Below are 97,393 nucleotides of genomic sequence, written 5' to 3' on the forward strand. Positions count from 1 at the left end.
CGTAGACCGGGAACGGGGAGCCGGCGCGGGCGCCCTCGGCGATCGCGCCGCACCGCTCCAGCAGCTCCTGCAGGTCGCCGCCGTCCGGCAGGGCCTGGACGGCGGTGCGCATCCGGGCGGCGCGCTCGCCCGCGGGACCGGAGCGGCCCAGCGCCAGCTCCATGCAGGCGGCCATGTCCTCCGCCTCGAGCCGGTTCCGCTCACCGGCCGGACCGAGCGCGGCGAACGCCTCCGCCGCGGCCTCGGCCCTCCCGAGCGCCTCCTCGGTCGCGGCGACGTTGACCGCGTACTGCTCGGGGGAGTCGACGTCCTCGTCCGGCACGCCGTCGGTACGGCGCAGGCTCAGCCGGGCCCGCTGCATGTGCGTCTGGCCCAGCTCGCCCCGGAGCTCGCCGCGCTTCCCGTCCTCCTCGGCCCCGGAGACCGCCGCCTCGTTCTCGCGCAGCGCCTCGGCCATCGCCTCCTCCGCCGCGTCGGCGCCCTCCGTCCCCAGCAGCTCCCAGGCGCAGGCGCGCAGCGCGCGGACCGCCATCGCCTCCTCGCCCAGCCCCCGCCACAGCTCCAGGGCGCGGCGGTAGGCGCGGACCGCCTCGGCGGGCAGGCCGGCCGCGCTCAGCGCGCCCGCCGCCTCGTGGGTGAGCTCGGCGTGCCGGTACCCGTCGGGCCACTCCCGGGTGGCGTCCGCGGCCAGCGCGAACTGCTCGGCCGCCGCCTTGGGGTCCCCGGTCCGCCGGAAGCAGTGGGCCAGCCAGACCCGCGCCTGCACCTGCATCCCCTCGCCGTGCTCCGGGCCGAGGTTCGGCAGCAGGTCCTCCAGCGTGGTCGCGGCCTCCTCGAACCGCTCCCGGGCCAGCAGCGAGCGGCCCAGCTCCAGCTGGGCGGAGGCGCCGGTGCCGCCGGCCCGGACGTGCAGCGACATGGACTCCAGGAAGAGGGCGCCGGCCTCCTCCGCGGAGCGGCCCTGCTCCATCAGGGCCCGGCCGAGGAGGTAGGGCAGCTCGGCCCGCTCCCCCGGACCGAGCAGCGCGACCCGCTCCGGGTCGCCGTGCACGGACCGCGCCGCGGCCTCCGCGGCCTGCGGCTCGCCCCGCTCCAGCTGGAGCCGGGCGATGAGGAGCACGTCGGCGGCGGCCTGCGCGGTCCGGCCGGACTCCCGGTGCCCCTCGGCGGCGTCGGCGAACCGCAGCAGCGCGGCCTCGGGGTCGAACGGCACGGCCAGCCGACCGCGCAGCTCCGCGATGTCGGCGATCCGGGCCCGGATCGCCGGGGCGGCGGGGAGCCCGCGCGCGAAGCCGGCCAGCCGCTCCAGGTCGGCGTCGAGCGCGGCGGCGGCCTGCGCCGGGTCCTCCTCCGAGCCGAGCAGCGACAGCCGGAGCCGACCGCGGAGCAGCGGCACCGCGACCGCCTGTTCGCCGCTGGCGGCGCCGGCCGCGTGCAGCCGCTCCGCCTCGGCGCACAGCTCCTCCATCCGGGCGGACGCGCCGTCCCACTCGCCGACCGCGGCCCGGGCCACCACGGCGCGGGCCCGGGCCAGCGCCGCCCCGCCCGGCTCACCGGCCTTCTCGTACAGCTCGGCGGCCTCCTCCAGCTGCCCGGCGGTGCCGGGGCCGGTCGGCAGGCCGAGCGCGGCGCCCTCGGCGATCTCGGCGCGCTCTCCGGGGGAGGGCTCGGCGCCCGCGGCCTCGAACGCGCGCCCCGCCCGCCGCCAGGCCTCCGGGGCGGACGGGTGTCCGGCCTCGGAGAGCCGGCGGGCCTCGGCGAGCAGCCCGGCCGGGTCCGCAGCGGAGGGGACCGGGGCGGACGGCGCGGGCGGGGCCGGGACCGGGGTCCGGCGGAGGGCGGTCCCGCTCAGCCCGAGCGGGAGCTCCTCCAGCAGCGGCTCCGCGTCCATCCGGGCGCGGACCCGGTCGGAGACCACGGTGGAGCCGTTCCGCCGGTCGTAGCGGGCGGCGAGGGCGAGCGCCTCGCCCCGGGCGTGCTCCAGCAGGGACGAGCAGGTCCACTCGCGCCCCTTGGGGCCGGGGACGGGGCGGTCCCCGTGGCCCAGCTCGGCGACCCGGCGCATCAGCAGCGCGGTGCAGGCCGCCCACCCCATCAGCATCACCAGGTCGCCGTGCTGCTCCCAGCGCTGCGCCTGCTCGCCGAGGATCTCCAGCCCGCGGGCCTCGTTCCCGGTCAGCGCGCAGAACTCCAGGTGCGCGGCGACGGCCTCGGTGAGCGCCTCCTCGGACCGGACCAGCCGGTAGCCGCGCAGGTGGTGGTTGCGCGCCTGGTCGGCCCGGCCCAGGCGGACCAGCGGCAGCAGCGAGTCGGAGAGCACGTAGTGCGGCTCGTGCAGGCAGCGGCTGGCGCCGTCGAGCACCGGGGCCCACGCCTCGACGGCCGCCTCGTCCCGGCCCTGGTCCGCCTCCCACCGGCCCAGTTCGCGGACCTCGCAGGCCCGGCAGTCGGCCATCCGGTCGCGGTCGGCGGCGAGCATCGCCGACCGGGCGCGCTCGGCGCGCTCGGCGTCGCCCAGATACGCGGCGAACTCGAACTCCTTGCCGTGCGCCGGCCGCTCGGAGTGCCCGGCGAGCCGGTACCGGCGGAGCATGTCGGCCAGCAGCCCCTCGACGGAGTCGAGCGACACCTCGGGGTGGCGGATGGCGTCGCCGCTCACCCACTTGAACTTCCAGTGCAGGTCGTGGACGTCGCCGGAGTCGAAGTCCTCCGGCCGCTCGTCCCACATCCGCAGCATCCGGGAGAACGGGACCAGCATCTTGGGGCCCTCGGAGCTGAAGCTGTACGCCGAGACCAGCCGGTCCAGCGCCTTGATCAGCAGCGGCCGGTCGCCGGTGGAGTCGGCCTCCGCGGTGAGCGCCTCGGCCCGGGCGGTGTACGCCGGGCCGTAGGACTCCCCGCCGAGGCGGCGGATGTCGGTGAGGATCTCTTCGGGGGAGCGGGCGGTCATCGGGCGCCTCCGGTGGGGCGGTCGGTCGGCGGGGTCTGCGGGGCGGGGGCCACGGCCCAGTCCAGTAGTTCCAGGAAGGTGCGGTTGAGCAGTGCGGAGTCGGCCGGGCGGAGCGGGCGCCGGGACATCAGCAGCGCCTGGCCGTAGAGCGCCTCGACGGCGGTCCCGGCCAGCCCGGCGTCGTCCACCCGGGCCATCCTCCGCACCAGCGGGTTGAGGTGGTTGAGCACCAGCCGGGCGCGCGGCCGGCTCTCGCGCAGCGAGCCGAGGATGCCGGCCCACAGCCCGTCGGAGGCGGCCTCCTCCTCGGCCCGGGCCCGCTCGTGCCGGGCGCCGCGGTCGTCCAGGTACAGGGCGGGCACGGAGGCGGGCCGGTAGGCGCGGAGCGAGACGTCGCAGTCGAGGCGGTCCAGGGCGGTCCGGGCGGCGGCGAGGAACGGCGCCAGCGCCAGCTCCTCCCCGCCGTCCACCGGGTCGAGGTGGGCGGTGACGGTGTCGGTGTCCAGCTCGGCGACGGAGGTGCCGGGCCGGGCGCCGGGCAGCAGCTCCACCAGCTCGGCGTCGTAGGTGTAGCCGCCGTTGACCACGCCGATGCCCTGCGCCGCGGCGATCGCCGCGACCTGGTGGAACTCCTCGGTGGTGCGGGTGTAGTGCACCACCGGGTGGCGGCGGGCGAACTCCTCCAGCGACACCCGCCCGTCGGTGGTCTCGAACGGCAGCCACGGCAGCATCGACCGGAGCATCTCCGGGTCGTGCCGGGCCAGCGACTTCACCCCCAGGTGGTGCACGGACAGGAAGCGCGCGAGCAGCTCGGGGGAGCCGGCGGCCAGCTCGGACAGCCAGCCGCGGATCCGCTCGCCGAGCGCCTCGCGCACCGCGGCCAGGGTCTCGTCCTCGTAGAGGCCCTCCCGGGACGCGGTGGGGTGCAGCCCGTCGGTGTCCAGCACGCACCGGACGAAGAACGCCCAGTCCGGCAGCAGCCCGTCGGCGCGCTCGGTGAGCAGCATGCCCTTGAGGTGCACCCGGTGCGCGCCCTGCTGCGACGGGCTGACCGACTCGGGCAGCACGTAGGCGACGCCGCGCACCCCGGCGAGCGGTACGTCCAGCTCGATCGCGTCCAGCGGGACGAAGCCGAAGACGTCCGCGCAGTGCTCGGCGAACGCGGCCCGCCGGGCATCCGGCCCGGCGTGCGGCCGGTCCCACACCGGCCGCTCGTTGACCGGCTCGTCGCCGACCCGCACGTCGTAGCGGAGCAGCGAGCCGAAGTACCGGGCCAGTTCGGTGACCCGACCGGCCTCCAGCCACTCCCCGGTGCCGGGGCGCGCGACGAGGTGCACCGTCGTCCCGGGCTCGGGGCGTTCCTCCTCGGGGAGGGTGCGCACCGTGTAGGAGCCGTCCTCGCGGGCCCGCCACTCCACCGGCGGCGCCTCGGGGTCCCGCGCGGAGCGGCTGACCACCCGGATCTCCTCGGCCACCACGAAGCAGGCGAGCAGCCCGATCCCGAACTGGCCGAGGAAGTCCGCCCGCGCCGTCTCCAGGCCGCCCCGCTTGGAGCTGCGCCCGATGGTGGCCAGCAGGTCGTGCACCTCGGCCTCGGTCAGCCCGATCCCGGTGTCCTCGACCCGCAGGCCGCCGTCCCCGGGCAGCAGCCGGACGGCCGCCGGCGCATCGGGGTCGAGCGCCCGCCGCGCGGTGATGGCGTCCACTCCGTTCTGCAGCAGCTCGCGCAGGTAGACCTTGGGGCTGGAGTAGAGGTGGTGCGAGAGCAGGTCGACCAGTCCGCGCAGGTCGACCTGGAAGGTATGCGACATGTCCTCGATCCTCGGCGAAGGGGGCTCACGGCGGGCGTCCGGGAACCGGGCCCGCGCCGCCGCGCCCCGCCGTCCGGTGGAGCGCCGTGCAGGGACGTCCTACCTGCCCGGTGGGACAGACGGCGAACCGGGGGCGGGCCGCCCGCCGTTCCGGCACGGCGCCCATCCCGGCCGCGCGGGCCTTCCGCGCCTGGGACGGCCCGCACCCGGCGCCGGTTCCCCGATCCGCCCCCGGCTCCGGCCCGCTGCAAGGCCGTTCCAGAGCCGCCGCCGCGGACCCGCCTTCATGCCGCTCGCGGACTCATCGGCCGCTCCCCGTCCGCGGAGCCGGAAATCGGCCGGAAGGGAAAAGGCCCGGCGGCTCTGTTCGGCCCGAATGGCCGCCGCTGCGGTATGGCGGAGGTCATGGGCCCGTTGCGGCGCAGGCGGTCCGCACCATGACCGAGGTCATTCTTTCCGCCCGTCGCCGCAGTAGGGAAAGGGCGGAGGAAGGACGTGCGTCCGGGGCGATGCCCGCAGGTGCGCACCCGGCATAGCGTTCTTCTGGAAAAGGCGCGGCGCCCGGAGGCCCGTTTCCGGATTCACCGACGGACGAATCGGTTTCCCTCTCGGGGCGCACCCATTTCCCGCTGGACGAGGAGGCGCAGAATGGCCGGAACACCGGTCGGACCACCGCGGAGCGGAACCGGGAGGCCCGCCGGGCCGGCGCCGACCGCGCCCTGGCGGGGCATCGCGGTCACCGCCGCCTGCCTGGCCGCCATGGCCGCGGCCTCCCTGCTGCTCTGGGACCGGATTCCCGAGCTCGTCACCACCCGTGAGGCGACCCCGGCGCGCCCCGGAACGGAGGTGCCCAGGGCGGTCGCGGTGTCGGCCGTCCCGGCGGTCCTGCTGCTCGTCGCGGCGGTACTGGCCGCTTCGGCCCTCGGCGGCCGCGCCGTCCGGCGGCGGCTCGGCGCCGCTCCGGCGCCCGCGCGGAGCGCGGCCGGTGCGCTGGACGCGCCGCTCATGCTCCTCTCGCCGTTCCTCGCCGTGCTGCACCTGGTCCTTCTGCTCCTCTCCGCCGGGATCGGAGTTCCCGCCGGGCGCATCATGGCGGTCGCGGTCGGCCTGCTCCTCACGGGGCTGGGGTCGGCGCTGCCCGGTGCGGTCCGGGCGGGTGCGCCGGGGCCGCCGGAGCGTCCGGCGGCGGCCGCCTGGGTCCGCGCCCAGCGACCGGGCGGCGCCGCGCTGGCCGTGGTCGGAGCGGTGTCCGCCGCCGCCGCGCTGGTCCTGCCGCCGCTGCCGGTGGCCGTCGCCGCGGCGCTGGCCGCGCCCTCGGTCTACCTGGTCGTCTCCGTGTCGAGGGTGCTCGGCCGGGGGTGGTCCGGGCGGTGGGGCGGGGCCGCTTGAGGAGAAGGGGGGCGGGCGGAGACGCGCGGTCGCGGGGGATGGGGGCGGCCGGGGTGGGCCCGGGGCCGTGCCTTGTGGTGGCCCCAGCAGGATTCGAACCTGCGACACCGGCTTTAGGAGAGCCGTGCTCTGTCCCCTGAGCTATGAGGCCTTCAGGGACCAAGGGTAGCGGAGGACCGCGGGAGGTGCTGCACCGCCGGGGAAGGAGGAGGGGCGGGGCGGTCGGGCCCGGGCTTTGAGTACTCTTTTCCCTATACGGTTGTCATCACCCGCGCGTGACATGTGCCACATTCGAATGCGTGCGCCGGTGCGGGCGGTGCGCCGGGGCGGCCGCCGCGTGCGGTCGGCGAGCCGGGACACGGTGGTGACCTGGGGATCCGCGAAGACACGAGGTCGGGGCCGGGAAGAGCGGTCCGCGATCACCCTCGGCGGATCATGCCGACACGTCCGGTTGTGGACTTTGTAGTACCTTGCCATGCGGCCACGCCAACGTCCGAAGATCCGAAACAGGCAGTCCGGAGGACCAGGTGCCGTTCTTTCGCGTATCGCCGCGGTCGACCGACCGCGGTTCGAGAGGCGGATCCGGTTCCGTGCTCTCCCTCTCCGAGGGGGCACGGTCCCGCGCGGCGCGCGGTGCCGTCGTGGTGCTGCTGCTGGCGCTGGTGCTGATCCCGGCGGGCGAGGGCGCGCTGGCGCCGATCACCGCCCCCGCCTTCGCCGACGAGGACCTCGACGCGCTCGCGGAGAAGGCGGAGAAGGCCAAGGAGGACCTGGAGAAGGCCACCGAGGACTACACCGACCGGGAGAAGGACCTCGAGGCCGCCCAGGACGAGCTCGTCGACACCCTGCACGACCTGCAGCAGACCGAGCTGGAGCTGAGCGACATGCGCGAGCCGCTCGCGGAGATGTCCAGCACCCTGTACAAGCAGCCCGACGCCGGCGTGCTCGGCCTGATGACCTCCGGCACCATCGAGCAGGACCTGCACGTCGACTCCTACGTCGGCAAGCTCGCCGAGGACAAGGACGCCCTCATCGAGGAGGCCAACGACCTCCGCGACGAGCAGGTGGAGCTGACCAACCAGGCCCAGCAGCTGCAGTCCGAGACCCAGCTGGCCAAGGTCGAGCTCCGGGACGACCTGGACGCGCTCAAGGACCAGTCCGAGGAGAGCACCAACGCGCTCACCAAGGAGCTGAAGGACCGCGGGCTGGACGTGGACGCCTACATGGCCGGCGTGGAGTGCGACGCGGAGAAGGGCAAGGCCGCCAAGGACTACCCCAACGGCCTGCTGCCGCAGGGCGCGCTCTGCGAGCTGCCGCAGGGCGGCCACTTCCTGCGCGCCGACGCCGCAGTCGACTTCATGAAGATGGACCAGGCCTACCAGGAGCAGTTCGGCGGCCCGATGTGCATCACCAGCTCCTACCGCGACCTGCCCAACCAGCACCGGGTCTACGCCGAGCAGCCGCCCGGCAACGCCGCGGTCCCCGGCACCAGCAACCACGGCCTGGGCCAGGCCATCGACCTGTGCGGCGGCGTGCAGAACCAGGGCAGCCCGCAGTTCAACTGGCTGGAGGCCAACTCCAGGGACTACGGGTGGTTCCACCCGGCCTGGGCCTACTCCAATCCGTTCGAGCCCTGGCACTGGGAGTACGAGCGGTAGGCGTCCCCGCCCACCGCGTTGCGAGGCGGGGCCGGTCAGTCCACCGCGACCGGCTTGTCCGGGGCGATCTCCGAGGTGCAGTGGGGGCACCGGTCGGCCTGTCGGCTGATCTCGCTGAAGCAGCGCGGGCAGTCCCGGGTGGCCGCCTCCTCCTGCTTCATCAGCCGCTCCATCAGCTTGCTGACCGGCAGCACCACGAAGAAGTAGAGGATCGCGGCGGTCAGCAGGAAGCTGATCGCGGCGTCGATGAACGCCCCGTACATGAACCGGCTGCCGTTGATCTCGAAGTAGAGCTCGCCGAACTGCGGGACGCCGCCGAAGATGCCCAGCAGCGGGGTGATGAACCCTTCGGTGAACGCGGTGATCAGGTTGGAGAAGACGGCGCCGATGACCACGGCGACCGCCAGCTGCACCAGGTTCCCCTGGAGCAGGAACTTCTTGAAACCGTCCATTGGACCTTCCTCTGTACGTCCGGAGCGCGGCCGGAACACGGCTCCGCCCGGCACCGGGGCGCCGGGCGGAGTGGAATGCGCCGAACAGGATTCACTACGCTACGTCTAGGGTCAACCGCGAATGGTTAAAACGACCGTCCCGGCCTGGGAATACCCGGCGAGCCGGCGTGCTTCGGCGGCCGTCGCCGCGACCACGACCAGCGCCCCCGGGGAGCCGCCGGCCGCCCCGCCGGGCGGCTCCGGCACCGCGATCACCGGGCGGTCCTCCGCGACGACCCGGGCCGGCGGCGGCCCGCCCGGGCCCATGTCCAGTGCGGGGGCGGCGGCCAGCAGGTCGACCCGGGAGCCCGGCTCGACCAGGGCGACCGCCCCGGCGTCGGCGACCCGCACCGGCACCGCGACCAGGCCGCCGCCGTAGTCGGCCGCGGGCGGGTCGGCGAACCGCGCGGTGGTCAGCACCTCGCCGCGGCGCACCGGGCCGGTCAGCGACCGCCCGGCGGGGTCGCTCTCCGGGGGCAGCGCGCCGTCCGGCACGGCGCCCCGGGGGAGTTCGCGCACGGCGGTGTCGGCCGCGCCGACCGGCGCGCGGGGCGAGAGGTCCCGCACGGCGACCAGGACCGGTTCGACGGGTTCGGGGGCGGGGCGCAGCACCAGCAGCGCCCCGGCGAGGGCGAGTGCGGCACACGCGCAGCCCAGGGCCCCGCGGTGCCGGGCGACGGCGAGGGCCGGTCGGTACGGCATGCCCCGGACGCTAGAGCGGCCGGGGCCGCGGCGGGAGGGGCGGTTCCGCCCCTGTGGACGGCGGGCGGCGCGGGCGGCCGGGAGAAGCCCCCTCCAGGGCGGTGGTCTTGACGCTGCGGCCCTATCAGAGCGCTCTGATGGGGGGCGCAGCGTCAAGATCATCGGGGGAGTGCCCGGAAACGGCTGCGGCCGGCCCCGGGACGGGACCGGCCGTGCGAGCCGAGCGGCGGGGAGAAGCGGGCAAGAGCTCTCGGTCCGCCGCGGGGAGTCAGGCCTTGGCCGCCACCGGGGCGCCGGAGCCGCTGTCCGCGCTCTTCGAGGAGGCGCCGGAGGAGGACGACTCGGACGAGGCGGAGCCGCTCTTGGCGGAGTCGGAGGAGGAGTCCTTGGCGGCCGGCGCGGCGGAGTCCCCGGAGTCGGAGGAGGCCGACCCGTTGGAGCCGCCCTTCGACGACCCGGCCAGCACGGAGCTGTCCGAGCTCTTGGCGCTGTCGGTCCGGTAGAAGCCCGAACCCTTGAAGACGATGCCCACCGCCGAGTACACCTTGCGCAGGCGCCCGTCGCACGAGGGGCAGACGGTCAGCGCGTCGTCGCTGAAGCTCTGCACGACCTCCAGGGGCTCGCCGCACTCGGTGCAGACGTACTGGTATGTAGGCACGTGGTTCCTCCTTGCTGGCACTCTTGCCCGTCGACTGCCAAATAGTACGCGGTTGAGCAGCGGGGCCGCGACATCGGGGCCGCCATGGCAGGGCGGTCGGCCGCCGGTCGATGCAACGCGGCGGGAGGGCCCGCTGTTCCGCGACGGCCGGCGGAGGCGGGACCGGGGAGGCCGGTCTCAGAGCATCCGCACCCCGCCACCGGGCGTGACGACCCCCTGTACCGGGCGATCGTGCGGTTCGGCCGGGACCTCGTCCAGGAACTCCGTGTCGTAGATCACGCCCAGGGTGAGGGTGTTCGGCCCGACCAGGGAGAGCGCCCGGTCGTAGCAGCCCGCCCCCTTGCCCAGCCGCCGGCCGGCCCGGTCCACCGCGAGCGCCGGGCACACCACCGCTGCCGCCCGCGCCACCGCGTCCGGGCCGTACCGCGGCCCGGTCGGCTCCAGCAGCCCGAACCGGGCCGGGGCCAGGCTGTCCGGCCCCTCGTAGGCGGCCCAGTCCAGCGTCCCGCCGGGGAGGAAGACCGGCAGCAGCACGTAGACGCCCTGCTTCCACAGCGCGGCGACCAGCTTGCGGGTGTCCGGCTCGGTGCCCACCGAGTAGTAGGCGGCGACCGTCCCGCCCATCGACAGCCGCGGCAGCACCGCGACCGCGTCCCGGATCGCCGACCCGGCGCGGTCCCGCTCGGCCGCGGTCGTCTCCTCCCGGGCGGCGAGCAGTCGCCGGCGCAGTTCGGCCTTGGGGCCCGCGGCCCGCGGGGCGGGGGGCCCGGATGCAGCGTCCATGGCGTCGAGTCTCGCAGAGACCTCCCGGTGAGGGGGCGGGGAAGGGGTGGTGAACGCCGGGTGCCGACCGGCCCCGTTCTCCCTGGACACGGAGAGACGCCCAGGTCAGCGCGGGCGCGGTGGCGCGGAGGCGGCGCCGAGGTGCCCTAGAGTTCGCTCATGATGGATAAGCGACTCTCCCCGTCCGGGATCACCAAGGCCGTCGTGCCCGCCGCTGGCCTGGGAACCCGCTTCCTGCCGGCGACCAAGGCCACGCCCAAGGAGATGCTCCCGATCGTCGACAAGCCCGCGATCCAGTACGTGGTCGAGGAGGCGGTCGGCGCCGGCCTCGGCGACGTCCTGATGATCACCGGCCGGAACAAGCGCTCCATCGAGGACCACTTCGACCGGGCCTACGAGCTGGAGGAGGCGCTCCGGGCCAAGGGCGACGAGGAGCGGCTGCGCGGGGTGCGCGCCCCCAGCGAGCTCGCCCAGGTGCACTACGTCCGCCAGGGAGAGCCGCGCGGGCTCGGCCACGCCGTGCTGTGCGCCGCCGCGCACGTCGGCGACGAGCCGTTCGCGGTGCTGCTCGGCGACGACCTCATCGGCGAGCGGGAGGCCCTGCTCAACCGGATGCTCGAAGTGCAGGCGGAGCGGGGCGGCAGCGTCGTCGCGCTGATGGAGGTCGAGCCGGAGCAGGTGTCGCTGTACGGCTGCGCCGCCATCGAGCCGACCGGCGACGGCGACGTCGTCCGCGTCACCGACCTGGTGGAGAAGCCCTCGGCGGAGGCCGCGCCCAGCCGGTGGGCGGTGATCGGCCGCTACGTGTGCGCCCCCGAGGTGTTCGACGTGCTGCGCGACACCCCGCCCGGCCGCGGCGGGGAGATCCAGCTGACCGACGCGCTGCGCGAGCTCGCCCGCCGCAAACCCGACGAGGGCGGCCCGGTGCACGGCGTGCTCTTCCGCGGCCAGCGCTACGACACCGGGAACAAGGCCGACTACCTGCGCACCGTGGTCGAGTTCGCCTGCGCCCGCCCCGACCTGGCCGACGACTTCGTGCCCTGGCTCCGCGAGTTCGCCCGTGACCTCCCCGACGGCACCTGAGAACGCTGAAAGAGCTTCCTCCGCACTGTCCCGACCGTCTTCCGGCCCCGGCCCCGCGCCCGCCTCGACGTCATCGCGGACCACGACGGTGTTGAGCCCCGGCCTGTTGCTTTTGCCCGGCCCACCGCCCCGGCGGTCCCGCCCGGGACGCGTGTCCAGGGCCGGGAAAAGCAACAGCCCTGGGCTCAACAAGGCGGGCGCCGGGCGGCCTTGTGGGAGAGTCCGGTTGTACCGGCCGCCGGGGGCCGGGATGATGGCCGGGGCGGCCCGTGCCGCCTGGTCCGGAGGCGGGCCCAGGGGTTCCTCGGAGGTGCATGGTGAAGAGCGTCGAGCAGCACATCGCGGACATCCTCGGGGTGGTGCGCCCGGTCGCCCCCATCGAGCTCGACCTGCAGCGGGCGCACGGCGCGGTGCTCGCCGAGGACGTGTACTCCGCGGTGTCGCTGCCGCGCTTCGACAACTCGGCGATGGACGGCTACGCGGTGCACGCCGCCGACGTCGCCGCCGCCCGGGAGGACGCCCCGGTGCGGCTGCCGGTCGCCGCCGACATCGCCGCCGGCGACGCGTCCGCGCACACCGTCCTGTCCGGGCACTGCGCCCGGATCATGACCGGGGCGCCGATGCCCTCCGGCGCCGACGCGGTGGTGCCGGTGGAGTGGACCGACGGCGGCCAGGCCGAGGTGGCGATCCACCGGCCGGCCGCGGCCGGCGACGCGGTCCGCCCGGAGGGCGGCGATGTGCTCAAGGGCGACCTGGTGCTGCGCGAGGGCGCCCGGATCGGCGCCGCCGAGATCGGCGTGCTCGCCGCGATCGGCCGGCGCAGCGCGCCGGTCCGCCCCAAGCCCCGGGTGGTCGTCCTGGCCACCGGTGAGGAGCTGGTCGAGCCGGGCGACCCGCTCGGCCCCGGCCAGATCTGGGAGTCCAACGGCCACATGCTCACCGCCGCCGCCATCGACGCGGGCTGCGCCGGCTACCGGCACGCCTTCGTCGGCGACGAGCCCGGCGCGGTCATGGCCGCCCTGGAGGACGTCCTGGTCCAGGCCGACATCGTGATCACCACCGGCGGCGTCAGCATGGGCGCCTACGACGTGGTCAAGGAGGAGCTCTCCCGGCTGGACACGGTGCACTTCGAGAAGGTCGCGATGGAGCCCGGCAAACCGCAGGGGTACGGGACGATCGGCGAGGACGCCACCCCCATCGTCACCCTGCCCGGCAACCCGGTCAGCGCGTTCGTCTCCTTCCAGATCCTGGTCCGCCCCGCGCTGCAGCGGATGCGCGGGCTGCCCCCGGAGCCGCTGCCCACCGTCCGCGCCCGGCTGACCGAGAGCGTGGCCTCGGCCCCCGGCCGGCGCTCCTACCGCCGCGTCGTCCTGGACCGGGTGCAGGGCGGCGCGGTCGCCACCCCGGTCGCCCGGCAGGCCTCGCACCAGCTGGGCGCGCTCGCCGAGATCAACGCCCTGGCCGTGGTCCCCGAGGAGCTGACCGAGCTGCCCGCCGGCACCGAGGCCGAGGTCGTCCTGCTGCCCCGGCCGTGACGGCGGCTACAGTCGGACCCGACCGTCCCGAAGCAGGAGAGCGCAGCGCAGCCATGTCCACACCCCACCCCTCCGGGTTCAGCCACCTCGACTCCGCGGGCCGCGCCCGCATGGTCGACGTCACCGCCAAGGAGGTCACCGCCCGCACCGCCACCGCCACCGGGCGGGTGCTGGTCTCCGCCGAGGTGATCGAGGCCCTGCGCGGCGGCACCGTGCCCAAGGGCGACGCGCTCGCCGTGGCCCGGATCGCCGGCATCCAGGGCGCCAAGCGCACCCCGGACCTGGTTCCGCTCTGCCACCCGATCGCGGTGCACGGCGCCGACGTCGAGCTCACCGTGCGCGAGGAGGACGTCGCGATCACCGCCACGGTGCGCACCGCGGACCGCACCGGAGTGGAGATGGAGGCGCTGACCTGCGTGATGACCGCGGCCCTGGGGCTGGTCGACATGGTCAAGGCGATCGACCCGGAGGCCGTCGTCACCGACGTCCGGGTGGAGGAGAAGACCGGCGGCAAGACCGGCCACTGGACCCGCTCCGGCGGCGGCCGCGGGGAGGGCGCGTGACCGCCGCGGAGCAGGGCGGCGGGGGGCCGGGCGGCGCGCCGAGCGCCGTCGTCATCACCGTCTCCAACCGCGCCTCCGCCGGGGTGTACCCGGACCGCTCCGGACCGGTCCTCGCCGAGGCGCTGCGCGGCGCCGGGCTCCGCCCCGACGGACCCTGGGTGGTGCCGGACGGCGAACCGGTCGCCGAGGCGCTCCGCCGCGCCCTGGCGGCCGGCTACGACGCCGCCCTGACCACCGGAGGGACCGGGCTGACGCCCACCGACGCCACCCCCGAGGCCACCCGGCCGCTGCTGGCCTACGAGATCCCCGGCATCCCGGAGGCGCTGCGCGCCGCCGGGCGGGAGAAGGGCGTCCCCTCCGCGGTGCTCTCCCGCGGGCTGGCCGGCGTCGCCGAGCGGGACGGGCACCGGATGCTCGTGGTCAACCTCCCGGGGTCGCGCGGCGGCGTCCGGGACGGCATGGAGGTGCTGGCCCCGGTGCTGGTGCACGCGATCGACCAGATGCGCGGGGGCGATCACTGACCGGCCGCCGGATGCCCCCGTCCGGCCGTGGTGGAATACTGGGGTGAGCCGCCCGAAAAGGCGTGGAGAGGCGCTCGGGCGGGACCGGAGGAGAGCACGGAAGTGAACCGGATACGCGGTTGGCCGGTCACCCTGGAGGAAGGGGAGGTCGGCCTGCGCCCGCTCCGCGTCCGCGACGCGCGGGCGCTGCGCGAGACCCGCCTGCGCAACGCCGACTGGCTGCGCCCCTGGGAGCCCACCTACCCGGAGATGCCGCTGCGCTCCTCCTCGCTCACCCCGTACGTGGCCATGCTCCAGGCCATCCGGCGGGAGGCCCGGCACGGCCTGTCCATGCCGTGGGCGATCACCGTCGGCGGGGAGTTCGCCGGCCAGCTGACGATCAGCGCCATCGTGTGGGGCTCGGCCCGCTCCGCGCAGGTCGGCTACTGGATCGACCGGGCCCACGCGGGCAAGGGCGCCACCCCCACCGCGGTCGCGCTCGCCGTCGACCACGCCTTCTTCGTCGTCGGCCTGCACCGGATCGAGGCGAACATCCGCCCGGAGAACGCCGCCAGCCGGCGTGTCGCGGAGAAGCTCGGCTTCCGCGAGGAGGGCGTGCGCAAGCGCCAGCTGCACATCGACGGGGCCTGGCGGGACCACATCTGCTACGCGCTGACCACCGAGGACGTCCCCGGCGGACTGCTCCGGCGGTGGCGGGCGCACCGCGACGGCAGCGCCGCGGAGGGCCGTTCCTGAACCCGGACCGTCGGTCGGCGCCCCGGTCTTCGCGACATAGCCGCCGCCCGCCCGGGCGCACGGTACCGTCGTACGGTCGGCGCCCCCGGGCGGGCGGGCCGGGGCCCGCCGCACTCCCGGTGGAGAGGCCGGGGCAAGAAGAGGAAGACTGCAATCTCACGACACTCCGGCCCGAATACCGCGCATTTACGGACACTCGGTCGTACCGTGCGGAACGTAGACGCATCAGGGATGTCGGCAACACGTGCATACGGCGCATGGAGGACGGCGCATGGGACGCGGACCGCTGAGAGGCGCGGCCGCCGGGCCGTGAGGCGGGACCGGGGAACCGGCTCGCAGCCGCACTCCGGCCGCCGTCGCCGGAGGGCCGTGTTCGAGGGGCGTCCGGGAATGTCCGATGGCCGGTGGTGCGAGGAGGGGCGATGAACAGCTCAGCCTTGTACTTGGCCATTGTCGTGGTGTGGCTGGTCGTCCTGGTCCCGATGCTGCTCCGGCGGGACGCCGCCGACCCCGACCCCGCCGCCCTGGACCGCAGCGACCCCCGGGCGGCCGGCCTCGGCGCCGATGGGGACGGCGATGAAGACGGCGAGGAGGACGCCGCCGACCGCGCGGAGCGGGCCCCGGGCGGCGCCGCCGACGGCTACGACTACGACGAGTACCTCCCGGGCCCCGGATCCGGCGAGGACGGCGGCCCCGCGCCCGCGTACCCGGACGGCGCCGGCCGGGAGCCGGGCGCCGGCGGCGGGGACGAGGAGCCCGAGCCCTTCGCCGACCCGGCGGACGGCCCCGGCGGCGCCCCGGAGGAGGAGCCCTACCTGCACCCGGAGGCGCCCTCGGTCTCCCGGGCCAGGGTCATCGCCCGGCGCCGCCGCCGCACGTCCGGCCTGGGCGGCCTGCTGGCGGCCACCGCGGTCGCCGTCGCGCTCGACCTGGGCCCGTGGTGGGTGCTGGTGCCGCCGGTCCTGCTCTTCGGCGGCCACCTGGTGCTGCTGCGCGAGGCGGCCAAGGCCGACGCGGAGCGCCGCGCCGCGCTGGAGGAGCAGCGCCGCGCCGAGCTGCGCCGCGCCCGCCGCGAGGAGGCCGCCCGCCGGGCCGAGGAGGAGCGCGGCGCCGACGTCGTCGACCTGCCGGCCCCGCGCGGCCAGGAGGTCTACGACCAGTACACCGACGCCCACCAGCGCGCCGTCGGGGACTGAGGGCGCCGGGCTCGCGGGGAGGGCCCGGGGCGGCTCGGCGCAAAACCGTTCAGAGCACCTCTGCGGAGCTGCTAGAGTTTAGAACGTCTTCAGGGGCTGTAGCGCAGTCCGGTAGCGCACCTCGTTCGCATCGAGGGGGTCAGGGGTTCGAATCCCCTCAGCTCCACCTGAGACGGAAGGCCGGTCCCCGCTCCGGGGGCCGGCCTTCGGTGTTCTCCGGGTCTTCCGTTCTCCGGATCTTCCGAAAGGCCCGGTACCCGCCGACCCCCGGCCGTTCCGAGCGGCATCGCGGGGCCGCGGGCCGGTGTTCCGGCGGCGCCGCCGCGCACCCCGGGCGGAGCGGGGAATTCGCGTGTCGCCGTGCACCCCCCGTCCCTGCCGGGGACAATGGGGAGCGGGTGCGGGCTCGTTCGCTCACGTGCCGTGAGCGGGTCGTCTTTCCCTGCGGGATGCCCACTTTAGCCTGGTGGATACGGTAAGTTCATGGTGCGTGCCGAATTCACCCCGCTGGTCCGAACAATTCACCCGCCCGGTCCATTCGTAACCGTGTTCGGAAGGGGCGGGTTCGCCTTGGGGAACTCTTGGCTCCGGCAGGGTGATCGGGAGTATGTGCAGGTCACGCCTTTTATGTGTGACGAAATTCAGCGGTGCGCGGGAGACCGCCTACTGTGTCGTACTTTTCTACTACATGGGCGGAAATAGGCCTTAGATCAACATTAATATTTGCTTCTGGGCCTTGTGCGCACTGTGACCGATAGGTCATCTTATTGAACGGGGATGGACGACCAGACGAGCGAAAGGTGCGTTGTGCTGAAGAAGTTGTTCGTGACCGCGGCCATTGCCGGCGCGGTCACCATGGGTGCCGCGCTCCCGGCCTCGGCCGATGCCGGCCCCGCCGCCGACTCCGGCGGCTGGAGCTGGCAGGCGAGCGGGTGGAGCTGGTGGGCAGGCGGCTGGAGCTGGTGGAGCGGCGGCTGGAGCTGGTGGAGCGCCGACGGGATGACCGAGACCTCCATCGCCATCGCCGAGGACATCGTCTCGGCCATCGAGTAACGGAACACCGATAGCGGAGCGCGCGGACCGCGAGGTACGGCCAACCGGCGGAGGCCGTAAAGGCGGACCGGCCGCTCCCCGAGGAGAAGAAGCGCCGCCGCGCCGGAGACCGATCCGGCCCGGCGGCCCGAAAAAGGGGCCCTGACCGGGAAAGACCGGGCGGGGCCCCGACCCGTTTCCGGTAATGGATTTCCGGCGCCGGGCCGAGGGTAGGAGACCGGGGGACGAGGAGTTTCCGCGGCCGGCGGCCGCCGGGGCCTCCGCAGCGAAGGGCCCCGGGCCTCCGGGCCCCGCGGACCACCGACCGGTCGAGGGAGGAACGGCGTGCCCGAGCACCCGGAGGCCGCACCCGGGCCGCAGCACCCCCGGCGTCCGCAGTTCCCGCGCGGCGCCGAATACCCCGAAGGGGAGGCCGCGCCCGGCGGCTACCAGGCACCGGACCCCGGCTACCTGCACGGCCCGCCCCGGCCGCCCGCGCCGCCCGCCGCCCCCGCGGACGCCCGGGCCGACGAGGAGCCCCGGGCCGCGGGGGAGCCGTTCCGGCGGGCCACCCGGGCGCGCCGCAAGCCCATCCCGGCGATGCGCGGCGGCGGGCACGGCCGGCTGATCGCGGTGGCGGTGCTGTTCGTGATGGTCACCGGCGGGTCGGCGGACTACATCTCGTCCGGCTGGCGGGCCGCACTGCACCTGCTGTTCTGGGGCGGGGTGGCCGCGGCCGGGGTGATCACCGCCGTCCGCGAGGAGCGCAACGGCTGGGAGCCGTCGCCGCGCTGGGTGTGGCCGGCGGCCGCGGTCGGCGGGACCCTCCTCGCCGAACTGCTGATCGCGCTGTTCGGCTCACCGGCGATCATCGCCGGCTCGGTGGTGGTGGCCGGCCTCTTCCTCTTCCTGGTGATGCTGTTCGGCTGAGCGGGCGCCCCGAGGCTTCCCGGTCAGGTGGCCTCGTCGTCGAACGGGGGACGCTTGCCGTTCAGCTGGGAGGCGGGGCGCCGGTCGCCGTCCTCGTCCTCCTCGGCCTCCCAGAAGTGCTTCTGCACGAAGCGCTTGGGGTTGAGGTCCTGGACGTCGAAGTCCTTGAACTCGGGGCCGAGCCCCTCGCGGAGGTCGTCCTTGGCGCTGTCGGCCATCCTGCGCAGCTGGCGGAGGACCCGCCCGACCTGCTGCGCGGCCTTGGGAAGCTGCTCCGGACCGAAGAGCAGAAGAGCGAGTACACCGAGGAGGACGAACTCCCCACCGCCGATGTTGAACATGCCCTTCCTTCCCTCGGCCCCCGGCCTCACCTGCCGGTACCAGCAAACAGGTTAACCGCTCTCCAGGTCGCCCGGCACAGCGGACCGCCCCCGGGCCGGGAGCCCGGCCGCGGAGCGCGGCGGGCTAGTGTTGTCCGGTATGCCCACCCCGCCGCGCGGGCGGGAGACGGACGGGAGGAGCACGGTGCCGGAGCCGACGACGCGCGAGCGGGCCCAGCGGATCGTCGAGTCGGGATGGTTCCGCAACGGGGTGATCGTCCTCATCCTGATCAACGCGGTCTCGCTGGGGATGGAGACCTACGAGGACCTGTTCACCGCCGCCCCCGACGTGTTCGCGGTCACCGAGGGCGTCTTCGTCGGGCTGTTCGCCGCGGAGCTGGCGCTCAAGGTGTACGCCCACGGCCGGTCCTTCTTCCGCGACCCGTGGAACTGGTTCGACGCGATCGTGGTGGGCATCGCCCTGGTGCCCTCGTCCGCGGGCTTCTCGGTGCTCCGGCTGCTGCGCATCCTGCGCATCCTCCGCCTGGTCAGCGTGGTCCCGCAGATGCGGCAGATCATCGGGGCGCTGTTCCGCTCGGTGCCGGGGATGAGCACGGTCATCGGTCTGCTGCTGATCACCGTCTACACCACCGCGGTGCTGGCCGAGAAGCTGTTCGAGGACGCCTCCCCGGAGTACTTCGGCGACCTGCACACCTCGCTGTACACCCTGTTCACCGTGCTGACCACGGAGAACTGGCCGGACATCGCCGATTCGGTGGCCGAGGAGCACCCCTGGGCCCCGCTCTTCTTCGTCGGCTACATCGTGGTGACCGCGTTCATCCTGCTCAACCTGGTCATCGGGGTGATCGTCACCGCGCTGGAGGAGGAGGTGGAGGCGCAGCGCTGGCAGGAGGACCAGGAGCTGGAGCAGGAGCAGCACGAGGTGGTGCTGGACCGGCTGGAGGCCCTCTCCGAGCAGGTGGAGCGGCTGAGCCGGCAGGTGGCCGACCTCGGCGGGGAGACCGGGGCCGGAGGGGCCGCCCCCGGAAAGTGAAACAGCCCTCCGCCCGAGGAACGGGCGAAGGGCCGAGAATCGGAATCAGCAGCCGTCAGACGGACCGCACATTGGAAGCCTGCGGCCCCTTCGGGCCCTGGGTGATCTCGAACTCGACCGACTGGTTCTCTTCCAGGTTCCGGAAGCCGGTACCCGCGATCGCCGAGTAGTGAACGAACACGTCCGGGCCGCCGCCTTCAACGGCGATGAACCCGAAACCCTTCTCAGAGTTGAACCACTTCACGGTGCCCTGAGCCATTTGCTCTCCCTTTGGGGACTACAACGGGACCGCACCCTGCTGGTCCCGGGTTGCCGAGCGCCCGTCCCGAGAGCCAACGCCCCGAACGACCAGCGCCCGCGTGAAGTTCCGCGAGGCGCCGAAGCATCCGTGAAACCACAACCGCAACCAGTGGTCGAGACTACCAGCAGACATCCGGGATGCCGAGACCTTTCCGGATGAAAATCCCGCTAAGGAAAAGTGGAATTTCACCCCCTCGCCGGGCGTTGTTTTCCGGCGGTCCGAAGGGCCCGCGGGGTCACGCCCCGCCGCCGCTGCCGAAGATCCAGGTATCGAACCACATGCGCTCCCGCCACGCCTGATAAGGCAGCTGCTCCGCGCTGAGCACCGGGTACATGTAGGCGAAGTTGATGATCACCAGCAGCATCACCACGCCGAACACGATCCCGCCGAAGATCCGCCGCCCCGGCATGTACTCCGGGCCGGCCTCGTCGTCGCCCATCGCCAGCCCCAGCGCCAGCACCACCGCCAACACCAGGAACGGCAGGAACGGCAGCGCGTAGAAGACGAACATGGTCCGGTCCGGGTAGGCGAACCAGGGCAGCCAGCCGGCGGCGACCGCCACCAGCACCGCGCCGGCCCGCCAGTCCCGGTAGACCAGCCACCAGCCGGCCATCACCACCAGCGCGATCACCGACAGCCACCACAGCGCCGGGGTGCCGATCGCCAGGATGGCCGAGGAGCACTTGGCGGCGCCGCACCCGGTCTGGTCGCCCTCGTAGAAGAACGCCACCGGCGTGCGCATCACGATCCACTCCCACGGCTTGGACGCGTAGTCGTGCGGCGCGTCCAGGGTGTTGTGGAACTGCATCATCTGCGCGTGGTAGTAGACCAGCCCGCGCACCGCGTCGATCGGCCCGGACAGCCAGTCCGGCAGCCGCTCCAGCGCGGGCGAGGGGTGCTCCGCGCCGTACTGCCGGGCGTAGCCGCCGGAGGTGGCGAACCAGCCGGCCCAGGAGGCCAGGTACACCCCGGCGGCGACCACCACGGTCTGCAGGAACGCCGGCACCGCGTCGAACAGCAGCCAGCACCGGAGCAGCAGGCTCCGGCGGAGCGCGAAGGCCAGCCCGACCCCGGAGAGCGCCAGCAGCACCGCGGCCGCCACCGCCGGCCCCGCCCCCAGCGCTGCCCGGACCAGCGCGGCGAGGGCCGCGCCGACCAGTGCGCACAGCACCAGCAGCGCTGCGGTGCGCACCCGCAGCAGCAGCTCCCGGCCGGCCGCCGCCCCGCCCTGGGGGGCGCGGCCGGTGAGGATCGACGACCAGCGGCCGCCGCCGTCGCCGCGCTGCCCGGCGCTGCGCCGCGCCCCGAAGTCCCACGCCACGGTGAGCAGCCCGAACGCGGCGATGAAGAAGAGCGCGTTCCACTTGGTGGCCACCGCCATGCCGAAGCAGAGCCCGGCGGCCAGCCGCCACCAGCGCATCCCCAGCCAGGCCGCGGCGGGGTCGGCCAGCAGCCGCTCGCGCATCCGGTCCCGGTCCACCAGCAGGCAGGCGAACCCGGCCAGCACCCAGAAGGTCAGGAAGATGTCCACCATGGCGATCCGGCTCATGGTGAAGTGCAGGCCGTCCAGGGCGAGCAGCAGGCCCGCCGCGCAGCCCAGCAGCCAGGAGCGGGTCAGCCGGACCGCCACCCGGACCAGCACCAGCACCGACAGCGCGCCGAACAGGGCGGCGGCGAACCGCCACCCCTCGGGCGTCATGGAGTCGCCGAACGGGGTCAGGCCCCACAGCCTGTCGCCGAGGGCGATGACCCACTTGCCCATCGGCGGGTGCACGATGAAGTCGGCTCCGCCGGTCCACAGGTCGTGGCCGCCGCGGGCGAGCAGCTCGTCGGCGTTCTCCACGGTCTCGTGCTCATAGCCGAACCGGAGCAGGGAATAGGCGTCCTTGGCGTAATAGGTCTCGTCGAAGTAGATCGAGGGGGGCTCGCCGAGGCGGACGAACCGGAGCACGCCCGCGAAGACCGCGAGCAGTACGGCGCCCGCCCATCCGGCCCATGCGGGGGTCGGCATCGGCGGGAGGTGCGGGCGCGCGGGCTCGGCGGAGGGGGGAGGGGCGGCGTGCTCCGCTCTGTAGGGCGGTGCGGTGGAGGTCATCGCTGCTCTTATAGTCGATCGGAGACGGGCGGCCGCGGGTGGGGGCCGGCGGCCGGAGTAGTGCCAACCGTAGCGTCTATCAACGGGAGCGGTGTGTGACGGAGGGGGCGAGTGAGGGGCGGCGCGGAACGCTGACCCTGGCCGGGATCCCGATCGGCAACGGGGACGACGCCCAGCCGCGGCTGCTGGCCGCGATCGAGGGGGCCCGGCTGATCGCGGCGGAGGACACCCGCAGGCTGCGGCAGTTCGCCGCGCGGATGGGCGTCCGCCCGGGCGGCGAGGAGGGCGCGCGCATCGTCTCCTACTACGACGCCAACGAGGCGCGGCGCGCCGCCGAGCTCCTCGCGGAGCTGGAGTCGGGGACCGACGTGCTGCTGGTGACCGACGCCGGGATGCCGGGCGTGTCCGACCCGGGGTACCGGCTGGTGGCGGCCTGCGCCGAGGCCGGGGTGCGGGTCACCGCGATCCCCGGGCCGTCCGCGGTGACCACCGCCCTGGTGCTCTCCGGGCTGCCCACGGACCGGTTCTGCTTCGAGGGCTTCCCGCCGCGCAAGGGCCGGGTCCGGCACTTCGCCGAGCTCGCCGCCGAGCGGCGCACCATGGTCTTCTTCGAGAGCCCGCACCGGCTGGCCGGCACCCTGGAGGCGATGGCCGAGGCGTTCGGCGCCGACCGCCCGGCGGCGGTCTGCCGCGAGCTCACCAAGACCTACGAGGAGGTCCGCCGGGGCCCGCTGGGCGAGCTGGCCGAGTGGGCCCGCGGCACGGTCAAGGGCGAGATCAGCGTGGTGGTCGGCGGGGCGCCCGCGGCGGCCCCCGCCCGGGCCCCGGAGGACCTGGCCGCGGCGGTCGCCGAGCGCGAGGCCGCCGGCGTCCCGCGGAAGCAGGCCATCCAGGAGGTCGCCAAGGAGGCCGGCGTGCCCAAGCGCGAGGTCTACGCCCTGGTGCACAACCCGCCCGCCGCAGACGGCGAGGACTGAGGCACCGGGGCCTCCCCCCTTCCCGATGATCTTGACGTTGCGGGGGTATCGGAGCGCTCCGATACCCCCGCAACGTCAAGATCATCGGAGGGCTCGGCGGCCTGCGGAAACGGGGGAGCCCCGGCCGGGCGTCCGGCCGGGGCTCCCCGGGGTGCAGGGCCCGCCCCGGGAAGGGCGGGCCGGGCGGGTCAGACGACCGCGCCGTCGCTCTGCTCCCGGGCCGTGCGCAGGTCCTTGCGCTGCTTGGCCTTCTTCTCCTTGACCACGTGCGGCGGCGGCGTCTTGTCGAACCGCTGCATCCACTCCGCCAGCGGCACCGCCACGAAGACGGTCGAGAACACCCCGACCACCAGGCCGACCAGCATCGCGATGGAGAAGTCGCGCAGCGTGGAACCGCCGAGCAGGGTCAGCGCCGCCAGGATGAACACGCCGCCGATCGTGGTGTTCACGGTACGCGGCACGGTGTTCAGCACCGCCAGGTTGGCGATCTTGCGGAAGGGCGAAGAGGCGTCCTTCGCCCATTCGTCCCTGACCCGGTCGAACACCACCACCGTGTCGTTGACCGCGAAGCCGATGACGCTCAGCAGGGCGGCCAGGAACACGCCGTCGATCGGCTTGCCCAGCCACACGAACAGGCCGATGACCGAGGTGAGCGTGACCGCCAGGGACAGCATCGCGGAGACGCCGAAGGACCAGCGGAACCGCCACGCCAGGTAGATCATCTGCAGCACCAGCGCGGCCACCAGCGCCAGCAGCGCCTTGTTGCGCAGCTCGTCGCCGAGGCTCGGGCCGATGTTCTCGTCGCTGATCCGCTCGGCGCCGCCGGCCGCCTCGCCCAGCGCGTCCTGCACCCGCTGCGCCTCGGTGTCGTCGATCGGGCCGGTGCGCACCGCGATGTCGCCGTCGCCGGACTCCTGCACCACCGCGCTGGGCTGGCCGCCCTCCTCGGCGACCGTCTGCCGGGCCTCGGTGACGCTGATCTGCTCCTGGGTGGCGAAGTCCATGACCCGGCCGCCGGTGAACTCGACGCCGAAGTTGGGCGGGCGCACCACGATGCCGATCACCGTGGCGACGACGACCAGCGCGGCCACGGACAGGCCGACCTTGCCGAACCGCATCAGGTCCGGGCTGCGGTCCACCAGCCACTGCCGGACCTTGCTGTACCGGGAGATGCCGCTCAGGCCCGGGTGCTTGCGCACCACTGCGCGGCGCACCGCCCACTCGCACAGCACCCGCGCGATGACCAGTGCGGAGACCATCGAGGCGATGGTGCCCAGGCCCAGCGTGACGCCGAAGCCCTGTACCGTGCCCGAGGCCAGGAAGAACAGCAGCGCGGCCGCGATGAGCGTGGTGATGTTGGTGTCCAGCACCGCGCTCCACGCCTTCTGCGTGCCGGCCACGAAGGCCTTCTGCAGGTTGGGCGGGATCGCCCGGCGGCGGCGCCGGGACAGCACCCCGGCCTCGGCCTGCTTGGCCTCCGCCTCGGTGGCGTCGGCCATGCCGGCCGACTTGTTGGCGTCGTAGACCTTCTGCTGCTGCCGGTACTCCTCCCTGGCGCGTTCGAAGATCAGTACGTTGGCGTCGATCGCCATGCCGATGGCCAGCACGAAGCCGGCCAGGCCGGGCAGGGTGAGGGTGGCCCCCAGCGCCACCAGTGCCGCGTAGGCGATCAGGGTGTAGCAGGCCAGCGCGATCGAGGCCAGGAAGCCGACCAGGCGGTAGGCGACGGTGATGTAGAGCGCGGTCAGCGCGATGCCGATGGCGCCCGCGATGAAGCTGGCCTTGATGGCGTCGGCGCCCAGGGTCGGGCCGACGGTCTGGCGCTGGATCTCGGTGACCGGCAGCGGCAGCGAGCCGCCCTCGATCAGCACCGCCAGCTCCTTGGCGCTCTCGTCGTCGAACGAGCCGGTGATGGTGGTCCGCCCGCCGGTCTGGCCGCCCGGGCAGCTGTCCGCCGACACCTCCGGCGAGGAGATGATCTGGTCGTCCAGGACGATCGCGATCCGCCGCTGCGGGGTGCCCATGTCGGCGTCGCAGGCCTTCTGGGTGACCTCGGTCCACTTGTCCCGGCCGTCACCGCGGAACTCGACGTTGACCTGCCAGTTCTGCCGGGTCGCCTGGTCCAGCACCGCCTCGGCGCTGGAGATCTGGTCGCCCTTGATCTCGGTCGGGCCGAGCTGCAGCATCTGCCCCTGCTCGTCCGGCAGGGTCGTCTTGATCTCGCCGGGGTCCGGGGCCGAGGTGTCCGGCGCCGGGGGAGTGGCCCCCTCGCCCTCGGCGGGCTGCTCGCCGCCCTCCTCGGAGCCCCCGCCGTCGCCGCCCTCGTCCTTGCCGTCGGAGGGGGCCCGGGCCTCGTCGGCCGGCGGGTTGGCGCTGTCGCCGCCCATGCCCGGGATGCCGCCCATGCCGGGCATGCCGCCCATTCCGCCCTGCGGCGCCTCGGCGCCCAGCACCCGGTGCACGGTGAGCTGGGCGGTCTGGCCGATGATCTCGGCGGCCTCGGTCGGGTCCTGGACGCCCGGGAGCTCGACGATGATCCGGTCCTCACCGGACCGGGACATGGTCGCCTCGGAGACGCCGAGCGAGTCGATGCGCTGGCGGAGCACCTCGATCACCTTGTCGGTGTTCTCGGCGTTCGCCTCGACGTTGCCGTCCTCGCTGTCCTGGGTCTGCAGGACGATCTGGGTGCCGCCGCTGAGGTCGAGCCCCAGCTTCGGCGGCAGGAACCACCCGGCGGCGAACGCGCCGAGCACGATGACGAGGGAGATGATGCCGCGCAGCCAGCGCGACCCCGCTCCCTGTTGAGTTGACAATGGACTACCTCTCACGGTGGCGGATCACGGAACGGCGTTCGGGCCGCCGGCGCCGGGCGGTGCTCGGCCGGGCACCCGTCAGGCGGCGGTGCGGCCCTGCGGGGCGCCGGGCGGCGCGCGCCCCAGCGGCAGCTCCGACGCCTCCGACTCGCCGTGCGGGTCCAGCCGCGCCGGCGGTGCGGCGGACCGCCACGATCCGCCGAGGTCGGGAAGGACCGGCCGGTCCGGCGCGTACCCGTCGGGCAGGTCCCGCGGCCCGCCCTTGGCCGCCGGCAGCGCGGCGGCGCCCTGGTCGGCCTGGACCAGCAGCCCGTGGCCGCGCGGGCCGACCAGGAAGCCGAACCAGGGGGGCCGCTCGTGCGCGGCCGCCCCCTCGGCGGCGTCCGCGGGCGGCCCGGCGGAGTGCGGCGCCCCCGCCCCGGCCGGTGCGCCGGGCGGCGGCGGTGCGCCGAGGACCAGCAGGAGCGCGGCCACGGCGGCGGCGAGCACACGGGAAACCGTGGGGACCACCGCCTTCGCCTCCTGGGATCGCCGTGCGCCGCGGTCCGCGGCGCGACCCGGGGCGCGCCCGCTCCCGCGGCGGCGGGGCGGTGCGGTGCGGCGGAGCCGCTCGGCCCGGACCTTCCCGCCACCCTACCGAGCCGGGGCGCCCGCCGACGAGGGGCGGACGGAGGGCTGCGGACGGCGGCGCGCCGGGCCGTCCACAGGGACCGGAAAACCGTGCGAAGCCGACCGCCGCCCCCTTTAGTCTTGTGGCATGTCGTCGAAACGCCACATCCTGACCGCGGTGGCCTGGCCCTACACCAACGGGCCGCGCCACATTGGGCACGTATCCGGGTTCGGGGTCCCCTCCGACGTCTTCGCGCGCTTCCAGCGAATGCGCGGCCACGACGTGCTCATGGTCAGCGGCACCGACGAGCACGGCACCCCGATCCAGGTCCTGGCCGACCAGGAGGGCGTCAGCGCCCGCGAGCTGGCCGACCGCTACAACAGGATCATCGTCGAGGATCTCGTCGCCCTCGGCCTCTCCTACGACCTGTTCACCCGCACCACCACCGGCAACCACTACCGGGTGGTGCAGGAGCTGTTCACCGGGCTCTACGAGAACGGCTACATCTTCGCGCACACCACCAAGGGCGCGGTCTCCCCGTCCACCGGCCGCACCCTGCCCGACCGCTACATCGAGGGCACCTGCCCGATCTGCGGGTACAGCGGGGCCCGCGGCGACCAGTGCGACAACTGCGGCAACCAGCTCGACCCGATCGACCTGATCGGCCCGCGCTCCCGGATCAACGGCGAGACCCCCGAGTTCGTCGACACCGAGCACTTCATGCTCGACCTGCCGGCCTTCGCCGGGGTGCTCGGCGACTGGCTCCGCTCCAAGTCCGGCGAGTGGCGGCCCAACGTCCTGAAGTTCTCCCTGAACCTCCTGGACGACCTGCAGCCCCGCGCGATCAGCCGGGACCTGGACTGGGGCGTGCCGATCCCGCTGGAGGGCTGGAGCGACCAGGCCAACAAGCGGCTCTACGTCTGGTTCGACGCGGTCATCGGCTACCTGTCCGCCGCCATCGAGTGGGCCGAGCGCACCGGCGACCCCGAGGCCTGGCGCCGCTACTGGCAGGCCGAGGACGCCGAGGCCTACTACTTCATGGGCAAGGACAACATCGTCTTCCACTCCGAGATCTGGCCGGCGATGCTGCTCGGCTACAACGGGGAGGGCGAGCGCGGCGGCGACGCCGGGTCCCTGGGCCGGATGAACCTGCCCACCGAGGTGGTCTCCAGCGAGTTCCTCACCATGGAGGGGCGCAAGTTCTCCTCCTCGCGCCGGGTGGTCATCTACGTCCGCGACTTCCTGGAGCGCTACTCGGCCGACGCGCTGCGCTACTACATCATCGCGGCCGGCCCGGAGACCCAGGACACCGACTTCACCTGGTCGGAGTTCGTCCGCCGGAACAACGACGAGCTCGTCGCGGCCTGGGGCAACCTGGTCAACCGGTCCATCTCGATGGCGGCCAAGAACATCGGCGCCGTCCCCGAGGCCGGCGAGCTCACCGACGAGGACCGGCGGGTGCTGGAGCACTCCGCGGCCGCCTTCGACGCGGTCGCCGAGCACCTCGACTCGTCCCGGTTCAAGGCCGCGCTGCAGGAGGCGATGCGCACCGTCGCCGAGGCCAACAAGTACATCTCCGACCAGGCCCCGTGGGCGCTGAAGAAGACCGACCCGGCCCGGATGGAGACCGTGCTGCACGTCGCGCTGCAGCTGGTCAGCGACGCCAAGACGCTGCTCACCCCGTTCCTGCCGGAGTCCTCCAACAAGGTCTACGAGATGCTCGGCGGGGCCGGCCAGTGGGCCGCGATGCCGCGCATCGAGGAGGGCCGCGACTCCATCGGCGGCGAGGACGGCGTCTCCACCTACCCGGTCATCACCGGCGACTACGCCTCGGACGAGGCCGCCTGGCGGTCGGTGCCGATCGTCCCGGGCACCCCGCTCTCCCGCCCGGTGCCGCTCTTCGCCAAGCTCGACCAGAGCGTGGTCGACGAGGAGCTGGCCCGGCTGGAGGGCGAAGCGGGGGGCGAAGCGGGCTGACCCCGGCGCCGCCCCCGGGGCGGCGCGGGAATAGCACCGGCGGCGGGCCGTTGTCATTCAACGGCCCGCCGCACTCATGGCGCGGCCGAGACGGGCGGCGAGACACGAAGGGGAACACGACATGGGCAAGCGCAGTGGCGAAGCGGTGCGGAACAGGAACGCCGAGACGCCGCCGCCCGCGCCCGAGCCGCTGCGCGTCGCGGTGGCCGACAGCCACACCCACATGGACATGCAGGGGCCGGACCCGGCCGAGGTCATCGCGGCCGCCGAGGCGGTCGGCGTCACCCCGCTGATCCAGGTCGGCGTCGACCTGCCGTCCTCGCGCTGGGCCGCGGAGACCGCCGCCGAGCACCCCTCGGTCTACGCCGCGGTCGCGCTGCACCCCAACGAGGCGCCGCGGATCGTGCACGGGGACGGCGCCCCCGGGGTGGAGGTGGACGACACCGACTGGGCGGGCAAGCTCCGCCCGGCCGGCGGCACCGCCGCGCTGGACGAGGCGATCGCCGAGATCGACCGGCTCGCCGCGCTGCCGCGGGTCCGCGCGGTCGGCGAGACCGGCCTGGACTACTTCCGCACCGGCGCCGAGGGCGTGGCGGCCCAGCAGGACTCGTTCCGCCGGCACATCGCGGTGGCCAAGCGGCACGGCAAGGCGCTGATGATCCACGACCGCGAGGCCCACGACGACGTGCTGCGCATCCTGGACGAGGAGGGCGCCCCGGAGACCGTGGTCTTCCACTGCTTCTCCGGCGACACCGCGATGGCGAAGATCTGCGCCGAGCACGGCTACTACATGAGCTTCGCCGGCAACGTGACCTTCGCCAGCGCCCAGGGGCTGCGCGACGCGGCGGCCGCCGCCCCCGCCGAGCTCCTCCTGGTGGAGACGGACGCCCCGTTCCTCACCCCCAAGCCCTACCGGGGCCGCCCCAACGGCCCCTACCTGATCCCGCACACCCTGCGCGCCCTCGCCGAGGCCCGCGGCGCCGACGAGGACGAGCTGGCCGCCCGGATCGCGGAGAACGGCCGCCGCGCCTTCCGCCTGGACGGGTAGCGCCCCGGCCCCGCCCCACCCCGCGATGGTCTCGGCGCTGCGGCCCTGCCGGAGCGCTCCGGCAGAACCGCAGCGCCGAGACCGACGGGGAGGGGTCAGGCCTCCTCGACGCCCCACTCCTTGAGGGCCTCGGCCAGCGAGGGCGCGGTGTGCTCCGGGTCGCGGGTGGCGGTGCCCGGGGTGCGGCCGAACCGCGGCGCCGGGCCGGGGAAGACCGAGCCGCCGCTGCGCCGGACCGTGCCGCGGGCGGCGATGTGCGGGTGGTCGGCGGCCTCGGCCATGGACAGCACCGGCTGCACGCACGCGTCGGTCTCCCCGAAGACCTCCGCCCACTCGTCCCGGGTCCGGCCGGCCAGCACCTCGGCGAACCGGGCGCGCAGCTCCGGCCAGCGCTCCTTGTCCCACTGCTCCGGCAGGTCGGCGCCGGACAGCCCGAGGCCCTCCAGGAACCGGGCGTAGAACTGCGGCTCGATGCAGGCCACCGAGACGTGCCGGCCGTCGGCGCAGGTGTAGACGTCGTACCAGGGGGCGCCGGTGTCCAGGAAGTTGTCCCCGCGCTCGTCGGTCCAGCCGCCGCGCTCCCGCTGCTCGTAGATCATCGACATGAGGAACGCGCTGCCGTCCACCATCGCGGCGTCGACGACCTGGCCGAGGCCGGAGGACTGCCGCTCCACCAGGGCGCTGAGGATGCCGGTCACCACCAGCATGGTGCCGCCGCCGAAGTCGCCGACCAGGTTGAGCGGCGGCACCGGGGCCTCGCCGCGGCGGCCGATGCTGTGCAGGGCGCCGTTGAGCGAGATGTAGTTCATGTCGTGCCCTGCGACCCGGGCCAGCGGCCCGTCCTGCCCCCACCCGGTCATCCGGGCGTAGACCAGCCGCGGGTTGAGCTCGGCGCACTCCTCGGGGCCGAGGCCGCGCCGCTCCATCACCCCGGGCCGGAACCCCTCCAGCAGCACGTCGGCGGCGGCGATGAGCCGCTTGGCGGTCTCCACCCCGGCCCCGCTCTTGAGGTCGGCCCCGATGACCGGCCGCCCCCGGTCCAGGTGGCCGGGGACCCCGGCGGCCGCCGCGTCGGCCGCCTGCGGGCGGTCCACCCGGATCACGCTCGCCCCCAGGTCGGCCAGGAGCATCGCGGCCAGCGGCCCCGGCCCGATCCCGGCGAACTCGACGACCCGTACACCCTTGAGCGGCCCCATCGGCGACCTCCAGCACTCGACTCGAATCCCGTTCGGTTTCCCATTGTGCCGCCGCCCCGGCCCATCGGCACGCCCGACCGGGCGGAGACGCCGGCGGAACGGCCCGGTGCGGGCTCCGCGTGGCGCCGGAGACCGGGGCGGCCTGGCAAAATATCGGGGTGACCGACTCTGGCAGCACCCCTGTTCCCGCTTCCGGCCCCGGCTCCGGGGAGGCCGGCGGCGCGCGCCTGCTCACCCCCGCCGACGTGCGCAGGCTCGCCGACCGGCTGGGCGTCCGGCCGACGAAGACGCTCGGCCAGAACTTCGTCATCGACGGCGGGACGGTGCGGCGGATCGTCCGGGTCTCCGGGGTCGGCGCCGACGACACCGTGCTGGAGGTCGGTCCGGGGCTGGGGTCGCTGACCCTGGCGCTGCTGCCGCACGTCGCCGGGGTCACCGCGGTCGAGGTCGACCCGGTGCTCGCCGAGGCGCTCCCCGGGACCGTGGCCGAGCACGCCCCGGACCTGGCCGGCCGGCTGCGGGTGGTCACCGCCGACGCGATGCGCGTCACCGAGATCCCGGGCCCGCCGCCCACCGCGCTCGTCGCCAACCTCCCCTACAACGTGGCGGTCCCGGTGGTGCTGCACCTGCTGGAGCTGCTGCCGTCGCTGCGCACCGCCCTGGTCATGGTCCAGGCCGAGGTGGCCGACCGGCTGGCCGCGACGCCCGGCGGCAGGATCTACGGGGTCCCCTCGGCCAAGGCGGCCTGGTACGCCGAGGTGCGCCGGGCCGGGGCGGTCGGGCGGAACGTGTTCTGGCCGGCGCCCAACGTCGACTCCGGCCTGGTCGAGCTGAAGCGCCGGGAGGAGCCGGTCTCCGGCGCCGACCGGAAGCAGGTGTTCGCGGTGATCGACGCCGCGTTCGCGCAGCGCCGCAAGACGCTGCGCACCGCCCTGGCCCGCTGGGCCGGCTCCCCGGCCGCGGCCGAGGCGGCCCTGCGCGCCGCCGGCGTCGACCCGTCCGCCCGCGGCGAGGCCCTGGGCATCGCCGAGTTCGCCCGGATCGCCGAACACGCCCCGCAGGACCGGGGCACCGCCGGAAGCGGCCCCGCCGAGGGGTGAGCCGCCCCGGGCGTTCCCGGCCGGGCCGGGGATGTCGGGGCGCGCGCCGGGGCGGGTGACATCCGTCATCGGGCCCCGGTGACAGCGGTCTCTACTCCGGGGCCCCGCCCCCGACCAGGATGGGGGACATGACAGAACAGAGCACCTCCCCCGCCACCACCCCCGACTGGACCCAGGGCATGGCCTGCGGGCTTGCCGTCGGAATGGGGATCGCCGCCGCCCTGGGCGACCTCATGCTCGGCGTCGCCCTCACGCTCTGCTTCGGCACCGCGTTCGCCTACGCCTTCCCGGCGAAGAAGAAGGCCGCCACCGAGGCGTGACCCCGGAGGCGGCGGCCCCGGCCCCGGTCGTCCCCCTGATGCGCGGTCCCGCGCGCGGCCCCGCGTGGTCGGCGCCCGTACCGGCGCCGCCCGCCCCGCTCGATGCTCGCGGCTCCCGCAGGGCGTCGAGGAGAGCGGACGGCAGGCCCCGGGAGGCCCGCCGACCCGGCTCGGCGGCCGCGGGGCGCCCGGCCGCAGAGCGGCCCGCCCGCTCCGCGGACGGCGGGCGCCGCCGTGAGCGGGCGGGGCGTGGGGCGCCGCCCTGCGGGCCGACCGAGCGGACTCCCGCACCCCGGGCGGCCTCTGCGTTCCGGTCCGGAAGGGGGCGGCTCGGGCGGTACCGGGCGGGCCGCCCGGGAGAGGGCGCGTGCGGCATGGGAGAGGGGCCGCGACCGGATCCGGTCGCGGCCCCTCTCCCATGCGCGTCTTCCGGGCGCGGGGTCAGCGCGCCTCGGGCACCTCGGCGACCGGGATGTCCACCGGGGCGCTCTCCTCGTCGCTGCGCAGCCGGAGCATGCCGGAGCGGGCCCGGGCCTCGTTCTCGGCGATGAAGATCAGCTCGCCGTCGGCGCGGTCCCCGCTCTCCAGCGGCCGCCACAGCGGGTCGTCCTCCTCCTCGGAGAGCGGCTTCTGCGCGCGCTCCGGCTCCTCGCCGGGAACGGACAGGGTCTGCAGGTCCGGGTCGATCCGCAGGGTGGCCTCCCCGGTGTTCTGCACGGTGACGACGAACACGCAGTACGAGGCCCCGGTGATCCGGGACCGGCCGGCCACCCGGTCGGTGCAGTAGAACTCGTGCGCGGTGAACACCGCGCGCCCGTCGGAGGCGGCGTTCGGCGCCTCGGCCGACGGCCCGCCGTCCCCGCCGGCCTGCGGCGCCTCGTCCTGGGCCGGGGGCTCCTGCTGGGCGCCGTCCTGGTCCTGCCCGGTCTGCTGCAGGAACGGTAGCGGCAGGCGGCCGCCGCCCAGCTGCGTCAGCACCACGACCAGCACGGCCACCAGCACCACCGCCACCGCGGCGGTGAGCGCCACCCACTTCAGCCGGCGCCTGGTCGGCTGCAGCGGCCGGTGCGGCGGCGGGGGGACCGGCGGGACGTAGGGCTGGGCCTGCGGCTCCGGTGCCGGCGGGACCTGCGGGATCGGACCGGTCTGCTGCGGCCCCGGGACCACCGGGTGCGCGAACTGGCCGGTCTGCGAGGCCGGGTGCGGCGACTGCTGCGCCATGCCGCTGCGCATCGGCACCGGCTGGCTCGCGGGCGGCGGCCCGGCCGGGGGCATCGGCCCCTGGCCCCCCTGGGGGCCTTGCGGCCCCTGGGGGCCTTGCGGGCCCTGGGGGCCCTGCGGTCCGGGGAACGGCGCCGGGCCCCCCGGCGGCGGTCCGGGCGGGGGAGCGGGCTGGTGCGGCATGCCGCTGCCGGTCACGTTCGGGTTGGGCCCCGGCGGCGGCATCCCCGGGGGCATCGGCGGCATCGGGGGCAGGTTCGGCCGCCACGACTGGTTCAGCGCGTGGCTCACCATGTCGTTGGGGTTGTCCGCCTCGGTCTTCTCGCCCCCGGCCAGCTCCAGCAGCAGGTCCTGCGCCTTGGGCCGGCGCTCCGGCTCCTTGGCGAGGGCGCGCGCCACCAGCCGGTCCAGCGGACTGTCCAGGTCGCCGATCTGCGGCTCGGCGAAGAGCACCCGCTTGCCCAGCGTCATCGCGTCGCCGTTGCCGAACGGGTGCGTGCCGCTGCCCGCGAACGCCACCAGGCAGCCCCAGGCGAAGATGTCGGCCGCGGTGGTGACCTTCTCCTCCAGCAGCTGCTCCGGCGCCATCCACCCCGGGCTGCCCATCACGATCCCGGTCTGGGTGTGGTTGGTCGAGGTGTTCATCGCCCGGGCGATGCCGAAGTCGATCACCCGCGGGCCGGACAGCGACAGCAGCACGTTGGCCGGCTTCAGGTCGCGGTGGACCAGCCCGGTGCGGTGGATCGCGGCGAGCGCCGCGGCCACGCCGAGCGCGAAGCCGTGCAGGGTGCTGGAGTCCAGCGGCCCGTGCTCGGAGATGTGCTCGGCCAGCGCGGTCCCCGCGATGTACTCGGTGACCATGTACGGCCGGTTCTCGAACGTGCCGTGGTCCAGCACCTTGGCGGTGCAGAAGGAGGCCACCCGGCGGGCGTTCTCCATCTCGTCGTGGAACCGGGCCCGGGTGGCCTCGTCGAAGGCCAGCTCCGGGCGGATCACCTTGATCGCTACATGGGCACCCTTCTCAGGGGCGCGGCCGAGGTAGACCGTCCCCATTCCTCCGCTGCCCAGGCGACCGGCCAGCACATAGGGACCGATGGTCGCCGGGTCTCCGGCGGCCAGCGGTTCCAGGTTCTTCGGGAGCCCATCCGACGGCAAGCGATCCTCCCCGACGGTGTCCAAACTCCGTCTGGCCCCCAAGGTAGCGGGGAATGCGTCCGGATACCCACCCGCGCAGGCCAGGCGGCCCGCGGTGGAGCGCCTATCGCGGCGCGCGCGGGGCGGGGGGCGTGATCGGGGAACCACCGCCGCGGCACCGGGCGCGCATGCGGCACCGGGCGCGTCTCAACGGCGCAGGAGCTCACTGAGGTGGGGTTCCTTTACGATCTAGGACTCGTGACCGCTACTCATACCGCTGTGACCGTACGGGTACCCGCGAAGGTGAACCTCCAGCTAGCGGTGGGGCCGGCGCGCGAAGATGGATACCACGATCTGGTGAACGTCTTCCACGCTGTCTCACTGTTCGATGAGGTTACCGTTCGGGAGGCCCGGCCCAGTGCGGGCGGGGGGGCTACCCGCGTCTCGGTCCACGGCGACATCGGATCCCATCTCGACCGGGTGCCGCTCGGTGAGGACAATCTGGCCGCCAGGGCAGCCCGGCTGGTCGCCCGCGAGGCGGGCCGCCCGGACGCCCCGGTCGACATCCGCATCGGCAAGTCCATCCCGGTCGCCGGCGGCATGGCCGGCGGCAGCGCCGACGCGGCGGCCGCCCTGGTCGGCTGCGACGCGCTGTGGGGGACCGCCCTGGGCCTGCCCCGGCTGCTGGAGCTCGCCGCCGACCTCGGCAGCGACGTGCCGTTCGCGCTGCTCGGCGGCACCGCGGTCGGCACCGGCCGGGGCGAGGTGCTCACCCCGCTGGCCTCTCCCGGCCGGTTCCACTGGGTGTTCGCGCTCTCCGGCGAGGGCCTGTCCACTCCGGCGGTCTTCGCCGAGTACGACCGGCTCCGGCCGGACGCGCCGGAGCCGCAGGGGGATCCGGCGCTCACCGCCGCCCTGGCCGCGGGGGACGCCCGCGCGCTGGCCGCGGCGCTCGGCAACGACCTGCAGGCCGCGGCGCTCTCGCTCCGGCCGGACCTGTCCCGGGTGCTGGACGCCGGGCTGGCCGCGGGCGCGCTCGCCGGCCTCGTCTCCGGATCCGGGCCGACCTGCGCCTTCCTCGCCGGCTCGGCGGAGGAGGCGGCCGCGGTCGCCCGGGCCCTGGACGCGTCCGGGGCCTGCGAGCGCACCGTGACCGCGCACGGCGACGTCCCCGGCGCCCGCCCCGTCCGGAGCTGACCGGGGACGGCCCGCCCTCCTCCCCGAAGGCATCGGCGCCGATGCCTTCGGGGAGGGGCGGTCAGATGCCGCCCTCGCGGGCCGGCTTCAGGCCGGGGGCGCCGGGCCCCTTGGCGGCCAGCTCGTCGTCGACGTTGTTCAGGTGGCAGTCCTTGAGCGACAGGCAGCCGCAGCCGATGCACGAGGTCAGCCGGTCGCGGAGCCGCTGCAGGGCGTCGATGCGGGTGTCCAGCTCGGTGCGCCACTGCTCGGAGAGCCGGGCCCAGTCCGAGACGGTCGGGGTGCGGTTGTCCGGCAGTGTCTCCAGCGCCTGGTGGATCTGGCCCAGGGAGAGCCCGACCCGCTGCGCGGTGGAGACGAACGCCAGCCTGCGCAGCGTGTTGCGGTGGTAGCGGCGCTGGTTCCCCGCGGTCCGCTCGGAGAAGATCAGCCCCCGGTCCTCGTAGAAGCGGAGCGTGGTGCGGGCGACGCCGCTGCGCTCGGAGAGCTGGCCGATGGTGAGGCGCACAGGCAGGTGAGGCATATCACATCCAGTCCTCGGGGGTTCTCGGGGCCGGCGAATTGACTTCAAGTTAAGTCTAGGTTCGAGACTGTGGCCATGGCCACCGCAGCATTCAGCCGCTACGCCGATCTCCCGGCACTGATCGGCCTCATGACCGGCGACGAGAAGCACCGTGCCGCATCCGAATCCACCCTCGACGTGCTCTGGGTCCTCTACGACCGCATCCTGCGCGTCACCCCGGCCACCGCCGACGACCCCGACCGGGACCGGTTCCTGCTCTCCAAGGGCCACGGCCCCATGGCCTACTACGCGATCCTCGCCGCCAAGGGCTTCATCGGCGTCCACGAGCTGCGCGACTGGGCCTCGCACGGCTCCCGCCTGGGCCAGCACCCCGACGGGGTCCTGGTGCCCGGCGTGGAGATCGGCAGCGGCTCCCTCGGCCACGGCCTCGGCCTGGCCGTCGGCACCGCGCTGGGGCTGCGCGCCCAGGGCCGCACCGGCCCCCGCACCGTCGTGCTCACCGGCGACGCCGAACTCGACGAGGGCAGCAACCACGAGGCCATCGCGGCCGCCGCCCGGCTCGGCCTGGGCTCGATCACCGCCGTGGTCGTCGACAACCGGTCCGCCACGCACGGCTGGCCCGGCGGCATCGCCACCCGCTTCCAGACCGAGGGGTGGACCGCCGACACCGTCTCCGGCCGCGACCACCGCGCCCTGGAGGCCGCCCTGTCCGTGCGCGACCCGGCCGTCCCGCACGCGGTCGTCGCCCGGGTCTGACCCCCGCCGCCCCGCACCCGCACCGAGCCCGCTCCGCACGCCGGGCCGGAACCGAAGGAGGAGCCGCCATGTCCATCGCACCCGCCGCCCGCCGCACCGCCGAGGAGCGGCCCGCCGTCACCCGGCAGCCCATGCGCGAGGCGTTCCTGGAGACCGTCGCCGACGCACTGGACACCGACCCCCGCCTCATGGTGGTCCTCGCCGACATCTCCTCCGACCGGCTGGACGCCGCCGGGGCCCGCCACCCCGCCCGGGTGGTCAACGTCGGCATCCGCGAGCAGCTGCAGATCGGCGTCGCCGGCGGCCTGGCCCTGACCGGCATGCGGCCGGTGGTGCACACCTTCTCCTCGTTCCTCGTCGAGCGCCCGTTCGAGCAGCTCAAGCTCGACCTCGGGCACCAGAACGCCGGCGCCGTGCTGGGCGGCATCGGCGCCTCCTACGACTACGCGGCCGCCGGGCGCACCCACATGGCCCCCGGCGACGTGGCGCTGCTGGACACCCTCCCCGGCTGGACCGTGCACGTGCCCGGGCACGCCGACGAGGCCGCCGCGCTCACCCGGGCCGCCCTCCCCGGCGACGACCGGGTCTACCTCCGGCTCGCCATGTACGGCAACGCCGCCGCCCGCCCGACCGGCCCGCACCTGGTCCCGATCCGCACCGGCTCCGCGCGCTCGGCGGGCGTGGTGGTCGCCGTCGGCCCCATGCTCGACCGGGTCCTCGCCGCCACCGAGGGGCTCGACGTCACCGTCGCCTACACCACCACCCCGCGCCCGTTCGACCGGGCCGGGCTGCACCGCCTCGCGGCCGCCGCGGGCCACCCCGACGTCCTTATGGTCGAGCCCTACCTGGCCGGCACCTCCGCGCACGAGGCCGCCGCCGCCCTGGAGGACCGCCGGCACCGCCAGCGCTCCCTCGGCGTCCCCCGCGGCGCCGAACTCCGCCGCTACGGCACGCCCGCCGACCACGACCGCGCCCACGGCCTGGACACCGAGGGCATCGCCAAGGCCGCCCGCGACTTCTTCCTGGTCTGATCCGCCGCACCGAAGCCGCAGGCCACCGCGTGAGCGGGGGTTCCGGCAGGCCGGTGCGGCCCCGGTCGGCGCGCAGCGGCCCGGCGGCCGGGGGCGGACGGCCGCTCCGGTCCCCGCCAGGCCCCACAATGGGTAGACGATGAACCTCGTCAATCTTCAGGATGTCTCTCTGGCCTACGGCCCCCTCGTCCTCCTCGACGGCGTCTCGCTCGGCGTCGAGGAAGGGGACCGGATCGGTGTGGTCGGCCGCAACGGCGGCGGGAAGTCGACCCTGCTGGCGGTGCTCGCCCAGCACACCGAGCCGGACTCCGGGCGGGTCGTGCACAACCGCGGCCTGCGGGTCGGTTTCCTCCACCAGCGCGACCGGTTCCCCGACGCCACCGTCGGCGAGTTCGTCCTGGGCGACCTGGCCGAGCACGAATGGGCCGGCAACGCCCGGGCCCGCGACGTGCTCAGCGGCCTGCTCGGCGGCTGGAAGCTCGACGGGCCGATGGCCGCCCTCTCCGGCGGGGAGCGGCGCCGGGCCGCGCTCGCCCGGCTGCTCATCGCCGACCACGACCTCATCGTCCTCGACGAGCCCACCAACCACCTCGACATCGAGGGCATCGCCTGGCTCGCCGCCCACCTCAACGGCCGCCGCGAGGCGCTGGTCGTGGTCACCCACGACCGGTGGTTCCTGGACGCCGCCACCACCCGCACCTGGGAGGTGGTCGACGGCCGCGTCGAGCGGTACGAGGGCGGGTACGCCGCCTACGTGCTCGCCAAGGCCGAGCGGGACCGGCTCGCCGCCGCCGCGGAGGACCGCCGGCAGAACCTGATGCGCAAGGAGCTGGCCTGGCTCCGCCGCGGCCCGCAGGCGCGCAGCTCCAAGCCGAAGTTCCGGGTCGACGCCGCCAACGCCCTGATCGCCGACGTCCCGCCGCTGCGCAACACGGTGGAACTGGTCGGCTTCGCCAGCTCCCGGCTGGGCAAGACCGTCATCGACCTGGAGGACGTCGAGGTCAAGGCGGGCGAACGCACCCTGCTGGAGCGGCTCACCTGGCAGCTCGGCCCCGGCGACCGGATCGGCCTGGTCGGGGTGAACGGCGCCGGCAAGACCAGCCTGCTGCGGCTGCTCGCGGGCGAGAGCGAGCCCGCCGCCGGCCGGGTCCGGTGCGGCAAGACCGTCAACCTCGCCCACCTCTCGCAGAACCTCACCGAGCTGGACCCGGCGACCCGCCCGCTGGAGGCGGTCTCCGAGATCCGCCAGTACGTCACCATCGGCAAGCGCGAGTACACCGCCGGGCAGATGCTGGAGCGGTTCGGGTTCCGCGGGGACCGGCAGTGGACCCCCCTCGGCGACCTGTCCGGCGGCGAGCGCCGCCGCCTCCAGCTGCTCCGGCTGCTCATGGACGAGCCCAACGTGCTGCTGCTCGACGAGCCCACCAACGACCTGGACATCGAGACCCTCACCGAGCTGGAGGACCTGCTCGACGGCTGGCCCGGGTCGCTGGTGCTGGTCAGCCACGACCGGTACTTCCTGGAGCGGATCACCGACCGGGTGCTGGCGCTGATGGGCGACGGCACCCTGGCGTTCCTGCCCGGCGGGGTCGACGAGTACCTCGACCGCCGGGTCCGCGCCGAGGGCGGCGTGCCCACCGCCGGAGCCCTCCCGGACGCCGGCGGGCCCGCGGAGGAGGCGCCCGAGGCGCCCGCGGTCTCCGCCGCCGAGCGCCGCGCCGCCCAGAAGGAGCTGCAGCGCATCGAGCGGCGCATCGACCGCATCTCCACCCGGGAGGAGGAGCTGCACGCCCGGATGGCCGAGGCCGCCGAGGACTACACCCGCCTCGCCGAACTCGACGCCGAGCTCAAGACCCTCCAGTCGGAGAAGGACGACCTGGAGGAGCGCTGGCTGACCGAGGCGGAGAAGGCCGGCGGCTGACCCCCCGGGGGCGGCAGGCCGGTCCCCCGCACCCCTCCCGCCTCCCGGCCCTGCCGGGCCCGGGGAGCGCCCCCGGCCGCCCCGGAGGGCCGGCCGGTCGGTCGGGCGCGGCGCCTCACGTGGCGGGGGTTCAGGCTGGCGGCGACGGCGCGGGTAGGGCCGGGGCGGAGGCGGTTGCCCGGGTGTCGGGCCCCACGTGGCGGGGGTTCAGGCTGGCGGCGACGGCGGCGGTGGGGACCGGCCGGTCGGTCGGGCGCGGCGCCTCGCGGAGCGAAGGTCAAGACGGGCGGCGACGGCGGCGGTAGGGGCGGGGTGCAGGCGTCGCCCGGGTGCGGCGCCTCACGTGGCGGGGGTTCAAGCGGGCAGCGAGGGGCGGGAGTGGGCGGGGCGCCGGTGAAGGGAGGCGAGCCGCTCGCCTGCGCCCACCAAGGAGCCTTATCCCTATATGCCTGGTTTGCGGCGGGGAACGGGCGGGGGCGAGGGCGCCCTGCGCACCTCCGCAGCACCCCGATTACATCTACCAGCGAGTAGTAAGCCCTGAGGCTCCCGCCGCCCCCTCGCCGATTACCTAGAGTGGCCAAACAAGGCCTCTCGGAAGAACAAAAGCGACATTCCACCCCCCGCCTTTGCCCTCCCCGGGTTTCGGCCCCTGCATCCCGGCCTTGCGGGCGGCTCGAACCCCCGATCGCCGGCCCGGTCGGGGTGATTCGGGCCTCTCGGGGGTCGATCCGGGCCGGGATGCGCGCTCAGGAATCACCGGGGTGCTCTCGCGGTGCGCAGGGCGCCCCGCCTCGCTGTCACCCTGCGTATTCGTCCAGGTCGGAGAAGTGCTGCGGTTTCAAGGGGAGTCGGCCCCGGCGCCCGGGCGACGTGGGAACGGCGCCCCGCCGCTCCGGCCGCCCCGCCCCGCTCTGCCGCACCTGACCGACCGGCCGGTCCCCACCGCCGCCTTTGCCGCCTGCTTGAACCCTCACCCCGTGGGGCGCCGTGCCGGACCGACCGGCCGGTGTCCCTGCCTGCCGTCGCTGCCCGTTTGAGCCCCGGCCCTGTGGGGTGCCGCGCTCGGGCGACCGCCTTCGCCCCGCCCCTACCTCTGCCGTCGCCGCCGTCTTGACCTTCGCTCCGTGGGGCGCCGCGCCCGACCGACCGACCGGCCGGTGCCCCTCCCCGCCGTCGCCGTCCGGCTGGATCCCGACCGCCGGCGAGTCGCTCAGGGACAGGTAGTAGCGCTTCTCTGCGCTCGGGGAGCCGCCGGAGCCTGCTCCGCGGCGCAGCCGGCGCCGCTTCCCCGATGATCTTGACGTTGCGGGGGTGTCGGAGCGCTCCGACACCCCCGCAACGTCAAGATCATCGCCTTGAGGTGGTCTAGCCGTCGAGGGGGGAGAGCACCGAGCGCAGCAGCGCCGCCAGCCGCCGCCGGTCCTTGGCCGGGATCGGCTTCAGCAGTGTCTCCTCGTAGCCCAGTAGGTCCTCCAGGGCGGCGTCCACCCGGGTCCGGCCCTCGTCGGTGAGGCGCACCAGCACGCCGCGCTTGTCGGCGGGGTCGGGGCGGCGCCGGACCAGGCCGGCCGCGGCCAGCCGGTCGATGCGGTTGGTCATCGTCCCCGAGGTGACGAGGGTGGCGCGGAGCAGCCGGCCCGGGCTGAGCTCGTAGGGCGCGCCGGAGCGGCGCAGCTCCGCCAGCACGTCGAACTCCCAGGGCTCCAGGTCGTGCTCGGTGAACACGGTCCGCCGGGCGCGGTCCAGGTGGCGGGAGAGCCGGGAGACCCGGCTGAGCACCTGCAGCGGCTCCACGTCGAGGTCCGGGCGCTCGGCGCGCCATGCCTCGACCAGACCGTCAACCTCATCGTGCATGAGGACACCCTATCTCTTGATATCAAGATAGTGTCTTCGGTGTCCGGCCTTTGGTCTTCGGTGCCTGGTCTTCGGTGTCCGGCCTTTGGTCTTCGGTGCCTGGTCTTCGGTGTCCGGCCTTTGGTCTTCGGTGCCCGGTCTTCGGTGTCCGGCCTTTGGTCTTCGGTGCCTGGTGTTGCATGAGCCTGCCGCGCGGCGCCTCCCGGCTACTCCGACCTGCGCTTGCGGGAGACCGACTCCAGCCGGGGCCGGGCGTCCAGGTCGGACAGCCCGTTCCAGGCCAGGTTCACCAGGTGCGCCGCCACCACCTCGCGCTTGGGCTTGCGCACCTCCAGCCACCACTGGCCGGTCAGGGCCACCATGCCCACCAGCGACTGGGCGTACATCGGGGCCAGCTTCGGGTCGTACCCGCGCCGCTTGAACTCCTCGGCCAGGATGTGCTCCACCTGGGTGGCGATGTCGCTGATCAGGCTCGCGAAGCTGCCGGTGCCGGAGGCGGCGTGCGAGTCGCGGGCCAGGATGCGGAAGCCCTGGCTGCTCTCCTCGATGTACTGCAGCAGGGCCAGCGCCGCGTTCTCGATCTTGCCCCGGGCGTGGTCGGCGGTCAGCGACTCGCCGACCATGCCCAGCAGCTTCTGCATCTCGCGGTCCACGACGACGGCGTAGATGCCCTCCTTGCCGCCGAAGTGCTCGTAGACCACGGGCTTGGAGACGCCGGCCCGCGCCGCGATCTCCTCGATCGAGGTCCCATCGAAGCCGCGCTCGGCGAACAGCTCGCGACCGATGCCGAGGAGCTGCTCCCGCCGTTCCTTGCCGGTCATCCGCTTGCGGCGGGGCCGGGGCTTCTTCTCTCCCACGGCTTCCATGATGGTTCCCGACTCTAGACGCTCACGCGCTTCGCCGCGAGGCGCTCGGCGTTGGGCCAGCGGACCTTGGTGGCCCAGCCGAGCTTCTCGAACAGCCAGATGGTGCGGGCGGAGATGTCGACCTGGCCCTTGAGCACGCCGTGCCGGGCGCAGGTGGGGTCGGCGTGGTGCAGGTTGTGCCAGGACTCGCCGAAGCAGGGGATGGCCAGCCACCACACGTTCCGGGACCGGTCCCGGACCTCGAAGTTCTCCTCGCCGATGGTGTGGCAGATCGAGTTCACCGACCAGGTCACGTGGTGCAGCAGCGCGACCCGGACCAGACCGCCCCAGAAGAACGCGGTGAACGCGCCCCACCAGGACATCGTCACCAGGCCGCCGATCGCGGCCGGGGCCAGCAGCGAGAACAGCACCAGCGGGATGAACATCCGGTCGACCCGGACCACGTCCTTGTCCTTGAGCAGGTCCGGGGTGAACCGCTTCGGCGAGGTCTTCTCCTCGCTGAGGAACATCCAGGCCATGTGCGCGTAGAACAGGCCCTTGGCGACCGAGCGCCAGTCGTCGCCGAAGCGCCACGGCGAGTGCGGGTCGCCCTCGTGGTCGGCGTACTTGTGGTGCCGGCGGTGGTCGGCCACCCACTTGATCACGCTGCCCTCGATGGCCAGGCTGCCCGCGACCGCGAGGGCGATGCGCAGCGGCCGGTTGGCCTTGAACGAGCCGTGCGTGAAGTGGCGGTGGAAGCCGACGGTGATGCCGAGTCCGCCGATCACGTAGAAGACCGCGCCGATGATGATGTCGGTCCAGGTCAGCCCCCACCCCCAGGCGAAGGGCACCGCGGCCACCAGGGCCAGCAGCGGGACCAGGACGAAGAAGAAGACGGTGATCCGCTGCGCCTTGCTGGCGCCTTCCGGATCGAGCTCGGGCTCGGGGGCGCGCTTCGCGGCCGCGGGCGAGCCTTCGGTCACTGCGGTCATGAGTCCATCCAGCTGTCTCGATGTCACGGCCGTGCGACCCGGAGGGGTGTGCACGCGCGGAAACCGCTCCCGCCACCCGTACCGCCCGGCTTACCTACGAAACCGTAACCTACGAAACCGTAGGTTTGGCAAGTGGGTCCTTCGGGGAACGAGGGCGGACGGGTGCGCGGCGCGGGCAAACGCATGTGCGATCCGCGGGGGCGACCGGCTAGGGTTGGCCTTGCGGGACCGGTTCACCGCCCGGGTCGAGGCCCGGGTCGGCGGTGGTTTCCCGTCTTTCCCGGGTGGTGTAATTGGCAGCACGGGGTCCTTTGGAGACTTCAGGTTCGGGTTCGAGTCCTGACCCGGGAGCATCTCTCTGTCGGCCTGCGCGGACGTCCGCCGCCGGCGAATCTCACACCAGGGGCGTGAGCCCCCGCCCCTCCGGCCTCCCGCGCCCGCGGCGCTCCCGCGCAACCCCCGGCCGTGCCGCGCGAGTCCGCGCCGAAGCGCCGGTGGGCGCCTCCGCCCGCCCGTCGTCCACAGGGGTGTGGACCGGTCAGTGAAAGCCGGACGGGCGCATGTATCCTTCCCATGTCGGCCCCTGGGTCGCCCCTGTTCCGCGTGCGGTGGGCGCTCGTTCGAGCGTCCGCTCCAGCCCTGTGGCCCCGCGGGCCCGCGGGGGCGCCCCGTCGCGTCGGCGCGGTCACGTCGGCGGCGCGGCCCCGGTCCGTTCCGGGCCTCGGCGTGGCGAGTTCGACTTTTGCACCCATCCGCCAGCGACATGAGGAGTCTCCGCCAGTGAGCGTGAGCCGCCCGGCTGCCGTCATCGTCCTCGCGGCGGGCGAGGGCACCCGTATGAAGTCCAGGCTTCCCAAGGTCCTGCACGAGCTCTGCGGGCGGCCCATGCTCGGCCATGTGCTCGCCGCCGCCGGCGAGCTCGGCCCCGAGCGGACCGTCGTCGTCGTGGGGCACGGCCGGGAGCAGGTCGCCGAGTACCTGAAGGAGGCGGCCCCGCAGGTCGCCACCGCCGTGCAGGACGAGCAGAACGGCACCGGGCACGCGGTCCGGATGGCCGTGCAGGAGCTCGCCGCGCAGGGCGTCGAGCTCTCCGGCACCGTCGTGCTCGCCTACGGCGACACCCCGCTGCTGCGCGGCCGCACCCTGGCCGACCTCGTCGCCGCGCACGAGTCCGCCGGCAACGCGGTGACCGTGCTCTCCGCGAAGGTGCCCGACCCGGCCGGCTACGGCCGGGTGGTGCGCGACGCCGGCGGCGCCTTCACCGAGATCGTCGAGCACGCCGACGCCGACGAGGCGCAGCGCGCCGTGGACGAGATCAACTCCGGCATGTACGCCTTCGACGGCGCGCTGCTGGCCCGGGTGGTCGACCGGCTCTCCACCGACAACGCCAAGGGCGAGGAGTACATCACCGACGCCGTGGCGATCCTGCGCGGCGACGGGCACCGGGTGGACGCCGCCGCCGCCGAGGACTGGGTGGAGATCCAGGGCGTGAACGACCGGGTGCAGCTCGCCGAGGCGCGCCGGCTGCTCAACGACCGGCTGCTCGAAGCGCACATGCGGGCCGGCGTCACCGTGGTCGACCCGGCCTCCACCTGGGTGGACGCCGAGGTCGAGATCGGCCGGGACGCGCTGGTCGAGCCGGGCACCCGGCTGCGCGGCCGCACCCGGATCGGCGAGGGCGCGGTGGTCGGCCCGGGCAGCACCCTGACCGACACCTCGGTGGGCGCCGACGCGGAGGTCCGCGAGACCTACGCGGAGTCGGCCGAGATCGGCCCGGGGGCCAAGGTGGGCCCCTTCGCCTACCTGCGCCCCGGCGCGGAGCTGCGGGACGGCTCGAAGGTCGGCACCTTCGTCGAGGTGAAGAAGTCCACCATCGGTGCGGGATCGAAGGTCCCCCACCTCACCTACGTGGGCGACGCCGACATCGGCGAGGGCGTCAACATCGGCGCCTCCTCGGTGTTCGTGAACTACGACGGCGTGAACAAGTACCGGACCACCATCGGAGACCACGCCCGCACCGGCAGCGACAACATGTTCGTCGCGCCGGTGAAGGTGGGGGAGGGCGCCTACACCGGCGCCGGCACGGTGGTCCGCAAGGACGTCCCACCCGGCGCGCTCGCGGTCTCGGCCGGCGAGCAGCGCAACATCGAGGGGTGGGTGCAGCGGCGCCGTCCGGGCACGCCCGCGGCGGAGGCCGCGGAGCGGGCGCTCGGTGACGGGCAGGACCGCGAATAACGTCGCCGGCAGGGCGAACGGCATCGCCGGCTAGGCGAGTGAACTGTGTCTGTGGGGGATTCAGAAGTGACCGGCATCAAGGCCGCGGGTCAGAAGAAGCTCATGCTCTTCTCCGGGCGTACCCATCCGGAGCTGGCGGAGCAGGTGGCCGAGCAGCTGGGCATCCAGGTGGTGCCGACGAAGTTCCAGGACTTCGCCAACGGCGAGATGTACGTCCGCTACCTGGAGTCGGCGCGCGGGAGCGACGCCTTCGTGCTGCAGTCGCACTCGGGTGCGATCAACGAGTCCATCATGGAGCAGCTGATCATGGTGGACGCGCTGAAGCGCGCCTCGGCCAAGCGGATCACGGTGATCACACCGTTCCTGGGCTACGCCCGGCAGGACAAGAAGCACCTGGGGCGGGAGCCGATCACCGCGCGGCTGATGACGGACCTGTTCGCCACCGCCGGCGCGGACCGGCTGATGGCGATCGATCTGCACACCGACCAGATCCAGGGCTTCTTCGACGGCCCGGTGGACCACCTGTTCGCGCTTCCGCTGCTGGCGGACTACATCAAGGACAAGGTCGCCGGGGCCGAGGCCACGGTGGTCTCGCCGGACGCCGGGCGGGTGCGCACCGCGGACCGGTGGGCGGACCGGCTGGGCCTGCCGCTGGCGATCATCCACAAGCGGCGCGACCCGGAGGTCGCCAACCAGGTCAAGGTGCACGAGGTCGTCGGCGAGGTGGAGGGCCGCACCTGCATCCTGGTGGACGACATGATCGACACCGCCGGGACGATCGTGAAGGCGGCCGACGCCCTCTTCGAGCAGGGCGCGAGCAACGTGATCGCGGCGGCCACGCACGGCGTGCTGTCCGGGCCGGCCGCGGAGCGGCTGCAGAACTCGAAGATCTCCGAGGTCGTGATCACCAACTCGCTCCCCATCCCCAAGGAGCGGGATTTCGAGAAGCTGACGCAGCTGTCCATCGCACCGCTGCTGGCCCGCGCGATCAACGAGGTGTTCAGCGACGGCTCGGTCACCAGCCTGTTCGAGGGCTGACCGGGTGCGGCCGGGAGGGGCGCGCGGCGCCCCTCCCGGTGCTCGCTGTGCCGAACCCGTCCGCTGAGGCAGTAGACTGGACGGAGTGTCCCCGTGTCCGCGGGGTCCACGCGTTCGCGGAGTGTTCGCCTTCCGCGGGCGCCGTGCCCGGGCGCGGCGCGCTTCGGCGTCTCCGCCTGCCCGCGGGACAGATCCCGTGAGCTCTCCCGTCCCGCGGGAGTCGTTTCAGAGAAGTCGTGTTCCCCGCCGCCGCGGGGACGAACCTCCGAGGAGTTTTGTCGTGTCCGAGGTACGCATCGCTGCCGAGCCGCGCACGGAATTCGGCAAGGGCGCCGCGCGTCGCGCCCGCCGCGCGGGTAAGGTGCCGGCCGTCCTCTACGGCCACGGCACCGAGCCGCGCCACATCACGCTTCCCGGCCATGACCTGATGCTGGCCCTGAAGACCCCGAACGTGCTGCTGCGCGTGGACGGTGTCGAGGGCGCCGAGAACCTGGTCCTGCCCAAGAGCGTGCAGCGGGACCCGATCAAGGGCTTCCTGGAGCACGTCGACCTGCTCGTCGTGAAGAAGGGCGAGAAGGTCAACGTCGAGATCGCGGTGACCCTCACCGGCGAGGTCGCCCCCGGCGGCATCGTCACCCAGGACCTGGTCTCGGTCGAGGTCGCCGCCGAGGCGACCCACATCCCCGAGGGCGTGGAGTTCTCGGTGGAGGGCCTCGAGGTCGGCACCAGCGTCACCGCCGCCGAGCTCAAGCTGCCGGCCGGCGTCGAGCTGGTCACCGACCCGGAGGCGATCGTGCTGAGCGTTTCGGCGCCGGCCGCCGAGGAGCCCGCCGAGGGCGAGGGCGAAGAGGCCGCCGAGGGCGAGGCCGCGGAGGCCTCCGCCGAGTAGTCGGCCTTTCCTTTTCCGGTTCTTTCCGAACGGAAGCGGGTCTTTTTCGATGCGTGGTCTCCTAAGGCGTGTGCTGGGAGGCCGCGCATCGTTGTCTGTGCGGGATGCGGCCGGTCCGGAGCGGGCCGGGGACGGGGAGACGGGCGTGGCGGAGACCGAGCGGTGGCTGGTGGTCGGGTTGGGCAACCCGGGGCCGAAGTACGCCGGCAACCGGCACAACATCGGTTTCATGGTGGTGGAGGCGCTGGCCGAGCGGCGGCGCGACCGGTGGAAGGCGCACAAGGTGCACGCCGAGGTGGCCGAGTCGCGGGTGGCGGGCGCCCCCGCGGTGCTGGCCAAGCCGCGCAGCTACATGAACCTCTCCGGGGGCCCGGTGTCCGGTCTGAGCCGGTTCTACAAGGTCCCGATGGAGCGCATCGTGGTGGTCCACGACGACATGGACATCGCGTTCGGCGCGGTCAAGCTGAAGCGGGGCGGCGGCTCCGGCGGCCACAACGGCCTGCGGTCGATCACCGCGTCCCTGTCCGGTCCGGACTACCTGCGGGTGCGGGTGGGGGTGGGCCGCCCGCCGGGGCGGATGGACCCCGCGGCCTACGTGCTGAAGGACTTCTCCTCGACGGAGCGCAAGGACCTCCCGCTGGAGGTGGAGCGGGCTGCGGACGCGGTGGAGGCGCTGATCGGCGAGGGGCTGGAGCGCGCGCAGAACGTCTTCCACACCGCCTCCTGATTCCGTACCGCCTCCCGGTCTCCGGGCCGGCGGAGCGGAGGACCCGGTCCGCGGACCGGGTCTTTTCTCGCTCCCGCTCCGTCACCGTGTGCGATCGGACGGACGCGACCGGTCGCCCTCCGCAGGCCGGAGCCCGGCCCGCGCCTCCTCCTCTGCGCAGCGCCGCGGACGGCGGGCCGGCGACGTTCCGGCGGGCGGGCCCTTGCCCGGTTCCGTACCATGGTTGCGGCGGCCGAAGAGCCGAAGGACGCGCCGGCGGCCGCCGACGGGCACGACGGTGTGCCGCTCAGGAAGCGCGGGGGCCCTCGGAGGCCGCCCGAGGAGGCGCGCGCCACGGGCACGGCGCGCGCGGGCGCCGAGCCGGGGACGACCGGGGCGTGGCAGGTGAGCGGGCGATCCGATCCCTCCTGGGAGGAGTCGGTCCGCCTGGATCCCCGTTACGTGGAAAACTGGTCGCCGACTTCGGACGTGCAGATCCTTTGGAAGACGTGGTCAGCGGTGATCCGCGGGGCGGGAGCGTACAGAGGCCGGTGAGCAGCATCAGAAACGATCATGAGGTGGCGCGGGACCTGGCGACCGAGGCGGGGCAGCGGCTGCTCCGGCTGCGGGCCCGGCACGGGTTCGCCGAGCCGGAGGTGCTGCGCACCCTGGGCGACCGGACCTCCCATGAGTTCCTCTTCTCCGCGCTGGGGCGGCTGCGCCCGAGCGACGCGGTCCTCTCCGAGGAGGGGGTGGACGATCCGGCGCGGGCGAGCGCCCGGCGGGTGTGGATCATCGACCCGCTGGACGGAACCCGGGAGTTCGCCGAGGCGGGCCGGACCGACTGGGCGGTGCACGTGGCGCTGTGGGAGAACGGCGAGCTGGCGGCGGGCGCGGTGGCGCTCCCGGCGCAGGGCAGCGCGCTGTCCACGGTGGACCCGCCGTGGCTGCCCGACGAGCGCCCGGCCGACCAGCGGCTCCGCATCACCACCAGCAGGACCCGGCCGCCGGCGTTCGTGGAGCTGATGGCCAACCGGCTCGGCGCGGAGGTCGTGCCGATGGGGTCGGCGGGGGCGAAGATCTGCGCGGTGCTGCTCGGGATCGCCGACATCTACGTGCACGCGGGCGGGCAGTACGAGTGGGACAGCGCGGCCCCGGTGGCGGTGGCGAAGGCCGCCGGCCTGCACGCCTCCCGGATCGACGGCTCCGAGCTGCGGTACAACGAGTCGGATCCGTCACTTCCGGATATCCTTGTATGCCGACCGGAATTGTCGGGTATGTTGTTGGCCAGCATCCGCGAAGTGGCGGATCGGGACGGGGCGGGTCCGCACTCGGTGAACTGATCGCGACCGGGGCGCTCCCGTCCGGCGTGACGCACGGGAGCGAGGCGGAAAGATGGGCACCACTGCGGAGGCGGGGCGGTACCGGCTGTCCCAGCTGGATCACCTCGAGGCCGAGGCGCTCTTCATCATGCGCGAGGTCGCCGCGGAGTTCGAGCGCCCCGTGCTGCTCTTCTCCGGCGGCAAGGACTCCATCGTCCTGCTGCACCTGGCGCAGAAGGCGTTCTGGCCGGGCCGCATCCCGTTCGCGGTGATGCACGTCGACACCGGGCACAACTTCCCCGAGGTGATGGACTTCCGCGACCGCCGGGTCGCCGAGGCCGGCGTCGAGCTGGTGGTCGCCTCGGTGCAGGACCAGATCGACCAGGGCAAGGTCACCGAGCCCACCGGCCGCTGGGCCAGCCGGAACCGGCTGCAGACCGCGGCGCTGCTGGAGGCGATCGAGGAGCACGGCTTCGACGCCGCCTTCGGCGGCGCCCGCCGGGACGAGGAGAAGGCCCGCGCCAAGGAGCGGGTCTTCTCCTTCCGCGACGAGTTCGGCCAGTGGGACCCCAAGGCACAGCGCCCGGAGCTGTGGGGCCTGTACAACACCCGGATCGAGCGCGGCGAGCACATCCGGGTCTTCCCCATCTCCAACTGGACCGAGCTGGACGTGTGGGGCTACATCGCCCGGGAGGGCCTGGAGCTGCCCTCGATCTACCGCGCGCACCGGCGCCGGGTCTTCGAGCGGGACGGCATCCTGCTCGCCGACGGGCCGTTCGTGAACCGGGACGCCGACGAAGAGGTCTTCGAGGCCAGCGTCCGCTACCGCACCGTCGGCGACATGTCCTGCACCGGCGCGGTCCGCTCCACGGCCACCGGGATCGAGGAGATCATCGCCGAGATCGCCGCGACCCGGATCACCGAGCGCGGCCAGACCCGGGCCGACGACCGCGCGAGCGAGGCGGCCATGGAGGACCGCAAGCGCGAAGGCTACTTCTGACCCCTGCCCCCGCCCCCTCCCCGGTCCCGACTCCCCTGGAAGCGCGAGCAATGAGCACTGACATCCTGCGGTTCGCCACGGCCGGCTCGGTCGACGACGGCAAGAGCACCCTGATCGGGCGCCTCCTCTACGACTCCAAGTCCATCTTCGAAGACCAGCTCGACGCGGTGGAGCGGACCAGCCGCAGCCGCGGCGAGGAGCAGGCCAACCTGGCGCTGCTCACCGACGGGCTGCGCGCCGAGCGCGAGCAGGGCATCACCATCGACGTGGCCTACCGCTACTTCGCCACGCCCCGGCGGACGTTCATCATCGCCGACACCCCCGGGCACATCCAGTACACCCGGAACATGGTGACCGGCGCGTCGACCGCCGACCTGGCGGTCATCCTGGTGGACGCGCGCAAGGGCCTGCAGGAGCAGAGCCGCCGGCACGCGTTCCTGGCCACCCTGCTCCAGGTGCCGCACCTGGTGGTGGCGGTGAACAAGATGGACCTGGTCGACTACGACCGGGACCGGTTCGAGGAGATCCGCCGCGAGTTCACCGACTTCGCCGCCAAGCTGGACGTCGCCGACCTGGCGTTCATCCCGATCTCGGCGCTGCACGGCGACAACGTGGTGGAGCGCTCCCCGGAGATGCCCTGGTACGAGGGGCCGTCGCTGCTGCACCACCTGGAGAACGTGCACATCGCCTCGGACCGGAACCTGATCGACGCCCGGTTCCCGGTGCAGTACGTGGTCCGGCCGCACAAGGCCGACGACCCCGAGCTGCACGATTACCGGGGCTACGCGGGCCAGGTGGCCGGCGGCGTGCTGCGCCGGGGCGACGAGGTGGTGCACCTGCCGTCCGGGCTGACCACCCGGATCAAGCGGATCGCGACCGCCGGCGGCGACGTGGACGAGGCGTTCTCCCCGATGTCGGTCACCCTGCTGCTGGAGGACGACATCGACGTCTCCCGCGGGGACATGATCTGCCGCCCGAACAACCGCCCCGCCGAGGCGCGGGACGTGCACGCGATGGTCTGCTGGATGTCGGAGGCCAAGAAGCTCACCCCGCGCTCCCGGCTGCTGGTCAAGCACACCACCCGCACCGCCAAGGTGATGGTCCGCGACCTGCTCTACCGGCTGGACGTCAACACCCTGCACCGGGACGAGTCCGCCGACGGGCTGGACCTCAACGAGATCGGCCGGGTCGTGCTCCGCGCGGCCCAGCCGCTCTTCGTCGACCCCTACAAGCGGAACCGGGCCACCGGCGGCTTCATCCTGATCGACGAGCACACCAACGCCACGGTGGGCGCCGGAATGGTACTCGCCTGCGACCGAGCTCCCGCCCTGCGATGATCTCCGCGCCGCGGCCCCGTCGGAGCGCGCCGGCAGGGCCGCGGCGCCGGGATCACCGGGGAGGGGCGGCCGGGCCGGTGAGGCGCAGCGGCAGTTCGGCGGCGATGTACCGCATCCCGCCGCCGGGTGCCGCCCGGAGGGGGTACCGCCCGGCGGCGGAGTGCCGGGCAGGGGGCGGCCGGGGGCGGGAGAGAGGGCCGCTCCGGGGCGGGCGGCGGCGTCCACCTGCGGAGAGTCCTGTGTTCCCCGCCGCGCGATGGCGGTTCCGCTTCATCGTCGCGCCCCCTGAACTGGGGACCACCGCCGAATGCGGCGGATATCGGGGGCCCGGTCCGCCGATCGCGCGCCCAGGCGGGCAGCGGCCGGCCGTCTCCGCCCGGACCTTTCCGGAGCGGTGCAGATCCGGATATCGAGCCGGTCCGGATCCCGGCCCCGGCCGTCGGCGGCCCTGTGCGATTCGCGGATTCCGCGCCCTCGCGGGGGACTTGAGGATTTCGCCCGATCGGTGCGGAGACACGCCGCGATCCACCGCATTGAGTGGTCGTATCGGCACTCATGGTAATTGCTCGTGGTGTGCCCGGAGGGCGCGGCCATGGCGAGCCGGGAGGGGGCCGACGATGGTCGATGAGCGGTGGACCGGTGTCCGGACGCGGAGTGCGCGGGTGGGGGCGGCCGTGGCGGCCGCGGCCGTGCTGGTGGTGGCCTGCGGGGACGCGGGAACGGCCCGGCCGACCGGGCCGGAGCCCCCGCCGGCCCCGCCGAGCGGTGCGGAGACCGCGCCGCACCGCCCGCCCGAGGGCATGCCGCCGAACCCCTCACCCGGCCACGCGGCCCCGGGGCTGCCCGCCGCCGACCCGTCCGACCCGTAGCCGGACGGGCCCCGGGCCGCTTCCGCCTCCCGCAGGGAGTAAGCCGTCGACCACGGCGAGCGCGGCGATCGCCCGGGACCGCCCCCGCGCACGCGGGGCGCACGACCTGGAGGGCAACCTCCTGCCCTTTAGGGAGGGGCCATCCCCGCGCATGCGGGGCGCACCCTGCTCGAACGGGGGTTCTTCCGGGTGGGAACGCGGTTTCCGGCCACTTCCCGGAGCGGTGCGGCGGTCGGGTCAGAGGCCCCTGCCGCGGGTGTGCAGGGTGCGCAGGACGAACTCCGGGGAGAGGCCGCAGGCCACCGCCAGGGCCAGGTAGGCGCGGGGTTCCGCGGGGCGGGCGCGGAGGGTGGCCAGGGTCCAGCGGAGGGCGGCGCGGCGGCGGCCCGCGGCGGCCTCGGCGAAGGCGACCTGGCCGGCGATCCGGGCGTGGCCGCGGGGGACCAGCCGGAATTCCGGGTACTGCTCCAGGAGTCGGCCCAGCGCGGACGCGATGGTGCGCCATCGGCCCGCGAAGTGCGACCGGCGGTGCCAGAGCACCCGCACGCTGGTCTCCGGGACGGTGCGCACCGGTGCCCGCCGGGCCAGGCGGAGCAGCAGCTCGTAGTCCTCCGCGTAGCCGCCGGGCAGCTCCTCGTCGACGGCGCCGCAGCCGTCCACCAGCGCGCTGCGCCGGATCACGAAGGTGGACGGGTGCAGCTCGGCGAAGCGGGAGGCGAGCAGGTCGGCGAAGGCGACCGAGGTCCGGTCCAGCACCCGCTCGGCCTCGGTGCGCTCGTAGACGACCCGGATGCCGCAGCACACGATCTCGGCCCCCGGAGCGGCGAGCAGCGCCTCCACCTGGCGGCGGAGCTTCCCCGGCAGCCACGTGTCGTCGTCGTCGCAGAAGGCGACCAGCTCGCCGGAGGCGGCGAGGATGCCGGTGTTGCGGGCGCCCGCCAGGCCGGGGCTGCGGTTGTTGGCCATGACCCGCACCGGGCGGCGCGGGTCGTCGTCGGCCAGCGCCGGGTCGGGGTCGTCGTTGTCGAAGACCACGATGGTGCGCAGCACCCCGGGGTAGTCCTGCCCGGTGATCGAGCGCAGCGTGCGGCGGAGCAGGTCCGGTCGCTCCCGGGTGGGCACGATCGCGGTGACGTCCGGCCAGCCGGTGCGGTCCGGGGCGGCCGGGGCGGCCGGGGCGGGCGGCCGCTCGCCGGGCGCGGGCGGGGCGAGCAGGTCGATGAGCTCGCCGGCGCGGTGGGCGGCGGCCTCGGGGCGGGGGCCGGCCTCCGGGCCGATCCGGAACTCCCCGGGCCGGTCGACCGCCCGGTCCAGCGAGGTGGACAGCTGCTGCGGGCTGGAGCAGGAGCGCACCAGGTCGGAGGTGTCCAGCCGGGCGACGAAGCGCAGCTGGTGGTCGTCGGCGTGCTCGCCGAGCTCGGGGTCGCGGGCGACCGCGACGGGCAGGTGGCCGGCGCGGCGGGCGGCGACGATCGAACCGGGCCCGCCGTGGGTGACCACCACCGCCGCCTCGGACATGGCGTCGGCCAGCTCGCTGGGGGAGAGGAACTCGGCGGCCTCGGCGTGCGCGGGGCGCGGGGTCCGGCCGTGCTGCACCAGGACCCGGACGCCGGGGTGCTCCCGGGCGTAGGCGTCGGCCCAGGAGACCAGGCGGCGGAACGGGTGGCGGTCGGTGCCGACGGTGACCAGGACCAGCGGCCGCGGGTCGGGGGTGCCCGCCGGCGGCTCCGCGGGGACAGGGGCGGGAGTGGGAGCGGGCGCCGGGGCGTCGTCGATGTCGGTCACAGCAGCGGCCCCACGGTGATGGCGGACGGCATGAAGGCGCGCTGCTCCTCCCACTGGGCCAGGAAGAGGGTGGTGAAGGGGCGGCAGAGCCGGGCGGTCGGGGCGGGGGTCTCGATCCGGTCGTAGACCTCGATGTAGACGGTGGGCACCCGGAGCAGCCGGGCGAGGACGAAGAACGGCAGGGCGACGCCGGCGCCGGTGCTGACCACCGCGGCGGGGCGCCGGGCGGTGAGGACCCGGGCGGCCAGCCCGGTGTTGCGCAGCAGATCGGCGATGCGGCGTGTGGTGGGGCGGCGGGCCCAGTGCACCTCCTCGCCGTCGAGCAGCGCCGCGGCGTCGGGGGTGTCGAAGGTGACCCAGGCCCGTGCGCGCCCGGACCACCACGGGCGGAGCGACCACAGCTGGGCCAGGTGGCCGCCGCTGGAGGCGACGAGCAGGACCGGTGCGGGTGGCGTCGTTGGCACGCCGACATGATCGCATGACTTTGAGTGATCGAGTATTCGCTTTCAGTGAAACCGGTGGACCGGTCGCGGCCCGGGCGCGCGTCCGGCGGGCCGCTCGCCGGGGAACGGGCATGGGGCCTTTCCACGGGGCGGGGGTGTGCGCCCCGCCCCGCGGCGGCCGCGGCCCTCCGCCGCCTCGGTAACCGGTGGAGGCGGCGGAGGGCCGGGCGCCGGGGGCGGGGAGGGCTCAGCCGGGGAGGCCGGCCTCGGCGGTGGCGCGCTCGCCCAGCCCTTCCAGGGCGGGGAGCAGCCAGTCGTCGACGGCGGCCAGGTGCCCGCCGGCCTCGTCCCGGCGGTCCTGCAGGTAGCGGGCGGCCAGTTCGATCAGGTAGAGCGCCATCACGGTGGGCACGGCCTGCGGCCGCATCCCCGCGGCGGTGACCATCGGGTCGCACAGCAGCCGGGCGCCGGTGTCCAGCCAGCGGTGCACGCCGGGATGCACCCCGCCCTGCACGCACTCGTTGAGCTCGTAGTGCAGGGCGTCGAAGCCCAGCGGGGTGTCGAAGGCGAGCCGCTCCCAGTCCCAGACGAACGCGCGGCGCGGCGTGCCTGCCACGTTCCACCTGGTCAGGTCGCCGTGCCAGGCCCCGAACGGCAGCCGGACGGCGGGCAGGGCGCGCAGCGCCGCGCGCAGCCGGGGCGCCTCCGGGCGGCTGCCCAGGGAGTCGATCCGCTGCTCCAGGCGGGCGCGGTAGCCGCTCTCGGCCAGCACCTGATCCGGCCGCCGCTCCAGCGCCGCGATCTGCAGGACGCAGCGGAGCAGCTGGCGGCGGGTGGGCCGCTCGGTCTGCGCGCCGACCGGCAGCGCCTCCTGCACCAGCAGCGGGCGGCCGTTCCACTCGCCCTGGTGCAGCGGCCGGGGCACGGTGATGTCGGGCAGCCGGGCGTCGGCGAGCAGGTGCAGCGCCCGGGTCTCGTCCCGGACCAGCCGCGAGGTCAGGTCGTTCACCCCGACCTTGGCGTAGCCGACCGCCCTTCCGGCCGGGGTGAGCAGCAGCAGCACCGGTTTCCGGTTGGCCCGGGGCGGGCCGATGTGGATGGCGACCACGACCTCCCGGTCCAGCGCGGCGGCCAGGGCGTGCTCGATGGTCCGCCCGCTGCCCACCCGCAGCCGGTCGCGGAGCAGCAGCGGCGCGATGCCGCTGGCGAAGGCGGTGGTCAGCAGGGCGGTGCGGACCCTCTCCCGGAACGAGTGCCGCTGGGAGAACGCGGCGATGCCGCGCGCCGCCGCGTACCGGTCGGTGGCGGGCACGATCACCCGGGGGTTGTGCGCCGAGGGCACCGGCAGGTAGGCGCGGACCGCGGCGCCGCGCCCGCCGGTGTCCTCCCCGTCCGCGCCGGGGAGGCCCGGGTCCCCGCCGGCGGGCTCGGCCCCCCTGCCCATCAGCCCGCCGCAAGGCCAGAGGATCTCCGCCAGGTCGGTCAGGTAGCTGGTTTCCCCGTTCACCGCGCGACACCCCCCGCCGCCGCGGAGGCGCCGCGAGCCCGCCGCCCGAGCAGGGCGGCGGCGGCCATGGTGACCGCCGGCGGCGCCGTCAGCGCGACATGGAAGAACATGTACCAGAACAGCAGTGGGACCGATAGGAGGGCGGCCGGGCCGGCCGGCCCGGACGGCGGCCCCTCCACCGGGGAGCGGAAGGAGGGCCGCGGCGGCGCCGTCCCGAGCGGGAGCACGGTGGCCGGGAGGCGGCGGCCGGGCCGCATCGGTGCGCCGGCCGGACCGCCGGAACCGGGCGCCGCCGCCTCCGGTGCCGGGTCGGTGGACGCCGGGCCCGCCGCCGGCCGGAGGGGGAACAGCGCCCACAGGCCGGGGCCGGGCGGCGGGAGCATGCCGCGGGCGCGCTCCATCCGGCCCGCCCCGGCCGCCATAGGGACGGCGGGGACCCGGAACGCGGACCGGCCCGGGCCCGGCGCCCACCGGGGCGGGCGGCCGGAGGACGGCCGGACGGCGGGCCGTCCGGTGTGCCCGGTGCGCGCCTGGGCGGCGGGCGGCCCTGCGAGGACGGCCCGCATCACCGGGGCAGCGGCAGGTCGGCACGGGCGGCGGCCCGCCGGGGGCACGGCGCGTCCGTGTGGTCCCTGAGTTCCGGTCCGGCATCGGCGGTCTGCATGCGGCCCCCGGCCCCTTTCCCGCCGAGCGCGGCTCGGCGAATACTGGAGGTATCTTTACCGACACCAACAGTAGTCGTTTGAGGGTGCTGGGCGGTTGACCTACGGGGCGATTCCTGATCGTCCGAAACCGGAAAACAGGCTTCGGCGTGCGAATTCAGAGGGGGCCGGGGGTGCCCGGCCGCCCGTCGCCCCGGCCCGCCCCGTCACTCTGCGTGTTCATCGGTGCGGGTCGGGCCGCCCGGGAGACGGCCGGACGGAGAGCGGGAGGCCGGTGCCGCCGGGGCCGCCGCCCGGAGGGCGGGGCGGCCGGCGGCACCGGCCTCAGACCAGAGCGGCCGGCGGCACCCGGGGTCAGGCCGGGGTGGAGTCCTGCCGCAGCCGCTTGCCCGGCTCCAGCACGGACTGCACCAGGTCGGTGCACCAGGCCAGCAGCTCCAGGTCGCGCAGCTGCCTGCCGCCCAGGCCGCCGGCCTTGGGGACCGGCACCAGCAGGGTCCCGGAGGGCTCCTTGTAGACCGACTTGGGGTGCAGCCGGCGCAGCCGCAGCGCCTGCGACTCGCGCAGCTCCACCGGGGAGAACCGGATCTGGGAGCCCTGCAGCACCACGTCGGTCAGGCCGGCGGACTTGGCCAGCACCCGGAACCGGGCCACCTGGAGCAGGTTGTCCACCGGCTCCGGCGGGGCGCCGTACCGGTCCACCAGCTCCTCGCGGGCGGCCGCGATGTCCTCCTCGCCGGTGACCCCGGCGATCCGCTTGTAGGCCTGCAGCCGCAGCCGCTCGCCCGGGATGTAGTCGTGCGGGATGTGCGCGTCGACCGGCAGCTCCACCCGGGTCTCCGGCTCCTCGGCGGCGCCGTCGCCCTTGAGCTCGCGCACCGCCTCGCCGACCATCCGCACGTACAGGTCGAACCCGACCCCGGCGATGCTGCCGGACTGCTCGGCGCCGAGGATGTTGCCGGCGCCCCGGATCTCCAGGTCCTTCATGGCCACGTACATGCCGGCGCCGGTCTCGGTGTGCTGGGCGACCGTGGACAGCCGCTCGTGCGCGGTCTCGGTCAGCGGCTTCTCCGGCGGGTACAGGAAGTAGGCGTAGGCCCGCTCCCGGCCCCGGCCCACCCGGCCGCGCAGCTGGTGCAGCTGGGACAGCCCGTAGGTGTCGGCCCGGTCCACGATGAGCGTGTTGGCGTTGGGCACGTCCAGCCCGGACTCCACGATCGTGGTGGAGACCAGGACGTCGTAGTTCTTCTCCCAGAAGTCCACCATCACGCGTTCGAGCTGCTGCTCGTTCATCTGGCCGTGGGCGTAGGCGACCCGCGCCTCGGGCACCAGCCGGCTCAGCGCCGCGGCGGCCTTCTCGATCGAGGCGACCCGGTTGTGCACGAAGAACACCTGGCCCTCGCGCATCAGCTCGCGCCGGATCGCCGCCGCGATCTGCTTCTCCTCGTAGGGGCCGACGAAGGTGAGCACCGGGTGGCGCTCCTCCGGCGGGGTGAGGATGGTGGTCATCTCGCGGATGCCGGTCAGGCCCATCTCCAGGGTCCGCGGGATCGGGGTGGCCGACATGGCCAGCACGTCCACCTGGGTGCGCAGCCGCTTCAGCGCCTCCTTGTGCTCGACGCCGAACCGCTGCTCCTCGTCGATGATCACCAGGCCCAGGTTCTTGAACCGGGTCTCCCCGGACAGCAGCCGGTGGGTGCCGATGACCACGTCGATCTCGCCGCTGCGCAGCCCCTCCCGGGTCGCCTCCACCTCGGCGTCGGTCTGGAACCGCGACATCGGCCGGACCGACACCGGGAACGAGGCGTACCGCTCGCTGAACGTGGACAGGTGCTGCTGGACCAGCAGCGTGGTCGGCACCAGCAGCGCCACCTGCTTGCCGTCCTGGACGGCCTTGAACGCCGCCCGCACCGCCACCTCGGTCTTGCCGTAGCCGACGTCGCCGCAGATCAGCCGGTCCATCGGGACCGACTTCTCCATGTCCCGCTTGACCTCCTCGATCGCCGCGAGCTGGTCCGGGGTCTCGGCGTAGGGGAAGGCGTCCTCCAGCTCGCGCTGCCAGGGCGTGTCCGCGGCGAACGCGTGGCCGGGCGAGGCCTGGCGGGCCGAGTAGAGCCGGATCAGGTCGCCGGCGATCTCCCGGACGACCTTGCGGGCCCGGTTCTTGGTCTTGGTCCAGTCCGCCCCGCCCATCTTGGACAGGGTGGGCGCCTCGCCGCCGACGTACCGGGTGACCTCGTCCAGCTGGTCGGTGGGCACGAACAGCCGGTCGCCGGGCTGGCCGCGCTTGGAGGCGGCGTACTCGATGACCAGGTAGTCCCGGGTGGCGCCCTGGATGGTGCGGCTGACCATCTCGATGTAGCGGCCCACGCCGTGCTGCTCGTGCACCACGTGGTCGCCCGACTTGAGCTGCAGCGGGTCCACCGCGCCGCGCCGCCGGCTGGGCATCTTGCGCATGTCCCGGGTGGACGCGCGCTGCCCGGCCAGGTCGGTCTCGGTGAGCACCACGGTGCGCACCGAGCGCCACACGAAGCCGCGGTGCACCAGCCCGGTGGTCACGGTGGCCACCGACGGGTCGGGCGGCTCGGGCAGCCCCTCGGTGAGCCGGGTGCCCAGCCCCGCGCCGCGCAGCATGGAGACCAGCCGCTCGGCCGGGCCGTGCCCCTGGGTGAGCATGACCACCCGCCAGCCGTCGTGCAGCCAGCCCTTCACGTCGGCCAGGGCCCGCTCGGTGTCGCCGCGGTAGGCGTCGGCCTCGGCCGCGCCGATGGTCACCGGGGCGCCCGCCCCGGCCTCCTCGCCGGACTCGAACGGCGACAGCGTCCACCACGGCAGGCCGCGCCCGTCCGCCTGGGAGCGCAGCTCGGAGATGGAGGTGTAGGCCGACCCGCCCAGGTCGATCGGGGCCTCCCCGCCGGAGGCCGCGTTGATCCACGAGGCGTCCAGGAACTCCTTGCTGGTCGCCTCCAGCTCCAGGGCGCGGCTGCGGATCCGCTCGGGGTCGCAGCCGACGATGTGCGCGCCCTGCGGCAGGTAGTCGAAGAACGGCTGCATCCGGTCGGCCAGGACCGGCGCGAACGCCTCCATGCCCTCCACCGAGACGCCGTCGGCGAGCTTGCCCAGCACCTCGGCGAGCTGCGGGTGCTCGGCGGCCAGGGCGGCGGCGCGCTCGCGCACCGCCGGGGTGAGCAGCAGCTCCCGGCAGGGCGGGGCGAACAGCCCGGAGGCGGCGTCGGTGGCCCCGGAGTCGGGCAGCGACCGCTGGTCGGCCACCTGGAAGTAGCGGATCTCCTCCACCTGGTCGCCCCAGAACTCCAGCCGCAGCGGGTGCTCCTCGGTGGGCGGGAAGACGTCCAGGATGCCGCCGCGCACGGCCAGGTCGCCGCGCTTCTCCACCAGGTCGACCCGGGAGTACCCGGCGTCGACCAGGCCCTGCACCACGTCCTCCAGGGCGACCTCGTCGCCCGGGCGGACCCGCACCGGGGCCAGGTCGCCGAGCCCGCCGACCAGCGGCTGCAGCACGCTGCGCACCGGCGCCACGACCACCTTCAGCGGCGCGGCGAGCGGGTCGGAGGGGTCGGGGTGGGCCAGCCGGCGCAGCACCGCCAGGCGCCGGCCGACCGTGTCGGATCGGGGCGAGAGCCGCTCGTGCGGCAGCGTCTCCCAGGCCGGGAAGAGCGCGACCGAGTGCTCGGGGAGCAGCGACTCCAGCGCCTCGACGAGGTCGGAGGCCTCCCGCTCGGTCGCCGTCAGGGCGAGCACGGGGCGGCCCGCGCCCACCGGGGCGTCCGCGGCGAGCGCGCCCACCAGGAAGGGGCGGAGCGCCGCGGGGGCGACGACGTCGAGGCTGGGGTCGTGGCCGCTGCGAGCGGTCTCGATGGTCTGCTTGAGCGCCGGGTCGTCCACGACGGCGGCGAGAAGTCCAAAGAGGCTCATATCACCATTCAGGGGCGTGAGGCGGATGGTCCGATCGCGCGGCGTGACGTGGTGCCCGGCGCGGCGGCTGCGGAGGCCGCCCCCGGGCACCGGAGGGGCTCGGGCATGCGCGGCCGCGGGACGCCGTCGTTCGTGTGCGGGCTCCCCTCCGCCAAGCCTACTGCCGCCCCGCTTCCCCGGCACCCCGACCGGTGCTGATCCGCGCCGGCCTGCGGACGGGGCGACACAGTGGTCAACGGCGCCGCGGCCCGCGCTGTTCCCGGCGCCCGGACCCGGCGCCCGGCAGGTCGCGGGGGCCGGGCCGACCGCCCGCGCCGGACCCCGTGCCAATACGCTGTGCAGCGACGGACGGACTTCGGGCCAACGCGGAGGTCGGATTGAACACGGGGCGGGAAGAGGGAGCCGGGGCCGGCGGGCGGGTCCCGGTCCATGCGCCCGACGCGGTGAGCCTCGGCCACCTGGAGCTCATCCTGAACGGCGGATACCCGCTCCCGGGCTTCATGGGCGAGCGCGAGGCGCGCTCCGTGGCCGAGCACGGCCGGCTGCTCGGCGGCGAGCCGTGGCCGGTCCCGGTCACCCTCCCGGTCCCCGAGGAGCTGGCCGGCGCGGAGCGGGTGATCCTCTCCGACCCGGAAGGGGCGCCGCTGGCCGAACTGGAGGTCGCGGAGCGGTGGACGGCCGGCCCGGACGCCCCCGACGGCAGGGGCGCCGGCCCGCGGCTGGCCGGCGAGGTCGTGCTCGCCGGGCCGCCCGCCTACGGGGCGATGCGCTCGCTCCGCCTGCCCCCCGGGCAGCTGCGCGCCCGCCGGGAGGCCGAGGGCGGCGGCGGCCCGCTGCTCGCGGTGGTCGCCCGCGGCCCGCTGCACCACCGGGCGCTCTCCCGGATCCGCGCGGCCGCCGACTCGCTCGGCACCGACGGCTCCGCCGAGGTGCTGGTCCTGCTGGAGCTTCCGCTGGAGCGGGAGGGGGACGCCGCCGCGGTGCTGGCCGCCGAGCCGCTGATGCCGCCGCGGACCTGGTTCGCCGGGGTGCCGCTGCCGCCGGGCGCCGACGGCGACGCGCTCGCCCCCTACATCGCCCGCTCCTACGGGGCCACCCACCTGCTGGCCGACCCGGACGCCCCCGGGGCGGGCGGCGCCGCGCCGCCCGGCGGGCCGCTGCCGGCGGTCGACCCGGGCCCGTGGCGCTACGACACCGCCAAGGGCTCCTGGCGGCCGGCGGCCGAGGTGCCCGCGGAGCGCGCCGCCGACGAGCCGGCCCCGGCCGAGGTCGACGGCATGCTGGCCCGCGGCCGGCCGCTGCCGGCCTGGTTCACCCCGGCCCGGGTCGCCGCCGAGCTGGCCCGGCTCCGCCCGGCGCGCACCAGCCGCGGCCTGACCGTCTTCTTCACCGGCCTGTCCGGTTCGGGGAAGTCCACCGTGGCCCGCGGGGTCGCGGAGGGCGTCCGCAGGGCCGGGCGGACCGTCACCCTGCTCGACGGCGACGTGGTCCGCCGGATGCTCTCCAAGGGCCTCACCTTCTCCCGGGAGGACCGGGACATGAACATCCGCCGGATCGGCTACGTCGCCGCGGAGATCACCCGGCACGGCGGGGTGGCGGTGTGCGCGCCGATCGCGCCGTACGCGGCCACCCGGGCCGAGGTGCGCGCCATGGTCGAGGAGGGCGGCGACTTCTTCCTGGTGCACGTGGCCACCCCGCTGGAGGTGTGCGAGGCGCGCGACCGCAAGGGCCTCTACGCCAAGGCCCGCGCCGGGGAGATCCCCGAGTTCACCGGGGTCTCCGACCCTTACGAGGAGCCGGACGACGCCGACCTGGTGCTGGACACCGCCGGCGCGGACCCGGCGGAGTCGGTGGCCGAGGTCCTCTCCGCCCTGCGCGCGGGCGGCTGGCTCCCCGGAGCGACCCGCTAGCCCGCCCCCCATGCCTTGACGAACGTGAGGAGAAGCGGACGATGAGCGAAGAGCGGCCGGCCGGCGCCCCCGGCCGGCGGGTGCAGGACCTGGTCGAGGTCATGGACGTGCTGCGCCGCAAGTGCCCCTGGGACGCCGAGCAGACGCACGGGTCCCTGGCGAAGTACCTGATCGAAGAGGCCTACGAGACGCTGGAGACGATCGAGCGCGGCGACCTCGGCGCGCTCCGCGAAGAGCTCGGCGACGTGCTGCTGCAGGTCGTCTTCCACGCCCGGATCGCCCAGGAGCGCGGGGCGGACGGGTTCACCGTGGACGACGTCGCCGACGCGGTCATCGCCAAGCTGGTCCGGCGGCACCCGCACGTCTTCGCCGGCGTCGAGGTGGCCGGCACCGAGGAGGTGCGCGGCAACTGGGAGGCGATCAAGGCCGCCGAGCGCGCGGAGAAGGGGGACGCCGACGCCTCGGTGCTGGAGGGCGTCCCGTTCGCCCAGCCCGCCGTGCTGCTCTCCTACGAGCTGCAGAAGCGCGCGGTGCGCAACGGCGTCCCCGAGGACCTGATCGGCGACGACGGCGGGGAGGGCGGTGCGCTGTTCGCCGCGGTCGACGCGGACCGCCGCTCCGGCGGCGACCCGGAGATGGACCTGCGCGCGGCGGCCCGCCGGTTCGACGCCCGGGTGCGCGCGGCCGAGGCCGAGGCGCGCGCCGACGGCCGCGACCCGCGCTCGCTGACCGGGCAGGAGTGGCGCGACCACTGGTCCCGCTCCGCCACCCGGGACTGATCCCCGCCCCCGCCCTCGGGCGCTGAACGCGACGACGCCGCCGCCTCGAAGGCCGTCGAGACGGCGGCGTCGCGGTCATCGGGGGCGGAGCGGGATCATCTCGGTCGGCTCGTTCCCGGCGGGCTGCGGCGGCGGGCGGTGCGCGGCGTCGCTGATCCGCAGCCACAGCCCGACCACCACCCAGCCGGCGATCAGCGAGGAGCCGCCCGCGGAGAGGAACGGCGTGGTCATCCCGGTGAGCGGGATGAGCCGGGTGGCCCCGCCCAGCACCACGAAGACCTGGAAGGCGAAGAGGAACGCCAGCCCGCAGGCGAGCAGGGAGGCGAACCGCTCCCGGGCGTCCAGGGCGGCCCGGAAGCCCCGCTCCACCAGCAGGAGCAGCAGCACGAGCACGGCGGCCAGGCCGGTGAGGCCGTAGACCTCGCCGATGGAGACCAGGACCAGGTCGCTGTCGGCGGCGAAGATCCCGGTGGAGCGGGCGCCGCCGAACCCGGTCCCGGTCAGGCCCCCCTCGGCCAGCGCGAACAGCCCCTGCACCACCTGGTGGCTGCCGCCGGACTCGGCGTGGTAGACCTCGGGGTCGAAGGCGCGCAGCCAGATCTCGACCCGGCTCTGCACGTGCCAGAAGATCGCCCAGGCCGCGGCGGCCCCGGCGGAGAACATCAGCAGGCCGATGCCGACCCAGGACTTCCGCAGGGTGGCGGTGTAGAGCATGGCGAGGAAGACCGCGAACAGCAGCAGCGAGGTGCCCAGGTCCTTGGTGCCGACCAGCACCAGGATGGCGAACCCCCAGGCGATCGTCATCGGCCCCAGGTCGCGCATCCGGGGCAGGCTGAACACCTTCACCCCGCGCACCCGCAGCTGCCGCCCGGCGACCGCCAGCGCCTCACCCTTGTGCGACAGGTAGGCGGCGAGGAAGACGATCAGCACGACCTTGGCGAACTCCGAGGGCTGCACCGTGTAGCCGCCCACCGCGACCCAGCGGCGCGCCCCGTACAGCTCCACCCCGACGACCGGCAGCACCGGCAGCAGGAGCAGCACCAGGCCGGCGGCGGCCTGCAGGTAGGGGTAGCGCTGGAGCCGGCGCGGCTCGCGGACCAGCAGCAGCACGGCCGCGCAGGCCGCGGCGCCCAGCGCGGTCCAGGCGAGCTGCCGCCGCGCCTCGCCGTCCCAGGCGCCGTCCAGCCCGCCGATGACCGCCAGGCCGATCCCGTTGAGCGCCACCGCGACCGGCAGCAGCACCGGGTCGGCCCGCGGCGCGACCCGGCGCAGCAGCAGGTGCAGGGCGAGCGCGCCGCCGCCCAGCACCCCGGCGAAGAGCGGCAGCGCGGCGGGGACGGCGCCGTCCAGCTGGAGGCCGGCCAGCGCCACGGCGGAGGCCGACACCGCCAGCGCGGCGATCAGGAGCATCCCTTCCGAGGTGCGGGCGCCTGCTCCGCGCCCCGGTCCGGGTCTGGCCATTCCTCCTCGCAGGGGTCCGCGGCCGGCCCTGCGGGAGTAGGGGACCGGACCTCGATCCGGTACTGGAACCGGTTCTGGAGTCGGGGGCGCTGAGGGTCTTCCCCGTGCGCGGGGCGGGAAACGGCGATCCGGGTCACCCCGCGGCGCGGCGCGGGGCGCCCGGGTACTCCTTCAGCGCGATCGCGGTGGACGCCCGGTCCATCTTGGAGGAGAACCGGGCGAGCGCCGGGAGGCCCGCCGCGGCCCGCATCCCCAGCGACCGGACGCGCAGCCCGGTGCGCGTGGCGGGCAGCAGGAAGTCCATCCCGGCCTGCGCGATCTTCTGGTTGCGCCGGACGAAGCCGCGCATCTCCGCCTCGTAGCCGGCGAAGGCGCGCCGGTGGTCGCCGCCGGCCTCGGCCAGCTCCCCGGCGAGCACGTAGGCGCCGACCAGGGCCAGGCTGGACCCCTGGCCGGAGAGCGGCGAAGGGCAGTACCCGGCGTCGCCGAGCAGTACGACCCGCCCCCGCGACCAGCGGTCCATGCGGATCTGGGTGGCGGAGTCGAAATAGAGGTCGCCGGAGCGGTCCAGCCCTTCGAGGATCGCGGGGACCTCCCAGCCGGTGCCGGCGAACCGCTCGTGCAGCGCGGCCCGCTGCGCGCCGGCGTCCCGGTGGCGGACCGGCTCCCCTTCCCCGGACCGCATGGCCAGGATGGCGTAGGCGCGCTCATCCGGATCCTCGCCGCGGAGCGCGGCCAGCATGCCGGGGGTGTTGTAGAGCAGCACCTCCCGGTCCAGGCGGAGGTGGTTCTCCATGGTGAAGACCGACAGGTAGGCGCCGAGGAAGCGGCTGTGGCGCTCTTCGGGGCCGAAGACCGCCGAGCGGACCGGGGAGTGCAGCCCGTCCGCCCCGACGACCAGGTCGAACTCGCGGGGCGGGGCGGTGTCGAAGTCGGCCCGGACCCGGTCGCCCAGGTCCTCCACCCCGGTGACGGCGGTGCCGAACAGGTACTCGGTGCCGTCGGCCGAGGCGCCGTGCAGCAGCCGGGCGAGGTCGGTGCGGAGCAGCTCCACGTCGCGGCCGGAGGGGGAGAGCGCCCCGGCCCCGAGTCGGGCGCCCCGGCGGCCGTCCGGGGCGACGAGGGAGATGGAGCGGGTCTCGACGGCCGCGGCGCGGACGGCGCCGGCCAGCCCCATCCGCGCGGCGACCTCGGTGGCGGCGCCGCGCACGTCGATCGCCCAGCCGCCGGTGCGCAGCGCGGGCGCGCGCTCGGCCACGGTCGGCTCGAAGCCGCGTTCGCGGAGCCAGTAGGCGAGGGCGGGCCCGGCGATGCCGGCCCCGGCGATGAGGACGGTGCGGGCGGGAGCGGTTCCGGGCATGGGGTCCCTCCGTTCCGGGCCGCGCGGGCGCCGCCGGTCGTGCGCCGGGAGCGCGCCCCTGCCGCCGACGCTACCCCGCTTACTTGCCGCCCGGCAAGTAACTTACCGGGCGGCAGGTAGTGGGATAGGATGGCGGGGACGGGCGGAGACGGGCAGAGAGAAGGGGGCGCCGTGCCGAGGCGGAACGCCGACACCCGGGCGGAGATCCGGGAGACCGCGCTGGAGCTCTTCGGGCAGCAGGGGTTCTCCGACACCAGCCTGCGCCAGATCGCCGAGCGGCTGGAGATCACCAAGGCGGCGCTCTACTATCACTTCCCCTCGAAGCAGGAGCTGCTCGCCGAGGTGGTCCAGCCGCTCCTGCAGGAGGGCGAGGCGCTGCTGGAACGGGCCGAGGCGGAAGGGGAGCCCTCCCTCGACCGGTTCCTGGAGGAGTACTTCGACCTGATGCGCCGGCACCGGGCGGTGCTGCACGTCCTCCTCTTCGACATGGGGGCGATCGCCCGGCTCACCGACATCGTCCCGACCCTGCTGACCTGGCGGGAGCGGGCCGCCAAGGTGATCTTCGGCGGCGACCTCACCGAGGAGCGGCTGGCCCTGGCGGTGTTCGCCGTCGGCGGCCTGCAGGACGTCGCCTTCCTCCCGGGCGAGTCCCCCGGCACCGCCCTGCGCGACGCCGCCGTCGACGCCGCCCTGCGCGTCCTCAAGGGCTGACCGGGCCCCGGCCCCCGCCCATCCGGAGGGCGCCCCGGCCGGTCCGCGGAGGCCGCCGGGCCGCCGTCCGGGGTCCGGGAGACCGGGACCGGTCAGGGGCGGCCCGCCCCTTGCGCCCCCGCGGCCGGGGGAGGGCCGGGCCCGGCCCGGCGGACTCGCGTTCGGCGGCGCGGGTCACGCCCCGTCGCCGGCGGCGGCCCGCTCCACCTCGGCCAGCAGGGCCTCGCGCTCCGCGGGGCCGATGTGCCGTCCGCGCGTCACCACGGCGTGGATCCGGGCGGTGTTGCCGATGTCCTCCAGCGGGTCCGCGTCCAGGATCAGCAGGTCGGCGACCTTCCCGGGCTCCACGGTCCCGGACCGCGACTCGCGGCCGAGGAAGCGGGCCGGCTCGATGGTGGCGGTCTGCAGGGCGCGCATCGGGGTCAGGCCCGCCCCGACCATCAGCTCCAGCTCCTGGTGCAGGCCGAACCCGGGGAGGACGCCCGGGGCCTGCGGGTCGGTCCCGGCGAGCAGCCGGACCCCGGCGTCGTCCATCGCGGCGACGGCCGCGCGGCGCATCTCGAACAGCACGCGGCGCTTGGCGCCCTCGGCCGCGCCGCGCCGCTTCAGGTAGACCTCGTCCAGCACGGACGACCACATCTGCGCGGTCCACGGAGGGGCGTAGCGCAGCCGCGGGTCGGTCAGCCGGACCCGCTCGGGCAGGTCCAGGTACTGGTGCATGACGAGGGTGGGGCAGTAGGCGACGTCGTTGGCGACCATGCGTCCGAACACCGAGGCGGACTCGGCCGGCCCGTAGGTGTTGGCCGCCTCCCACTCCACGGCGTTGACCTGCTGGAACCAGCTGGAGTAGTGGGTGTCCGGCTCGGTGCGGATCCGGGCCATCGCGGCCTCCAGCGCCTCGGAGTCCCGGGAGGTCGCGGGCCAGAGCCCGTGCACGTGCTCGAAGGAGCGCTGGCCCGACTCGATCTGCTCGGCGAAGGGCACGTGGTCGGAGCGGTGCCCGGCCACCGGGATGTCCAGCCGGCGGGCCTCGTCCAGGAGCGCGCGGTAGGACTCCGCGTCGATCCTGGAGTAGACCTTCACGAAGTCGGCCCCCTCGTCCTTGGTCTCGTTGACCGCCCTGCGCGCCTCCCGGGGGCCGGCGACGACGGTCGGCGGCTGGGGGCCGGGGAGGTCCCCCCAGAGCGACGGGGCGCCGTCGATCAGGTTCCCGGCGATGGACCAGCGGGGGCCGAGCAGCTCGCCGGCCTCCACCCGGTCGCGGAGCCGCCTCGTCTCCTCCGTGCCCCACATCTCGCGCACCGCGGTGACCCCCATGAGGACGTAGAGGGCGGGGATGATCCGCTCGTCGCCGTTGCTGTGCGTGTGCGCGTCGGTGAGGCCGGGGAGCAGGTACCGGCCGGTGAGGTCGATGGTCTCCGCCCCTTCCGGCACCGGGGTCCGGGAGGAGGGGCCGACGGCGGCGATCACGCCGTCCTCGACCAGCACGGTGCGGTCGGGGAGCGGCGGGGCGCCGGTGGCGTCGATGACGGTGGCGTGGACGTAGGCCTTCATGGGCTTCTCCCTGGTCGTCGGGGGGTGGTGGACGCGGCCCGGGGCGGGCGGCGGGCGCCGGCGGCGCGGTCTCAGGGGGCGGGGCGCAGCATCGGGAAGACCGCCGGGCCGTCCGGGAGCCGGATCGGGTCGCCGTGCGGCCTGAAGCCGTGGCGGAGGTAGAGCTCCCGGCTCCGGACCGAGCTGGCCTCCAGGTAGGCGGGCAGATCGGTGCCGGAGAGCCGGTGGCCGAGCATGGCCCCGCCGAGGCCCCGGCCGCGCGCCTCGGGCAGTACCCCGATCACCGCCAGGTACAGGTGCGGCGCGGCCGGCCGGCGGGCGCCGATGAGCCCTTCCAGGGCGGTGAGCCGCTCGGTGTAGGGCCCGAGCGCCTCGGCGGCGCCCGGGTCGCCGGGGCCCTCCCCGCCCTCAGGGCCGCCCCCGCTTTCGGAGCCGCCTCCGCTTTCGGGGGCGTCCCCGGAGCGGGTCCCGCCGCCGTCCCCGCGGGCGATCCACAGGGAGGCGGCCCGGCCGGCCGCCTCCACGAGCACCTGGCCGCCGTCGGCGGCCAGGGCGGCGAAGTGCCCCATGGCGTACGGCATCGCGCGGGCCCGGCCAGCCGGGTCGGGGAACAGCCAGCCCAGCACCGGGTCGTCGAACATCGCCTCGGCGAGGACGGCGGCGGCGCGCCCCTCCTCGCCCTTGCCCAGGGTGGTGATCTCCATGAGCCGATCATACGTATGTATATGACGCTTGTCTAAGACCTCTGTATGGAACGGGGCTAGGATCGGCGTATGGGACACAAGGAGCAGCTGCTCGAAGGGGCCAAGCAGTGCCTCTACGCCAAGGGCTACGCCCGGACCACCGCCCGGGACATCGTGGCCGCCTCCGGGGCCAACCTGGCGTCGATCGGCTACCACTACGGCTCCAAGGAGGCTCTGCTCACCGCCGCGATGATCGACGCGGTCGGCGAGTGGTCCGACCGGGTGGCGGGGTCCGTGCGGACCGACCGGAGCGACCCGATGGGCAGGTTCGAGGAGATGATGAACCGGCTCGCCCGCTCCTATCCCGAGGTGCGCACCATGGTGGCCGCCAACTTCGAGGCCCTCGCCCAGCTGGACCACCGGCCCGAACTGCGCGACCAGCTCGTCGGGGCGCACGCGTCGGCCCGGCGGTTCCTGGCGGCCATGGTGCTCGGCGTGCCGGCCGAGGACGTCACCGAGGAGCAGGAGGGCGGGCTCGGCGCGCTGCTGCTCGCCCTGATCCCGGGCACGATGGCGATGCACCTGGTGGACCCCGGCAGCGCCCCGGACGGCACCCGGCTGGCCGAGGGGATGCGCCTCCTCGCCCCGGCCGGGCCGGCCGGCGAGGGACGGGGCTGACCGCCGGTCGGGCGCTCCAGCCGCCCCCTCGGCAATGGCCCGACATGGACTAGACCAATTTTCCGGGCATGCGGGGAGACCAGGCGCGGACCGGATCGCTAGGCTCGGAACCGGCCCGCGCCCCAGCGCGCGCGGTCAGCCACGGCGGGGGGTCCCGCGCCCGCGCGCCCGCCTTCCGGCCAAGGGCGCCGCGGCGCGGGCGACAGTCGCGAAAAGCGAGACGAAGGAGAACGACGTTGTCGTCGATCGAGGCAGTACAGGCGCGGGAGATCCTTGACTCCCGGGGCAACCCGACGGTCGAGGTCGAGGTCCTGCTCGACGATGGGACGACCGCGCGCGCGGCGGTGCCGAGCGGCGCCTCCACCGGGCAGTTCGAAGCGGTGGAGCTGCGCGACGGCGGCGACCGCTACGGCGGCAAGGGGGTGGAGAAGGCCGTCACCGCGGTCAACGACGAGGTCGCCGACGAGCTGCTCGGCTTCGCCCCGGAGGAGCAGCGGCTGATCGACCGCGCCCTCATCGACCTGGACGGCACCCCGAACAAGTCCCGGATCGGCGCCAACGCCGTCCTGGGCTGCTCGCTGGCGGTCGCCCAGGCCGCGGCGGAAAGCTCCGACCTGCCGCTCTTCCGGTACCTCGGCGGGCCCAACGCCCACCTGCTCCCGGTGCCGATGATGAACATCCTCAACGGCGGCGCGCACGCCGACACCAACGTCGACATCCAGGAGTTCATGATCGCGCCGATCGGCGCGCCGAGCTTCCGCGACGCGGTGCGCTGGGGCGCCGAGGTCTACCACGCGCTCAAGTCGGTGCTCAAGGCGCACGGCCTGGCCACCGGCGTCGGCGACGAGGGCGGCTTCGCCCCGAACCTGGACAGCAACCGCGCCGCCCTGGACCTCATCGTCGAGGCGATCCAGAAGGCCGGCTACACCCCGGGCACCGACATCGCGCTCGCCCTGGACGTCGCGGCCAGCGAGTTCCACTCCGAGGGCGCCTACACCTTCGAGGGGCAGGCCCGCACCTCCGAGCAGATGGCCGACTACTACGCCGAGCTGGTCGAGGCCTACCCGCTGGTCTCCATCGAGGACCCGCTGGACGAGGAGGACTGGGAGGGCTGGAAGACCCTCACCGGCCGCCTCGGCGACAGGGTCCAGCTGGTCGGCGACGACCTGTTCGTCACCAACCCGGAGCGGCTGCAGCGCGGCATCACCGAGGGCGCCGGGAACTCGCTGCTGGTCAAGGTCAACCAGATCGGCAGCCTGACCGAGACCCTGGACGCGATCTCGCTGGCCCAGCGGAGCGGCTACACCGCGATGATCTCGCACCGCTCCGGCGAGACCGAGGACACCTTCATCGCCGACCTGTCGGTCGCGGTCAACGCCGGCCAGATCAAGACCGGCGCCCCGGCGCGCAGCGAGCGGGTGGCCAAGTACAACCAGCTGCTCCGGATCGAGGAGGAGCTGGACGACGCGGCGGTCTACGCCGGCGTGTCGGCCTTCCCCCGGTTCAAGGCCCAGGGGTAGGCTTCCGGCCCTATGCCCGAGAAGCCGGAGAAGCCGAAGCGCCCGGGGGGACCGCGTTCCGCCCGGTCCGCAGGCGGCGGGGGGCGCGGTTCCGCCCCCCGCTCCTCCGGCGCACGCGCCCGCCCGGCGGGGGGCTCCGCGACCCGCGGAACCCCGGCCGGCGGGCGCCCCTCCGGCGCGGCCAAGGGCGGCCCGGCGGGAAAGAAGGGCGCGGCCGCCAAGGGCGGCGCGGCAGGGAAGAGCGGCACCGCCAAGGGCGCGGCGGCGTCCGGGAAGGGCCCCTCCGGCAAAGGCCCGCCCGGCAAGGGCCCGTCCGGGAAGAGCGCGACCGGCAAGGGGGCGGCCGCCAAGAAGCGGGCCTCCGCCGCATCGGGCGCCGCGGCCCGGGTCCGCCGCGGCCTGCGCCCGGCGCTGACCAGCCGGGCGGCCATCCTGGCCCTGGTGATCTGCGCCATCGCGCTGAGCCTGGCCTACCCGCTGCGCGAGTACGTCGCGCAGCGCGCCGAGATCGCCCAGCTCCGCGACGAGCTGGCCCAGCGCCAGGAGGACGTGGACCGGCTCGGCGAGCGGCGCGAGCAGCTCGACGACCCCGCCTACATCGAGCGCGAGGCCCGCACCCGGCTGCACTACCAGTACCCGGGGGAGCAGGCCTACGTGGTGGTCTCCGGGGACGGCGAGGAGGACGGCGGCGCCGAGGACGGCGAGCCGCCCGAGCCCTGGTACACCCTGCTGTGGAAGTCGGTCCTGGCCGCCGACGCGCCGAGCGGCGGTTCCCAGCGGCTAACCTGAGACCGCCATGAATTCCGCAGATCACGCCGCACCCGCCCGGGGCGCGGCCGAGGAGGGTCCAGTGCCGGCAGACGCCGTTCCCGCAGAGGACGCGGCCGCCGTCGAACTCCAGCTGGGGCGGGTTCCGCGCGGGTTGAGGGCGGTCGCGCACCGCTGCCCGTGCGGGCTGCCCGATGTGGTGAAGACGGCGCCGCGCCTGGAGGACGGGACCCCCTTCCCGACCCTGTACTACCTCACCTGCCCGAAGGCGGCCTCCGCGATCGGGACCCTGGAGGCGGAGGGGCGGATGCGCGAGATGCAGGCCCGCCTCGCCGAGGACGAGGAGCTGCGCGGGTCCTACCGCAAGGCGCACGAGTCCTACCTCGCCGAGCGGGACGCGCAGGCCGCCGCGGACGGGCAGCCGCCGCTGCCCGCCGGGATGCAGAGCGCCGGCGGCATGCCGGAGCGGGTCAAGTGCCTGCACGCCCTGGTCGCCCACGAGCTCGCCGACCCGGGGTCCAACCCCTTCGGCCGGGAGGCCCTGGACGAGCTGCCGGAGTGGTGGGAGAAGGGGCCGTGCGTCTGCGCCGGCCCGCAGAGCACCGAGGGAGACCGCCAGTGACCACCGTCGCCGCCATCGACTGCGGGACCAACTCCATCCGACTGCTGATCTCGGCGCTGCTCGACGGGGAGGACGACGAGGCCGGCCTGGTCGACCTGGAGCGGCGGATGGAGATCGTGCGCCTGGGGCAGGGCGTCGACCGCACCGGCGCGTTCGCCCCCGAGGCGCTGGAGCGGACCTTCGCCGCGCTGCGCGGCTACGCCGAGCTGATGCGGGAGAACGGGGTCCCGTTCGACCCGGAGCACGTCCGGATGGTCGCCACCAGCGCCACCCGGGACGCCGCCAACCGGCAGGAGTTCATCGACGGGGTCCGCGCGATCATCGGGGTGGAGCCCGAGGTGATCACCGGCGGCGAGGAGGCCGAGCTCTCCTTCATCGGCGCCACCGCGGAGCTGGAGGCCGAGGAGAACGGCCACCGCCGCCCCTACCTGGTCGTCGACATCGGCGGCGGGTCCACCGAGTTCGTGCTGGGCCGGGAGGGCGGCGCAGAGGACGGCGCGGTGCGCGCGGCCCGGTCGGTGGACATCGGCTGCGTGCGGATGAGCGAGCGGCACTTCACCGCCGACCCGCCCACCGAGGAGCAGGTCGCCGCGGCGGTCCGGGACATCGACGCGGCGCTGGACGAGGCGGCGGACGAGGTGCCGCTGGCCGAGGCGGGCACCGTGGTCTGCGTCGCCGGCACCGCCACCACCGTCGCCGGGATCGCCCTGGACCTGCCCGCCTACGACTCCGAGCGGATCCACCTGACCAGGGTCTCCGCGGAGGAGACCGGGAAGATCTCCCGGGAGCTGCTGGCCATGGCGCACGCCGAGCGGGAGCGGATCGGGGTCATGCACCCGGGCCGGGTGGACGTGATCGGCGCGGGCGCGCTGATCCTGGACCGGGTCCTGGCCCGGACCGGGGCGGACGCGTTCTACGCCGGTGAGCACGACATCCTGGACGGCATCGTCTGGGGCCTGGTCGTGGACCTGCCCGAGGCCGAGTGAGACGTGTCACCCGGGTCGGCCGTGTTAAACCGTTAACACCGGTCCTGACCTGGTATAAGGCGCTGTCCTGCTGTTTTACGATGGTCTAAACCTCTCCTGGGCCCACCTTCCGTGTCGCGGAGTGCTTGTGAAAGAATGCACAAGCGAAGGCGGGGTTGGCGAGCCCCGGCGGAGCAAGCGCATAGCCATCTTTTCGTCGGAACGCGACAGAAGAGAGACATGCACGTCAACGGTGACTTACCGATCTCAGCTGCCCTGGCGAGGGGCGGAGAACGGGACTTTTAGGGCGGATATGCGATGACCGAGAGCAGGAACTACCGGTTGGTGCACGGCGGCGGTGACGAGGCGGAGATCCCGCACGTGCTGGTCGTCGGCGGCGGGTACCTCGGGATGTACACCGCGAGGCGGCTGGAGAAGAAGCTCGGGGCGGGCGAGGCCCGGATCACGGTGATCGACCCCAACTCCTACATGACCTACCAGCCCTTCCTCCCCGAGACCGCCGCGGGCAGCATCTCCCCGCGCAACGTCGTGGTCCCGCTGCGCAAGGTCCTCACCAGGGCCAAGGTCCTCACCGGGCACGTCGTGCGGATCGACCACGCCAACCGCACCGTCGGCTTCGAGCCGGAGGTCGGCGAGCCCCGCGACATCGCCTACGACCACATCGTGCTGGCCGCCGGCGCGGTCTCCCGCACCTTCCCCATCCCCGGCCTGGCCGAGTGGGGCATCGGCATCAAGACCGTCGAAGAGGCGGCCTACCTCCGCAACCACGTGCTGGAGCAGCTCAACATCGCCGACTCCACCGACGACCCGAAGGTGCGCGCCAAGGCGCTCAACTTCGTCTTCGTCGGCGGCGGGTTCGCCGGCGCCGAGGCCATCGCCGAGCTGGAGGACATGGCCCGGGACGCCACCCGGATCTACCCCTCGATCAGCGTCGACGACCTGCACTTCTACCTCATCGAGGTGGCCGACAAGATCCTGCCCGAGGTGGGCCCCGAGGTCGGCGAGAAGGCGCTCAACCAGATGCGCCGCCGCGGCATCGACGTGCGGCTGAAGACCTCCCTGGAGTCGGCCGAGAACCAGGTGATCAAGCTCAGCGACGGCAGCGAGTTCGAGGCCGGCACGCTGGTCTGGACGGCCGGCGTCAAGCCCAACCCGGTGGTCTCCGCGAGCGACCTGCCGCTCGGCCCCCGCGGGCACGTCGACACCAGCGAGTACCTGACGGTCAACGGGGTGGAGAACGCCTTCGCCGGCGGCGACAACGCCCAGGTGCCGGACGGCAAGGGCGGCTTCTACCCGCCGAACGCGCAGAACGCGGTCCGCCAGGCCCCGGTGCTGGCCGACAACGTCATCGCCGTCCTGCGCGGCGAGGAGCCCAAGGCCTACCGGCACGACAACCTCGGCGCGGTGGCCGGGCTCGGCCTGCACAAGGGCGCCGCCCAGCTGTTCGGCAAGATCAAGCTGAACGGCCGGCTGGCCTGGTACGCGCACCGCTCCTACCACCTGTTCGCGGTGCCGACCTTCAACCGCAAGTTCCGCGTCCTCGCCGACTGGACGCTCGGCCTCTTCCTCCGCCGGGACTACGCGGCCCTCCCCGAGATGATCGAGCCGCGCCAGGCCTTCGAGGAGGCGGCCCAGCCCAAGCCGGTGGAGAACGGCCGGCTGCTCCGCCGGGTGAGCTGACCGGGGCCGGGGCTCCGGAGGGACCCTGAACGGCTGCGGCCCGGGCATCACGCGATGCCCGGGCCGCAGCCGTTCGCACGTCCGGGAGCGGGGCGCGCGGGAGGCGGGAGGGGGCGGGGGAGCGCCTCCGCCACCGGCGATCCCGCCGTCCGGCCCTCATGGGTATGATGGTCGCGCCCTCGTAGCCCAATGGTAGAGGCAGGCCCCCTAAAAGGGTCACAAGTGTCGGTTCGAGTCCGACCGGGGGCACTCGACCCGGATCCGCCCGGCATCCCCGCCGGCGCGGTCCCGCCGCCCCTCTCCGCTCCCCCCTTCCCGCCCCGGCCGGGGCGCCCGGCCCCGGGGCCCCGCGCCCGCGCCGGCCTGCGGGCCGCTCAGCCGCGCCGCTCGTGCTCCATCAGCAGCTGCAGGTGGGCGAAGAGCCGCTGATCGGGCTCGGAGAGGTCGATGCCGCTGACCGCCTCGGCGCGGCGCACCCGGTAGCGCAGCGTGTTGGGGTGGATGTGCAGCCGCTCGGCGGCGGCGCGGACGTCGCCGAACGCCTCCAGGTAGGCGAGGAGCGAGTGCACCAGCTCCGCGCCGCCGTCGGCGTCGTGCCGGATCAGCCGCTCCACCCGGGGGTCGCGCAGCCCCGGGGTGCGGCGCAGGTGCGCCAGGGTCTCGCTGACCAGCACCCGGGAGCGGACGTCGCCGATGGTGGCGACGTCCAGCGCCAGGTCGCGGCCCATCGCGTCGAGCACCCGGTCGGCCTCCCGGCGCGAGTCGGCGACCTGGTCCGGCGATTCCACCAGGGAGCCGACCGCGCCCTGCACCGCGGCGCCGATCAGGGTGCGGGCCGACTCCACGGTCTTGCGGGCCAGCGCCAGCACCGAGGCCTCGCCGGAGTCGGGGTGCTCCGCACCGCCCCGCCGGCCGCGCCCCGTGCGCGGCGCCGGCATGTCCGGGAGCAGCACGTAGACCCGGGTGCCGACCGCGGTGACCAGCGAGCTCTTCCGGTAGGCGGCGGTGTGCACCGAGATCAGGTCGATCATCCGGCGCCGCTGCAGCTCCAGCCCGGACCGGTTGCGCTCCTCGGACCAGCCGCGCTGCCCGGGGGCCAGGGTGAACGCCGCGACCAGGGCGGGCCGCGCCGCGGAGACCTCGACCGAGTCGGCCAGCGCGGCGGCCTCGATCCGCCCCTCCAGCAGCGCGGCCAGCAGGTCCTCGCGGAGCCGCAGCCCCGCGGTCACCTCGGTGCGGTGCCGGAGCAGGTGCAGCGCGGTCATCCGGGCGGCGCCGAGCAGCGCCTCCTCGGCGCCCTCGGCGAAGGGGGCGCCGCTCTCCTGCACCCAGATCGCGCCGAGCGGCTGGTCGCCGGCGCGGATCCCGACCGCCAGCCGGCGCCGGATGCCCAGGTCGGGGTGCTCGTCGATGTGCACGACCTCGTCGCCGGAGCGCAGCCGGGTGAACACCCCCCACTCGCGGAGCAGCGCCAGGTACTGCGGCGGCCCCTGCCGGCCCAGCACGGAGAGCCGGCGCAGCTCGTCCACCTCGTCGCCGCTGGAGTAGGCCAGCACCCGGCTGGAGGCGTCCTCGATCGAGACCAGCCCGCCGGTGAGCGCGGCGATCGTCTGGGCCAGGGAGAACAGGTCGCCGGGGGACTCGCCGAGGTCGGCGTCGATCCGGAGCCGGGCGTCGTCGACCACGCTGCGGCAGAGCGACTGCAGCTGGTCCCAGCGGACGTCCGGGCGGACCCCGAGCAGCGCCACCCCGGCCTCGCCGGCGGCGGCCCGGAGCAGCGCGGTCTCCTCGGCGGCGGAGCGGCTCCCGGAGGAGCCGGCCTTCACCGCGACGGCGGTGGCGCCCTGCCGGGCGGCGGTGCGCACCAGGTGCCGGGCGGCGGCGCCGCGGGCCCCGATGAGCAGCACCAGGTCGCCGGTGTAGGCCTCCATCTCGTCTTCGGGGTCGATGATCGACACGTTGTCCACCTGGACATCGAGCCCGGTGGGCGCGGCGAGCACCTCGACCAGCGGTTCGCCCACCGCGAGGAGGAGCTGGCGGAGGGGAATGCCTGGTATTTCGTCTGTTATGCCGGTTTCATCGGCTGCCGCCGGTTCCTGCGGAGCGGGGGAGTCGAACGTTTTCATGGTGCGTCCCCTTTGTTTGATCGGACAAGTATGGCGGATGAAGAGTGGCCTTCTCAACAAGGATCGGAGGTGTCGTTTTCGTTAGCGTTTGACCGGTTCAACGACGTTGCCCCGAGAAGGAGGTGCCCATGGACGCCGTGACGAACGTGCCCGTGCCGGCGAACGAGCCCGTCCTGACCTACGCCCCCGGCAGCGCCGAGCGCGCCGAGCTGGAGGCCAAGCTCGCCGAACTCGGCAAGGAGCCGGTCGAGCTGCCCATGACCATCGACGGCGAGCGCCGGATGGGCGGCGGGACGCGGATCGACGTCGTCCAGCCGCACCGCCACGCCTCCGTCCTGGGCACCCTGGGCAACGCCACCCACGACGACGCCCGCGCCGCCGTCGCCGCGGCCAAGCGCGCCGCCCCGGCCTGGCGGGCCATGCCGTTCGACGAGCGGGCCGCGATCCTGCTCCGCGCCGCCGACCTGCTGGCCGGCCCGTGGCGGCAGACGCTGAACGCCGCCACCATGCTCGGCCAGTCCAAGACCGCGATCCAGGCCGAGATCGACGCCGCCTGCGAGCTGATCGACTTCTGGCGGTTCAACGTCGCCTACGCCCGCCAGCTGATGGAGCAGCAGCCGTACAGCCCCGCCGGGCAGTGGAACCGCCTGGAGCAGCGGCCGCTGGAGGGCTTCGTCTACGCGATCACCCCGTTCAACTTCACCGCGATCGCCGGCAACCTGCCCACCGCCCCGGCGCTGATGGGCAACACCGTGGTGTGGAAGCCCTCGCCCACCCAGCAGTTCGCCGCCGACCTGACCATGCGCCTGCTCGAGGCCGCCGGCATGCCCCCCGGCGTGATCAACATGGTCACCGGCGACGGCCTGGCCGTCTCCGACGTCGCGCTGGCCGACCCGGAGCTGGCCGGGGTGCACTTCACCGGCTCCACCCGGACCTTCCAGCACCTGTGGCGGACCGTCGGCGAGAACATCGCCAACTACCGGTCCTACCCGCGGATCGTCGGCGAGACCGGCGGCAAGGACTTCATCGTCGCCCACTCCTCGGCCGACCCCGAGGTGGTGCGCACCGCGATCGTCCGCGGCGCCTTCGAGTTCCAGGGCCAGAAGTGCTCCGCGGCCTCCCGCGCCTTCGTCGCCCGCTCGGTCTGGGACCGGATCCGCGACGACCTCGTCGCCGAGGTCGAGGGCCTGAAGATGGGCGACCCGACCGACTTCGGCAACTTCCTCGGCGCGGTCATCGACCGCCGCTCCTTCGACCGGCTCGCCGCCGTCCTGGAGCAGGTGAAGGGCGACCCGACGCTGACCGTGCTGGCCGGCGGCACCGCCGACGACTCCGAGGGCTACTTCGTCCGGCCCACCCTCATCGAGGGCACCGACCCGTCCAACGACGTGTTCCGCACCGAGTACTTCGGCCCGATCATCGCGGTGCACGTGTACGAGGACGGCGACTACGAGCGCATCCTCAAGACCGTCGACGAGGGCTCCGCCTACGCGCTGACCGGCGCCGTCATCGCCGACGACCGCTCCGCGGTGCAGCAGGCCCACGAGGCGCTCCGGTTCGCCGCCGGCAACTTCTACGTCAACGACAAGCCGACCGGCTCGGTCGTCGGGCAGCAGCCCTTCGGCGGCGGCCGCGCCTCGGGCACCAACGACAAGGCCGGCTCCGCCCAGAACCTGGCGCGCTGGTCCAGCCCGCGGTCGATCAAGGAGACCTTCGTTCCGCCGGTCGTCTCCTCCCACCCCCACCAGGGCTGATCGGCCCGGACAACCCCGGGGCCCGGTCCGGACCGGGCCGGGCCCCTCCACCCGTCGACCGCCGCTGCACGGCCGCCCGCCGAGGGCCGGACCTGAGCGCCGGAAGAATGCGAGGTCATCCATGCTTCGTACGCCACTGCTGGCCGCGGCGCGCTCGTCGGCCTGCCGGAAACTGGTCGAGCGCACCCCCGTGACCAGGGCGATGGTCGACCGCTTCGTCGCCGGATCCACCCTGGAGCAGGCGCTGCCGAAGGTCGCGGACCTGGCCCGGGACCGCTACGTCACCCTCGACCACCTCGGCGAGGACACCACCGACGAGGCCCAGGCGCAGAACACCGTCAAGGCCTACACCCGGCTGCTGGAGGAGCTGGGCCGGGCCGGCCTGGGCGACCGCGCCGAGGTGTCGGTCAAGCTCTCCGCCGTCGGCCAGTTCCTGCCCGCCGACGGCGAGAAGATCGCCCTGGAGAACGCGCGGGACATCTGCGAGGCCGCGGCGGCGATCGGCACCACCGTCACCCTGGACATGGAGGACCACACCACGGTCGACTCCACCCTGTCCGTCCTGCGCGAGCTGCGCACCGACTTCCCCTGGGTCGGCGCGGTGCTCCAGTCCTACCTGCACCGCACCGAGGCCGACTGCCGCGACCTGGCCGGCGCGGGCTCCCGGGTGCGGCTCTGCAAGGGCGCCTACGACGAGCCCGCCTCGGTCGCCTTCCGGGACAAGGCCGAGGTGGACCGGGCCTACGTGCGCTGCATGAAGGTCCTGATGAACGGCGACGGCTACCCGATGATCGCCTCGCACGACCCGCGCATGGTGGCCATCGCCCAGCAGCTCGCCGCCACCGCGGGCCGCTCCGAGGACGACTACGAGCACCAGATGCTCTTCGGCATCCGCGACGACGAGCAGCAGCGGCTCGCCGCCGAGGGCCGCCGGATGCGCGTCTACGTTCCCTACGGCACCGAGTGGTACGGCTACTACATGCGCCGGCTGGCCGAGCGCCCGGCGAACATGCTCTTCTTCGCCCGCTCCCTGGTGACGCGGAACTGACCGCCGCCCCGGAGCCCCGACGGCCCCCGGCCCGCCCCGCGCGGACCGGGGGCCGTCCCGCGTCCCGGCCGGACCCCGGCCCGCGCGGCCGGGGCCCGGGACGGCGCCGCCCCGCGGCTCCGCCCGGCCGGGGCGTGCGGCCCGCCCGGCCGGGAGCCGGCCGGACCGGTCAGTACGGGCGGTCGCCGACGATCGCCACCCGCTCGGCCACCCGCCGGTGCGGGAAGTAGTCGTTCACCGCGTAGTGCTGAGTGGCCCGGTTGTCCCAGAACGCGATCGAGTCCGGCTCCCAGCGGAAGCGGACCTGGTACTCCGGGACGTGCGCCTGCTGGAAGAGGAAGCGCAGCAGCTCGTCGCTCTCCTCCTTGGGCAGGCCCAGGATGCGGGTGGTGAAGGAGACGTTGACGAACAGCGTCCGGCGCCCGGTCTCGGGGTGGGTGCGCACCACCGGGTGGCGCACCGGCGGGAACCGGTCCTGCCAGGCCAGCAGCCGCTCCTCGTCGAGGAACCGGGCGAAGCCGGGGATCACGTCGTGCTCGGCGACCGCGCCGTCGATCCGCTCCTTGACCCCCTCGGGCAGGTTGTCGTAGGCGGCGGCCATGTCCGCCCACATGGTGTCGCCGCCCTGCGGCGGCACCTCGACCAGGCGCAGGATCGCGCCCATCGCCGGCTCGGGGCGCCAGGTGACGTCGGTGTGCCAGACGTTCTCGTAGCTCGGCGGCGCGTCCCCCTTGGCGAACCGGGCGATGTGCGCGCCGTCGCCCTGCTCGATGAAGGGGTTGGTCTCCAGCTCGCCCCAGAGCCGGGCGATCTCCTGCTGGCGCTCGGAGCCGATCGGCTGGTCCCGGAAGAAGACCACCTTGTACTCCAGCAGCGCCCGGTGGATCTCGGCGCGCAGCTCCGGGCCGACCTCCTCGCGCAGGTCCACCCCGTGGATCTCGGCGCCGATGACCGGGCCGAGCGGGCGGACCCCGAACAGCCGGTAGGGGGCGGACTCCGCGCCCTCGGGGAGGCGGCGCAGCGTCCGCGGCCCCTCGACGACGGCCTCGTCGACGGCGCGGGCCTCGCGCAGCCGCGCGGGCGCCGCCGGGGCGGCCCCGCTCTCGTTCGCGGTGGCGGTCATGGTCTTCCACCTTTCATGCAGGCGACGGGTGAATTCGCGGTGTGCCGGTTTCGATGCGGAGCGCGACCGGCAGGGAACCGGGAGGGCGGCACCGGCGGGCCGGACCCGGGCGCACCGAGCGGTCAGGGGAAACGGCGGTCAGGGGATGCGGCGGTCAGGGGATGCGGAGGGGCGAAGGGGGAGGGCCGCCGGGCCGGCGGATCGCCGGGGCGGCGGGAGGCCGAGCAGGGGCGCCCGTGCGCAGAGGCCGACGCGGGCGGGGCCGGTGCGGCCCGCTCAGCGGCGGGAGAAGGGAGGAGACCCCAGGCGGCCGCGCCGACGGATGACACCGGCGGCGCCGCGGCGCACCCCACGGCCGAGTTCGCTCCGGCGCAGCGCCGGGAGGAGGCGGGGTTCTGGGCTCATGGCGCCGAGCATGGGATGCGCGGCGGGCCGCTGTCAACCCCCGGCCGGCCGGCGCGCCGCCCCGGCCCCGCCGCCGCACCCCCGGCCACCTGCGGGTCGGCGAGCCGAGTCCGAGCCGTGACAAAGCGCGGGGAACCCGCTCGGCCGCCCGTCCGTTACGTTGAAGGCAGTACACCCACAGCCCTGGAAAGGCTTGCGCGAACAATGCGGATGAGGAGCTCCAATCCCGTCCTGAAGCGGGCGATGAAGTCCGGTCAGGGCGTCGGGTACGGGCAGCCCCAGTACGGCTACCAGCAGCCGTACGGCCAGCCCGGCTACCAGCAGTCCTATGACCAGTACGGGTACCAGCAGGGGTACGGCCAGCCCGGTTACCCCCAGCCCGGTTACCAGCAGCCGCCGATGGCGCCCGCCGGCGGCCGCCCCGTCACCATCGACGACGTCGTGATGCGCACCGGGTTCACCCTGGGCACCGTCGTCGTATTCGCCGTCCTCACCTACTTCCTCACCTGGTCCAACCCGGCCCTGGGGATGGGCCTGGCCTTCGTCGGCGCGATCGGCGCGCTGGTGCTCGGCCTGGTGATCGGCTTCAAGGGGTCCACCAACCCCGCCCTGATCCTGGCCTACGCCGGGCTCGAAGGCCTGTTCGTCGGCGGGTTCAGCGCGATCCTGGAGTCCCAGCTGGCCATGGCCGGCATCAGCGGCGGGGCGAAGGGCTCCCTGGTCCTCCCCGCGGTGATGGGCACCCTGTTCGTCGCCGGCACCATGCTGGCGCTGTACAAGTTCAAGATCATCCGGGTCACCAACACCTTCATCAAGGTGGTCTCGGCGGCCGCGATCGGCTTCCTCGCGCTGATCCTGGTCAACTTCGTCGCGAGCTTCTTCGTCGACGGCGGCCTGGGGCTGCGCGCCGCGAGCCCGCTCGGCCTGATCGTCAGCCTGGTCGCGATCCTGATCGCCGCCGCGGTGCTGGCCATCGACTTCAAGCAGGTCGACGAGGCCATCGAGGCGGGCCTGCCGGAGAAGTTCTCCTGGCAGCTGGCCTTCGGCCTGACCGTGACCCTGGTCTGGCTCTACATCGAGATCCTGCGCCTGATCTGGATCCTCAAGTCGATGTTCGCCGAGTAGCCGCACCCGGCCCGCGAACGGACGAGGGGCGCCGCACCCGGTGGATCGGGTGCGGCGCCCCTCGCCGTGGGACGGGCGCGGGCGCTCGGTCAGCGCTGGCGCGGAACGGGCGTGCGGTTGCGGCGCCGGCGGACGTACTCCTGGACGATGGCCTGGGCGTAGCCGTGGCTCAGGTTGTGCTCGTCGGCCAGCCAGGTGGTCCGCTCGGAGCAGCGGGACAGGCTTGGCCCCCTGTCGAGGGTGTCGAACCACTCGTGGAGTTCGCGACCGGTGACGGACGGGATGCGGTCGAGCAGCTGCGCGTGGATCTCCGGCGAGTGGGTCACCGACATGTGTGCACCTCCGGGTGTGAGCGGCACTTACCTGCGACCCTGCAACACGAACCCGGCGCGGACAAGACCTGGTGACCGGGTTTTACCTTCGGATGCTGATCCCGTCCCCGAACAGGGGGAACGGCGGGGCGGGTGCGCAGAGCGGGGCGGGGCGTCCCCCTCCGGGAGGGGACGCCCCGCCGGGCCCGGGGGGAGCCGCTCGGCCCCGGTTCCGCCCGGGCGCCGCTCAGCTGAGCCGCTCGAAGACGGCCGCCATGCCCTGGCCGCCGCCCACGCACATGGTCTCCAGGCCGAAGGTCTTGTCGTGGAACTGCAGCCCGTTGAGCAGGGTTCCGGTGATCCGGGCGCCGGTCATGCCGAACGGGTGGCCGACCGCGATCGCCCCGCCGTTCACGTTGAGCTGGGAGTCGATGTCGATGCCCAGGTCGTCGGCGGACGGCAGCACCTGGGCGGCGAACGCCTCGTTGATCTCCACCAGGTCGATGTCGGAGATGGTCATGCCGGCGCGGCCGAGCGCCTGCCGGGAGGCCTCCACCGGGCCCAGGCCCATGATCTCCGGGGAGAGCGCGCTGACCCCGGTGGACACGATCCGGGCCAGCGGGGTGATGCCCAGCTGCCGGGCCTTGGCGTCGCTCATGATCACCACCGCGGCGGCGCCGTCGTTCAGCGGGCAGCAGTTGCCCGCGGTGACCGTGCCGTCGGGGCGGAACACCGGCTTGAGCTGGGACACCTTCTCGTAGGTGGTGCCCGGGCGGGGGCCGTCGTCCTTGCTCGCCACGGTGCCGTCGGGCAGCGTGACCGGGGTGATCTCCCGCTCCCAGAACCCGTTCTCGATCGCCTTCTCGGCGAGGTTCTGCGAGCGCACCCCGAACTCGTCCTGGCGCTGCCGGGAGAGCCCGCGCATCTGCACCACGTTCTCCGCGGTCTGCCCCATGGCGATGTAGACGTCGGGGACCTCGCCGTCCTCGCGCGGGTCGGTCCAGGCGGCGGCGCCGCCCTCGGCCCGCTTGGCGGTGCGCTCCTCGGCCCCGGCGAACAGCGGGTTCTTGGTGTCCGGCAGCGAGTCGCTGTTGCCCTTGGTGAACCGGCTGACCATCTCCACGCCGGCGGAGACGAACACGTCGCCCTCTCCGGCCTTGATGGCGTGGTAGGCCATCCGGGTGGTCTGCAGGCTGGAGGAGCAGTACCGGGTGACGGTGGCGCCGGGGACGGTGTCCAGCCCGAGCTGCACCGCGATCACCCGGGCCAGGTTGTTGCCCTGCTCCCCGCCGGGCAGGCCGCAGCCGAGCAGCAGGTCGTCGATGTCCTCCGGGTCGAGCTGGGGGACCTTGGCCAGCGCGGCGGTGATGATCTGCGCGGTGATGTCGTCGGCCCGGAGGTCCTTCAGCGACCCTTTGAAAGCGCGCCCGATGGGCGAGCGCGCGGTCGCGACGATGACGGCTTCAGGCATGCTCGCGGCCCTTCTCGATGGTGCGCGGGGCGGCCCCCGCGCAGGAGATCACGTTATTACCGGCACGTTAACCTGTGCCGTCCCCGGCGCCGCCGCCCGGGGTCGGGGTACCCGCTCCGGCCGCTGCCGGCGGCTGCGCCGCGGGCGCCTCGGGGCGGCGCCGCAGCAGCATCGCCCAGCGGCCGAGCGGCCCGCGCTCCCGCCCGGCAACCTCGGTCCCGGAGACCTCGGTGCCCGGCCGGTCGACGGCCGCGGCCGCGGCCCGGTGCACCGGCAGCACCCGCTCCGGCGCCTCCTCCGCCTCCTCCAGCTCGGGCAGCAGCCCCAGCGCGACGCAGGCCGAGGGGAGCACCACCGACGCGGCGGCCGCGTAGCCGCGCGCCGAGGGGTGGAACCGGTCCGGGCCGAACAGCTCCTCCGGGCGGGCCCAGAACTCGTCGGCCAGCAGGTCGGTCAGCGAGACGGTGCGCCCGCCGGCCTCCACCACCGCGACCGTCTGCGCGGCCGCCAGCCGCCGGGAGGCGCGCCGCGCCACCGTCCGCAGCGGCCACCCGATCGGGCGGACGCTGCCCAGGTCCGGGCAGGTGGCCACGACGACCTCGGCGCCGCCCGCGCGCAGCCGGCGCACCGCGTCGCGCAGGTGGTCGGCGGAGTCGGCGGGGCGGGTCAGCCGGATCACGTCGTTGGCGCCGATGAACACCACGGCCAGGTCGACCGGGGCGCCGCGCAGCCGGTCCAGCTGCGAGCCCAGGTCGGCGGAGGCCGCGCCGACCACCGACATGTTGCGCAGCCGCACCGGCCGGTCGGCGACGGCCGCGAGGCCCTCGGCGAGCAGCACCCCGGGGGTCAGCGGCCCCTCGGTCAGCGCGAACCCCGCCGCGGTGGAGTCGCCGAACAGCGCGAAGGAGATCGGCGGCCCGTCTCCGTCGCCGTAGGTCCGGCGCACCCGCGGCCGCCTCCACTCGGTGAACCCGACCGCCCGGTGCGCCAACCTGGCCTGCAGGTACAGCAGCGCCACCGTGCCCGCCCCGAGCAGCGTCAGACCGCCGCCCCCGAACGCCGTGGCGGTCGCGATCCTCCGCGCCCTCACCGCCCGCAGCATCTCCCGCCTCCCGCCCGTACCCCTGATCGGCACACCGACGGGGCGCGGTGCCGCGCCCCACTAGGAGGGTGCCCCCTGCGCGCCCGAGGTACGCCCCGCACGGGGCCGCCCCCGGGCGGTAATGTCGGGCCACGACAGGGGAGAACGTCCGCAACCAGGGCGGATCCCCGGACAATGGCGTCGGAAGGAAGAACCCTCATGCGGGTGCACGAGTCTTTGATCGACCTCGTCGGAGACACCCCGCTGCTGCGGCTGAACAAGGTGACCGAAGGCCTGGCGCCGACCGTGCTGGCCAAGGTCGAGTACTTCAACCCCGGCGGGTCGGTGAAGGACCGGATCGCCCTGCGCATGGTCGAGCAGGCGGAGAAGGACGGACTCATCGGCCCCGGCGGGACCATCGTCGAGCCCACCTCCGGCAACACCGGCGTGGGCCTGGCCATCGTCGCCGCCCAGCGCGGCTACCGGTGCGTGTTCGTCTGCCCGGACAAGGTCGGCGCGGACAAGCTCGCGGTGCTGCGCGCCTACGGCGCCGAGGTGGTGGTCTGCCCGACCACCGTGGCGCCGGACCACCCGGAGTCCTACTACTCGGTCTCCGACCGCCTCGCGCAGAGCATCCCCGGTGCCTGGAAGCCGAACCAGTACACCAACCAGAACAACCCGGAGTCGCACTACCGCTCCACCGGCCCGGAGATCTGGGAGCAGACCGAGGGGCGGATCACCCACTTCGTGGCCGGCATCGGCACCGGCGGCACCATCACCGGGACCGGCCGCTACCTCAAGGAGGCCTCCGGCGGCCGGGTCAAGGTGATCGGCGCGGACCCGGAGGGCTCGGTCTACTCCGGCGGCAGCGGCCGCCCCTACCTGGTCGAGGGGGTCGGCGAGGACATCTGGCCGGAGACCTACGACCCGGAGATCTGCGACGAGGTCATCGCGGTCAGCGACAAGGACTCCTTCCTGATGACCCGCCGGCTGGCCAAGGAGGAGACGCTGCTGGTCGGCGGCTCCTGCGGGCTGGCCGTGCAGGCGGCGCTGCGGGTGGCCGAGACCGCCTCCCCCGAGGACGTCATCGTGGTGCTGCTGCCCGACGGCGGCCGCGGCTACCTGGGCAAGATCTTCAACGACGACTGGATGGCCGACTACGGCTTCCTCAGCGCCGCGACCGAGGAGCCCACCGCCGCCGACGTGCTCAACGGCAAGGCCGGCGACCTGCCCGAGTTCGTGCACGTCCACCCGCACGAGACGGTGGGCACCGCGGTGGAGATCATGCGCGAGTACGGGGTCAGCCAGCTCCCGGTGATGAAGGAGGAGCCCCCGGTGATGGCGGCGGAGGTGGTCGGCTCCATCGCCGAGCGCGACGTGCTGGACGCGCTCTTCACCGACAAGGTCCGGCTGGAGGACACGATCGCCGACCACATGAGCCCGCCGCTGCCGGTGGTCGGCGGCGGCGAGCCGGTCAGCGAGTGCGTCCGGCTGCTGCAGGGCGCCGGCGCGGTGGTGGTCCTCCGCGACGGCAAGCCCGCGGGCGTCCTCACCCGCCAGGACGTCCTGGCCCACCTGGCCGGCTGAGGAACCGCGCGGTGCAGCGCTGCCCTGTCGAGCCCAGCCGGCGGTGCAGCGCTGCCCTGTCGAGCCCAGGGCCGTTGCTTTTTCCCGGCCCTGGGCGCACGTCCCGCGCGGGATCGCCGGGGCGGTGAGCCGGGCAAAAGCAACAGGCCGGGGCTCAACATCGTCGTCGTACCACCGCGACGACGCTGAGCTCGACGAGGTGGGCGCGGGGCCGGGGGAGGAGACCCGCGGAAAGAACCGGGGGCGCTGCGGCGGTGCCGCCCGGCGCCGGTTACAGTGCACCTCGTCATTACCCGTCGGTAGATATGGGGCTCCGGGTGTCACGGCTGTTCTCCTGGATGATGCGGGCGGCGTGGTCCTGGGCGCGCCGCAGCGCCGAGATCCGCCACGGGTCGCGGGCGGCCCGCCGCTTCGCCGGCTACGGCCCCGGCACCTCGATCGCCTTCCCCACCGCGACGGTCTTCGGCGAGCCCTGGATCGAACTGGGCGCGCACACCCTGATCGGCGCGGACATCACCCTGGCCGCGGGCATGCTGCCCGGCCTGGACCTGGGGCCGCGGCCGCTGGTCCGGATCGGCGACGGGTGCACCGTCGGGCGCGGGTCGCACATCGTCGCGCACTGCTCGATCGAGATCGGCGACCACGTCTTCACCGGCCCCTACGTCTACATCACCGACCAGAACCACGTGTACAGCGACACCGAGGTGCCGGTGGGCCGGCAGTGGCCGGTGGACGACCCGGTGCGGATCGGCTCCGGCACCTGGATCGGCGCCAACGCGGTGGTGCTCCCCGGGGCGCGGCTGGGCCGCAACTGCGTGGTGGCCGCCGGCACGGTGGTCCGCCCCGGCGAATACCCCGACCACAGCGTGATCGCCGGCGTGCCCGGCCGGATCGTCCGCCGGCACGACGCCGAGGCGGGCTGGATCCCCCCGCTGCGCCCGCCGGGCGACCGCCCCGACGGCCCGCACCCGTCCCGCCCCGGCGGCACCTGCGCCGCAGAGGCGGGGAAGGGAAGGACGGGGCGCCGGAGGGGGCCGACGATCTAGTGTGGTGCCATGACGTTCGACGGGTTTGAGACGCTGGCGATCCACGCCGGCCAGGAGGCCGACGCCGAGACGGGTGCGGTCGTCGTCCCCATCTACCAGACCAGTACCTACGCCCAGGACGGCGTGGGCGGACTGCGCGGCGGCTACGAGTACTCGCGCACCGCCAACCCCACCCGGGCCGCGCTGGAGGAGTGCCTGGCCGCGCTCGAATCCGGTGCGCGCGGGCTGGCGTTCGCCTCCGGCATGGCGGCCGAGGACACCCTGCTGCGCACCATCGCCGGCCCCGGGGACCACGTGATCATCCCCGGCGACGCCTACGGCGGCACCTTCCGGCTCTTCTCCAAGGTCCTGGAGCGCTGGGGCCTGGAGTGGGACGCGGTGGACCAGACCGACCCGGCCGCGGTGCGCCGCGCGATGCGGCCGTCCACGGTCGCGGTGTGGACCGAGTCGCCGACCAACCCGCTGCTCAACATCACCGACATCGAGACGATGGCGGAGATCGCGCACGACGGCGGGGCGCTGCTGGTGGTGGACAACACCTTCGCCTCGCCCTACCTGCAGCGGCCGCTGCTGCTCGGCGCCGACGCGGTGGTGCACTCCACCACCAAGTACCTGGGCGGCCACTCCGACGTGGTCGGCGGCGCCCTGGTGGTCGCCGACCCGGAGCTGGGCGAGCGGATCGCCTTCCACCAGAACACCATGGGGGCGGTCGCCGGGCCGTTCGACGCCTGGCTGACCCTGCGCGGCGCCAAGACGCTCGGCGTCCGGATGGACCGGCACTGCGCCAACGCGGAGAAGGTCGTCGAGGCGCTCTCCGGCCACCCGGCGGTGCGCGAGGTGCTCTACCCGGGCCTGTCGGAGCACCCGGGGCACAAGGTCGCCGAGCGGCAGATGCGGGCGTTCGGCGGCATGGTCTCGTTCCGGCTGCGGGACGGGGAGGAGGCCGCGCTGCGGGTCTGCGAGCGGGCCCGGCTGTTCACCCTGGGCGAGTCGCTGGGCGGCGTGGAGTCGCTGATCGAGCACCCGGCCCGGATGACGCACGCCTCCACCGCCGGCTCGCCGCTGGAGGTCCCGGCCGACCTGGTCCGGCTCTCGGTGGGCATCGAGTCCGCCGACGACCTGGTGGCCGACCTGCTCTCCGCGCTGGGCTGAGCAGGGCCGCCGACGACGGGCAGGGCCGTCCGGGAGGGTTCCCGGGCGGCCCTGCCGTCTTGTCCGGTGGGGGTGCCGTCCGGGACGGGCCCGGACGGCGGAGCGGGGGCGCGGAGACCCCGCTCGAGGGTCGGATCCCCAAGGGTCAGATCAGTGTCCGCTCCCGCCCCGGGGCGGAGTCCTTCCCGTCGCCGCCGGTCTCCCCGCCGGCCTCCTGGCGGGGGCGGGGGACCGCGACCTGCTCGGGGAAGCGGACCCCGGAGAGGGCGCGGCCGGCCCCGGAGAAGGAGCGGTGCGCGGTCCCGGAGCGGAGCGCCCGGTAGTGGCCGCGGTCGTTGCGCCGGATGCCGATGGAAGCGGCGAAGAGCAGGCCGAGCAGGGCGCTGAAGAACACCACCAGCACGACGGTGATGATCCCGATGAACAGGTGCATCTTCTTCTCCTCTCATTCCACGCGGGAGGTCCGGTGGGGGCCCGCGCGACCCGGGGCGGCCCCGGGGAGGAAGTGAACCCGTGTGCTGAGTCGGATGGGGATCTGCCCGTCCTGCTCTCCTGTTCAGCTTGTCGGATTCATTCCTACAACTTTACTTTGCGCTCCTGGCGATGGTTCCGTCAAGACCAGTCAGTCGAATCATTGGTACGAATTTTGCCGTGTGAGGGTTCAGTGTGGGGGTCCGGCTGGCATCCGGTCAAGGAGATTGAGTAGACTCATTGGTACGAATAGGCGATGGGGAGCGGCTGGAGAGCTGACTATGGAGCCACGGCACCTGGAGATCGCCCATGACCTCATGGAGGACATCGACGAAGGGCGCTATCCTCCTGGCGCCGCGCTCCCCACCGAGGACAAGCTCATGGGGCGGTACGGCACCTCGCGCAACACGGTCCGCAGGGCGCTCCAGGAACTCACCAGCCGCGGCCGGATCGACGTCAAGCAGGGCAGCGGCAGCACGGTCCGCAGCTACGACCCCGTCACCCACCTGGCCGACGCCTCCGCGGAAGGCGACGACGGCGAGCGCTACGCCTCCTACGTCGACCGGCCGGGGGGCGAGCGCGACGCCGAACCGCACGAGCGGCTCCGGGTGATGGTGGAGGCCGCCGGCGACGCCGTCGCCGAACTGCTCGGCCTCGGTGAGGGCGACGACCGGTCCGTGGTGATCCGCCGCTGCGACCGCTACCTCGGCGGCCGGCTCTGGCAGCGGCAGATGGCCTACTACCCGCGCTCCCTCACCGCGGACACCCCCAGGGGGTCCGAGCTGGTCGGCCCCGAGGACATCCCGGGCGGCGCGCGGGCCCTGCTGGAGGAGATGGGCCACCCGCAGACCGGGTCCTGGGACGTGATCGGCGCCAAGATGCCCTCGCTCAAGGAGTCGACCCTGTTCTCGATCGGCCCGGGGGTCCCGCTGATGGTCCACGACCGCCTGGCCTACTCCGGCGACCGGCCGATCCGGCTGATCCGGACGGTGATGCCGGCCGACCGGCACCAGCTCCTCTACCACGAGGGCGAGCTGCCGCCCGAGGCGCTCCGCGCCGGTATGGGCGTCAACGTGCACGACCGCTGAGCGGGGGCGGCCGACCGCGGGCCTACACCCGGAGCCGCCGATCCCGGCCGGCCCCCGTTCCGGCGGCGCGGCCGCCGGAACGGGGCGCGCCGCCCTCGTCGTCCTCGCGGAGGGAGCGGTGACCCCGCTCCCGGCCGTGCTGCCGGTCCCCGAAGGAGACCGCCAGCAGGAATCCGGCGGCGAGGCCGGTCAGCACCAGCCCGCCGATGATCAGAAGGATCGCCATCGCGTCCTCCCTCCCTGTTCTCGGCCCTCGGGGGGCGCCGCTCCGGCCGGGGCGCCGGAGGAACACGGCCTTACGACCCACCCAGGGGTGCGGTTGAGTCATTATGCTTTGTAGGACCTGTTGGTACGAGTCCTTATACCCTCTGAGGAAGCGAGCATGCGCGAAGAGAGCCGATACCGTCAGATCGCCCGCACCCTGCGCCGAGAGATCGAAGGCGGCGAGCTCCCCCCGGGCGCGCGTGTCTCCTCGGAGAAGGAGCTGGAAGAGCGCTTCGAGGCGTCCCGGAACACGGTCCGGCTGGCCCTGGGCATGCTGCGCAACCAGGGCCTGGTCGCCAGCCACCCGGGCAAGGGCCACTTCGTGCAGCGGGTCCTGCCGATCACCTACTACGCCAACCGGCCCGCGGGGAGCTCCGGCTCCGGTATCGAGTTCTCCGCCTTCACCGCCGGCTCCAAGGTCTCCGAGCTGCTCATCGAGAGCGCCACCCCGGAGATCGCCAGCAGGCTGCGGATCCCCGAGGGCGAGCGGGTGGTGGTCCGCCGCACCTCCGGCTACGTGGAGGACCGCTGCACCATGCGGCGCACCTCCTACTACCCGATGGACATCGCCCAGGGCAGCCCGATCATGCACCCGGCGCCGCTGCCGGACGGCGCCGCCGCGGTCCTGGCCGGACTCGGCCACCCCCAGGCCGGCAACGTCGACGAGCTGCAGACCCGGATGCCCGCCCCGGAGGAGGCCGAGGACCTCCGCCTCCCGCAGGGCGTCCCGGTACTGGAGCTGTACCGGACCGGCTACTCCGAGACGCGGCCGATCGTGCTCGAATGGGTGGTGTTCGCCGGGAACGGGACCCGGTTCCAGTACGAGATCGGCGACCTCGGCGCCTACCGCAGGGACTGACCGCGGCACCGGGGCGCCCGCCCGCGGAGCGGGGGACGGAGACCATGACCGCCTCGAAGAAGCACGACGCCGCCGACCGGCTGCGCGCCGCCCTGGACCGCGGCGACCACGCCCCGGGCGACCGGCTGCCGCGCAGCGCCGAACTGGCCGCGCGCTTCGGCGTCTCCGCGGCGACCGTCCGCGCGGCGCTGCGCATCCTCCAGGACGAGGGCCGGGTGAGCGTCCGCCCCGGGCGCGGCGCCTTCGTCCGCGACTACCGCCCCACCCTGCACCTGGCCACCGACGTGCAGGGCGCCCGCGACTCCGAGCGGTTCGAGACCGGCTACGCGGCCCGGCTCCGGGAGCTCGGCCACCTCTCGGTGACCGAGGAGATCAAGGTCGGCATCGAGGAGATGAGCCCCAAGGTGGCCCGCCGCCTCGGCGATCCCGGCCCGGCCGGCGGCGCCGGGGCGGGCCCGGACGGCGGCACCGGGGCGCTGGCCGTGGTCCGCTCCTGCGACCGGTTCGTCGACGGGGCGCTCTGGGAGTCCCAGACCAGCCACCTTCCCTATGCGCTCGCCGGAGACACCGAGCTGATGTCCCCCGAGCGGATCGCCCGCGGCGTCGACCAGGTCCTGGCCGAACTCGGTCACCCCCGGGACTGGGCCTGGGACGCGGTGGGCGCCCGGATGCCCGCCCCGGCCGAGGCCGAGCGCTTCGGCCTCGGCCCCGGCGTGGCCCTGCTGGTCCAGGAGCGCACCGTCTACTCCGGCCGGACCGCGGTCCGCTTCACCGAGACCGTCATGCCGGCCGACCGCCACCAGCTCGTCTACGCCGACCCCACCGCCCCCGGCGACCTGCTGCTCCTCGCCGCCGACGTCAGCATCTTCGAGACCTGACCCGACCTGACCCGACCTGACCGGATCGGGAGAGGACACGGTCGGTGCCGGCCCCGCTGAATACGGGCGTTTTCTCCCCCTCCTGTTCTCCTCCTGTTCCGAACGGAATTCCCGGCGGGCGACCCGGGCGGCCGACGCCGGAGGGGCCGGTGGAACCGTGGGGTCGGTCCCGCCGAATACGGGTGTTCTCTCCTCCTCCTGTTCTCCTCTTGTTCCGAACGGAATTCCCGGCGGGCGACCCGGGCGGCCCAAGGGAGCACGAGCCCCGTGCTGAGCAGGAAGGATCTCCGCCCGGTTCTCCTGATGTTCGTGTGCGCCCCGAGCGCCCTCGCACCGGAGCGGTCTTCGACGTGCCGGTGGGAAGACGCGCTGCTGGGAAGGGGGCCAGAGCGCAGAGCCCGCCCCTGCGGCCGCCCCTCGCCGGTCTTGGTGCCGGGGGAGCGGGACACCCGGTGCAATCCGCCGCATCCAGCCCGGCGCCCGCACCGGTCCCGGGTCAGCGCCGTCCCGAGGCGTAGGCGTGCAGTACCGCCCGCCCGGGGCCGGTGGGGTCGGCGGGGACGACCCGGCCGCCCCGCGCCCGGACCTCGGCGGCGAGGGCGCCGGGGGCGGCGCCGCCCGGGGCGACCAGGGTCAGCGCCGCGCCGCGGTCCCGGATCCGGTCCAGCTCGGCGGCGGTCGCCGCCGCGGTCTCCGCCGTCGGAGGCCAGGCGAACGCCGCCGTCCCGTCCCGGCGCAGGTGCGCGGTGGGCTCCCCGTCGGTCACCGCCACCACGATCGGCGCCGCCCCCGGCCGCCGGTCCAGCTGCGCCCCGGCCAGCCGGAGCGCGTGCTGCACGTTGCTGCCCTGCACCCGGCGGCGGAGCGGCTCGACCAGCTCGCCGGGGCGCAGCACGCGCGCGTACTCGTCGAACCCGATGACGGTCACCGAGTCCTCCGGGTACCGGCTCTCCGCCAGTGCGCACAGCGCCAGGGCGGCCTCCCGGGCAGGGCCGAGCAGCCCGCCCCGGACCATCGAGTAGGAGAGGTCCACCAGCAGGCACACCGCCGCGGACGCCCGGAAGTCGGTCTCCGCCGCACGCAGGTCCTGCGGAGCCAACGGGATCCGGGGGAGCGCGCCGCCGGGCACCGGACCACCAGGCACCGCACTGCCAGATGCCATACCGCCGGGCATCGCGCCACCGGACACCGCACCGCCGGACGCCGAACCACCGGGCACCGCGCCACCGGGCGTCGGGGCCCCGGGGAGGTGCCCCCGCTCCGCCGTACTGCGCAGCAGTGCCGCGCGGACCGTCGCCACGGCGTCGAGCGGTGCGGCGCAGCCCGGCTCCCACGGCAGCACCCCGCCGGCCGGGTCGCCCGGGTCGCCGGAGGAGGCACCGGGGTGCCCGCCCCGGCGGGTGCGCCGTCTGGACCCCGGGGCCAGGTCGCGCAGGGCGGCCTCGCCCAGCAGGCGGACCGCCGCCGGGGTCGGCCGGGGCCGGGTCGCGGTCCCGGCGAGGTGGCCCCGGTCCCGCAGAGTCCGCTCCAGCCCGGCCAGCCGGTCCAGGTCCGCGGCGGCCTGCGCACCGAGCCGGCGCGCCAGCGCGGCGCGGTCAACGTCGGCCGCCGCCCCCGGCCGGGCACCGGGGGCCCCGGCCCGTTCCAGCGCCTCCTCCAGGGCGGCGAGGTCGGCGATCTCGTCCAGTGCCGCCACCGCCTCGGCCAGCCCCAGGTCGGCCGGCCCGTCGAGCGGCAGCGGGTCCTCCGAGCCGGCCCACTCCAGGAGGTCCGGGCGGTGCGCCAGGAGCGCGTCGGCCAGCCGGTCCAGGGCCGGGACGAGGCCGTCGCGGGCCGCGGCGCGGTCCAGCAGGCCGGCCAGCTCGGCCCGCCGCCCGGCGGGCAGCCCCGAGGCCAGCCGCCGGGCGGCCGCGGCCCGCCTGGCCAGCAGGTCCACGATCGCGTCCAGGTCGGGCAGGTCGGCCGGGAAGAAGTCGCCGAACTCGGCCAGGAACGCCGCGACGTCGGTCTCCTCGCCCCGGGCCCCGGCCTCCAGCAGCGCGGCCAGGGCATGCGCCATCCGCGCGATCCGGACCGGGTCGCCCACCGCTCCGCCCGGCGTGCCGGGGCCCCCTCCCAGCCGGGCCGCGACCAGCTCGCCGCGCACTCCGTCGAGCAGCTCCCGGACGATCCGCTCGGCCTCGGCCGAACGCCACCGGTACGGCTCGGCGGCCAGTTCGCGCAGGGCCGCGGCGGTGTCCCCGGGGAGCGAGGCCAGCCGGATCTCGTGCAGCCGCGCCTCGTCGGAAGGGTCGGCGGCCAGCGCCTCCCGCTCGGCGGCCAGCGCCCGGTCCAGGGCGGCGCGGGCCCGGCGGAGCACCCCGTCCGGCCGCCCCCGGGCGGCGGCCTCCGCGCGCAGCCCGCGCGCCCGCTCGGCCAGCCCGTCCAACCCGCTCAGCCCCTGCACACCCCGTCTGAGCAGGGTGCGCAGGGCGTCGGCGGCGGACGCCCCGCCGAGCATCTCCCGCCCGAGTTCGCGCAGGGCCGCGTTGGCGTCGAAGGGCGGAGCCAGCGGGTCGGCCCCGGGCCGGCCGCCGCTGTAGCGGAAACGCTCCATCGCTCGAAGCTCCCGAGGGGTGAGGGGGCGGGGATCCTGGTTCCGCCCCCGAGTCTGCCCGAGAAGGGCCGATCGCGGGGCGGGGCGGCAGCCCCGCCCCGCGGACCGATGCCCTACCAGGCGACCTTCGCCGAATGGGTTTCGGTGAAGTCGCCGCTCACCGGGTGGTCATAAGCGGGGAAGGTCGTGGTGATGCCGATGTAGTTGTAACCGCTGAACAGGGCCAGGGTGGCTCCCGCGCGGTTCCAGACCGAGCGGACGTTGCCGCCCAGGCCTTGCTTCCTCAGGTCGGTGGATCCCAGCTTGAAGATCCCGATGGTCCCCTGCCCGTGAGGCTGGGAGAAGAGGCAGGCGTAGCCGTGCGGGCAGCGGTCCCACCCGGTGGCCGCCTGCGCTGGAGCGGCCACAGCGGTCCCGGCGAACAGCATGGCCCCCGCCGCCGCGGCCGCGATCAGACCCTTTTTCAGAACGGTCATCATGGATTGCCTCCGTGGGTCGGTTTTTCGGCGTTCGCCGGTATCCCCGCGAAGCGGCCCTGCAACCTGGGCCGGAACCCCGCCGGTGTGGTCTTGGACACCCCGCCGATCGGGCCCGCGCCGCCGACCGGCGGCGACTCCGGGCGCAGGCCTCGCGCGCCGCCCGGATTATGGCCGTTCCCGGACAGGCTCCGGAGAACGAATGTTCTCCGCACGCGGATCGAGAGCATCAGCGGTGCCACCCCGGCGCTCCCAGCGGGACGGGCCCGCCGGGAGCGGACGGATGCCCGCCCGCTCGCTCCGCACGCTTCCCGGCCCGACCGGGTGCGGAGGAGGAAGGGGTGTGGTGGGCGCCTCCGGTCGGGCGCGGCGTCTCGCGGAGTGCAGGTTCAGACCGGCGGCGCCGGCGACGGCGGCGGCGACGGTGGGGGCGGGGCGCGGGCGTCGCCCGCGCGCGGCGCCTCAGGGGGCCGGGGCTCAGACGGGCAGCGAAGGCGGCGGTGGGGGACCGGCCGGTCGGTCAGGCGCGGCGCCCCGCAGAGCGAAGGTTCAAGCCAGCGGCGACGGCGCCGGTAGGGGCGGGGCGAAGGCGGTCGCCCGGGCGCGGCGCCTCAGGGGGCCGGGGCTCAAGCGGGCAGCGAAGGCGGCGGTGGGGGACCGGCCGGTCGGTCAGGCGCGGCGCCCCACAGAGCGAAGGTTCAGACCGGCGGCGACGGCGCCGGTAGGGGCGGGGCGAAGGCGGTCGCCCGGGCGCGGCGCCTCAGGGGGC

At 74.5% G+C, this 97,393-nt stretch carries 81 protein-coding genes, 4 tRNA genes and 1 pseudogene; 50 read left to right on the forward strand and 36 right to left on the reverse strand.

Translation table 11 applies throughout. From position 1 onward, the window contains the following. Both D459_RS30955 and D459_RS0106660 read right to left on the reverse strand, forming a co-directional pair. A pseudogene (locus D459_RS30955) lies at positions 1–2,950 on the reverse strand (hypothetical protein); the annotation flags it as partial. Beyond that, positions 2,947–4,761, reverse strand: a complete 1,815-nt coding sequence (locus D459_RS0106660) for an HSP90 family protein (RefSeq protein ID WP_017592222.1) — start codon at positions 4,759–4,761, stop codon at positions 2,947–2,949. The gene D459_RS0106660 and the pseudogene D459_RS30955, both read right to left, overlap by 4 nt. Before the next feature lie 648 nt (positions 4,762–5,409). Between D459_RS0106660 and D459_RS33530 the strand changes: the two genes are divergently transcribed. Beyond that, complete coding sequence (locus D459_RS33530; RefSeq protein WP_017592223.1) at positions 5,410–6,150, forward strand: hypothetical protein; 741 nt, start codon at positions 5,410–5,412, stop codon at positions 6,148–6,150. Between the two features lie 75 nt (positions 6,151–6,225). Here D459_RS33530 and D459_RS0106670 read toward each other — a convergent pair. After that, positions 6,226–6,301 (reverse strand) — tRNA-Arg (locus D459_RS0106670). A 439-nt stretch (positions 6,302–6,740) separates the two neighbouring features. On the opposite strand from D459_RS0106670, the gene D459_RS0106675 reads away from it, so the two are divergent. Then, a complete protein-coding gene (locus tag D459_RS0106675) occupies positions 6,741–7,808 on the forward strand; it encodes a D-alanyl-D-alanine carboxypeptidase family protein (RefSeq protein WP_026120117.1) in 1,068 nt (355 codons plus the stop codon). Positions 7,809–7,843: 35 nt separating this feature from the next. Here D459_RS0106675 and D459_RS0106680 read toward each other — a convergent pair whose 3' ends face one another. The 4 genes from D459_RS0106680 to D459_RS0106695 all read right to left on the reverse strand — a co-directional run bounded on the left by D459_RS0106680 (position 7,844) and on the right by D459_RS0106695 (position 10,442). Further along, a complete protein-coding gene (locus tag D459_RS0106680; protein ID WP_017592224.1) occupies positions 7,844–8,260 on the reverse strand; it encodes an MscL family protein in 417 nt (138 codons plus the stop codon). Between the two features lie 111 nt (positions 8,261–8,371). After that, on the reverse strand, positions 8,372–9,001 hold the full coding sequence (locus tag D459_RS0106685) for an RcpC/CpaB family pilus assembly protein (protein WP_017592225.1): 630 nt from the start codon (positions 8,999–9,001) through the stop codon (positions 8,372–8,374). 268 nt (positions 9,002–9,269) lie between these two features. Continuing rightward, positions 9,270–9,659 (reverse strand): FmdB family zinc ribbon protein, encoded by a 390-nt coding sequence (locus tag D459_RS0106690; RefSeq protein ID WP_017592226.1) that lies wholly within the window; start codon positions 9,657–9,659, stop codon positions 9,270–9,272. A gap of 177 nt (positions 9,660–9,836) precedes the next feature. After that, positions 9,837–10,442 carry a 5-formyltetrahydrofolate cyclo-ligase gene (locus D459_RS0106695; protein WP_017592227.1) on the reverse strand — a complete coding sequence of 202 codons (606 nt, stop codon included), beginning with the start codon at positions 10,440–10,442 and terminating at the stop codon, positions 9,837–9,839. 159 nt (positions 10,443–10,601) lie between these two features. Between D459_RS0106695 and galU the strand changes: the two genes are divergently transcribed. The 9 genes from galU (at position 10,602) to D459_RS30970 (ending at position 18,037) form a co-directional block, all read left to right on the forward strand. Beyond that, positions 10,602–11,525 carry a UTP--glucose-1-phosphate uridylyltransferase GalU gene (galU, locus tag D459_RS0106700; protein WP_017592228.1) on the forward strand — a complete coding sequence of 308 codons (924 nt, stop codon included), beginning with the start codon at positions 10,602–10,604 and terminating at the stop codon, positions 11,523–11,525. Between the two features lie 317 nt (positions 11,526–11,842). After that, the gene (glp, locus tag D459_RS0106705) at positions 11,843–13,060 is read left to right on the forward strand and encodes a molybdotransferase-like divisome protein Glp (protein WP_026120118.1); all 1,218 of its coding nucleotides are present in this window, start codon (positions 11,843–11,845) and stop codon (positions 13,058–13,060) included. 53 nt (positions 13,061–13,113) lie between these two features. Continuing rightward, positions 13,114–13,623 carry a cyclic pyranopterin monophosphate synthase MoaC gene (moaC, locus tag D459_RS0106710; protein ID WP_017592230.1) on the forward strand — a complete coding sequence of 170 codons (510 nt, stop codon included), beginning with the start codon at positions 13,114–13,116 and terminating at the stop codon, positions 13,621–13,623. Further along, the gene (locus tag D459_RS0106715) at positions 13,620–14,144 is read left to right on the forward strand and encodes a MogA/MoaB family molybdenum cofactor biosynthesis protein (protein WP_017592231.1); all 525 of its coding nucleotides are present in this window, start codon (positions 13,620–13,622) and stop codon (positions 14,142–14,144) included. Before moaC ends, D459_RS0106715 begins: the two co-directional genes overlap by 4 nt. A 102-nt stretch (positions 14,145–14,246) precedes the next feature. Next, entirely contained in the window at positions 14,247–14,879 is a 633-nt protein-coding gene (locus D459_RS30965) for a GNAT family N-acetyltransferase (RefSeq protein WP_017592232.1), read from the forward strand. A 422-nt stretch (positions 14,880–15,301) separates the two neighbouring features. Continuing rightward, positions 15,302–16,075 (forward strand): divisome protein SepX/GlpR, encoded by a 774-nt coding sequence (gene sepX, locus D459_RS0106725; RefSeq protein WP_026120119.1) that lies wholly within the window; start codon positions 15,302–15,304, stop codon positions 16,073–16,075. 92 nt (positions 16,076–16,167) lie between these two features. After that, positions 16,168–16,241: transfer RNA gene (locus tag D459_RS0106730), tRNA-Ala, on the forward strand. 659 nt (positions 16,242–16,900) lie between these two features. Beyond that, positions 16,901–17,128 (forward strand): hypothetical protein, encoded by a 228-nt coding sequence (locus D459_RS0106735; RefSeq protein ID WP_193790230.1) that lies wholly within the window; start codon positions 16,901–16,903, stop codon positions 17,126–17,128. Between the two features lie 324 nt (positions 17,129–17,452). Beyond that, positions 17,453–18,037 (forward strand): hypothetical protein, encoded by a 585-nt coding sequence (locus D459_RS30970; RefSeq protein ID WP_051065341.1) that lies wholly within the window; start codon positions 17,453–17,455, stop codon positions 18,035–18,037. A 23-nt stretch (positions 18,038–18,060) separates the two neighbouring features. Here D459_RS30970 and D459_RS0106745 read toward each other — a convergent pair whose 3' ends face one another. Then, entirely contained in the window at positions 18,061–18,378 is a 318-nt protein-coding gene (locus D459_RS0106745; protein ID WP_017592234.1) for a sec-independent translocase, read from the reverse strand. Positions 18,379–18,562: 184 nt separating this feature from the next. On the opposite strand from D459_RS0106745, the gene D459_RS0106750 reads away from it, so the two are divergent. Then, a complete protein-coding gene (locus D459_RS0106750; protein WP_017592235.1) occupies positions 18,563–19,411 on the forward strand; it encodes an ion transporter in 849 nt (282 codons plus the stop codon). Between the two features lie 55 nt (positions 19,412–19,466). Here D459_RS0106750 and D459_RS0106755 read toward each other — a convergent pair whose 3' ends face one another. Both D459_RS0106755 and D459_RS0106760 read right to left on the reverse strand, forming a co-directional pair. Further along, positions 19,467–19,670, reverse strand: a complete 204-nt coding sequence (locus D459_RS0106755; protein WP_017592236.1) for a cold-shock protein — start codon at positions 19,668–19,670, stop codon at positions 19,467–19,469. Between the two features lie 277 nt (positions 19,671–19,947). After that, positions 19,948–21,807 carry a dolichyl-phosphate-mannose--protein mannosyltransferase gene (locus D459_RS0106760; protein WP_017592237.1) on the reverse strand — a complete coding sequence of 620 codons (1,860 nt, stop codon included), beginning with the start codon at positions 21,805–21,807 and terminating at the stop codon, positions 19,948–19,950. 95 nt (positions 21,808–21,902) lie between these two features. Here D459_RS0106760 and rsmI point away from each other — a divergent pair, with 95 nt between their 5' ends. Then, positions 21,903–22,784, forward strand: coding sequence for a 16S rRNA (cytidine(1402)-2'-O)-methyltransferase (gene rsmI, locus D459_RS0106765; RefSeq protein ID WP_017592238.1), 882 nt, complete (start codon positions 21,903–21,905; stop codon positions 22,782–22,784). 188 nt (positions 22,785–22,972) lie between these two features. On the opposite strand, the gene secD is transcribed toward rsmI, so the two are convergent. Together secD and D459_RS0106775 are read right to left on the reverse strand one after the other, a co-directional pair. After that, positions 22,973–25,597, reverse strand: coding sequence for a protein translocase subunit SecD (gene secD / locus D459_RS0106770; RefSeq protein WP_026120121.1), 2,625 nt, complete (start codon positions 25,595–25,597; stop codon positions 22,973–22,975). A 78-nt stretch (positions 25,598–25,675) separates the two neighbouring features. Next, complete coding sequence (locus tag D459_RS0106775) at positions 25,676–26,107, reverse strand: hypothetical protein (RefSeq protein ID WP_152522914.1); 432 nt, start codon at positions 26,105–26,107, stop codon at positions 25,676–25,678. Positions 26,108–26,354: 247 nt separating this feature from the next. On the opposite strand from D459_RS0106775, the gene metG reads away from it, so the two are divergent. Next, positions 26,355–28,184: a methionine--tRNA ligase gene (gene metG, locus D459_RS0106780; RefSeq protein WP_026120122.1), complete on the forward strand. Its 1,830-nt coding sequence runs from the start codon at positions 26,355–26,357 to the stop codon at positions 28,182–28,184. A gap of 121 nt (positions 28,185–28,305) precedes the next feature. Next, entirely contained in the window at positions 28,306–29,232 is a 927-nt protein-coding gene (locus tag D459_RS0106785; RefSeq protein ID WP_017592242.1) for a TatD family hydrolase, read from the forward strand. Between the two features lie 95 nt (positions 29,233–29,327). On the opposite strand, the gene D459_RS0106790 is transcribed toward D459_RS0106785, so the two are convergent. Then, entirely contained in the window at positions 29,328–30,428 is a 1,101-nt protein-coding gene (locus D459_RS0106790; RefSeq protein ID WP_017592243.1) for a CaiB/BaiF CoA transferase family protein, read from the reverse strand. 158 nt (positions 30,429–30,586) lie between these two features. On the opposite strand from D459_RS0106790, the gene rsmA reads away from it, so the two are divergent. Beyond that, positions 30,587–31,528 carry a 16S rRNA (adenine(1518)-N(6)/adenine(1519)-N(6))-dimethyltransferase RsmA gene (rsmA, locus tag D459_RS30975; protein ID WP_017592244.1) on the forward strand — a complete coding sequence of 314 codons (942 nt, stop codon included), beginning with the start codon at positions 30,587–30,589 and terminating at the stop codon, positions 31,526–31,528. Positions 31,529–31,656: 128 nt separating this feature from the next. After that, the gene (locus D459_RS0106800) at positions 31,657–31,848 is read left to right on the forward strand and encodes a hypothetical protein (RefSeq protein WP_017592245.1); all 192 of its coding nucleotides are present in this window, start codon (positions 31,657–31,659) and stop codon (positions 31,846–31,848) included. 441 nt (positions 31,849–32,289) lie between these two features. Here D459_RS0106800 and D459_RS0106805 read toward each other — a convergent pair whose 3' ends face one another. Continuing rightward, on the reverse strand, positions 32,290–34,224 hold the full coding sequence (locus tag D459_RS0106805; protein WP_026120123.1) for a serine/threonine-protein kinase: 1,935 nt from the start codon (positions 34,222–34,224) through the stop codon (positions 32,290–32,292). 258 nt (positions 34,225–34,482) lie between these two features. On the opposite strand from D459_RS0106805, the gene D459_RS0106810 reads away from it, so the two are divergent. Beyond that, the gene (locus D459_RS0106810) at positions 34,483–35,400 is read left to right on the forward strand and encodes a 4-(cytidine 5'-diphospho)-2-C-methyl-D-erythritol kinase (protein WP_026120124.1); all 918 of its coding nucleotides are present in this window, start codon (positions 34,483–34,485) and stop codon (positions 35,398–35,400) included. Positions 35,401–35,461: 61 nt separating this feature from the next. Here the strand turns inward: D459_RS0106810 and soxR are convergent, their stop codons facing one another. Further along, positions 35,462–35,923: a redox-sensitive transcriptional activator SoxR gene (gene soxR / locus D459_RS0106815; protein ID WP_026120125.1), complete on the reverse strand. Its 462-nt coding sequence runs from the start codon at positions 35,921–35,923 to the stop codon at positions 35,462–35,464. A 75-nt stretch (positions 35,924–35,998) separates the two neighbouring features. Between soxR and D459_RS0106820 the strand changes: the two genes are divergently transcribed. From D459_RS0106820 to D459_RS0106830, 3 genes are all read left to right on the forward strand, one after another. Then, positions 35,999–36,679, forward strand: a complete 681-nt coding sequence (locus tag D459_RS0106820; RefSeq protein ID WP_017592248.1) for a thiamine pyrophosphate-dependent enzyme — start codon at positions 35,999–36,001, stop codon at positions 36,677–36,679. A 131-nt stretch (positions 36,680–36,810) separates the two neighbouring features. Next, positions 36,811–37,710: a transketolase family protein gene (locus D459_RS0106825; RefSeq protein WP_026120126.1), complete on the forward strand. Its 900-nt coding sequence runs from the start codon at positions 36,811–36,813 to the stop codon at positions 37,708–37,710. A gap of 139 nt (positions 37,711–37,849) precedes the next feature. Beyond that, positions 37,850–39,631 (forward strand): ABC-F family ATP-binding cassette domain-containing protein, encoded by a 1,782-nt coding sequence (locus tag D459_RS0106830; protein WP_017592250.1) that lies wholly within the window; start codon positions 37,850–37,852, stop codon positions 39,629–39,631. Positions 39,632–40,996: 1,365 nt separating this feature from the next. Here the strand turns inward: D459_RS0106830 and D459_RS0106835 are convergent. The 3 genes from D459_RS0106835 to D459_RS0106845 all read right to left on the reverse strand — a co-directional run bounded on the left by D459_RS0106835 (position 40,997) and on the right by D459_RS0106845 (position 43,322). Next, a complete protein-coding gene (locus D459_RS0106835; protein WP_017592251.1) occupies positions 40,997–41,485 on the reverse strand; it encodes a MarR family winged helix-turn-helix transcriptional regulator in 489 nt (162 codons plus the stop codon). A gap of 206 nt (positions 41,486–41,691) precedes the next feature. Next, positions 41,692–42,351, reverse strand: a complete 660-nt coding sequence (locus tag D459_RS0106840; RefSeq protein ID WP_020380077.1) for a TetR/AcrR family transcriptional regulator — start codon at positions 42,349–42,351, stop codon at positions 41,692–41,694. A gap of 14 nt (positions 42,352–42,365) precedes the next feature. Beyond that, positions 42,366–43,322: an acyl-CoA desaturase gene (locus D459_RS0106845; RefSeq protein WP_017592253.1), complete on the reverse strand. Its 957-nt coding sequence runs from the start codon at positions 43,320–43,322 to the stop codon at positions 42,366–42,368. Positions 43,323–43,600: 278 nt separating this feature from the next. On the opposite strand from D459_RS0106845, the gene D459_RS0106850 reads away from it, so the two are divergent. The 10 genes from D459_RS0106850 (at position 43,601) to D459_RS0106895 (ending at position 52,718) form a co-directional block, all read left to right on the forward strand. Further along, positions 43,601–43,673 (forward strand) — tRNA-Gln (locus D459_RS0106850). Between the two features lie 429 nt (positions 43,674–44,102). After that, on the forward strand, positions 44,103–45,557 hold the full coding sequence (gene glmU, locus D459_RS0106855) for a bifunctional UDP-N-acetylglucosamine diphosphorylase/glucosamine-1-phosphate N-acetyltransferase GlmU (protein ID WP_020380078.1): 1,455 nt from the start codon (positions 44,103–44,105) through the stop codon (positions 45,555–45,557). A gap of 66 nt (positions 45,558–45,623) precedes the next feature. Next, entirely contained in the window at positions 45,624–46,595 is a 972-nt protein-coding gene (locus D459_RS0106860) for a ribose-phosphate diphosphokinase (RefSeq protein WP_020380079.1), read from the forward strand. A 280-nt stretch (positions 46,596–46,875) separates the two neighbouring features. Continuing rightward, a complete protein-coding gene (locus tag D459_RS0106865) occupies positions 46,876–47,484 on the forward strand; it encodes a 50S ribosomal protein L25/general stress protein Ctc (protein ID WP_017592256.1) in 609 nt (202 codons plus the stop codon). 145 nt (positions 47,485–47,629) lie between these two features. Next, the gene (gene pth / locus D459_RS0106870) at positions 47,630–48,211 is read left to right on the forward strand and encodes an aminoacyl-tRNA hydrolase (protein ID WP_020380080.1); all 582 of its coding nucleotides are present in this window, start codon (positions 47,630–47,632) and stop codon (positions 48,209–48,211) included. A gap of 219 nt (positions 48,212–48,430) precedes the next feature. Next, on the forward strand, positions 48,431–48,745 hold the full coding sequence (locus D459_RS37540) for a sugar transferase (RefSeq protein WP_017592258.1): 315 nt from the start codon (positions 48,431–48,433) through the stop codon (positions 48,743–48,745). Beyond that, entirely contained in the window at positions 48,742–49,533 is a 792-nt protein-coding gene (locus D459_RS0106880) for a 3'(2'),5'-bisphosphate nucleotidase CysQ (RefSeq protein ID WP_026120128.1), read from the forward strand. The genes D459_RS37540 and D459_RS0106880 overlap by 4 nt, the downstream gene beginning before the upstream one ends. A gap of 52 nt (positions 49,534–49,585) precedes the next feature. Continuing rightward, complete coding sequence (gene cysD / locus D459_RS0106885) at positions 49,586–50,512, forward strand: sulfate adenylyltransferase subunit CysD (RefSeq protein ID WP_017592260.1); 927 nt, start codon at positions 49,586–49,588, stop codon at positions 50,510–50,512. A 50-nt stretch (positions 50,513–50,562) separates the two neighbouring features. Further along, positions 50,563–51,849 (forward strand): sulfate adenylyltransferase subunit 1, encoded by a 1,287-nt coding sequence (locus tag D459_RS0106890; RefSeq protein ID WP_017592261.1) that lies wholly within the window; start codon positions 50,563–50,565, stop codon positions 51,847–51,849. A gap of 617 nt (positions 51,850–52,466) precedes the next feature. Next, positions 52,467–52,718 carry a hypothetical protein gene (locus tag D459_RS0106895; protein WP_017592262.1) on the forward strand — a complete coding sequence of 84 codons (252 nt, stop codon included), beginning with the start codon at positions 52,467–52,469 and terminating at the stop codon, positions 52,716–52,718. A 237-nt stretch (positions 52,719–52,955) separates the two neighbouring features. Here D459_RS0106895 and D459_RS0106900 read toward each other — a convergent pair whose 3' ends face one another. The 5 genes from D459_RS0106900 to mfd form a co-directional block, all read right to left on the reverse strand. Further along, positions 52,956–54,503, reverse strand: a complete 1,548-nt coding sequence (locus D459_RS0106900; RefSeq protein ID WP_017592263.1) for a glycosyltransferase — start codon at positions 54,501–54,503, stop codon at positions 52,956–52,958. Beyond that, entirely contained in the window at positions 54,500–54,967 is a 468-nt protein-coding gene (locus D459_RS36505; RefSeq protein ID WP_017592264.1) for a glycosyltransferase family 28 protein, read from the reverse strand. Before D459_RS36505 ends, D459_RS0106900 begins: the two co-directional genes overlap by 4 nt. A 226-nt stretch (positions 54,968–55,193) precedes the next feature. Next, on the reverse strand, positions 55,194–56,453 hold the full coding sequence (locus D459_RS0106910; RefSeq protein WP_017592265.1) for a phosphotransferase: 1,260 nt from the start codon (positions 56,451–56,453) through the stop codon (positions 55,194–55,196). Beyond that, positions 56,450–56,854 carry a hypothetical protein gene (locus D459_RS36760; RefSeq protein ID WP_152522915.1) on the reverse strand — a complete coding sequence of 135 codons (405 nt, stop codon included), beginning with the start codon at positions 56,852–56,854 and terminating at the stop codon, positions 56,450–56,452. The genes D459_RS0106910 and D459_RS36760 overlap by 4 nt, the downstream gene beginning before the upstream one ends. A gap of 615 nt (positions 56,855–57,469) precedes the next feature. Next, positions 57,470–61,051, reverse strand: a complete 3,582-nt coding sequence (mfd, locus tag D459_RS0106920; RefSeq protein ID WP_026120129.1) for a transcription-repair coupling factor — start codon at positions 61,049–61,051, stop codon at positions 57,470–57,472. Positions 61,052–61,428: 377 nt separating this feature from the next. Here mfd and cysC point away from each other — a divergent pair, with 377 nt between their 5' ends. Both cysC and D459_RS0106930 read left to right on the forward strand, forming a co-directional pair. Next, the gene (gene cysC / locus D459_RS0106925) at positions 61,429–62,961 is read left to right on the forward strand and encodes an adenylyl-sulfate kinase (RefSeq protein WP_017592268.1); all 1,533 of its coding nucleotides are present in this window, start codon (positions 61,429–61,431) and stop codon (positions 62,959–62,961) included. 41 nt (positions 62,962–63,002) lie between these two features. After that, positions 63,003–63,740 (forward strand): MazG family protein, encoded by a 738-nt coding sequence (locus D459_RS0106930; RefSeq protein ID WP_017592269.1) that lies wholly within the window; start codon positions 63,003–63,005, stop codon positions 63,738–63,740. 75 nt (positions 63,741–63,815) lie between these two features. Here the strand turns inward: D459_RS0106930 and D459_RS0106935 are convergent, their stop codons facing one another. Together D459_RS0106935 and D459_RS0106940 are read right to left on the reverse strand one after the other, a co-directional pair. Beyond that, complete coding sequence (locus D459_RS0106935; protein ID WP_026120130.1) at positions 63,816–65,201, reverse strand: FtsW/RodA/SpoVE family cell cycle protein; 1,386 nt, start codon at positions 65,199–65,201, stop codon at positions 63,816–63,818. A 133-nt stretch (positions 65,202–65,334) separates the two neighbouring features. Beyond that, complete coding sequence (locus D459_RS0106940) at positions 65,335–66,561, reverse strand: FAD-dependent monooxygenase (RefSeq protein WP_017592271.1); 1,227 nt, start codon at positions 66,559–66,561, stop codon at positions 65,335–65,337. A 171-nt stretch (positions 66,562–66,732) separates the two neighbouring features. On the opposite strand from D459_RS0106940, the gene D459_RS0106945 reads away from it, so the two are divergent. Beyond that, on the forward strand, positions 66,733–67,272 hold the full coding sequence (locus D459_RS0106945; RefSeq protein ID WP_017592272.1) for a TetR/AcrR family transcriptional regulator: 540 nt from the start codon (positions 66,733–66,735) through the stop codon (positions 67,270–67,272). A gap of 174 nt (positions 67,273–67,446) precedes the next feature. Here D459_RS0106945 and D459_RS0106950 read toward each other — a convergent pair whose 3' ends face one another. Next, positions 67,447–68,826, reverse strand: coding sequence for an amidohydrolase family protein (locus D459_RS0106950; RefSeq protein ID WP_017592273.1), 1,380 nt, complete (start codon positions 68,824–68,826; stop codon positions 67,447–67,449). A 71-nt stretch (positions 68,827–68,897) separates the two neighbouring features. After that, positions 68,898–69,530, reverse strand: coding sequence for a GNAT family N-acetyltransferase (locus D459_RS0106955; protein WP_017592274.1), 633 nt, complete (start codon positions 69,528–69,530; stop codon positions 68,898–68,900). 69 nt (positions 69,531–69,599) lie between these two features. Here D459_RS0106955 and D459_RS0106960 point away from each other — a divergent pair, with 69 nt between their 5' ends. The 7 genes from D459_RS0106960 to D459_RS0106990 all read left to right on the forward strand — a co-directional run bounded on the left by D459_RS0106960 (position 69,600) and on the right by D459_RS0106990 (position 76,012). After that, positions 69,600–70,187, forward strand: coding sequence for a TetR/AcrR family transcriptional regulator (locus tag D459_RS0106960; protein WP_017592275.1), 588 nt, complete (start codon positions 69,600–69,602; stop codon positions 70,185–70,187). Positions 70,188–70,423: 236 nt separating this feature from the next. Next, a complete protein-coding gene (gene eno / locus D459_RS0106965; protein WP_017592276.1) occupies positions 70,424–71,707 on the forward strand; it encodes a phosphopyruvate hydratase in 1,284 nt (427 codons plus the stop codon). Positions 71,708–71,719: 12 nt separating this feature from the next. Next, positions 71,720–72,496: an FtsB family cell division protein gene (locus D459_RS34155; RefSeq protein WP_017592277.1), complete on the forward strand. Its 777-nt coding sequence runs from the start codon at positions 71,720–71,722 to the stop codon at positions 72,494–72,496. Positions 72,497–72,503: 7 nt separating this feature from the next. Further along, positions 72,504–73,097, forward strand: a complete 594-nt coding sequence (locus tag D459_RS0106975) for a DUF501 domain-containing protein (protein WP_026120132.1) — start codon at positions 72,504–72,506, stop codon at positions 73,095–73,097. After that, on the forward strand, positions 73,094–74,083 hold the full coding sequence (locus tag D459_RS0106980; protein WP_017592279.1) for a Ppx/GppA phosphatase family protein: 990 nt from the start codon (positions 73,094–73,096) through the stop codon (positions 74,081–74,083). The genes D459_RS0106975 and D459_RS0106980 overlap by 4 nt, the downstream gene beginning before the upstream one ends. Positions 74,084–74,380: 297 nt before the next feature. Continuing rightward, complete coding sequence (locus tag D459_RS0106985; protein ID WP_017592280.1) at positions 74,381–75,763, forward strand: NAD(P)/FAD-dependent oxidoreductase; 1,383 nt, start codon at positions 74,381–74,383, stop codon at positions 75,761–75,763. Positions 75,764–75,938: 175 nt separating this feature from the next. Next, positions 75,939–76,012 (forward strand) — tRNA-Leu (locus tag D459_RS0106990). 125 nt (positions 76,013–76,137) lie between these two features. On the opposite strand, the gene D459_RS0106995 is transcribed toward D459_RS0106990, so the two are convergent. Next, a complete protein-coding gene (locus D459_RS0106995; RefSeq protein WP_026120133.1) occupies positions 76,138–77,811 on the reverse strand; it encodes a helix-turn-helix domain-containing protein in 1,674 nt (557 codons plus the stop codon). Positions 77,812–78,017: 206 nt separating this feature from the next. On the opposite strand from D459_RS0106995, the gene pruA reads away from it, so the two are divergent. Both pruA and D459_RS0107005 read left to right on the forward strand, forming a co-directional pair. Beyond that, a complete protein-coding gene (gene pruA / locus D459_RS0107000; protein WP_017592282.1) occupies positions 78,018–79,643 on the forward strand; it encodes an L-glutamate gamma-semialdehyde dehydrogenase in 1,626 nt (541 codons plus the stop codon). A 121-nt stretch (positions 79,644–79,764) separates the two neighbouring features. Beyond that, positions 79,765–80,691 carry a proline dehydrogenase family protein gene (locus tag D459_RS0107005; RefSeq protein ID WP_026120134.1) on the forward strand — a complete coding sequence of 309 codons (927 nt, stop codon included), beginning with the start codon at positions 79,765–79,767 and terminating at the stop codon, positions 80,689–80,691. Positions 80,692–80,860: 169 nt separating this feature from the next. Here the strand turns inward: D459_RS0107005 and D459_RS0107010 are convergent, their stop codons facing one another. Beyond that, entirely contained in the window at positions 80,861–81,814 is a 954-nt protein-coding gene (locus tag D459_RS0107010) for a TauD/TfdA dioxygenase family protein (protein ID WP_017592284.1), read from the reverse strand. Between the two features lie 609 nt (positions 81,815–82,423). On the opposite strand from D459_RS0107010, the gene D459_RS0107015 reads away from it, so the two are divergent. Continuing rightward, on the forward strand, positions 82,424–83,344 hold the full coding sequence (locus D459_RS0107015) for a Bax inhibitor-1/YccA family protein (RefSeq protein WP_026120135.1): 921 nt from the start codon (positions 82,424–82,426) through the stop codon (positions 83,342–83,344). Between the two features lie 89 nt (positions 83,345–83,433). Here the strand turns inward: D459_RS0107015 and D459_RS0107020 are convergent, their stop codons facing one another. The 3 genes from D459_RS0107020 to D459_RS0107030 form a co-directional block, all read right to left on the reverse strand. Further along, positions 83,434–83,676, reverse strand: coding sequence for a DUF4287 domain-containing protein (locus D459_RS0107020; RefSeq protein WP_017592286.1), 243 nt, complete (start codon positions 83,674–83,676; stop codon positions 83,434–83,436). A gap of 226 nt (positions 83,677–83,902) precedes the next feature. Beyond that, on the reverse strand, positions 83,903–85,126 hold the full coding sequence (locus D459_RS0107025; protein WP_017592287.1) for an acetyl-CoA C-acetyltransferase: 1,224 nt from the start codon (positions 85,124–85,126) through the stop codon (positions 83,903–83,905). A 67-nt stretch (positions 85,127–85,193) separates the two neighbouring features. Then, entirely contained in the window at positions 85,194–86,228 is a 1,035-nt protein-coding gene (locus tag D459_RS0107030; protein WP_017592288.1) for an SGNH/GDSL hydrolase family protein, read from the reverse strand. Between the two features lie 198 nt (positions 86,229–86,426). Here D459_RS0107030 and D459_RS0107035 point away from each other — a divergent pair, with 198 nt between their 5' ends. The 3 genes from D459_RS0107035 to D459_RS0107045 all read left to right on the forward strand — a co-directional run bounded on the left by D459_RS0107035 (position 86,427) and on the right by D459_RS0107045 (position 89,992). Further along, the gene (locus D459_RS0107035) at positions 86,427–87,794 is read left to right on the forward strand and encodes a cystathionine beta-synthase (RefSeq protein ID WP_017592289.1); all 1,368 of its coding nucleotides are present in this window, start codon (positions 86,427–86,429) and stop codon (positions 87,792–87,794) included. A 305-nt stretch (positions 87,795–88,099) separates the two neighbouring features. Next, complete coding sequence (locus D459_RS0107040; RefSeq protein ID WP_017592290.1) at positions 88,100–88,840, forward strand: acyltransferase; 741 nt, start codon at positions 88,100–88,102, stop codon at positions 88,838–88,840. A gap of 9 nt (positions 88,841–88,849) precedes the next feature. Then, positions 88,850–89,992 (forward strand): cystathionine gamma-synthase, encoded by a 1,143-nt coding sequence (locus tag D459_RS0107045; RefSeq protein ID WP_017592291.1) that lies wholly within the window; start codon positions 88,850–88,852, stop codon positions 89,990–89,992. A gap of 145 nt (positions 89,993–90,137) precedes the next feature. On the opposite strand, the gene D459_RS0107050 is transcribed toward D459_RS0107045, so the two are convergent. Beyond that, the gene (locus D459_RS0107050; RefSeq protein WP_017592292.1) at positions 90,138–90,425 is read right to left on the reverse strand and encodes a hypothetical protein; all 288 of its coding nucleotides are present in this window, start codon (positions 90,423–90,425) and stop codon (positions 90,138–90,140) included. Between the two features lie 319 nt (positions 90,426–90,744). Between D459_RS0107050 and D459_RS0107055 the strand changes: the two genes are divergently transcribed. Beyond that, on the forward strand, positions 90,745–91,551 hold the full coding sequence (locus tag D459_RS0107055; protein WP_017592293.1) for a GntR family transcriptional regulator: 807 nt from the start codon (positions 90,745–90,747) through the stop codon (positions 91,549–91,551). Positions 91,552–91,573: 22 nt separating this feature from the next. On the opposite strand, the gene D459_RS30985 is transcribed toward D459_RS0107055, so the two are convergent. After that, a complete protein-coding gene (locus D459_RS30985) occupies positions 91,574–91,777 on the reverse strand; it encodes a hypothetical protein (RefSeq protein WP_017592294.1) in 204 nt (67 codons plus the stop codon). A 156-nt stretch (positions 91,778–91,933) separates the two neighbouring features. Between D459_RS30985 and D459_RS0107065 the strand changes: the two genes are divergently transcribed. Then, positions 91,934–92,674 carry a GntR family transcriptional regulator gene (locus D459_RS0107065; RefSeq protein WP_017592295.1) on the forward strand — a complete coding sequence of 247 codons (741 nt, stop codon included), beginning with the start codon at positions 91,934–91,936 and terminating at the stop codon, positions 92,672–92,674. Positions 92,675–92,718: 44 nt separating this feature from the next. Next, complete coding sequence (locus tag D459_RS0107070) at positions 92,719–93,552, forward strand: GntR family transcriptional regulator (protein WP_017592296.1); 834 nt, start codon at positions 92,719–92,721, stop codon at positions 93,550–93,552. Between the two features lie 496 nt (positions 93,553–94,048). Here the strand turns inward: D459_RS0107070 and D459_RS33535 are convergent, their stop codons facing one another. Further along, on the reverse strand, positions 94,049–96,148 hold the full coding sequence (locus tag D459_RS33535) for a VWA domain-containing protein (protein ID WP_017592297.1): 2,100 nt from the start codon (positions 96,146–96,148) through the stop codon (positions 94,049–94,051). A 113-nt stretch (positions 96,149–96,261) separates the two neighbouring features. Continuing rightward, on the reverse strand, positions 96,262–96,624 hold the full coding sequence (locus D459_RS30995; RefSeq protein ID WP_241484968.1) for a peptidase inhibitor family I36 protein: 363 nt from the start codon (positions 96,622–96,624) through the stop codon (positions 96,262–96,264). Positions 96,625–97,393: the final 769 nt, after the last annotated feature.

This window comes from Nocardiopsis potens DSM 45234 (assembly GCF_000341105.1).
In the GTDB taxonomy this organism is placed as follows: domain Bacteria; phylum Actinomycetota; class Actinomycetes; order Streptosporangiales; family Streptosporangiaceae; genus Nocardiopsis_A; species Nocardiopsis_A potens.

Bases quoted from the DNA above. Each gene is read 5' to 3' on its own strand.
- D459_RS0106950 (WP_017592273.1), bottom strand. From the start codon at position 68,826: ATGAAGGCCTACGTCCACGCCACCGTCATCGACGCCACCGGCGCCCCG.
- D459_RS0106930 (WP_017592269.1), top strand. From the start codon at position 63,003: ATGAGCGAAGAGCGGCCGGCCGGCGCCCCCGGCCGGCGGGTGCAGGAC.
- cysD (WP_017592260.1), top strand. From the start codon at position 49,586: ATGGGCACCACTGCGGAGGCGGGGCGGTACCGGCTGTCCCAGCTGGAT.
- D459_RS0106975 (WP_026120132.1), top strand. From the start codon at position 72,504: ATGAATTCCGCAGATCACGCCGCACCCGCCCGGGGCGCGGCCGAGGAG.
- mfd (WP_026120129.1), bottom strand. From the start codon at position 61,051: ATGAGCCTCTTTGGACTTCTCGCCGCCGTCGTGGACGACCCGGCGCTC.
- D459_RS0107015 (WP_026120135.1), top strand. From the start codon at position 82,424: ATGCGGATGAGGAGCTCCAATCCCGTCCTGAAGCGGGCGATGAAGTCC.
- D459_RS0107040 (WP_017592290.1), top strand. From the start codon at position 88,100: ATGGGGCTCCGGGTGTCACGGCTGTTCTCCTGGATGATGCGGGCGGCG.
- D459_RS0106790 (WP_017592243.1), bottom strand. From the start codon at position 30,428: ATGGGGCCGCTCAAGGGTGTACGGGTCGTCGAGTTCGCCGGGATCGGG.
- D459_RS0106825 (WP_026120126.1), top strand. From the start codon at position 36,811: ATGCGCGAGGCGTTCCTGGAGACCGTCGCCGACGCACTGGACACCGAC.
- D459_RS0106695 (WP_017592227.1), bottom strand. From the start codon at position 10,442: ATGGACGCTGCATCCGGGCCCCCCGCCCCGCGGGCCGCGGGCCCCAAG.
- galU (WP_017592228.1), top strand. From the start codon at position 10,602: ATGATGGATAAGCGACTCTCCCCGTCCGGGATCACCAAGGCCGTCGTG.
- metG (WP_026120122.1), top strand. From the start codon at position 26,355: ATGTCGTCGAAACGCCACATCCTGACCGCGGTGGCCTGGCCCTACACC.
- D459_RS33535 (WP_017592297.1), bottom strand. From the start codon at position 96,148: ATGGAGCGTTTCCGCTACAGCGGCGGCCGGCCCGGGGCCGACCCGCTG.
- D459_RS0107065 (WP_017592295.1), top strand. From the start codon at position 91,934: ATGCGCGAAGAGAGCCGATACCGTCAGATCGCCCGCACCCTGCGCCGA.
- D459_RS0107030 (WP_017592288.1), bottom strand. From the start codon at position 86,228: ATGCTGCGGGCGGTGAGGGCGCGGAGGATCGCGACCGCCACGGCGTTC.
- D459_RS0106940 (WP_017592271.1), bottom strand. From the start codon at position 66,561: ATGCCCGGAACCGCTCCCGCCCGCACCGTCCTCATCGCCGGGGCCGGC.
- D459_RS37540 (WP_017592258.1), top strand. From the start codon at position 48,431: ATGGTTGCGGCGGCCGAAGAGCCGAAGGACGCGCCGGCGGCCGCCGAC.
- D459_RS30985 (WP_017592294.1), bottom strand. From the start codon at position 91,777: ATGGCGATCCTTCTGATCATCGGCGGGCTGGTGCTGACCGGCCTCGCC.
- D459_RS0107055 (WP_017592293.1), top strand. From the start codon at position 90,745: ATGGAGCCACGGCACCTGGAGATCGCCCATGACCTCATGGAGGACATC.
- D459_RS0107045 (WP_017592291.1), top strand. From the start codon at position 88,850: ATGACGTTCGACGGGTTTGAGACGCTGGCGATCCACGCCGGCCAGGAG.
- D459_RS0106840 (WP_020380077.1), bottom strand. From the start codon at position 42,351: ATGGAAGCCGTGGGAGAGAAGAAGCCCCGGCCCCGCCGCAAGCGGATG.
- D459_RS0107070 (WP_017592296.1), top strand. From the start codon at position 92,719: ATGACCGCCTCGAAGAAGCACGACGCCGCCGACCGGCTGCGCGCCGCC.
- D459_RS0106960 (WP_017592275.1), top strand. From the start codon at position 69,600: ATGGGACACAAGGAGCAGCTGCTCGAAGGGGCCAAGCAGTGCCTCTAC.
- D459_RS0107005 (WP_026120134.1), top strand. From the start codon at position 79,765: ATGCTTCGTACGCCACTGCTGGCCGCGGCGCGCTCGTCGGCCTGCCGG.
- D459_RS0107050 (WP_017592292.1), bottom strand. From the start codon at position 90,425: ATGCACCTGTTCATCGGGATCATCACCGTCGTGCTGGTGGTGTTCTTC.
- soxR (WP_026120125.1), bottom strand. From the start codon at position 35,923: ATGCCTCACCTGCCTGTGCGCCTCACCATCGGCCAGCTCTCCGAGCGC.
- D459_RS0106985 (WP_017592280.1), top strand. From the start codon at position 74,381: ATGACCGAGAGCAGGAACTACCGGTTGGTGCACGGCGGCGGTGACGAG.
- D459_RS0106895 (WP_017592262.1), top strand. From the start codon at position 52,467: ATGGTCGATGAGCGGTGGACCGGTGTCCGGACGCGGAGTGCGCGGGTG.
- D459_RS0107025 (WP_017592287.1), bottom strand. From the start codon at position 85,126: ATGCCTGAAGCCGTCATCGTCGCGACCGCGCGCTCGCCCATCGGGCGC.
- D459_RS0106685 (WP_017592225.1), bottom strand. From the start codon at position 9,001: ATGCCGTACCGACCGGCCCTCGCCGTCGCCCGGCACCGCGGGGCCCTG.
- D459_RS0106660 (WP_017592222.1), bottom strand. From the start codon at position 4,761: ATGTCGCATACCTTCCAGGTCGACCTGCGCGGACTGGTCGACCTGCTC.
- D459_RS0106755 (WP_017592236.1), bottom strand. From the start codon at position 19,670: ATGGCTCAGGGCACCGTGAAGTGGTTCAACTCTGAGAAGGGTTTCGGG.
- D459_RS0106955 (WP_017592274.1), bottom strand. From the start codon at position 69,530: ATGGAGATCACCACCCTGGGCAAGGGCGAGGAGGGGCGCGCCGCCGCC.
- pruA (WP_017592282.1), top strand. From the start codon at position 78,018: ATGGACGCCGTGACGAACGTGCCCGTGCCGGCGAACGAGCCCGTCCTG.
- D459_RS0106800 (WP_017592245.1), top strand. From the start codon at position 31,657: ATGACAGAACAGAGCACCTCCCCCGCCACCACCCCCGACTGGACCCAG.
- D459_RS0106820 (WP_017592248.1), top strand. From the start codon at position 35,999: ATGGCCACCGCAGCATTCAGCCGCTACGCCGATCTCCCGGCACTGATC.
- D459_RS0106830 (WP_017592250.1), top strand. From the start codon at position 37,850: ATGAACCTCGTCAATCTTCAGGATGTCTCTCTGGCCTACGGCCCCCTC.
- D459_RS30995 (WP_241484968.1), bottom strand. From the start codon at position 96,624: ATGACCGTTCTGAAAAAGGGTCTGATCGCGGCCGCGGCGGCGGGGGCC.
- D459_RS0106745 (WP_017592234.1), bottom strand. From the start codon at position 18,378: ATGTTCAACATCGGCGGTGGGGAGTTCGTCCTCCTCGGTGTACTCGCT.
- D459_RS33530 (WP_017592223.1), top strand. From the start codon at position 5,410: ATGGCCGGAACACCGGTCGGACCACCGCGGAGCGGAACCGGGAGGCCC.
- D459_RS0106890 (WP_017592261.1), top strand. From the start codon at position 50,563: ATGAGCACTGACATCCTGCGGTTCGCCACGGCCGGCTCGGTCGACGAC.
- D459_RS36760 (WP_152522915.1), bottom strand. From the start codon at position 56,854: ATGGAGCGCGCCCGCGGCATGCTCCCGCCGCCCGGCCCCGGCCTGTGG.
- D459_RS0106785 (WP_017592242.1), top strand. From the start codon at position 28,306: ATGGGCAAGCGCAGTGGCGAAGCGGTGCGGAACAGGAACGCCGAGACG.
- moaC (WP_017592230.1), top strand. From the start codon at position 13,114: ATGTCCACACCCCACCCCTCCGGGTTCAGCCACCTCGACTCCGCGGGC.
- D459_RS34155 (WP_017592277.1), top strand. From the start codon at position 71,720: ATGCCCGAGAAGCCGGAGAAGCCGAAGCGCCCGGGGGGACCGCGTTCC.
- D459_RS0106935 (WP_026120130.1), bottom strand. From the start codon at position 65,201: ATGGCCAGACCCGGACCGGGGCGCGGAGCAGGCGCCCGCACCTCGGAA.
- D459_RS0106845 (WP_017592253.1), bottom strand. From the start codon at position 43,322: ATGACCGCAGTGACCGAAGGCTCGCCCGCGGCCGCGAAGCGCGCCCCC.
- sepX (WP_026120119.1), top strand. From the start codon at position 15,302: ATGAACAGCTCAGCCTTGTACTTGGCCATTGTCGTGGTGTGGCTGGTC.
- D459_RS0106760 (WP_017592237.1), bottom strand. From the start codon at position 21,807: ATGACCTCCACCGCACCGCCCTACAGAGCGGAGCACGCCGCCCCTCCC.
- D459_RS0106835 (WP_017592251.1), bottom strand. From the start codon at position 41,485: ATGCACGATGAGGTTGACGGTCTGGTCGAGGCATGGCGCGCCGAGCGC.
- D459_RS0107010 (WP_017592284.1), bottom strand. From the start codon at position 81,814: ATGACCGCCACCGCGAACGAGAGCGGGGCCGCCCCGGCGGCGCCCGCG.
- D459_RS0107035 (WP_017592289.1), top strand. From the start codon at position 86,427: ATGCGGGTGCACGAGTCTTTGATCGACCTCGTCGGAGACACCCCGCTG.
- D459_RS0106680 (WP_017592224.1), bottom strand. From the start codon at position 8,260: ATGGACGGTTTCAAGAAGTTCCTGCTCCAGGGGAACCTGGTGCAGCTG.
- D459_RS0107020 (WP_017592286.1), bottom strand. From the start codon at position 83,676: ATGTCGGTGACCCACTCGCCGGAGATCCACGCGCAGCTGCTCGACCGC.